Consider the following 102294-nt stretch of genomic DNA (forward strand, 5'->3'; position numbering starts at 1 on the left):
CGAGCAGGATCACGCCGAAGCCGACCCAGTACAGCGTCACGAGTCCCTGGATGAAACCGATCATGAACGGCTTGCTGAGCGCGGCGTCGGCCCCGGTCAGGAAGGAGGTGTCGTTCACCGCAGTGCCGGACGAACCGGATCCGGAGGCATCGCTCTCCTTCTTCTTGATCTCGTCCTGCAGCGTCGGGACCAGCTGGTCGACCCAGTAGGTGCGCTGGTCGTGATCGGCCCAGTTCACCGCGACCTTGTCACCCTGGACGCCGGCGTGCGCCTTCTCGGCGACCGCCTTCAGCACCTGCTCGTGCGCAGCGGACTCCGCGGCGGGCGTCGCCTCCGCGGCCTTCTGCGCGATCACGGCGGGCGCGGCCTCCGCGGGCAGCTGCCCCGCGGCGACGGCCTGGTTCACGCCCTCGGTGACCTTCTGCGTCACGGCCTCGCTGGCCGCGGCCTTCGCCTTCGCGTCGGCCTCGGCCAGACCCTTGTCGAGCTGCTTCTGGACGTTCTCGGTCAGCGGACCGACGACGGCGCTCCATTGCTGCTTCATGATGGCGGCGTTGTCCGCCTTGGACGAGGTCGCCGGATCCAGAGCAGCATCGAGCGCCGCCGACAGATTGGCCTTGTCCTCGGTGGCGTGAAGGACGTTGGCGGGCAGCATCGAGAACAGCACCGAGAGCATCACGGCGGTGCCCAGGGTTCCGCCGATCTGACGGAAGAACGTGGCGGCGCTCGAGGCGACGCCCATCTCGTGCGGATCGACCGAGTTCTGGCTCGCGAGCGTCAGAGGCTGCATGAGCTGGCCGAGCCCGAGGCCCAGCACGAACATGCCGACGAAGATCTGCCACAGCGGCGTCTCGTACCGGATGAGCGTGAGCGAGAAGAAGCCGACCGCGGTGAAGAGCGTGCCGAGGACGGGGAAGATGCGGTACTTCCCGGTGCGCGCCGTGATCTGGCCCGAGGCGAGCGAGGCGATCATGAGGCCGACGATGAGCGGCAGCATGGACAGGCCGGATTCGGTCGGGTTCATGCCGACGACGATCTGCATGTAGAGCGGGATGGTCATCATCGCGCCGAACATCGCGAAGCCCACGAGGAAACCGAGGACTGTGGCCATCGAGAAGGTGCCGGAGCGGAAGAGCTTCAGCGGGATGATCGCGTCGTCCTTCATGAGGGCCTCGATCACGACGAATGCGACGAGGCCGATGCCGCCGATCGCGTAGCAGGCGATGGAGGCGACGGAGTCCCAGCCCCAGGCGCGGCCCTGCTCGACGACGATGAGCAGCGGCACGAGCGCCATGATGACCGCGGCAGCGCCCCACCAGTCGATGCGCGGGCCCTTGTGCCGGCCGACCTTGGGCAGGTGGAGGAACGTGATCACCATGAACAGCGCGAACAGGCCCAGCGGGATGTTGATGAGGAAGGTCCAGCGCCAGCCGTCGATCCAGAGGATCTGGTTCGCGCCGGCGAACAGGCCGCCGACGAGCGGGCCGATCACGGTCGCGACGCCGAACACGGCGAAGAAGTAGCCCTGGTACTTGGCACGCTCGCGCGGGGCGAGGATGTCGCCCATGATCGCGAGCGGCAACGCCATGAGCGCGCCGGCGCCGATGCCCTGGAACGCACGGAACGCGGCGAGCATCATCATCGAGGTCGAGAACGCCGAGAGCGTGGAGCCCAGGATGAAGATCACGATGCCGAGGATGAACAGCGGGCGGCGGCCGAAGATGTCGCTCAGCTTGCCGTAGATCGGCACGGCGATGGTCGAGGTGATGAGGAACGCGGTGGTGACCCAGGCCTGCTGATCGAGGCCGTGCAGGTCGTCGCCGATCGTGCGGATCGCGGTGCCGAAGACGGTCTGCGCGAGCGACGACAGGAACATGCCGCTCATCAGGCCGTAGATCACCAGCATGATCTGCTTGTGCGTCATGATCGGCTTCGCGGCGAGCGGGGCGGACGCCTCGACCGTCGTGACGGTGTCGGTGGCGGTTGCCATAGAAGTCCTTCCAGGGGAACGGGGGATGGAGCGGTGCGGATCCCGCCCGCGGACTTCTTCGATCGACACGAGCGCCGACGCCGGCGCAAAACTTGCAACTCTGCAATGTTACACGCTTGCAAGCTTTCCAGCACGCATGGATTTGGGATCCGTGTCGTGACAGTGTCGTGACAGTGTCGGCGGCATCCGTCACGATGGAGGCATGACGGACGGCTACGAGCCCGGCTTCCTCTCCACCTCGCTCCCTCTGCCGCGCCCGGAACGCGAGGTGCGCGAGCTCGCGTATCCGCGCTTCACCGTGCTGCTCGATCCTGGCCGCAGACTGGCCGTGGCGACGGGCGTCAACATCGACGGCACGACACTGCGCGACCTGCCGCGCACGGGCGAATGGCGGCTCGACCCCCGGGTCGGAGAGGACGAGCAGACCGGGCCCGCCGTGTACGCGCGCAACGACCTCGACCGAGGACACCTGGTGCGGCGGCGCGATCCGGGGTGGGGAGACGTCTCCGCGGCGCGCGCCGCGATGGAGGCCACCTTCGTCTACCCCAACGCCGCTCCGCAGGCGGCACGCTTCAATCAGGGCCCCGAGCTCTGGCTCGGCCTCGAAGACCACGTGCTCACCTATGCAGAGGCCACCGCGCAGCGCATCTCCGTGTTCACGGCCCCGGTGCTCGCCGACGACGACCCGCCCTATCGCGGCATCCGGATCCCCCTGCGCTTCTGGAAGATCGCGGCCTGGGAGTCGGCCGGCTCCCTCTCGGCGGCCGGATTCGTCCTCGACCAGAGCGACCTCGTCGACACCAGGGACGGGCTGCTCGCCGCCGCGCCGCTCGGCGGGTTCCGCACGTTCCAGGTGCCCGTCACCGAGATCGCCGCGCTCGCCGGCGTCGACGTCGGGCCCCTCGCGGCCGCGGACGTGCTGACCACCCGGGGGATCCGCCCGGTCGAGTGGCGACCGCTGCACAGCGCTGACGACATCGTGCTCTGAACCGCGGCGGACGGCGCGCGGGATCTGCGGGCCGGCCGGCTCAGCCGGAGGGGAGGTGGTCGCAGTCCGGGGTCGGGGCCTTGCCGTCCCAGCGGTCCAGGGTCCACTGCTCGAGCTGAGGGGTGAGCGGGGAGTCCGGCCCGACGAGCTCGACGTGGCCGAGCCCGGGGTAGGTGCGGTAGTCGACGGGGATCCCGGCATCGCAGCGGGCCTTCACCCACGCGTCCTGGATCGCGGGTTTCACGAGCGGATCCGCCAGTCCCTGCGCGACCAGCACGGGCGCGGGGAAGGGCCCGGTGGGCTCCTGCTCCTTGAGCTTGTCGCCGAACGGGCCGTCGAGCAGCGCATTCGGGAAGATCTGGTTCGGCACCTGGCTGCCGCGCAGGATCGCGGCGAGGCCGTCGTGCCCGTTGAAGCAGAGTCCGCCGATGCGCTCGACCGGCCCGGCGGATCCGGGGGTGAGGCTCTTCTCGACGTTCAGCTCGGGGAACACCTTGTCCCAGGTCGCCGCGATGTACGCCGACACGGTCTTGCCCGCCGTCTCCGACTTGATCGCCTCGGCGAGCGCGTACAGGTTCGAGGCCGGCGCGAACGCCGCGACGCCCTTGACAGTGAACTCCGGGGCATAGGACGAGGCGATCTGGCCGGTCCAGAGCGAGCCCTGGCCGCCCTGCGAGTGGCCCCAGATCACGGTGTCGGTGGAGACGTTGAGCTCACTGAACCCGAGCACGGCCTTCGACGCGTCCCACACGTTGCGGGCCTCCGCATCGCCCACGAGATAGGGGTGCGGGCCCTTCGTGCCCAGGCCGATGTAGTCGGACGTGACTGCGACCCAGCCGTGCTCGGTCACCATGTCGGCCATCGCCGTGCCCGCGCCGTCGGCGAAGGGCGCGGCGCTCAGCGACGGCGAGCAGCCCGGCACCACGCCGACCGTGCCGTGCGAGACCGTGAGGAGAGGAAGAGGATCCGGTCCCGGGTTCTCCGGCGCGAGCACCGTGCCGCTCGAGACGGCCGGGGACCCGTCCTGGTTCGTGGTCGTGTAGAGGATCCGCCACGCCTTCGCCCCCGCGGGCACGCCGACCGTCATCGGTTCGGAGCGGATCAGCGTGCCGGGCTTGGACGGCACATCGGCGGGCGGGGTGTAGAACGCATCGGGCACCGGCAGCGGAGTGCCCCCGAGCAGCGCGCCGCTGCCCGCGGCGAGCGCGACCGCGAGCACGAGGGCGACGCTCGCCCCGATCGTGCGGAGCCAGCGCACCCACGGACGGCGCGGGGCGTTCGTCGCGGGAGAGCGCCTCGCGAACGCGCGCACGATCAGCTGCAGCCCGATGAAGACGAACCACGCCCCGACGCCGAGCCGGAACACGACCAGGGTCAGCACCGGCCAGAACACGGTGATCGCGGCGACGGCCAGCGTCGCGACCGCCGCGATGATCCCGGTGACGCGCTGATCCGCGCCGGGGCGGAAGGCACGCACGACGGTGGCCAGGGCGAAGGCGATCAGCGCGATCGTGAGGAGCAGCGAGAGCAGCGGAGCACCTGCGACCGGCCACAGCGCCATGCCGGCCCCGAGCAGCACGAGCAGCCCGCCGAGCACGCGCGCGACGATCACGACGGCCGGGCGCGACGCGGATCCGTCGTCGTCCTGCCCGTTGCCCTCGCCCGCGGTGAGAAGCACGGCGACGCCCGCCAGCAGGATCCCGATCCCGGTGACGAGCGCGATCGTCTGCACGGTCATCGACACGAGGAGGAAGACGACGCCGACCGCGACGATCGCGAGGCCCAGCACGATGCGGATCGGAGCGCTCCACCGTGCGACCGTCGCGGACAGGCGACGGAACGGGCCGGTGCGCCGCGAGGGGGTCTCCGGCGCGGTGTTCTCGGGGGCGGGTGCGGACTCCTGCGGATCCACGGCGTCTCCTTCGGCTCGCGCCGCGGTCCGCGGCTGACGCCAGATTAGCGGCGGGGACGCAGGGGTCAAGGAAACGAAGAAGGCCCGGATCTCTCGATCCGGGCCTTCTTCTCACTGTGCGCGAGGGGGGACTTGAACCCCCACGCCCTTGCAGGCACTGGCACCTGAAGCCAGCGCGTCTACCTATTCCGCCACTCGCGCATGTCGGTCCTCGCGAACCAACCTCCCGAGAATATCACGCCCCGGCGCGCACTCCGAACCGGCGCCGCACCCCGGCTGCGTCGAGTGCACGGCATCCCGTCGAGCGCACGGCCTGCGCGCGCGAACGTCCCGTGCGCTCGGCAGGATCCGGTGCACTCGCTACCGGAACCGAGCAAGCCCGGCCGCGCAGGCGAACCGACGACACAGGATCCACTCGGCATCCGGATCGCGCCGTCCGGGGGATCATTCAGGCCGTATCGCTACGATGTGCGTACCGATCGGTGAGCCATGGGAGCCCAGTGGGACTACTAGACAGCTTTGAGAAGGGTCTCGAGCGCGCAGTGAACAGCGCGTTCGCGAAGACCTTCCGCAGCGGCATCCAGCCCGTGGAGATCGCTTCGGCACTGCGTCGCGAAATGGACACGAAGGCGGCTGTCGTCAGCCGCGACCGCATCATCGTGCCGAGCACCTTCCTCGTGCACCTGAGCGGCGAGGACGCGACGGCCATGCACGGACTCGGATCCGCTCTCATCGACGAGCTGCACGTCCTGGTCAAGGAGCACGCCCGCGCACAGGGATACAGCTTCTCCGGCCCCGTGAACATCGCCCTCGAAGCCGACGACAAGCTCGCCACGGGCACCGTCCGCGTCGAATCCGCCTCCACGCCGAGCAGCGGACGCGTCACCTGGCAGGCCGTCGTCACCACGGGCGGCGCACGCTACCCCGTCACCAAGGCGCGTACGGTCATCGGCCGTGGAAGCGACGCCGACATCACCATCGGCGACGCCGGATCCAGCCGCAAGCACGCCGAAGTGCTGTGGGACGGCGATCACGCCATGCTCCGCGACCTCGGCTCCACCAACGGCACCAAGCTCAACGGCCAGCGCGTGCGCGAGGCCCAGCTCACCAGCGGCATGGTCATCACGATCGGCCGCACGGATCTGACATTCGAGGTCGTGCCCGTCTCCGAGCCGGTCCGCGGCCGCGGCGATGACGCCACGCGCGCGTTCGGGGTCAATCCGTGAGCGCGGCCTGCGGAAAGCGCCGCGAGCGCGCCATCCGTGAGGAGCAGCCGTCATGAGTGAACTGACGCTCCTCCTCCTGCGCATCGGCTTCCTCGTGCTGATGTGGTTCTTCGTCTTCGCGGTCGTCTATTCGCTCCGCGCGGATCTGTTCGGCGTGCGCGTGCGCAAGCTGCCCCAGGCCGAGGCCGCGGCGAGCGCCCCGGCGGCGAAGCCGGCCCCTGCACCCGCGAAGCCCTCTGCCGCACCGAGGAGCAGGCCCGGCGGACCGGCAACCACGTCCACCGTCGCCAAACTCGTCATCACGTCCGGTCCCAAGGCCGGCCTCGAGGTGCCGCTGGGATCCGAGCCGATGTCGATCGGCCGCTCGAGCGAATCCGGTCTCGTCATCCGCGACGACTACACGTCCAGCCACCACGCGCGCCTGCTGCTGTGGGGCGACCAGTGGATGCTCCAGGATCTCGACTCCACGAACGGCACGTTCCTGAACGGAGAGCGCGTCGGCGCCCCCGTCGCCGTGTCGATCGGCGCACCCATCAAGGTGGGCGCCACGACGTTCGAGCTGCGGGCGTAACCGGCGGCCATGGTCTTCGAGGGCTCGAGCGCCGCGATCTCCCACACCGGGAAGGTCCGCTCCAACAACCAGGACTCCGGCTACGCCGGGGCGAACCTGTTCGTCGTCGCCGACGGCATGGGCGGCCACGCGGGCGGCGACGTCGCCAGCAGCCTCGCGATCCACCGGCTGCAGAACCTCGATCACGCCTATCCCTCGACCATGGACGCGGAGGCCTCGCTGCAGGCTGCCGCCACGACCGCCGCGGGCGACATGATCCGCGCCGTCAAGGACCGCCCGGAGCTCGCCGGCCTCGGCACCACGCTCGACGCGATCATCATGGTCGACGACTACGCCGTCATCGGCCACATCGGCGACTCCCGCATCTACCTCTACCGCGACGAGACGCTCACCCAGATCACCACCGACCACACCTTCGTGCAGCGGCTGGTCGATTCGGGCCGGATCACGCCGGAGGAGGCGCGCTACCACCCGCGCCGCTCCGTGCTCATGCGCGTGCTCAGCGACATGGACGCGGATCCCGAGCTCGACATGTTCGTCATGCCGACGCTGCCCGGGGACCGCTGGCTGCTGTGCTCCGACGGCCTCTCCGGGGTCGTCGACGAAGCGCACATGGAGAAGACGCTGCGCCTGGCCATGGCCCCGGGACGCACCGCGGACGGCCTGCTGAAGTACGCGCTCGACGGGGGAGCCCCCGACAACGTCACGATCGTGATCGTCGACGTCGGCGGCCAGCACCCGCTGCTCTCCGGATCCGCGACCGTCGTCGGCGCCGCGGCGAACCCGCAGGGCATCATCGTGCCCGCCGCGCGCCCGGCCCGCCCGAGCTGGCTGCACCCCGTGCGCCAGGCGGCGAACGAACCGACGCACTTCGAGCCGGCCGCCGACTACCTCGAGGAGCTCATCGAGGAGGACCACCGCCGCTCGGTGCGCCGCAGGGTCGGGTGGATCACCGGGCTGCTCGTGGTGATCGCGCTCATGGCGGCCGCGCTGTTCGGGGCCTACGCGTGGACGCAGACCCGCTACTTCGTGGGGGTCTCCTCCGACACCGACACGGTCGCCGTCTTCCAGGGGATCCAGCAGGATCTCGGGCCGATATCGCTCTCGCACGTGTACGAGGACACCGGCATCAAGATGTCGGACCTGCCCAGCTTCAACCAGTCGCTCGTGCAGCAGACCATCACCGCACGCTCCCTCGACGACGCGACGGCCATCGTCGGGCGCCTCCGCGCCTCGTCCGGGACGGGGAAGACGCCATGACCGCCACCGCACCCGCTCCCCACGCCGGCGACGTCGCCGCCGACACGGCCGTGCTGCGCGCGCTGCGCAAGATCCGCGGTCCGCAGACGCAGCGCAACCGCGAATTCTGGCTCCTGCTGTTCGCCGTGGTCGTCGCAGGCGCCGCCCTCACCCTCGTGCAGCTGGGCGCCCTCGGCCGCATCGACCCGATGATCCTGCTCATCGGCGGCGGGCTCGCCGTGCTCGTGTTCGCCCTGCACATCGTGCTGCGCTTCGTCGCCAGCGACGCGGATCCGTTCGTCCTCCCGATCGCCACGCTCCTCACCGGCGTCGGCATCGCGGAGATCTACCGCATCGACATCGCCAACCGCGCCACGGGCTGGGACGCGTCCTCCAACAAGCAGCTCATGTGGATGGCGATCTCGGTGGCAGGCGCGATCGCCCTCGTGATCTTCCTGCGCAACTACCGCGTGCTGTACAAGTACACCTACCTCTCCGGGCTGGCGGGCCTCGTGCTTCTGGTCCTGCCCTTCATCCCCGGCCTCAAGGCCGATGCGAACGCTGACGTCTGGATCTCGATCGGCGGGCTCGGCTTCCAGCCCGGCGAGCTCTCGAAGATCTTCCTGGCGATCTTCTTCGCGGGCTACCTCGTGCGCACGAGGGAGAGCCTGTCGTCCGTGGGCAAGCGGTTCGCCGGCATCACCTGGCCGCGCATGCGCGAGCTGGGGCCCGTGATCGTGGTCTGGCTGATCTCGCTCGCCATCATCGTCGCGCAGCACGACCTCGGCACCGGCGTGCTCATCTTCGGCATGTTCATCGTGATGCTCTACGTCGCGACCGGGAAGACCAGCTGGGTTCTCATCGGCGTCGTGGGCGTGGTGATCGGCGTCGCGGTCGTGTCGCAGTTCCTGACCTACGTGCAGAACCGCTTCAACACGTGGATCAACGCCTTCGACCCCGACCTCATGGAGGACCAGAGCTACCAGCTCACGCAGGGCATCTTCGGCCTCGCGCACGGGGGGCTGCTCGGCACGGGCCTCGGCCAGGGCCGCCCGCAGATCACGCCGGTCGCCGAGAGCGACTTCATCATCACCAGCCTCGGCGAGGAGATCGGGCTGATCGGCCTGTTCGCCGTGCTGTGCCTGTACATGGTGTTCGTCAGCCGGGGCCTGCGGATCGGCGTCGCCGGTCAGGACGACTTCGGCAAGCTGCTCGCGGTGGGCGTCTCGTTCACGATCGGCCTGCAGGTCTTCATCATGGTCGGCGGCGTCACCCGCGTGATCCCGCTGACCGGCCTCACCACGCCGTTCCTCGCGGCGGGAGGCTCCTCCCTCATCGCGAACTGGCTCATCGTCGGTCTGCTGCTGCGGATATCCGACGGCGTGCGCCGCCAACCCAGGGTGGTGATCGGATGACCAAGGAACTCAGAAGGATCAGCATCCTCGTGCTGGTCATGTTCCTCGCCCTATTCGGCTCTGTGAGCTGGATCCAGGTCGTGCAGGCGGACGCGCTCGCGCAGAACGACGCGAACCGGCGCACGCGGCTGGACAGCTACGAGATCCAGCGCGGATCCATCCTCGCCGGGGACACGCCGATCGCCACCTCGAAGGCGTCGGGCGACATGTACTCGTTCCAGCGGGTGTACACGGATCCGCAGATGTGGTCCTCGGTCACGGGCTACTACAACCCCGCACTGGGCAGCGCGACCGGCATCGAGAAGGCCATGAACAGCGAGCTCAGCGGCACCGGAGGCTCCAACTTCCTCTCGTCGATCGAGCGCATCGTCTCGGGCCAGCCGCAGAAGGGCGCGAACGTCCGCCTCAGCCTCGACCCGGTGGCGCAGAAGGCCGCGTACGACGCGCTGCAGGGCCTGCAGGGCGCCGTCGTCGCGATCGAGCCCAAGACGGGACGGATCCTCGCGATGGTCTCCACCCCCGGCTACGACACGAACAGCCTGGCCGTGCACGACTCGAAGGCCGCCAACGCCACGTACGACGGCCTCGTCGCCGACCCGAACAAGCCGCTGTCGAACCGCGCCATCGGCGGGAACATGAACCCTCCCGGTTCCACGTTCAAGCTCGTCGTGGCCGCCGCGGCGCTGGACTCCGGCAAGTTCACGATGCAGTCGACGTTCCCGAACCCTGCCGCCTTCACCCTGCCGGGCACCACCACCGCCGTGCACAACTCGTGGGGCGGGCCCTGCCCCGGCGGCGAGACCGTGAGCCTCGCCGATGCGATCCGGTACAGCTGCAACATCCCGATGGCCGAGCTCGCGGTGCAGCTCGGCGACAAGGCGATCCGCTCCTCCGCCGAGAAGTTCGGCTTCGGCAAGGAGTTCTCGCTCCCGCTCGAGTCGACCGCGTCCACGTACCCGAAGAGCCTCTCGCCCGACAAGACCGGTCTCACGGGCTTCGGACAGGGCGACGTGAGGGCGACCCCGCTGCAGATGGCCATGGTCTCGGCCGGCATCGCGAACAACGGCGTCGTGATGAACCCGCGCATGGTGGATCAGGTCCTCGGCGACGATCTGTCGGTGCTCAAGCAGATCGACAACAGCCAGTTCGGGCAGGCGATGAGCTCCGACCAGGCCGCGGCGATCACCGCCGCCATGCAGGCGTCGGTCTCAAGCGGCGCGGCGCAGGGTGCAAGAATAGACGGAGTCGACGTGGCCGGTAAGACGGGCACAGCGGAGAACGGTGACACCAACCCCTACACGCTGTGGTTCACCGGCTTCGCGCCCGCTTCGAACCCGGAGATCGCCGTTGCGGTCGTCGTCGAAGACGGCGGTGGGCAGGGACAATCCGGATCCGGTGATGCGATCGCATCACCGATTGCCAAAAAGGTCATGGAGGCGGTGCTGAAGAAATGAGGCCGACACAGGGTGTGCATTTCGGCGGTCGCTACGAGCTGCAGTCTCGGATCGCCATCGGTGGCATGGGCGAGGTGTGGGAGGCGACCGATCACGTCATCGGACGGACCGTCGCCATCAAGATCCTCAAAGACGAGTACATGGGGGATCCTGGCTTCCTCGAGCGCTTCCGCGCCGAGGCCCGCCACGCCGCCCTCGTGAACCACGAGGGCATCGCGAGCGTGTTCGACTACGGCGAGGAGAACGGCTCGGCGTACCTCGTCATGGAACTCGTCCCCGGCGAGGCGCTCTCCACGATCATCGAGCGCGAGGGATCCCTCAGCGCCGACAAGACGCTCGACATCGTCGCGCAGACCGCCTCCGCGCTGCAGGCCGCGCACGCGGCGGGCCTCGTGCACCGTGACATCAAGCCCGGCAACCTGCTGATCACGCCGGACGGCCGGGTCAAGATCACCGACTTCGGCATCGCGCGGATCGCCGACCAGGTGCCGCTCACGGCCACCGGTCAGGTCATGGGCACCGTGCAGTACCTCTCGCCCGAGCAGGCCTCTGGACACGCCGCATCGCCGGCCACCGACATCTACTCGCTCGGCATCGTCGCGTACGAATGCCTAGCCGGGAAGCGCCCGTTCACGGGCGAGTCGCAGGTCGCGATCGCCATGGCGCAGATCAACGACACCCCGCCGCCGCTGCCGCCGACCGTGCCGCAGCCGGTGCAGAACCTGGTCATGGCCATGATCGCGAAGAAGCCGGCCGACCGGCCGAGCTCCGCGGCCACGGTCGCGCGCGCCGCGCAGGCGCTGCGCCGCGGCGACCTGAACTCCGCCGCGATCGCGGTGCCGGCCGTCATCGCCGGTGTCGTGGGCGCCGGTGCCGTCGCGGGTGCCACCGGCGACGATGCCATGACTCAGCTCCTCGGCGCGACGCAGGGCGCGACGACGATCATGCCGACGACCGCGCAGATCCCGACCGAGGCCGATGAGGCCCCGGAGAAGAAGAAGCGCAGCCCGTGGACCTGGCCGCTCATCGCGCTCATCGCGCTGCTGGTCATCGTGCTCGGCGGCACGGTCTTCGCGCTGCTCTCGAACCAGAAGGCGCCGGAGCCCGCTCCGTCCACGACGAGCTCGCAGACCACGCCGTCGAAGACGCCGAGCAAGACGCCCACGCCGACACCGACCGCCGATACCGTCGCGCTCGGCACGCTCGGCCTGATCGGACAGACGTGCGATGCCGCCGTGCAGACGCTCAAGGGCGCCGGCCTCGACGGCACCTGCTCCACGGGCGACCACGCCCCGGCGCAGGACAAGGTCGGCACGGTCTACAGCACGGATCCCAGCGGCGGCAACGTCAAGAAGGGCACCGTCGTCCAGCTGGCCGTGTACGGCGACCTCGTGCCGATCGGTGCCCCCGATTCCGCTCCGAAGCTCGCCGGACCCGCCACTGCAGGCGGCACCGTGCAGCTGAGCTGGGCCGGGTTCGTGTGCCCGAGCGGCACCGGCAACGTGTCGGGCTACGTGGTGACCCTCACCAACGCGACGTTCGTCGGCGACGGATCCCAGAAGACCTTCGATGCCGGCACGCTCAACGCCGAGATCTCGATCGCCAATCAGCCGGGAGCACAGGTCACCGCGACCTATCTGGCGCTGTGCGGCGACAGCAAGCGCGAGAGCGGCCCGTCCCCGCAGATGGCGGATCCGATCGTGCCGGGCACCGGCCCTGTCTCACCACCGCCATCGCCCTGAGCGGCCCGAAAGCATCAAGAACAAGAGAACCAGGGGGGTCCTCTGTGGCGACGATCACGCGCGTCATGGCCGGTCGCTACCGCGTCGATGACCTCATCGGCCGCGGTGGCATGGCACATGTGCACCGGGGATACGACCTGACCCTCGGGCGCGAGGTCGCGATCAAGATCCTCGACCGCGACCTCGCCCGCGACGCGGCGTTCCGCACGCGCTTCCGGATGGAGGCGCAGGCGGCGTCGCGCATGTCGCACCCCTCGATCGTGCGCGTCTTCGACGCGGGCGAGGACAGCACGGCCGAGGCCGGCGGCACACCCGCCGAGCCGGTGCCCTTCATCGTGATGGAGCTCGTGCCCGGCGACCTGCTGAAGGACATCATCGCGCGCGGCCCCGTGCCTACCGTCGATGCCGTGCGCTATGCGGACGGGATCCTCGAGGCGCTGGAGTACTCCCACCGCGCCGGCGTCGTGCACCGCGACATCAAGCCGGGCAACGTCAAGGTCACCCCCGACGGCACGGTCAAGGTGATGGACTTCGGGATCGCCCGGGCCGTCTCCGACTCCTCTTCCACGGTCGCCGAGACCACCCAGATCATCGGCACGGCCGCCTACTTCTCGCCGGAGCAGGCCAAGGGCGAGCAGGTCGACGCCCGCACCGACCTGTACTCCGCGGGAGTCGTGCTGTACGAGATGCTCACCGGACGCCAGCCCTTCCGCGGAGATTCCCCGGTGGCCGTCGCCTACCAGCACGTCAGCGAGACGCCGCTGCCGCCGAGTGAGGTGCACGACGAGGAGCACCCCGCCGCCGAACTCGCGCGCATCCGCGCCCTGGATCCGGTCGTGCTGCGCGCGATGGCGAAGGATCCGTTCCAGCGCTTCCCCGATGCGGTGTCGTTCCGCACGGCGCTCGACGACGCCGTGACCGGTGCCGTGCCCACGAAGAAGCAGCTGTCCTCGCTCACCAGCGAGCTCTACGGACCGAGCCCGCGGCACGCGCAGGAGACCGCGCGCACGCTGCGTCAGCTCTCCACCGACACGACCATGACGCGCACGCAGTCGGGTCCCCCTGTGGCATGGATCTGGGCCGGTGTCGCGCTGCTGGTCGTGCTGATGGCCTCCGTGCTGATCTGGGTGCTCGCGATCAAGCCCACCGTCGACGTGCCGACCGCCACGCGCTCGGTGCCGAGTCTCTCAGGCCAGACCTACGAGACCGCGGTCGCGCTGCTGGCGAAGAACGACCTGCGCGCGATCCGCATCGATCAGGCGGATGCGACCGTCGACAAGGGCAAAGTCGTCAGCACGGAGCCCGAGGCCGGCGCGCACATGGACAAGGGCCAGTCGGTCACGGTCTACGTCTCCTCCGGCGCCGCAGAGGTTGCCGTGCCCCAGGTGGTCGGCCTCAGTGCGACGGCCGCCAAGGACGCGCTGACCAAGGCCGGGCTGCAACTCGGATCCGTGACGCAGAAGAACGATCCGCGCACGCAGCATGACGTTGTGCTGACGTCGAGCGTCCAGGCCGACACGAAGGTGCCCCCGGGGACCGTGATCGACCTCGTCGTGGCCAGCGGCGTGGTGACGCTCAACGACCTCACGGGCTGGACCCTCGACTCGGCGACCCAGACGCTCCAGCAGCAGGGCCTGACCGCGAACCCGGTCGAGAACCCGCAGTGCAAGGCCACCGATCCGAAGACCGTCGCATCGATGTCGGCGCCCCCGGGAGACGTGCCCGTGCTGTCCACGATCGACCTGACCTACTGCACCGGCAAGTAGCAGCCGGACTCGGCGTCGACCACGAGTTCGGCGGCCGGCCTACGCCGCGCGCCATTCCGGGGCGCAGGGCGTAGGTCGGCCTCCCGTTCTTCGCCGGCGTCGATGCGTCCTCAGCCTGCGCTGGCCTCCTGGGCCTTCAACCACGTCACGATCGCGCGATTGGTCTCCTCGGGCCGCTCCTGGTGAATCCAGTGCCCGCTGTCGAGGCTGATCTCTTCGACGTCGGGCACGAACGTCGCGAGATGTTCGGCCTGGGCGACGGCGTCGCGTTCACCGTAGATCATGAGCGCAGGCTGCTGGACGATCGGGTCGGCATCGGCCAGCTGATGCCAGGCGCGGTTGAGATTCCGATACCAGTTGATGCCTCCGGTGAATCCCGAGCTCTCGAACGCGGTGGTGTAGACCGACAGTTCGCTCTCACTGAGCAGCGGGTCACCGGAAGGCGTCTCGGTGCGAGCGGTCTCGATCAGCACCATGCCCGGCTGGGGCGGCATGACCGGCTCGTTCCTCCGATACAGGTTGTTGAGGAACCGTGCCGGGTCCGCATCGAACACGGCGTCGGCGACTCCCGGCTTTCGGTTGAAGTGGACGAAGTAGTAGTCGCTGCCGAGCACCGCCTCCATGAAGTCCAACCAGGGCACGTCGCCCCGCACCAGGTACGGCAGGCTCAGCGCGATCACCCCGTTGACGCGCTCCGGATGCAGCAGCGTCAGGCTCCACACCACGAACGCGCCCCAGTCGTGACCGATGAAAGTCGCGTCGGCGTAGCCGAAGTGGTCGAGGAGGGCGACAAGATCGCCGGTCAGGTGCTCGATGTCGTAGGCGACCACCTCCGCGGGGCGCGAGGAGTTGCCATAGCCGCGCTGGTTGGGGGCGATCACGCGGTAACCGGCCGCGACCAGCGCGGGCACCTGGTTGCGCCAGGTGTAGGCGAGATCGGGGAAGCCGTGGCAGAGCACGATCGGTCGTCCGGCATTGTGCCGGCCGGCCTCGAACACCTCCAGCTCGACGCCGTTGACGGCGATGATCGTCGGTTCGGGAAAGGAGATCGGATGCGTTGCTGAGTTCATGATTCCACGCTAGGCAGGTAAACAGGTCACCCCACGACCGGTTTAACTGCCAGTGTTGTGGCATGCGATCCGATCGACTGGTGGCCATCCTCCTGATGCTGCAACGGCGCGAGCAGGTCACCGCAGCGGAAGTCGCCGAAGAGCTCGAGGTGTCCGAGCGCACCGCACGTCGCGACCTCGATGCCCTGGGCATGGCGGGAATCCCGATCTACTCCGTGCAAGGCCGAGGCGGCGGATGGCGCCTCCTGGGTGGCGCCCGCACCGATCTCTCGGGTCTCACAGTGGGCGAGGCCCGAGCTCTGTTCCTGGTCGCGGGGCCGGCGGCGGCGGCGACGCCCGAGGTGAAGGCCGCACTCCGCAAGCTCGTCCGCGCACTGCCGGAGACCTTTCGTGCGCAGGCCGAAGCGGCGGCGGCATCGCTGGTCGTGGACTCACGGCGATGGAACTCGCCCGACACCGCCGACGCTCACCCGCCTCGTTTCCTCGCTGTGCTGCAGGACGCCGTGATCCGGGGAGTTCAGGTGCGGTTCGGCTACATCGATGCGGCAGGCAACGAGACCGAGAGGACCGTTCATCCACTGGGGATCGTGGCGAAAGGACCCTCCTGGTACCTGGTCGCCCACACCGATACCGGCCAGCGGACATTCCGGATCGACAGGGTCACGGCCATTACGGCCACCGATCACCCTGTTGCGCGCCCGGATGGATTCGACCTCGCCAGAAGCTGGCGTCAGGTCACGGACGACGCCGACCGTCTGCACACGCCGGTGGAGGTCCGCGCGACCTGCGCACCCGAGGGGCTCGAGTACCTTCGCGCCGCGCTGGGCGACAACCTCGACATCGGTACGGCCGGTACAGACGGCCGTATCGCAGTGGTGTTCCGCGGGCCCAGCGAGTACGGGCTCGCCGGCCACCTCGCCGGGCTCGTCGAATGGCTCGAGATCTCCAGCCCACAGGGAGTCATCGATCACCTCGCGACCATCGGTGCTGCGCTCACCGACCGTTACGGCCCACCAGAACATCCCGCAGCACGGCACTGAAAGGTCGTCCGGGCGGATGACAGGCGGAGACCGGCCTCCGAATTCTCACCCGACCCCGGATCAGGTCGCGGTCGGCGTGGGTTCGATGCTGACGTCGCCGGGCGAGATCAGCGGGCTCACCCAGGGGAACACCCAGAACATCAGGCCGTAGAGCACGGCCGCGAGCAGCACGAGCACGATGAACAGCCGCACCCACCACGGGCCGGGGAGGATGCGCCACAGAGCGCCGTACATCAGCTCACCGCCTTCAACGATGCCGGGGCGCCCAGTGCGCGTGGCTGGAAGCTCTCGAACACCCCGTACGCCACGATGCGCTCGGCGAGCGAGTACAGCGGCGAGCACGCCGTGAGGGTGATGTACCGGCCCCCGGCGGCGGCGCCCGTCTCCTGCGGCACGGGATCCAGTACGTCGACACTGTCTGGCGTGACGTACTCGAGCGTGCGGAACCGATAGGTGTACCACCCCTGCTCCGTCTCGATCACGATCGCGTCGTTCAGGTGCAGCCGGTCGAGCTGGTTGAAGGGCTTGCCCCAGGTGGTGCGGTGGGCGGCCATCGTGAAGTTTCCCGGCTGGCCTGGCATCCCCGACGTGGGGTAGACGCCGATCCAGCCGTGGTCGAGGGTGTCCGGCCTGGTCACCCCGCCGGCGATCTGCACGTTGTAGTCGGATCCCCACCGCGGCACGTGCATCTGCGCGCCCCACGGGACGCCGTTCTCGGGCGCCGTCATCGCGGGTGGCTCGTACCGGGGATGAGCGGCGTCGACGCCGTTCCCGTCGTCGATCACGGGCGGAAGGGCGGGAGCGGGACCCTTCGACCAGGCCTGGGAGATCTGCTGCCCCTTGTCGTTCGCGGAGGCGCTCATGATGATGTCGCCGATCCACATCTGCCACGCGGCGTACAGCAGCACCACGACGCCCGCGGTCAGCAGCAGCTCGCCGAGCACGCTCGCGAACGTGGCGCGGCGGCGCGGTCGTCCGCCCCGGCCGGCACGGCGCGTGGCGGCTCGCGAGGCGTCGGTCATCCCGCGATCCTACCGAGCGGACCTTGCCGCCGGACGACAGCCTGATGCCGGAGCGGCCTGTTGGGTAGACTGTGCCCATGGCACGATCCCGCAAGCCCGAAGAAGCCGTCGCAGAGAAGGTCGACGGCGACGCCGCACCCAACGCCGTGTGGTTCAAGCCGGTCATGGTCGGCTTCATGCTGCTGGGCCTCGCCTGGATCCTGGTCTTCTACATCACCGGCATGCAGTACCCGATCCCGGGTCTGCAGTCCTGGAACCTGCTGATCGGTCTCGGCATCGCCCTGATCGGCTTCCTGATGACCACCCGCTGGCGCTGACGCCGCCTTCTCCTTCTCCGAAACGCCCCCGCCCGCGCGGGGGCGTTTCTGCATTCCGGATCTGGTATCCCGCAGGGTTGTCCACGGATCCGAGGGGTTATCCACATTCTGGGGATGGATATGCACACCCCGTCCCCGAAGTTATCCACAGATCTATCCCCATGTGGGGAGAATTACACGCCTGTCATTCTCACGGCCGGGAGGACGACGAACGGCCCCCGCCCGAAGGCGAGGGCCGTTGCGGTCCGTCGGTCAGTGACCGGCGGTGATGAGCAGGGGAGGAACGATCGCGACCACGGCCAGCAGCACCAGCACGAGCGCCGAGACGAGGCCGATCCACCAGAACTTGGTCGTGCCGCGGCCGCTCGTGCGGACGTAGATGAGCGCGACCAGGGCGCCGACGACCGCCCCACCGACATGCGCCTGCCACGCGATCCCCGGCACCAGGAACCCGTAGACGAAGTTGATCGCGAGCACGACCAACGCGCCGATGATGTTGCCGCCCAGGTGGCGGCCGATCACGATCAGAGCGACGAACAGACCGAAGATCGCGCCGGACGCGCCGACCGTGGACTGGGCAGGATCGATCAGGGCCATCGCGACGGACCCGCCGAGACCGCTCACCAGATACAGCGTGAGGAACTTCGCCCGGCCGATCAGCGGCTCAAGAATCTGCCCGATCATCCACAGCGCGAGCATGTTCAGGCCGAGATGGATGAATCCGCCGTGCACGAGCAGCGCCGTCAGCAGGCGCCAGGGCTCGAACGGCGCCCCGGACAGCGACGGGTAGAGATACCCGGCCCAGAACGACAGGTTGCTCGTGAGGAAACCACCGATACCCGGCACGAACTGCAGCAGGCTCACCGCCGACGTGATCGCGAGGATCCAGTACGTCACCATCGGACGCCCGCCGACGGCGGTCATCGAACGCGCACCCCAGCGCCGGTTCGCGCGGCGCTGGGCGGGCGTCTGGTTGCGCCGCTGCTCCTGCATGCACTCGGGGCAGATCACACCGACCGGGGCCTGGGTCTGGCATTCAGGGCAGATCGTGCGCATGCACCGCTGGCACAGCACGAAGCTCTGCCGACCGGGATGCCGGTAGCAGAAGTTGTCGGGATTCGCGTGGAACTCCGAAGTCGTCATCCGTGCGCTCCGGAGTCCGGGGGCGGGGTCAGTTCGCGACGATGTCGACGGACTGCAGCACGACGTCCTCGACCGGGCGGTCGCCCGCTCCGGTGCGCACGGCGGCGATCTCGTCCACGACGGCCCTGGAGGCGTCGTCCGCGACCTCGCCGAAGATCGTGTGCTTGCCCTGCAGCCACGGGGTCGGGTCGGTCGTGATGAAGAACTGCGAGCCGTTGGTGCCCTCGGCCTGGCCGGTGATGGCATTGCGACGCAGGCCGGCGTTGGCCATCGCGAGGATGTAGGGCTCGTTGAAGTTCAGCTCGCCGTGGATCTCGTCGTTGAAGGTGTAGCCGGGACCGCCGACGCCCTGTCCGAGCGGGTCGCCGCCCTGGATCATGAAGTTCGGGATGATGCGGTGGAAGATGACGTCCTGGTACAGCGCACCCTCGCCCGGCTTGCCGGTGGCGGGGTGGGTCCAGGATCCGGTGCCGTCGGAGAGTTCGACGAAGTTCTTCACGGTGCGGGGAGCGTGGTCACCGAAGAGGTTGATGACGATGTCTCCGTGGTTGGTGTGCAGCGTGGCGACGTGAGTGGCGTGAGGCATGCGTCCATTCTCGCATCGGATCCCCTGCAGTCTCTGATTCCTCCAGGAACTTCTCCGACGCACACCCGCCACTCAGGAGCTTGTCTGGCAAGATGGTGAGTCCGAACTCCGTTTCGATTGGGAGGGCATCGTGAGCCTGAGCCGCAAGCGTCAGAAGGAACTCCGTCAGCTGCAGAGCGAGGCCGCCAAGCTGTGGGCCTCCCAGCAGGTCGTCGTCGGCGAGGCCGCGAACGTCGCCCGTGAGGCGGGTCGCCAGCTCGACAACTTCCGCCGCGAGCAGGTCGTGCCCACGGTGCAGGACGTGTACGAGCACCGCGTGGTCCCCGCCGTGGACAAGGGCGTCAAGTTCTCCCGCGATGTCGTCGACCACAAGGTGGTCCCGGCGATCGGCGGTGTCGTCGGATCCGCCCTCACCGCGTGGGACATCGCGAACGCCAAGCGCACCGGAACGGTGCACGTTCCGCGCGCCGTGGTCGCCGTGCCGGCCGAGCGCAAGAGCGGCCTCGGGATCGGTGCCGTGATCGCGATCATCCTCGGCGCCGCGGCGGCCGTGGGAGTCCTGGTCGCGGCCTGGCAGGCACTGCGGGCCGACGACGAGCTCTGGGTCGCCGACGACCCGCTGAACGCTCCCGAGGCGTGAGCACCCCCGCTTCACCGGCCCCTGAGCCCGTCGAAAGACCCGCCGACGGGTCGGATCCGCACGCCCGCGTGCGCGATGCCGCGGCCGAACGCGGCCTCGACATCGAGATCCGGCAGCGCCCGGCCGCCCACAGCCTGCACGAGGCAGCGGCACTTCTCGGCCTGGATCCGTCCGGCATCGTGAAGACCCTCGTGGTCAAGCGGAGCGATGACACGTTCCTGTTCGCGCTGATCCCCGGCGGACGCAAGATCTCCTGGCCGAAGCTGCGCGCGCTGGTGGGCGTCAACCGGCTGAAGCTGCCGGATCCCGCCGTCGCGCTGGCCGCGACCGGTTACGAGCGCGGAACGATCGTCCCGATCGGCAGCACCACCGCATGGCCGGTGTTCGCGGATGAGACGATCCGCGGTCGTCGGATCGCGATGGGGGCGGGAGCACACGGATACAGTCTGTTCGTCGACGGCGACGCCCTCATCTCCGCGTACGACGCGACCGTCGCCGACATCTCGGAGCCGGAGTGATCCGCACGCCCGTCCGCTGATCGCGGTCGGGGAGTAGCATCCGGGCATGACGGATGCGCTGGATGCGTGGTCGGAGTTCCACGTCGCGATGCTCGGCGCGACCGCGGCCCTCGCCGGGCTCGTCATCGTCGCCGCGAGCGTCAACATCGGAAAGATCGTGGTCGCCAAGGCGCTCACCGCGCGGCTCGCCGCGGCCATCGCTGGACTCGTGCTGGCGATCCTCACCTCCGGCATCGCCCTCATCCCGCACCTCGGCGGTGGGTGGTTCGGCGCGCTCGTGCTGATCATCACGGCCGGCGCGACGGCGTTCCAGGTGCACGCGGCCCTCTCACTGCGGCGCGACCCCGGCCACGGCAACCCGGTGCCCAGAGCGGCCTTGGGGTTCCTTCCGCTCGCGGCGTACACCGCCGCCGGCGTACTGCTGCTCGCCGGCCGGCCTGTGGGCCTGGTGCTCGCCGCGACCGGTTCGCTGCTCGCACTCGTCGTGGCGATCGTGATCTCCTGGATCGCCCTGGTCGAGGTGCTGCGCTGACGTCAGCCGCTCAGGTCCGCCATGCCGAGGGCGATGTCGACGAGCCGCACGCGCTGCAGGCCGGCGACCTCGTCGAGCGCGAACCAGGCGGCCATGTCGGTGGATCCGTTCTTCTCGAAACGGAGCTTCCCGCTCGTGATCCGCGCCCGGTACACGATGCGCAGGGTGTGCAGCGGCTCGGTCGCGCCCGGGGTGACCCTGCGGCGGGCGGGGATCACCCGGGAGTGGATCCCGAGCAGCTCGTCGACGACCACCTTGTAGCCGGTCTCCTCGCGCACCTCGCGGCGGACCGCGGCCTCGGGGTCCTCACCGGGCTCCAGCCCGCCTCCCGGCATCGTCCACGACACCCGGCGGCCCTCGGTCCACCGCGCCAGCAGCACCCGCCGGTCATCGTCGAGGATGACCGCGTATGCCGCGACGCGCATGTCCATGGTTCAAACCCTAAGACGTCACAACCGGTATGGCGCGGTCAGCTCACGCGCCGACCGCCGAGGTGCACTTCCCGCACCTCGGCCTCGGCGAGCTCCTCCGCCGGCACGGTCAGCGGATCCCGGTCCAGCACGATGAGATCGGCGAAAAGGCCGGGCGTCAGGGAGCCGACCTCGTGCTCGCTGAACAGCTGCCATGCCGCATTGGTCGTGTGCGCAGCGAGCGCCTGCGTACGGGAGACAGGGGTGCCGGCGGGCATGACCCGGCCGGAGCGCGTGCGCCGGGTCTCCGCCACGGCCATGTTGCGCAGCGGTTCCGCCGGCGTGACCCAGCCGTCGTTGTGGAACGTCGCACGATGCCCGGCGGCGAAAGCCGCGCCCGCATCCGCCCATGCTCCGCCCCGCTCCGGGCCGAACAGGTCGTCCACCAGCACCTCGCCCCAGTAGGTGATGTGATCGACGAACAGGCTGACGGTGACTCCGAGTTCCGCCGCACGGGCGAACTGCGCCGCGGTCATCGCCCCCACGTGCTCCAGGCGGAAGCGGTGATCGGTCAGACCATGCTTCTCGATCAGCCGCTCGTAGACGTCGAGCGTCTCATCGATCGCGAGGTCGCCGTGCGCATGGCAGGCGAGCTGCCAGCCGGCCGCGGCATAGGGCTCCGCGATCCCGTGCAGCTCTTCGGCCGTGTAGTTCGAGGCGCCGCGGTGGCCGGGCTCGAGGCCGAGCCCCCTGGTCGCGACGGTGTCGAGATACGGGAAGCTCGTGGCGATGTTGCCGATCCACGGGGAGCCGTCCGTCCAGGTCTTGACGCCGATCTGGCGCACGATGTCGTCCTCGGCGTCGGCAGTACCTCCATCGACGCCGCTCGCGCGCGAGGGTCGCGCGGCGGGCGTCCCCCCGGGTCGGGACATCTCGTACCAGCGCAGCCGGAGCGGCATCCGCCCCGCGGCGCGCAGGGCGTCGACGACCTGGTTCAACGCCGGGTTCCAACTGAGGTCGGAGACCGTCGTGATCCCCCGACAGGAGAGGTCTGCGAAGTGCGCGCCGAGCAGCTCCACGATGTCGGCCCGAGCCGACTCCAGGAGCGGCGTCACGACCTGTTCCACGGCGGCGGCTTCGAGAGCGACACCGCTCAGCTCCCCGTCCGCGGTACGGCCGAAGGATGCTCCTGCCGGATCCGGCGTGTCCTTGTCCACTCCCGCGAGCCGAGCCGCAGCGGCGTTGAAGTACGCCGAGTGGCCGGAGTTGTGCACGATCGCGAGGGGGGTGGCTCCGGCGAGGTCGTCGAGCAGGCGCATGTCGGGATCCGGGAGTCCGCGCTGCAGCAGCGCGTCCCACCCGCTCGCGTACACGGGGCGCCCCTCGGAGGCGGCGAGCGCGACGCGCAACGCGGACATCACGCTCTCGGCGTCCGGCAGCACCACCGGCCGCAGGTCGAGCACCCGGTCGGACAGCAGCACGGCCGCCGTGCCGGGGTGGCCGTGCGGCTCGATGAGCCCCGGCATCGCCCAGCCGTCCAGCGCCACCCGCTCCGCGGAGGGATCCTTCGCCGCGAGATCAGCGATCGCGCCGACGGCGACGATGCGCCCGTCGTCACCGACGAGGAGCGCCTCGACGAGGTCCTCGGAAGCGGGGGAGAGCGGTCGGATCCGGCCCGTGAACAGCGTCGTCATGAAGCCCATCGTGGCAGGTTCGACGGCGGCGCGAGGCACCCCGCCGATCGATCAGTTCTGAAGAAGCGCCCGTCCGCGCACGTTCGTAGGCTGACGATATCCCCGGATCCGCGGGGCGCCGACAGGAGGATGCCATGACCGAGAACACCGCCCCCGTGCTGACCGAGTTCGAGCGCGCCGCCGTCAAGGAGGCCGCGAAGGAGAGCCGCACCCGCGTCGCGCGGAAGAAGATCTCCGCCGACGAAGCCCGCGCCGCCGGTGAGGCCGATGTGCGGGCCAAGATCGCCGAGATGGACGGCGAGGACGGCACGCTCGCCGAGGCCCTGCACCGCCTGGTCGCCGAGAACGCTCCTCATCTGGTGCCCCGCACGTACTACGGCATGCCGGCCTGGGCCAACGCCGCCGGCAAGGTCGTCTGCTTCTTCAAGCCCAAGGCCAAGTTCAAGGTGCGCTACGCCACGTTCGAGTTCGAGTGGCCCGCACGGCTCGACGAAGGCACCGTGTGGCCGGTCTCCTACGCCGTGACCACGCTCTCCGCCGCCGACCTCGCCTTCCTCGGCGAGCGCATCCGCAGGGCCGCCCCCACGGAGTGATGAGGAGAGGATCCGGCCGCCGGCGCCGGAGCCCTCATTCTCCGCGCAGGTGGGCGGCGGTGAGCTCGGCCATCTCCTCGTCGCTGAGCTCGTCCATGCTGCGCGATTCACGACGGTCGGAGCGGATCCATCGCATCATCAGGATCACCAGGATCGGCACGTCGACGATCTCGGCGATGAACCACAGGAAGTCCCCGGAGAGCTGCTGATCGCGCAGCGGATTGGGGAACCAGAGCGGCAGCGCTCCGGGCCAGGGGCCGGCGTGGTCGAAGACGACGGTGCCCAGGCGCAGCAGCACACCGGGGATCGCGTCGAGGACGAGCTCCACGAATGCGAACATGAACTCGGCCACGATGAACAGGCTCGTGCGCGCGACCGTGTGCGCGGCCATCGGCAGGATCATCAGCAGTCCCAGCAACGGCACGATCGCCGACGTCGCCCCCTCGGCGATCGGGTTGACGCGCAGCACCGCCGAGAGCGGCGTGAAGAACACCGAGAACACCAGGCAGGTGAACACCGGCGCCATGATCGCGTTGCCGAAGAACTTCGCCAGCCAGGAGCGCAGGAAGCCGTTGACCCGAGCGCGGGGCCGCGAAGAGAGCACGGCGCGGGCCAGGGACACCGGGCGTCCCAGGGTGATCAGCACCGGCACCACGAACATGAGCAGGGCGATCCGCGTCGAGAAGGCCCAGCGCAGCGCCGTGCTCCAGGTGCCCAGGAACCCGAACGACACCACGGCGTAGGAGCCGAGGCCCAGCAGCAGGAACATCAGCGTCAGCGACAGTGGCCAGCGGTGGCCCCTCCGGCGCAGCACCGCCACCCCGCCGAGGTAGAGGCCGGCTGCGACGATCAGCACCGCGAGCGCGGTGGGATCCAGGCTCCAGGTGCTGAGGAAGACGGGGATGGGAGGCGTGGCGGGTTCCGATCTGCAGTGCGGCCGCCGTGAGGCTACGCCCGGCTGCTATGCGGACGGTGAAGGCGCTGCTCGACCGCTCTCGGCCGGGAGCGCTTAACGCCCGATGAACTCTCGCGGTCGAGTGCACGACACCGGCTGTTCACGCCCTCGGGACGCGGAATGCTGACGACCATGAGCGCCGAAGTGATGATCCTCATCCTGGTGGTCGTGACCGCACTGGGTTTCGACTTCACCAACGGATTCCATGACACGGGGAACGCGATGGCCACCTCGATCGCGACGGGGGCGCTGAAGCCGAAGGTCGCGGTGGCGCTCTCCGCGGTCCTGAACCTCGTCGGAGCCTTCCTCTCGGTGGAGGTCGCCGCGACCATCACGAAGGACGTGCTCACGATCCAGGGTCCGAGCGGAGACCTCGTTCCCGGTCTGAGCCCCGAATCGGCGATGATCATCATCTTCGCCGGACTCGTCGGCGGCATCCTGTGGAATCTGCTCACCTGGCTGCTGGGCCTGCCGTCCAGCTCCTCGCACGCCCTCTTCGGCGGACTCATCGGCGCCGGCATCGCCGGAGCGGCGACCGTCAACTGGGCCGGCATCGTCGGGAAGATCATCGTTCCCGCCGTGCTGTCCCCGCTCATCGCGGGCGTCGTCGCGGCGGTCGGCACCTGGCTCGTCTACCGTCTCACCCGGTCCGTGCACGCGAAGCACCGCGAGGCCGGCTTCCGCTGGGGCCAGATCGGCACCGCGTCGCTCGTCTCGCTCGCGCACGGCACCGGCGACGCGCAGAAGACCATGGGCGTGATCGCGCTCGCGCTCATCGCGCACGGCACGCTCACCGGCGATCAGATCCTGAACGAGGGTCTGCCGATCTGGATCATCGTGACCTGTGGCGCGGCCATCGCGCTCGGCACGTACCTCGGCGGCTGGCGGATCATCCGCACCCTCGGCAAGGGCCTGGTCGAGATCGAGTCGCCGCAGGGCCTCGCCGCCGAGGCCTCCTCCGCCGCGATCATCCTCACGTCCAGCTCGATGGGCATGGCGCTGTCGACGACGCACGTCGCCACCGGGTCGATCCTCGGATCCGGCGTGGGACGCCCCGGTGCGCAGGTGCGCTGGGGCATCGCGGGCCGCATGGTCACCGCCTGGCTCATCACGATGCCCGCGGCGGGCGTCGTCGGCGCGCTCTGCTTCTTCCTCGCCCACGGCATCGGCGGGCTCGCCGGCGCGATCACCGTGTTCGTGCTGCTGCTCGCAGCCGCGGCACTCCTCTACCTGCGCAGCCGCCGGCAGAAGGTCGACCACAACAACGTCAACGCCGAATGGGACGACTCGACCGTGCCCCAGGGCGCAGCGGCCTGAACCGAAGGACGGATGAGATGAACTTCGACATCGCGCAGATGGCCCTCTCCGCGGGCCGCGTGCTGCTGGTCGGCCTGCTGTTCGGCGCAGGATTGCCCGCCCTGTTCGCGGTCGGCATGCGGCTGCAATCTGCCGGCACCGGGGAGATCGACGGCGAGGCACCTGGGACGCGCCGTCCGCTGCTGACCGCGGCGGGCTGGATCCTGTTCGCCCTGGTGATCGCCACGGTGCTCACCGGCGTGCTCTTCATCACCCGCCTGAGCATCTACCACTACTTCGGGATCTCGTTGTTCGGGGTGGGCAAGTGAACGGCAACGTCCTCAGCCGCGTGCTCGACTGGCTGCGCGCCGGCTACCCGGAGGGGGTGCCGCCCAAGGACTACTCCCCGCTGCTGGCGCTCCTGCAGCGGACGCTCACCGCCGAGGAGCTCGCGGAAGTGGTCGCGGCCCTGGCCCGACAGGAGACGGATCCGGTACGGGTGTCGCAGATCCGTGCGGCGATCGCCGACGTGACCTCGGCGAACCCCGGTGGCGACGAGGTGCGCCGCGTGGCCGTCCTGCTCGCCGACCGCGGAGTACCGCTGAGCACCAAGGCGCAGCGGATCGTCGGCGACCGGACGATCCTCCCCGGCGCGGACGCCCGTACTGAACCATCGGACCCCAACCCCATCGCCCAGGCCCTGCGCTGGCTGGGCGCGGGTTATCCGGACGGGATCCCCGCCCAGGACCGCGTGCCGATCCTCGCCCTGCTGCGTCGTCGCCTCACCGACGGCGAAGTGCAGGAGGTCTGCGAGGCCGTGGCGGCGCAGAGCGGAGCGGATCCGGAGATCTCGCTCGTCGACGCGCAGGTGCTCATGATGAAGGTGCTCGGCGAGCTCCCCGGCGACGACGACGTGGATCGCGTCCGCTCCCGCCTCGAGCAATCCGGCATCACGCTGAACTGATCCCGCGTCTCTGACTCGCTTCTCTGACATCCCCTGTGACCGCGAGACTCCAACTGGGCGACGAGACTGCACCGCAGAGCCGCAGTCTCGTCGCGGAGTTGGAGTCTCGCGGTCAGACGAATCGTCTGGGCGGGAGGGGCGACGGATCGGATACGGCGGACGAATGCGCGGGGGATCCGGGGCCGGCCGGCGGTTCATCTCGATCTCGGAATATGTCCCTCCGCGGGCCTGGCGCGGCCGGCCCGAGCGGACGTAGCGTGGAGGGGTGAGCACGCCATTCCCCGCCTCCGTGTACGCCGCCCGCCTCGACCGCGCCCGCGCCCTGACCGCTGATGCGGGTCTCGATGCGATCGTCGTGGGACCCGGTCCCGACCTGACCTACCTCGCGGGCGTCGAAGGGAACACGATCGAGCGGCTGACCGCTCTCGTGATCCCGGCGGCCGGGGATCCGACCGTCGTCGTGCCGCGCATGGAGCTCGCGAAGGTGCGCGACACGGCCGTCGGCGCGCTCGGACTCGCCGTGGCGGACTGGGTGGACGGGCAGGATCCGTACGCCCTCGTCACCGCCGCGATGCCCGAGGCCCCCGCGCGTCTCGGCGTCTCCGACGCCCTGCCCGCCCTGCACGTGATCCCCCTCGCCGACCGACTCGGCCTGCGGCCGGAGCTCGCCACGCCCGTGCTGCGCGAGGGGCGGATGATCAAGGACGCCGCAGAGATCGCCGAGCTCCGTCGCGCCGGCGAAGCCATCGACGCGGTGCACCGCCGCGTCCCCGGCCTGCTGCGCGCCGGTCGCACCGAACGCGAGGTCGGCGCCGACATCGCCGCGGCGATCGTGGAGGAGGGGCACCGCACGGTCGAGTTCGTGATCGTCGCCTCCGGGCCCCACGGCGCGGATCCGCACCACGAGGTCTCCGACCGGGTGATCCACGACGGCGACATCGTGGTCGTCGACATCGGCGGCGCGGTGCCGGCCGGATACAACTCCGACAGCACCCGCACCTACGCGGTCGGCGAGCCGGATCCGGAGGTCGCACGCAGGATCGCCGTGCTCGTGCGCGCCCAGCAGGCGGCCGTCGACGCCGTGCGCCCCGGCGTGACCGCGGAACAGGTCGACGCCGCCGCCCGCGACGTGCTCGCCGCGGAGGGTCTCGCCGAGGCGTTCGTGCACCGCACCGGCCACGGCATCGGCGTCACGACGCACGAGGAGCCGTACATCGCGCCCGGCAACGACCTCCCCCTGCGGGAGGGCATGGCGTTCAGCATCGAGCCCGGCATCTACTTCCCCGGCGCGTGGGGCTCGCGCATCGAGGACATCGTGGTCGTCACCGCCGACGGCTGCGTGAACCTCAACACCACCCCGCACGCCCTGACGCCCGCGGGAGGCTGACCTCGGCGCCCTTCGTCTCGTCGCTGCACTCCTCGCGCAGGGACCGGTAGGGGGCACCATGGGTTTCCCGGTGCGGGCGCAGGGGGGCAGGCCCGCACCGGGAAGTCTGTGCGGCGCGCTCAGCGCACGCGGTCGAGCGCCTCGGGGATGTCGACGCGCCAGGACGACGGCGCCTCCGAGGCGGGGGCGGCGGGCAGCACGCCCTCGCCGTCCGGGTGGGGGATCGCGTCGAGCAGCGCCGCCGTGTACGGGTGCACGGGCTGGGCCCACACCACGGGGGTGGCGCCCGACTCGACGATCCGGCCGCGGTACATCACGGCGACGCGGTCGGCCATGAGACGCACCACGGAGAGATCGTGCGAGATGAACAGCATCGCGGCGCCCGAGGCCACGCACAGCTCGCGCATCATGCCCGCGACCGAGGCCTGCGCGGAGGCGTCGAGCGCCGAGATCGGCTCATCGGCGACGATGAGATCCGGCTTCGCAGCGAGCGCGCGGGCGATCGCGACGCGCTGCCGCTGGCCGCCGGAGAGCTGGTACGGGTAGCGGTTCTCGAGGGTGGCCGAGAGGCCGACCGCCTTCAGCCAGTGCGACGGCGCCTCGGTGTCGACGCCGCGCGCGCGGGCGGCACGGGATCCCTCCGCGATCTGCTGCGCCACGCGGATCCGCGGGTTCAGCGAGGAGTTCGGATCCTGGAACACCATCTGGATCGCGGTGAGCTCCGCAGGCCGCGTGCGCATGCCGAGCGGCTGCACGGGGCGATCCCGGTAGAGCACCTCGCCGGCGCGCGGCTTCTCCATGCCGATCACGGCGCGCGCCGTCGACGATTTGCCGCAACCGCTCTCTCCGACGAGGGCGAGCACCTCACCGGCGGCGATGTCGAAGGAGACGCCGTCCACCGCGCGGAAGGCGGCGCGACCGCCGTACTCGACGACGAGGGAGTCGACGTGCAGGACCGGCTTCTGATCGCTCATCGGGTCTCCTCGGGATCGTCTGCATCCGTGGTCCCGCCCGCGGACGGAGCGGGGGACGCCTCTGCGCCGGATCCGGCATCCGCAGGCCCATCCACGAGGGAGTCCTGGGCGTCGGGCATCGCGTCCAGCAGCTCGCGCGTGTAGGGGTGCTGCGGGCTCTGGAAGACCTGCTGTCGGGATCCGGATTCGACGATCAGACCGCCCCGCATCACGGCCACCTCGTCGGCGACCGCGCTCATCACGCCGAGATCGTGCGTGACCAGCAGCACGGCCAGGTCGCGTTCGGTCGCGAGGTCGCGCAGCAGGTGCAGGATCCCGGCCTGCACCGTCACGTCGAGCGCCGTGGTGGGCTCGTCGGCGAGCAGGACCTCGGGCTCGCAGGCCAGAGCGATCGCGATCGCGATGCGCTGCCGCTGGCCGCCCGAGAACTGGTGCGGGTACTTCTGCAGTGCTTCCTCGGGATTCGGCACGCGCACCAGCGCGAGCAGTTCGGACGCCCGCTTCCTGGCCTCGGCGCGGGAGAGCTTGAGATGCGTGCGGATGCCGTCGGCGAGCTGGGCTCCGACCGTGATCTGCGGATGCAGGCTGGCGGACGGATCCTGGAAGACCATGCCGATCCGCTTGCCGCGCACCGCGCGATAGGCGCCGCCCGTCATGCCGACGAGCTCGACATCGGTCTTACCCGCGCCGCCGAGGACGATGGATCCCGACGCCGTGCCCCCCGCCGGCAGCAGGCCGAGGATCGCCATGGCCGTCATGCTCTTGCCGGATCCGGATTCACCGGCGAGGCCCTGGATGCGTCCGGGCACGAGGTCGAGCGAGATGCCCTTCACGACCTCGGTGCGGTTGTGACGGCTCTGGCCGAGTTCGACGTGCAGATCGCGGATCGCGAGCGCGGCGGTCACTGTGCCACCTCCCCGGTCGATGCGGCGGCGGAGACCGCCGTGGGCGATTCTGCCTCGCGCTCGCGGGCGGCGAGCGGGTCGAGGGCGTCGCGCAGCGAGTCGCCGATGAAGTTGAAGGCCATCACGATGCTGAGGATCGCGATACCCGGGAACAGACCCAGCCACCAGGCCGAGGGGTTCTGCATGGCCGCGGCGATCATCGTGCCCCATTCGGGCGTCGGCGGCTGCGCGCCGAGGCCGAGGAACGACAGACCGGAGAGCAGCAGGATCGCGGTGCCGATGTCGAGCGAGGCGAGCACCAGCACCGGGCCGGCGATGTTCGGCAGCACGTCCCGCAGGAGCGAGCGCAGCGGGGACGAGCCCAGCAGCCGGCCGGCGATCACGTAGTTCTGCGTGCGCAGGCCGAGCACGAGCGACCGGGTGATGCGGGCATAGGGGGGCCAGGCCACGATGATGCCGGCGATCACGGCGTTCATGATCGACGGGCCGAGGGACGCGGCGATGACCATCGCGAGGATCACGGTCGGGAACGCCATCACCATGTCGGTGATGCGCATGAGCACCTCGTCGAACCAGCCGCCGAGATAGCCCGCGACGGCCCCGACGACGGTGCCCACGATCATCGCGCAGACGACGAGCATGAGGGCGAGCGGGATCGTGGTCTGGGCTCCGAGGAGCAGTCGCGAGAACATGTCGCGGCCGTTGACGTCGGTGCCCATGATGGTTTCGCCACTGGGCGGCGCGAGCCGGGGGAAGTCCTGCGCGAGCGGGTCGTGCGGAGCGATCCACGGCGCGAGGATCGCGATCACGATCCACATCAGCGCGATCACGGTGCCGACGATGGCGAGCGGGGTGCGCCAGGCGCGCGGCAGCCAGGGGCGACGACGCTTCGGGGCGACCTTCTCGGGGATGACGAGGTTCACGACAGCCTCACTCGCGGATCCAGGACGCCGTAGAGCACGTCGACGACGAGATTGATGACGAGGTAGAACACGCCGACCACGAGACCGACGCCGGTCACGGCGAGCAGGTCGAGGTTCTTCGACGCGTTGTAGGCGTACGTGCCCAGGCCCGGCCACGCGAACACGGCCTCGACGAGCACGGTGCCGGACAGCAGGCTGCCGAACGCGATGCCGACGAGGGTGAGGATCGGCAGCGCCGCTCCGCGCAGCACGTACCCGACGACGACGCGGCCGCCGCTCAGGCCCTTCGCTCGCGCGGCCCTCGCGTAGTCCATGTCGAGCACCTCGAGCACCGAGGTGCGCACGAACCGGGTGAGGGTGGCGATCGTGAACAGGCTCAGCACCAGAACCGGCAGAGCCAGATGGCCGATCGCGTCGAGGAACCCGACCGAGTCGCCGTTCAGGAGGTAGTCGATCGTGTAGAAGCCGGTGATGCGCGGCGGCGGGGTGATCGTGGGGGAGATCCGGCCGGATCCGCTGACCCAGTGCAGCTGCATGAAGAACAGCTGGTAGGTGAGGATCGCCATCCAGAACGTGGGGATGCTGAGGCCGATCAGGGTGACCACGCGCACGACCTGGTCGGTGACCTTGCCCCGACGGTAGGCGGCGAGGGTGCCGAGCACGATCGCGACGGCGAGGCTGATGATGATCGCGTAGAAGGCGATCTCGGCGGTCGCCGGCACGGCCTTGGCGAGGTCGGCGGAGACCGGCTGTCCCGACTTCAGCGAGGTGCCGAGGTCACCGCGCAGCAGGTTGCCGACATAGATGAAGAACCGGATCCACACCGGCTGATCGAGTCCGTACTTCTCCCGGAACGCTTCGACCGTGGCGGGGTTGGACGCTGCACCCTCGCCGAGGGCGGCGCGCACCGGGTCGCCGGGCACGATCACGGTGAGGGAGAAGGTGACCAGCACGATCCCGAACAGCAGGATCACGCTCGTCACGGCCCGCCGGGCGAGGAAGCGCAGCAGGGTGTGCTGCGCCGTCCGCGTCGTGCGGGTGGCGATGGCTTTCGTCTCGGACACAGGGGGCTTCCGGGTCTACGTGGCGGAGAGGGCGTGGTGCTGCGGGGACCGGAACCGCGTGGTTCCGGTCCCCGCAGGGACTCACTTCGCGGGGTGCAGCGTCCGCAGGTCGAGGGTCCAGGTCACGTTGTACTCGAGACCGGCCACCTTGGTGGAGCTGGCGAGGTTGATGCCCGGGACGATCAGCGGCACGAACGGGCCGGACTCCTGCATCGCCTTCGCGTAGTCGCCGAACGCCGTGTTGCGCGTGTCGACACTGGTCGCGTTCTGCGCCTTGGTCACCAGGTCGGCGATCGAGGTGTCGGCCTCGGCCGGCCAGCCGGCGCGCAGGCCGACCTTCTGACCAGGGCCGAACGGCAGGAACGAGGAGGTGTCGGCGTAGTCGGGACCCCAGTACCAGAGCGAGAACGCCTCCTGCGCCTTGACGTAGGGCTGCACCTCGGTCGCGAACGGGGCCGGAGCCAGGGTCACGTTGATGCCCGCAGCCTTGAGCTGCTCCTGGACGCGCTCGGCGACCGGCGTGAATTCCACGCCGCCGACGGGGTTGTCGTTCGGGAACTGGAGCTTGATCTCCTGGCCCGTGTAGCCGGACGCGGCGAGGGCGGCCTTGGCCTTCTCGAGGTCCTGCTTCACGCCGGACTTGTTCGCGCCAGGGAACATCGGCGGGATGACGCCGGTGGCCTGCACGGATCCGGATCCGGCCAGCTCCAGCAGCTTGTCGTAGTCGAGCGCGTAGCGCACCGCTTCGGCGAACTTCGGGTTCGCGGTCGCGCCGCCGACGTTCTTGTCCTGGTTGATGAGGAGGAACAGCGTCTGGGCGGACGGCGCCGAGTTCACCGTGAAGCCGTCGCCGAGGTTCTTCACCTGGTCGCCGGAGAGGTCGACCGCCACGTTCGAGTCGCCGCCCTTGAGGTTGGTCAGCTGCGTGGCGGACTGCGAGATGTTGCGCACGACGATCTTGTCGTAGGCGGCCTTGTCATCGCCGTCGTACTTGGCGTTCTTCACGAGCACGACCTGCGAGGTGAGGTCGAGCGACTGCAGCGTGTACGGGCCGGACCCCGCCGAGTTCGCGTCGAGCCAGGTCTTCGCGGCGTCCTTGTCGTCCGTCGTGCCGCCGTTCTTCTGGACGAGCTTCGAGTTGAGGATCGCGAGCGACGGGTTGGTGACGATCGCAGGCAGCTGCAGCGACGGGCTCTTCGTCGACAGCGTCACCGTCTTGTCGTCGACCTTGGCGACCGTGATCCCCGTCATCAGGAAGTTGGCCTTGGAGTCGGTGATCCCGGCGACGCGGTCGAGCGAGAAGACGACGTCGTCCGCGGTGACAGGGGTGCCGTCGGAGAACTTCCGGCCGTCCTGGATCGTGAAGGTGAACTCGGTCGCATCCGCGTTCTGCTTCATGGTCGCGAGATCGGGCTTCGGCGTCTTCGAGTCGGCGCCCTCGAACGTCAGCAGGGTGTCGTACACCGCGTGCAGCACCATGTTGCCGGTCGGCACGTAGTTGCGGCCGGGGTCGCCGGTCTCGAGCGAGAACGCGGTGTCGACCACGAGCGTGCCGCCCGAGGAGGAGTTGGTGCTGGAATTGTTCGCGGAATTGCCGCCGGAGCAGCCGGCGAGCGCGATGGCGGCGACAGCGACGAGCGCTGCGGCGACGTGGCGATAGGAACGGGCCACGGCTTCCTCCTCATTGAAGTTGGACAGGTCAGACGACCGGATCGGGTTTTCCGGCACTATATCCGACTGATCGGCACAATTTCGATCATTCGATTGTCACGCTTCCGTCACTACGGCAATATGTCCAGCATGAGCGACGATGTGCCTTCCATCCCTGGACGATCCGCGCCCGTGATCGACGAAATCGCCTACGACATCCTCCGGGCGATGCGCCGCAATGGTCGGATCTCCATCGCCGCCCTCGCCCAGGAGGTCGGGATATCCCGCGCCAGCGCCTACTCGCGGGTGGAGTCCCTCACCCGGGCCGGGATCATCACGGGCTACACCGCGGAGGTGGACACGACCCGCCTCGGACTGGGGGTGAGCGCCCTCGTGTTCTGCACGATCCAGCCGCAGTCGTGGAGCTCGTTCCTGCAGGCGATCGGGGATATGCCCGATGTGGAATCCGCGATGGTGATGACGGGAGAGCACGACGTGATGCTCCTCGTCCGCAGCGTCGACATGGAGCGCATGCAGTCGCTCGTGATCGGCACGATCGCCGATCGTCCGGAGGTGACCAAGGTCGAGACCGCGATCGTGATGGGCGAGGTGTTCCGCCGGCCGTTCGTCCTCCCGGACGAGATCCCGGAGCGCGCGGCGATCGGCGTCGACAGCGGCCTGATGCGGTTCACCCGCACCGATGGGAGCCGCGGGACGCGCGTCTGAGGGCGCTCCCGAGTGAGGGATCAGACCTGCAGGCAGACGCTCACGTGATCGATGCCGTCGACGGCGAAGTCCTCGACGAGACGGATCCGGCCGTCGTCCTCGTGCTCGGCGCGGCTCACCGCGTCCCCGCGCACGACCGAGCCGTCGCTGACCAGCGCATGTGCGAACGAAACCCGCACCTCGGCGCCGGCGATCTCGCCGACGAAGCGGCCCTCGGTCACCGTGTCACCGGTGTATTCGCCCCAGATCAGGCGGCCGTCCTGGTGGTAGTCGAAGGTCGTCGGAGCGTCGGAATCGACCTCGCTCGCGGTCGAGGAGACCATGGCGAAGCGCATTCCGTCGAGGAAGAGCGTGGAAGGCATGACGACGAGTATGGACCCGGGACCGGCCTTCGGCGCAATCGCGGCATCGTCCGAGCCGGCCCCGGAACCCCGCCCGAGGAGGGCGTGCCGACGCGGTTCGGCCCGCTCTGGAATGACAATCCCGACGGCGCCGGAATCTATTAACAGGTTCATCCACATGTGGATTACTCGGGGAATGCGGAAATCGTCCCGGGACGGGGCGTCCGATCGGCTCCACTCCCGGGATACCTGCTGTTCACCGGTTGTTTTCCCGCGCTCGGCGCTCCCACGTCACGAGCGCCCACCGAACGCGCCCTCCGCCGTTTCGGCTGTCATTCCCGGGCCTGCGGAGAACGCGGAACGCCCCCGGATCTGCGTCAGGAAATCCGCCGGAAGAGCGCATTCCCCGCGGCGGCCAAAGCGCTTCCGACTGCGAGGATCGCCGCGCCTCCGCCGGCGTAGGCGATCTGCAGATGGCTGCCGTGGTTCTGCACGGTGATGAAGATGATGACGAACGCGATGCCGGAGGCGACCGCGCTCGCCCCTGCGATCCACCACAGCGCCGGCAGTGTCCGGGCCGGCGGGACGGCTTCCGGCACTCGCCAGAGCAGCAGAGCGATCCCGCCGATGCATCCGCATGCCGCTACGAGCATGAATGCCGCGACCACGTCGCTCGGCCGGTGCCACTGCTGGATCACGAGCAGAACCCCGGTGAGCACGGCGAATGCGCCACCCAGCACGGCCGCCAGCGGGCGCCAACGCGGGGGGCACACGACGAAGATCGCGAAGGCCGCAGCGGCGGCGACCGTGGCATGCCCGGATGGGAATGAATTGCCGAGCAGGTCGGTGGCGCCGGTCGCGGCACGCTCCAGGAACACGTGTTTGGCAAGCTCCGCGGCGATGACCGCGATCCCACCGGTGGCGAGGGCGACCAGCAGGTGCCGGAACCGGCGCGTCACCAGGCCGATGACGAGCGTGAGCAGAACGCCCCCTCCGATCGCGACGGTTGGCACGTTGCCGAGCACCATGCCAGTCAGGCGATAGACCAGGTCATGCTGCGAGGATGCCCCCACGAATGCGCGCTCATCGACGATCTGCCCGACGTAGGTGCGCACGAAGAAGACATACGTCGCCACGAACGCGGCCGCCAGGACCACCGCGGCTATCGCGAAGGACCACACTCCACGTCTCGCCGCCATGCACCCATCATGCAGGCTCGAACTGTGCGATCGCTCACCAGTCGCTGCGATCCCGCGCGGCCCGCAGGTCGCCGATGGCACGTGAGTCGTCGTGCGTCGCCTCACCACCGCGCTGCAGTATCGGGCGGGGGAGCCCTGCGTCCTCCGGGATCCGTGTGCGGATCGCCGGCGCCTCCGGCTCCTCCCGGTTGCCACGGCTCGTGCGTGCCGTGTCGAGCAGAGGCAGCGCGATGTGCACGAGCGGGCCGATCCCGAGCGCGAACACGACCGTTCCGACGCCGACCGTGCCGCCGAGCAGCCACCCGATCGCGAGCACGGTGAGCTCCACCGAGAGGCGGGACGCCCAGATCGGCCAGCCCAGGCGCGCGTTCATCCCGGTCATCAGGCCGTCACGCGGTCCGGGTCCGAAACGCGCCCCGATGTAGAGCCCGCTGGCGAGCGCAACCACGAGCACGCCGGCGATGAGCACCAGCACCTGCAGGAGGAGGCCGTGCACCGGCGGGATCACCGTCACGGTCGCCTGGATCGCGGTGCCCACGAGCAGCACGTTCAGGAGCGTTCCGACGCCCGGCTTCTGTCGCAGCGGGATCCACAGCAGCAGCACCAGCAGGCCGACGATGTTCGTGATCCAGCCCACGCCGATGCCGGTGCGCAGCGCAAGACCCTCTGCGAACACGGTCCACGGGTCCACGCCCAGGCCGGCCACGATCGTGAGTCCGCACCCGAAGCCGTAGAGCACCAGCCCGATGAGCAGCTGCAGCACGCGTCTTGTCATGGATCCATGATGATCCTGAACTGGCCTGTTGCGACCAGTCCAATCGCTCTAGGCTGGCCTCATGGACTCCCGGCTTTCCGCACGTGCCCTCGTCGAGCTGCTCGGGCTGTGGCGCACCAGCGAACCCGCCTTCGACGCCCTCGCCGACGGCATCCGCCTGCTCTGCCTCGACAACCGGATCGCGCCGGAGACGGCGCTGCCGGCCGAGCGCGAGCTCGCGGCGGCCCTCGGCGTGAGTCGCACCACGGTCGCCGCAGCCTACCGGGGCCTCCGAGCGACAGGGCACATCGTGAGCCGTCAAGGGTCGGGCAGCGTGACCCGGCCACTCGGACGCACCACGTCGGCGCGCTGGTTCGACCGGGAAGGCATCGACCTGCAGCAGGCCAGCCCACCCGCGTGGCCCGGCCTACCAGGGGTGATCGCCGAGGCCGCTACGTCGGCTACCGCGCTCGTCTCGCGTGCGGGATACGACATCCTCGGCCATTCGGAGCTGCGCGCCGCGATCGCCGATCGGTACGCGCTGCTCGGGATCCCGACGTCGCCCGCGCAGATCATGGTGACCACCGGCGCGCAGCAGGCGCTCAACCTCATCGCCTCGACGCTGCTGCGCCGGGCCGACCGCGTGCTCCTGGAGACCCCCAGCTACCCGCACGCCATGGAGACGTTCCGTCGCGTGGGCGCCCGCCTCGTCGGGGTTCCCGTCGAGACCGCGCACGGATGGGATCTGGATCGCGCCGCGCAGGCCTTCGCCCGCACCCGGCCGGTGCTCGCGTACCTGATGCCGGAGTTCCAGAACCCCACAGGGCGCTCGATGACGGTCGAGGAGCGCGTCGTCTTCGAGCGCGCCGCGCACGACGCGGGCTCGGTGCTGCTCATCGACGAGACGACGGCCGACCTCGACATCGACGGCCTTCCCCGCGCACGGCCGCTGGGCACGGAGGACACCGGGACGATCCGGGTCGGATCCCTCGGCAAGTCGGTCTGGGGAGGACTCCGGATCGGCTGGATCCGCGCGGCGGACGACGTCATCCGCCGTCTGCGCGCCGCCCGCCCGACGCACGACCTGGGCACACCCGACCTCGAACAGGCCGTCGCGACGCGCATCGTGCACCGCCTCGACGAGATCCTGCCGCAGCGCGCGGCTCTGCTCGGCGCGGGCAGAGACGCCCTCACCGCGGCGCTCCGACGGGGGCTGCCCGAGTGGTCCGTGCCGCAGGTGCACGGCGGCGTCGCGATCTGGGTCGGACTGGGCGCGCCGCTCAGCTCGGCGCTCGTGATCGATGCCGCGGCGCACGGGCTGCACCTCAGCGCGGGCCCCCGCTTCGCCGTGGAGGGCGGGCACGAGCGCCACCTGCGCATCCCGTTCACCACGGAACCGCGCGAGCTCGAACGAGCCGCGGAGATCCTCGCCGGCTCGTGGCAGCGCGTCACCGCCGGCACGCCGCGCACGACCGCGTCCGCCACGCTCGCCGAAGCGGTCGTGTAGGCGGCGCAGTCGCCGCTCTACAGGGCCGGACTATCGTCTTCCGGAAGCAGCGCGCTCAGGATCGTTGCGTGGCGAAGGAGAAAAGCACGCTCGTCGAGCTGCTTGCGTCGAAGCCATGTCGTGACCTCGCCGTTGCTCTTGCTCGCGTTGCAGGATGCGCAGGCCGGCACCACGTTCTCCAGCGTGTAGCGACCGCCACGAGAGACCGGCTGAATGCAGTCTCGCTGTACGGCGACACCCGTGGACTGGCAGTACGCGCACCCTCCCCAAGCGTCACGAATGTCAGCCCATTGCTTCGGAGTGAGGTCGTTGTCGACGCCTGCCAACCGACGCTTCCTGCGCTTCGCGTACCGCGCGCGAGCTGCCGCAGAGGGTGTCGCGGCGGGGAACTTGCGACGGGGAGGCACCTGTTCACCGTACTGCGCAGGCACCCCAGAACGAGGAACGGACCCGGTCCTGAGACCGGGTCCGTTCTGATTCCGTGGAGCCTAGGAGATTCGAACTCCTGACATCCTGCTTGCAAAGCAGGCGCTCTACCAACTGAGCTAAGGCCCCTCATTCGACCGAATGAGCGGATCCGATTTCTCGGATCCGCTCACATGTCGGTGGGGCTACCAGGACTTGAACCTGGGACCTCTTCATTATCAGTGAAGCGCTCTAACCGCCTGAGCTATAGCCCCTTATCAACCTCCAAGACTTTACCGGACGTTGACACGATCACGAAATCGAGCGGCGCTCGAGCGGCGCTCAGCTGCCGTCTCGCAGGGTGATGCTGCCCGCGGACAGCCGTGCACCGATGCGGTGGGTCGAGGACGGATCCGTCTGGATCCGGGCGTCGATGGTGCCCGCCGACGAGTCCCGCATCAGCGCATAGCGCCCCGTCGGCACCGTCACGTCCATGGATCCGGCGCTCACGTCCAGGGTGACGTCGTCGGGCTGGCGGCCCGAGATCGTCGCGTCCAGTCTGCCCGCCGACATCGACAGCTCGGCCGTGGTCACGTCGTCCAGGCGGAGCGTCGCGGATCCCGCGTTCACCCGGGTGGTCACGGTCTTCGCGCCCCCGTCGAGCGACAGCGAACCGGCGTTCACCCGCGTGGTCAGAGCGTCGAAGCGCCCCTCGGCCGAGAGCGACCCGGCATCCAACTGCAGATCGGCCGTCACCTCGCCCTCCAGCTCCCGGGGGAGCGTGAGCGTCATCTGCGGATCGATGCCGAACCAGCCGGCGGTCCACCACCCGAAGGGCCCGTTGGGGCGGTCGACCCGCAGGACATCGCCGTCGCGGCGCATCGTCCAGTCGCTGCTGCCGGTGCCGCTGACGCGCATGGTCGCCTCGCTCACGTCGTCGAAGCGGATCGTCGCGGAGCCGCGCCCGACCTCGACCTTCAGTCCCGTGACGCCCGTTGTGTCGACGCTGGTGCTGCGTGCCCCCGAGCCGTCGCTCGAGGCGACCTGGGCGACGGCTGCGAGAGCGGAACCGCCGCCGACGGTGACCAGCGCGCCGCCGCCGATGATCGCCGCGGCGATCGTGATCGCGGCGAGCGTCCCCCTGCTCGGACTCGACGCCGGCGAAGGAGGGGCCGGAACGGGGTCAGTGCCGTTCGGCGCCGCCGCTCCGGACGGCTCGTGCTCGGGGGCGCTCGGAGGGGTGAGGTTCGTCATCGGTTCGTTCCTGTCTGCGGGCCGTTCAGGCCGGCACTGGAGAGGTGGGCGATCGTGGCGAGCACCCGGCGATTGCCGGACTCGTCGGGCTCGAGCCCGAGTTTCTGGAAGATGGCGGTGATGTGCTTCTCGACGCTGGCCTCGGAGAGGAACAGGGTGGCTGCGATGGCCTGGTTCGACTTGCCCTCCGCGATCAGCGCGAGCACCGTGCGCTCCCTCTCTGTGAGGCTCTGCATGCGGTCGTCCTGGTTGCGGCGGGTGAGCAGCTGCGCGACCACCTCCGGATCCAGGACCGTGGATCCGGACGCGATGCGCGCAACCGACTCGATGAACTCGGAGACGTCGGCCACCCGGTCCTTCAGCAGGTAGCCGAGCGGACCCGCCGATCCCTGCGCGATGATCAGGTCGCTCGCGTAGCGCTCCTCGACGTACTGGGAGAGCACGAGCAGCGGGAGCTGCGGGAGTCGCTTGCGCAGCGACAGTGCCGCGCGGATCCCCTCGTCCACGAAGGTCGGCGGGAGCCTCACATCGAGGATGCAGAGTTCCGGGTCGGTGGCGTCGACGGTCGCGTCGAGGTCGTTCGCATCGGGAAGCGCAGCGACGACCGTATGGCCGGCGTCCTCGAGAAGCCGCACGAGTCCTTCGCGGAGCAGCACCGAGTCCTCGCAGATCAGGATCCTCATGAGATGCGCTCCTTCGGGTCGGCGTCGTGGTGCTGGTCGAGAGGCGAGCGGGTCAGGATGCGCACGGGACGCTCACCTCCAGGCTGGTCGGACCGCCCACGGGGCTGTCCAGACGGAAAGTGCCGCCGGCCGCGAGCACGCGGTTCCCGATCCCGTCGAGACCGCCGCCGGGCAGCACCGTCGCGCCGCCGATGCCGTTGTCCTCGACCCTGGCCCAGAGCGTTCCCCCGTCGCGCACGCGCACGACGACCCGGCACTCGCTGGCCCTGGAGTGCTTGGCCGCGTTCGTGAGCGATTCCGCGATCGTGAAGTAGACCGCTGCCTCCGCATCGCGCGGGCATCGCCCGTCGAGCCGCACGTCGAGCACGACCGGCACGGGGGATCGCCCGGCCAGGGCGGAGAGCGCGGCATCCAATCCGCGGTCGTCGAGCACCGACGCATGGATTCCGCGGGCGAGCTGACGCAGCTCGGTGATCGCGGCCTTCGTCGAGGTGTGCGCCTCGGCGATGAGAGCCTTGGCGGCCTCCGGATCCGAGTCGATCTTCTGCTGCGCCATTCCCAAGGTCATGCCGACGGAGACGAGACGCGGCTGGACGCCGTCGTGCAGGTCCCGCTCGATGCGGGTGCGCTCCACGTCCGCCGCGCGCACGGCGCCCGCCCGCTGAGCGGTGGTCGTGCGCACCTGCTCGCTGAGGTCGAGGTTGCGATCGGGGGTGGCCACGATGCCGCGGGAGATCACCCGGTGCAGCAGCGCCACGCTGATGATGCCGACGATGCCGGCCGCAGCGCCCGCACCGCCGATGAGCGGAGCCCAGGCGCTCGGGTACCTCGTGCCCCAGCCGGTATCCACCTCACCGGAGGTGAACAGCGGAGCGAAGGCCGTGACCGCCGACCAGCCGAACCAGGCCATGAGCCTCAGCAGCAGGGAGCCGAGTGCGCAGGCGATGGCGAAGTTGGCCAGTGCGCGCCACATCCGGCCGTTGTAGGCCTGCCGCCACAGGGAGAGCAGCCAGCCGCCGAAGCCGGGGCGGTCGACCGCGCGCCAGCGGAGGGCCGGAAGATCGAACCCGTACAGGCCGTTCAGCCGGGCGATCTCGAACCAGGCGACGCCGAACACGGCGTAGACCAGACCCACGAGCACGAGCAGGCCGACACCGATGAAGCTGAGACCGAAGCCGAGCCCCAGGCCTCCGCCGAGGACGCCCATCACACCGGATCCGACCACGCCGAGAGCGGCGAGCTCGAGGATCGTGAGGAACAGGCGCACCGGGGTGCGCGCCGCCGCGGCGACAGGACCCGTCGCGGGGGGCGGGGAGTAGGACGGTGCTGTGCTCATGACTCCACGCTAGAGGCGGGCTCGCGGGGGCGGAACGGAGGAACCCGGGTGATCCGGTTCGGGGTTTCCGTAAGGACCCCGGTTATGCATGCCTTGCCTTGATGGACGCCGGTGCGCACAGGTGCTTACGTGGACCCATGGGCGTCCTGCCCATGTGTGTCCTCAGCGAACGGATTGAGACGACGTGACCGCACTGCATCCGCACGAACCGCACGGCACCGGCCTCGGACAGCGCCTGAACTGGCTGCGCGCCGGAGTGCTCGGCGCGAACGACGGCATCGTCTCCGTCGCCTCGCTCGTGGTGGGCGTGGCCGGCGCGACGACCGACAACGCCGCACTCCTCGTCGCGGGACTCGCCGGCCTGATCGGCGGCGCGATCTCGATGGCGCTCGGCGAGTACGTCTCGGTGAGCAGCCAACGCGATAGCGAGCACGCCCTCATCGCGAAGGAGCGCGAAGAACTGCGGACCATGCCCGAGGCGGAACTCGCCGAACTCACGGAGCTGTACCGTCAGCGCGGTCTCAGCGACGACACCGCCCACCGGGTCGCCGTCGAGCTCACCGCCCACGACGCCCTGGCCGCACATCTCGAGGTCGAGCTCGGCATCGACCAGGACGACCTCGTCAATCCGTGGCACGCGGCCATCTCGTCCGCGATCGCGTTCACGGCCGGCGCCATCCTGCCGCTGCTCGCGATCCTGCTGCCACCGGCGGGCTGGCGGGTGCCGGTCACTTTCGTCGCCGTCCTGATCGCCCTCGCGGCGACCGGCTTCCTCTCGGCGCGGATCGGCGGTTCCAACCCTGTGCGCGCCTCGATCCGGCTGGTCGTCGGCGGGGCGATGGCGCTCGTCGCGACGTGGCTCATCGGAACGCTGCTGGGAGCCACCGGCGTCGTCTGACGGTGCTCCCCCGGCGGGACGCAGAAGGCCCGGATCCGAGGATCCGGGCCTTCGCGCTGAATGCGTCAGTTCGAGGTGAAGCCGACCAGCAGTCCGCCGGTGACCTTGACCGCGAGGTTGTAGATGCCGGCGACGATCGCGCCGAGCACCGTGAACACGATGAGGTTGAGGATCGCGACGACGGATCCGAACGCGAGCACCTGCGGCAGCCCGATGATCGCGCTCAGCTTGGCGCCATCCGCGATGCCCGAGACGAACTCGTCGGCCTTCGTGAGCAGGCCCGTGGCATCGATCACCAGGTAGATGAGCAGGAACGAGACCAGCGTCACGATCGCGATGGCGACCGCGCCGAGGAAGGACAGCTTCACAGCCGACCAGAAGTCGATGTAGACCAGGCGCAGACGCACCTGCTTGCTGGAGGTCTTGCGGGAAGACTTCTTCGCGAGCTTGTCGGCTACCGTGCTCATGCGTCAGTTCCTTCGGGGGCTTCGGGGGATTCTGTCTCGGGGGCCGCGCCGGAGTCCTCGGACTCCTCATTGTCGGCCAGGCCGCGCTCGATGTTCCGTGCGATCGCGAGGATCCGATCGTCCTCGGCGGCCCTCGCGAAGACGACGCCCATTGTGTTGCGACCCTTCGCCGGGACCTCGGCCACGGCAGAGCGTACCACCTTGCCGCTGGCAAGAACCACAAGGACCTCATCGTCCTCCTGGACGATCAGACCCCCCGCCAGAATGCCCCGGTCATCGTTCAGTTTCGCGACCTTGATGCCCTGGCCGCCGCGGCCCTGCACCCGGTATTCGTCGACCGAAGTGCGCTTCGCGTAGCCGCCGTCGGTGACCACGAAGACGAACCCGTCCCCGGTGACGAGCGACGCGGAGAGCAGGCTGTCCTCCCCGTTGAACCGCATGCCCTTGACGCCCTCGGTCGCGCGCCCCATCGGCCGCAGCGCCTCATCCGTGGCCTGGAAGCGCACCGACATGCCGTGCCGGCTGATCAGCAGGACGTCGTCGGTGGCGTCGGCGAGGAACGCGCTCACGAGCTCGTCGTCCTCGCGCAGGCGGATCGCGATGACCCCGCCCTGGCGGTTGGTGTCGTAGTCGCCGAGGCGGCTCTTCTTCACCAGGCCGCCACGCGTGGCGAGCACCAGGTACTGCGCCGCGTCGTAGTCGCGGATGTCGAGGATCTGCGCGATCTTCTCATCCGGCTGCAGCGCGAGCAGGTTGGCGACGTGCTGGCCCTTCGCATCGCGACCGGCCTCCGGCACCTCGTAGGTCTTGGTGCGGTAGACCCGGCCCTTGTCCGTGAAGAACAGCAGCCAGTGATGCGTGGTGGTCACGAAGAAGTGCTCGACGAGGTCGTCGGCCCGCAGCTGCGCGCCCTTGACACCCTTGCCGCCGCGGTGCTGCGACCGGTAGTTGTCGCTGCGCGTGCGCTTGATGTAGCCCTCGCGGGTGACCGTGACGACCATCTCTTCCTCGGCGATGAGGTCTTCCATCGACACATCGCCGTCGAAGCCGTGCAGGATGTGGGTGCGACGGTCATCCCCGAAGCGGTCGACGATCGCGGTGAGCTCCTCGCGGATGATCGCGCGCTGGCGACCCTCGTCGGCGATGATCTCCTTGTAGTCGGCGATCCGCACCTCGAGCTCGTTCGCCTCGTCGATGATCCTCTGGCGCTCCATCGCGGCGAGGCGGCGCAGCTGCATGTCGAGGATCGCCTGCGCCTGCTCCTCGTCGATGTCGAGGAGGCGCTGCAAGCCCTCGTTCGCCTCCGCCGCGGTGGGCGAACGGCGGATCAGGGCGATGACCTCATCCAGCGCGTCGAGCGCCTTGAGGTAGCCCTGCAGGATGTGCATGCGCGCCTCGGCCTTGGCCAGGCGGAACTTCGTGCGGCGCACGATGACATCGATCTGGTGGTCGAGCCAGTGCGTGATGAAGCCGTCGAGCGCGAGCGTGCGCGGCACGCCGTCGACGATCGCGAGCATGTTGGCGCCGAAGTTGTCCTGCAGCTGGGTGTGCTTGTACAGGTTGTTCAGCACGACCTTCGCGACCGCGTCCCGCTTGAGCACGATCACGAGACGCTGACCGGTGCGGTCGCTGGACTCGTCGCGGATGTCGGCGATGCCTGTGATCTTGCCGTCCCGGGCAAGGTCGCCGACCTTCACGGCGAGGTTGTCGGGGTTCACCTGGTACGGCAGTTCGGTGATCACGAGGCACGTGCGGCCCTGGATCTCCTCGACGCCGACGACCGCGCGCATCGTGATGGATCCTCGTCCGGTGCGGTACGCCTCCTGGATCCCCTTCGTGCCCAGGATCTGCGCGCCGGTCGGGAAGTCCGGCCCCGGGATGCGCTGGATCAGGCCCTCGAGCAGCTCCTCGCGCGGAAGACCGGGGTTCTGCAGCGCCCAGAGCGCAGCCTCGGAGACCTCGCGCAGGTTGTGCGGCGGGATGTTCGTGGCCATGCCGACCGCGATGCCGATCGAGCCGTTCACGAGCAGGTTCGGGAACCGCGCCGGCAGGACGTCGGGCTCCTCGGTCTGGCCGTCGTAGTTCGGCGAGAAGTCGACCGTGGCCTCTTCGATGTCGCGAACCATCTCGAGCGCGAGCGGGGCCATCTTGGTCTCGGTGTATCGCGGAGCGGCGGCGCCCATGTTGCCGGGGGAGCCGAAGTTGCCCTGTCCGAGCGCCAGCGGGTAGCGCAGCGACCACGGCTGCACGAGGCGCACGAGGGTGTCGTAGATCGCCGAGTCGCCGTGCGGGTGGTACTGCCCCATGACCTCGCCGACCACGCGGGCGCACTTGGAGAACGACTTGTCCGGGCGGAATCCGCCGTCGTACATGCCGTAGATCACGCGGCGGTGCACGGGCTTGAGCCCGTCGCGCACGTCGGGCAGCGCACGACCGACGATGACCGCCATCGCGTAGTCGAGGTAGGACCGCTGCATCTCCGACTGCAGGTCGACCTGGTCGATCTTGCCGTGGTTGTGCCCGTCGGGGCCGATCGTCGAGCCCGTCGAAATGTCGTCAGTCATGAATCAATCTCTCGTGTGGATCGTCGTCGCTCGTGAGGAGGACGGATCAGATGTCGAGGAAGCGGACGTCCTTGGCGTTGCGCTGGATGAAGCTGCGGCGGGACTCGACGTCCTCGCCCATCAGCACGCTGAAGATCTCGTCGGCCGCCGCGGCGTCGTCGATCGTGATCTGGCGGAGCGTGCGCGTGGTGTGATCCATCGTGGTCTCCCACAGCTCCTTGGCGTTCATCTCGCCCAGACCCTTGTAGCGCTGGATTCCCGCTTCCTTCGGGATCCGCTTGCCGTTCGCGAGCCCGTCGTTGAGCAGGGCGTCGCGCTCCGCGTCCGAGTACACGTACTCGTGCGGCGAGTTCGTCCACTTCAGGCGGTACAGCGGCGGCATCGCGAGGAACACGAAGCCGGCCTCGATGAGCCCGCGCATGTAGCGGAACAGCAGCGTCAGCAGCAGCGTCGTGATGTGCTGGCCGTCGACGTCGGCATCCGCCATGAGCACGATCTTGTGATAGCGCGCCTTCGCCAGGTCGAAGTCCTCGCCGATGCCCGTGCCGAAGGCCTGGATCATCGCCTGGACCTCTTTGTTGGCGAGGGCCTTGTCCAGGCGGGCGCGCTCGACATTGAGGATCTTGCCGCGCAGCGCCAGGATCGCCTGCGTGTGCGGGTCGCGACCCTGCACGGCGGAGCCGCCGGCCGAGTCGCCCTCCACGAGGAAGATCTCGCTGATCGAGGGATCCTTGCTCGTGCAGTCCTTGAGCTTGTCGGGCATCGCGGCCGACTCGAAGACGCTCTTGCGCCGCGCGGTCTCGCGCGCCTTGCGGGCGGCCATCCGGGCGGTCGCGGCCTCGACGGCCTTCGTCACGACGTTCTTGGCCTGCTTCGGGTTGCGCTCGAACCAGTCGCCGAGCTGGTCGCCGACCACCTTCTGTGTGAAGGCCTTCGCCTCGGTGTTGCCGAGCTTGGTCTTGGTCTGGCCCTCGAACTGCGGCTCGCCGAGCTTGATCGAGATGACCGCGGTGAGCCCCTCGCGCACATCGTCGCCGGTGAGGTTGTCGTCCTTCTCCTTGAGGATGTTGTTGGCGCGCGCGTAGCGGTTGACGAGCGTCGTCAGCGCCGCGCGGAAGCCCTCCTCGTGAGTGCCGCCCTCATGCGTGTTGATCGTGTTCGCGTAGGTGAACACGTTCTCGGTGTACCCGGTGGTCCACTGCATCGCGACCTCGAGCGAGATCTTGCGGGCGGTGTCCTCCGACTCGAAGGCGATGATCTCGTCGTTGACGACGTCGGCCTTGCGCACGTGGTTGAGGTACTCGACGTAATCCACGAGACCGCGCTCGTAGAAGAAGACGTCGGCGCGCTGGTGGGTGACGACGGTGCCGTCGACCTCTTCATCGACCGTCGCGCCCTCGCGCTCGTCGAGCAGCTCGATGCGCAGGCCCTTGTTCAGGAACGCCATCTGCTGGAACCGGGTGCGCAGGGTGTCGTACTCGAACTCGACCGTCTCGGTGAAGATCTCCGCGTCAGGCCAGAACGTGATGGTGGTTCCGGTCTGGTCGGTCGCCTCGCCCTTCTCGAGCTGCTGCTGCGGGGCGCCGCCGTCCGCGAAGCGGTGCCGCCAGACGAAGCCCTTCTGCTTGACCTCGACGTCGAAACGGGTCGACAGGGCGTTGACCACAGAGGATCCGACGCCGTGCAGACCACCGGAGACGGCGTAGGCGCCGCCGCCGAACTTGCCGCCGGCGTGCAGGATCGTCAGCACGACCTCGACCGTCGACTTGGTCGGGTCGGAGGAGTGCGGGTCGACCGGGATTCCGCGGCCGTTGTCGACGACACGGACCCCGCCGTCGGCGAGCAGCGTGACGAGGATCTTGTCGGCGTAGCCGGCCAGCGCCTCGTCGACGGAGTTGTCGACGATCTCGTAAACCAGGTGGTGCAGACCCCGGGGACCGGTCGAGCCGATGTACATGCCGGGGCGCTTGCGCACGGCCTCGAGGCCCTCGAGGATCTGGATCGAGTCGGCCCCGTACTCCACTTCTGCGGCAGGCTTCGCCGTCGAGGCGGGGACGCTCGGCGTCGTCGCGGATCCGGGTGCTTCTGCCCCCGTCTGGGTCGAGTCGTTCGCGGTCGATTCGTTCGCGTCAGAGGGGGTTTCAGGCGTCATCTGAGAGGAGGCTCCACATCGAAGATCTAGACGCCCAGTCTATCGGAAAGACCCCTTCCTGTCTCGTTGTACGCGCTTCTGCGCGCCTGAAGTCCCCCAGGACGGGATGGATCATGTCCTAACCGTAGGTATCGCGCGGACCGCGCCCTGGAGCGACTCTGGGGCCCCATTTCCATGAAGGGACGTCCGGCCCGACGAAGCGGATGTTCTGCACACCGGCCTCCGGATACCGACGCCCGATCTCCGTGATGATCACCGCGCGCATGTACTGCAGGTTCTTCGCCCACGCCGTCGAATCGCATTTGACCGTGAGCATGCCGCCGTCGAGCGACACCGGCTCGGAGTGCTTCGCGGTGTCGGGGCCGGCGAGTTCCGCCCACTGCAGCACCAGATCCTCGCGGCTCAGCGCCGCCTCCCAGCCCGCATCCTTGGTGAGTTTCGCGAGGACGTCGCCGAGCGTGCCAGGATCCCGTCCCGCGGTGAAAGGCGCATTCTCGTCGTCGACGAGGCGCTTCTTGCGCTTCCAGTTCTTCGAGCTCGGCTTCAGCCCCCGCAGCCGCAGGTAGGTCGCGATGGTCTCGGGGACGTCGGGCTCGGAGCGCTCAGGGTCGATCATCGGTCACCTCCTGCCCGTCATCCTCCGCCTTTTCGGCCGGGTTCGTCGGCTCGGCCGGCTCGGTCGGATCCGCCGGCTCTGCCGGATCGGCCGGATCCGCTGCCGTCGTCGCAGGCGTTTCGGGGCGCACTTCTTCGTTTTGGGGCGCGTCCTGCCGGGATTCCGTGGAATCCTGCGCCCCAAACGTCGATTCTCCGCCCCGAACCTCACGTTCGTCCGTGATCGTGCCGGCCGAGACCCGGACCACGTGACGGTGCAGCACCTCGGGGATGTCCTCCTCGACCGCGGCGGTCACGAGCACCTGCTCGTACCCGGCGGTGATCCCGGCGAGACGGCGGCGGCGCTCGGCGTCGAGTTCGGCGAACACGTCGTCGAGGATGAGGACCGGATCCCCCGCGGGAGACTCCGCGCGCAGGAGCTCGGCCGAGGCCAGGCGCAGCGCGAGCGCGATCGACCACGATTCGCCGTGCGAGGCGTAGCCCTTCACCGGCAGGTCGCGGACCCGCAGCACGAGGTCGTCGCGATGCGGCCCGACCAGGGTCAACCCGCGCTCGAGCTCGGCCGAGCGCTTGGCCGCGAGGGCGGTGCGGAAGAGATCGGCCGTGGATCCAGCCGTGGATCCAGCCGCGGCATCCTGATCCGGTCGCAGGGCGTCGCCCTCCTCCGGGTCTCCGCCGCGGATCGACTGGGCCCAGTGCAGGCGCGGATCATGGTCCTCCCCGGCGATCGCGGAGTAGGCGGCCGCGAGACCGGGCTGCAGGTCGGCCGCGAGGCGGGACCGCGCGTCGATGATCTCGGATCCGAGTGCGATGAGCTTGTCGTCCCAGACGTCGAGCGTCGGAAGAGCCTCAGCCTTCATGCCGCGGGCGCGCGCGGACTTCAGCAGCGCGGTGCGCTGACGCAGCACCCGATCGTAGTCGCCGAGCACGGCCGACATGCGCGGGGTGCGCTGGATCAGCAGCTGATCGGCGAAACGACGTCGAGCGGAAGGATCCCCGCGCACGATCTGCAGGTCCTCCGGGGCGAAGAGCACGACGTGCGCATACCGAGGCAGGTCCGCGGTGCGCCCCGGCGCGCCGTTGATGCGCGCCTTGTTCGAGCCCTGACGGTTGATTTGCACTTCGATCAGGACTTTTCTCGGGCCATGCGCGAGCCGGGCTCGGACGATCGCAGCCTCGTGGCCGTCGCGCACCATAGGCGCATCCGACGAGACCCGGTGCGATCCGAGGGTGGCGAGGAAGACGATCGCCTCGGCGAGATTCGTCTTGCCCTGGCCGTTGCGGCCGACGAGCACGTTCGGTCCGCGGTGCAGCGTGAGTTCGGCGGTCGCGTAATTGCGGAAGTCCACGAGGCTGAGATGCTCCACAATCACCCGAGCAACCTTACCTGCGGGCCCCGACACCCGATTCGGGCCGGAGGATCCGTCTCAGAGATCGCGAGCGAGGTAGACCATGCCGCCCTCGCGCCGGATCTCGGACATGCCTGCCCGCGCGAGCACGGCGAGGGAGGCGAGGTTCGCCTCCTCGGTGTCAGCGATCGCGCGGACCGCGCCGTGACCGGCTGCGATCCGCAAACCCTCGGCGACAGCGGCGGAGGCGAGACCTCGTCCGCGGGCTGCGGGGACGAGTCCATACCCGAACTCGACCGTTCCCGTCTCGTCCGGCGGGCCGAAGAATCCGAAGCCGCCGACCGCGACGCCGTCGTCATCGCGGATGGCGTACAGCGTGAAGACCGGATCCTCCGCTTCACGGGAGGCGAGGGAGCGCAGCGGCACGAGTTCATCCGCGAAGGGATACTCCGGATGCCAGTCGTCTCCCGGCCGCTCATCGCGGACGACGATCCGCCCCGCGAGTGCGGGATCGATCGGGTCCAGCCTCATCTGCTCAGCGGAGCAGCAGGTTCGGCTGCAGCAGGTACTTGTACGAGTCGAGGCCCGCCTGGTCGACCGACGTCTGGCTCGTGATCAGCACGGGGCTGAGCTTGTTCGCGTTGTCGGACGAGGTGAACGTGACGCGCACGAACTCGCTCTTGAGCGCACCGAGCGCCTCGAGCAGGTACTGCGGGTTCAGGCCGAGGGTGACCTCTTCGCCGTTGAGGTGCGCGTCGACCGACTCGGAGGCGCGGGCCTGCTCGCCGCCGGAGGCGTCCATCGTCACATCCGAGGTGTCGAACGTGAACCGCAGCGGCGCGGACCTGTCCAGCACGAGCGCGACACGACGCACTGCTTCGGTGAGATCGGCGGTGCTGACGACCGCGTGGTGGTCGGTCTGCTCGGGGAAAAGCCGCCGGACCGGGGGGAAGTTCCCCTTGATGAGCAGCGACGTCACGGTCTTGTTGCCCGCCGTGAACGCGATGATCTCGCGATCGCCGGCACCGGAGAACGAGATCTGGATCGTGCCGGCGTGACCGAAGGTCTTGCCGACCTCCTGCAGCGTGCGTGCAGGGACGAGCGCTGTCTGCTCCGCAGCCTCGCCGTCCCAGGGCACGTCGCGCAGCGACACCCGATAGCGGTCGGTGGCCACGAGGCTCAGCGTGTTCTCGCTGACCTCGAGCTGGACGCCGGTCAGCACCGGGGTCACGTCATCGCGCGAAGCGGCGAAGGCCACCTGCGCGATCGCGGTGCCGAAGTCCTCGGCCGGAACGACGCCGCTGGTGCCTGTGACCTCGGGGATCGAGGGATATTCCTCAACGGGCATGGCCGCGAGGGTGAACCGCGCGGACCCGCAACGCACGGCGATGCCCCCGTCCTCCTCGACGGAGATCTCGATCGGGGCATTCGGCAGTCGGCTGGCGATGTCGGACAGAAGGCGGCCGTGCACGAGAATCGTGCCCGGTTCGTCGACGGTGGCCTCGATCGTGGTGCGCGCGGAGGCTTCGTAGTCGAAGGCCGAGAGGGTGAGACCCTCGTCACCGGCTTCGATCAGCACTCCGGCCAGGATCGGCTGCGGGTTGCGCTGGGGCAGCAGCTTGACGACGAAGGACACAGCTTCGCTGAAGACATCGCGATTGACCTGGAACCTCACGGCGCTCCTCCGTCGACTGGATGCGGAGGATGACACGTTTCTCCGCCCCTGGCACACACCAGGGGATCCCATGCTAATGCCACGCGGCGTCAGGTCCAGGTCGAAGTGCTTCGGATCCGGATCCATCCCCAACCGGGCACCGTGTGGTGATCGATGGACCGAGATTCGAAAGGAGTTCTTAACAGTGTTAACGCCTGTGGATACTGTGGATAACTCTGGGGATGCTTTGCGGCTCTAGGGAACTACAAACATGTGAGTTGTGGAGACCCTGCGGAAACAGTGGGGTCCCGGGGGGTCGTGCGCCGATCCGATTCCCCGAGTTATCCACAGATCGAGGCTCCGGATGGGGATCCCACGCCGTCCTGATCCCGAGATATCCCCAAGTTATCCACATGTGGACTTCCGGGCGAGGCGGATGCCGGATTTCGCCGTCGGGTCGCCGAACGGACCTCTCCGACGTCCCTGAGGCCGGGCAGAGGGGCTGAGCGCGGAGGGTGTCAGCGCCGGCTGAGCTGGGCGGTGATCTCGGTCACCTGGTTGAAGATGGCGCGACGCTCCTTCATGAGCTCGCTGATCTTCTTGTACGCGTACATCACCGTGGTGTGGTCGCGATTACCGAAGAGCTGGCCGATCTTCGGGAGCGAGAGGTTGGTCCGCTCGCGGCAGAGGTACATGGCGATCTGCCGTGCGGTCGCGATCTGCTGCGACCGACTGGATCCGTACAGGTCGTCCTCTGAGAGCTTGAAGTAGTTCGCCGTCGTCGTGATGATGTCCGTCGGCGAGATGATGCTGTCCTCATCCTGGTCGACGATGTCGCGCAGCGCGGTCTGCGCGGTGGCGATGTCCAGCGCGGAGCGATTGAGGTTCGCGAAAGCCGTGGCGCGGATGAGCGCGCCCTCGAGCTCGCGGATGTTGGACGAGACCTTGGTGGCGATGTACTCGAGCACGTCGTCCGGGACGTGCAGCTGCTCGCTCTGCGCCTTCTTGCGGAGGATCGCGATGCGCGTCTCGAGGTCGGGCGCCTGCACATCGGTGATGAGGCCCCACTCGAACCGGCTGCGCATCCGCTCCTCGAAGCCGGTGAGGTGCTTCGGCGGAAGGTCGCTCGTGATGACGACCTGCTTGTTGTGGTCGTGCAGCTGGTTGAAGGTGTGGAAGAACGCCTCCTGGGTCTCCGCACGGCCCTGCAGGAACTGGATGTCGTCGATCATCAGGATGTCGACCTCGCGGTAGCGCGCCTGGAAGGCGGATCCGCGGTTGTTCGCGATCGAGTTGATGAAGTCGTTCGTGAATTCCTCGCTCGACACGTACCGCACCTTGACCCCGGCGTAAAGGGACTGCGCGTAGTCGCCGATCGCGTGCAGCAGGTGCGTCTTGCCGAGGCCCGGCCCGCCGTAGATGAACAAGGGGTTGTACGCCTTCGCGGGTGCTTCGGCCACCGCGACGGCCGCGGCATGCGCGAACCGGTTGGACTGGCCGATGACGAAGTTGTCGAAGACGTACTTGGGGTTCAGCCGCGATTCATGGCGGGTCGGGGTCGACTGCTGCTCGATGGGGGAGTCGACCCTGGTCTGCTCCTGCCGCCCTGGCACGAAGTCGGCGACCGGGATCGGAAGGGTCTGCTGCTCGACCATGTCGTGGTTGACCGTGACGCGGAAGGACGTGACCTCGTCGCCGATGCGACTGAGCGCTTCCATGATCGGCAGGCGCAGGCGCTTGTTGATCTGTCCCGCGGTGAGATCGTTCGGCACCTCGAGGTAGAGGGTGGCCGTCATCACGCCGGCGGGCACGGCCAGGTTGAGGAAGCCCTGCAGGGGTGCGGTGACGCGTTCGTCGCGGGCGAGCTCCGCAAGAAGTTCGTCCCAGACGGGGACCTCGGACTCTGCGGCTGCGGACATGGTTCCCCCGGGCGACTCGGCACAGCGGGCGGACCTGGACACGCTGCCTGTGGATAACTGCTCGTGCCACGGTAGTCAGCCTGGGCCGCAAGGGCAAGCTGTGACTGGGAAGGACAGACGGCGTGTCCCTGTTGAAGGATCCCTCCACAGATGTGGATAATGATCCTTTCGCCTGCTCGGTTTGCGATGTGGAGGTCTACGTCGTAGCCTTAATCGGTTGACTTATGCCATTTCGGCAGTCTTTGTCCACCGTCTCCGGCCGCATCGATCCCGGTGACAGCTTCCCTCTTCCGGAGAAATCATGAGCAAGCGTACTTTCCAGCCCAACAACCGTCGTCGCGCCAAGAAGCACGGCTTCCGTGCCCGCATGCGCACCCGCGCCGGCCGCGCCATCCTCGCGGCCCGTCGCACGAAGGGCCGTGTCGAGCTCTCGGCGTAAACCGTGCTCGCCCGCCCGCATCGCCTCGTCCGCGGGTCCGACTACCGCATGGTGGTTCGGCGCGGGCGGCGATACGGCGGGCCGCGGTTGGTCGTCTCCGTGCTCGACACCGGAGAGCAGCGCCCCGTGCGCTTCGGCTTCATCGTGAGCAAGCAAGTAGGAAACGCCGTGACCCGGAACACTGTCCGGCGACGCCTGAAGGACGCATGCGCCCGTCAGTTGCCGCTGCCCGACGGCGTCGACATCGTCATCCGCGCCCTGCCCTCGGCGGCAGAGGCGCCTTTCGTGGATCTGCTCTCGGATCTCGGACGGGCCGTCGATCGAGGTGTGCGATGAGCGCGCTGCCGGCGTACTCGCGGGGGACAGCGCACCTGCACGCCGGTGATGCGATGCGGGCGTTGCCGCTGGTGCCGCGCAACCTCGTGCTGGGATTCCTCACCGCCTATCGCGCGGTGGTGTCGCCGCTCTATGGCGATGTCTGTGCGTACTACCCATCTTGTTCCGCCTACGCTGTAGGTGCGGTGCAGCAGCACGGTGCGGTGAAGGGCGCAGGCCTCTCGGCGTGGCGGATCCTGCGCTGCAATCCCTGGAGCCACGGCGGCGTGGACGACGTGCCACCGCATTCCGATTTCCGACACGCCCTCACGCCACGAGGATTCGTCGTACCCTCCCGAAAGGACTGATCAGTGGGTTCCGACCTCCTGTTTGCCGCGTCAACGACGCCCGCTGCCTCCGGCGGTGGCTTCGATCTTCTCGGCATCGTCATGTGGCCCTTCAAAGCGCTGGTCGAGGCGATCCTCGTCGCCTGGCACTGGCTGTTCACCGCGATCGGCATGCCGGGCGCCGCTGGTCTCACCTGGGTGCTGTCCATCGTCGGCCTCGTGCTGGTGATCCGCGCGGCGGTCTTCCCGCTCTTCGTGCGGCAGATCAAGAGCCAGCGCAAGATGATGGAAATCGCCCCTGAACTGAAGAAAGTTCAGGAGAAGTACAAGGGCAAGCGCGATCAGCTGAGCCGCGAGGCGATGAGTCGCGAGACCATGGCCCTGTACAAGAGGCACGGCACGACCCCGATGTCGAGCTGTCTTCCGCTGCTGGTGCAGATGCCCTTCCTGCTCGGCATGTTCTACACGCTGAGTGACGTCAAGAAGCATGCCGTGGCCGGCGAAGGCGGTGTCTGGCTGCTGACGAAGCAGCTCACCAAGCAGTTCTACGACGCCACTCTCTTCGGCGTCGCCCCGCTGCACACGAGCCTCACCGACGCGGTGCAGCAGAAGCCGGCCGGCTGGGAGACCACGGTCGCGATCCTCGTCGTGCTGGTCGTTCTCATGATCGGATCCCAGTTCTTCACGCAGCTGCAGATCATCTCGAAGAACCTGTCGCCCGAGGCCAAGACCGGCCAGGCGTATCAGATGCAGAAGATCATGCTCTACATCCTGCCGCTGGGCTTCATCTTCTCCGGTCTGTTCTTCCCGCTCGGCGTGGTCATCTACTGGTTCATCAGCAACCTGTGGACGATGGGCCAGCAGTTCCTGGTGCTCCGAGAGATGCCGACACCCGGATCCGATGCCGCCAAGGCACGGGAGGAGCGTCTGGCTCGCAAGGGCAAGGCGATCAACTCCGAGGGCAAGGTCGTGCCCATGGTCGCGTATCAGGCCGAGCAGCAGAAGATGCTTGAGGACGCCGAGCGTCTGCGGGCCCAGCAGCCCAAGCGGCAGCAGCCGAAGAGCGCCAAGCGCGCGAAGAGGGACCAGGACAAGACCCCGAACGGAGACAAGGCATGACCGAGCAGGATGTCGCCGAGCCGACCGTGTCGGATCTCGAGAACGAAGGCGATGTCGCCGCGGACTTCATCGAGGGTCTGCTCGACATCGCCGATATCGACGGCGACCTGACGCTGGATGTCAAGCAGGGACGGGCATACGTCTCGGTCGAGGCTGAGGGCGATGGTCTCCGTCTGCTGTCCGCTCCCGATACGGTGCAGGCGCTCCAGGAGCTCACCCGTCTCGCGGTGCAGAGCAGCACAGGATCCTTCTCCCGCGTGATCCTTGATGTGGCCGGATCCCGCGATGCCCGTCGATCCCAGCTCGAGCGCCTGGTCGATTCGGCTGTGGCGAAGCTCGACGAGGGCGCATCGCAGGCGTCGCTGCCCTCGATGTCCAGCTACGAGCGCAAGCTGGTTCACGACATCGTGTCGGAGCGGGGTCTCATCTCCGAGTCCTACGGCGAGGGTCCGACCCGGCACACCGTCATCCGCCGGCACTGACGTTTCACGTGAAACATGACTGAACCGGAGTCGTCCGAGCTCGAGCAGGAGCCGGCCGCCGCGTCGACGCTGTTCGGTGACCGGATCGAGCTCGCCCGCGCCTTCACCGCGGCACTCGCCGAGCAAGGGGAGGAGCGTGGCCTGATCGGCCCGCTCGAGGTGCCACGACTGTGGACGCGGCACATCCTCAACAGTGCGATCGCCGCCCCGCTGTTCCACGGCGCTGTGGCGGATGTGGGTTCCGGCGCGGGGTTGCCCGGCGTCGTTCTCGCGATTGCGCGACCCGATGTGCAGTTCACGCTCATCGAGCCGATGGAGCGCCGTGTGGCCTGGCTCGACGAGCAGGTCACCGCACTGGGACTCTCGAACGTGACCGTTGTCCGCGGGCGCGCGGAAGAAGTGGCCCTGACCGGGACTTTTGACATGGTCACGGCGCGCGCCGTGAGTGCGCTGCGCACCCTTCTTCCGTGGACCGCGCCCCTCGCCCGCAACGGGGGAGAGCTCGTGCTGCTCAAGGGCATCAATGCCGAGAACGAGATCACCGCGGCTCAGAAGCAGATCCGGAAGTTCTTGCTGAGTGACGTCCGGGTCGAGGTGCTCGGTGAGGGCGTGCTCGCGGAGACCACACGGGTGCTGCGCGCGACTGTTCGCGGCTGAGTCTCATCACGTAGGCGGCAGTCCCCTCACGTTCGTGGCTGCGAAGCCTCGAAGAGTGGCGCCCGGGCTGCGGGGCGGGAGGCCTACGAATCGGCGGGCTCCTTCCCGCTTCGCGGGCCCCTCCCGATATTCGTAGGCCTCACACCCCTCCGCCTCCCTCCGCGACGGGCCGGCTGCGCGTGATCTGCGTGGGAGGCCCTACGGTTGTGTTTCACGTGAAACATCGTGCGACCCAGCGGATCGAGGTATTGATGCCTTCGCGGCATGGCAGGCACGCCCCAGGACGGACTGTTTCGATGGTTCATCGCCCGAGCTAGCTTGCTGATCACGGTCGATGGCTGACACAGGGCTGGGGCAGTGCTCACGGTCGCTACGTTTCACGTGAAACATCACCGGCGTCCCGTCCCGTCGCGTCGTACGGCAAGCGTTCTCGGCAGGGGAGGGTGCAGGGGTGTTCGGGTGACGAATATCGGGAGGGGCCCGCGCAGCGGGAAGGAACCCGCCCATTCGTCACCCGAACACCCCGGAGCCCGGGTGCTCATCGATTTGCGGAACTGAGGCGGCGGTCCGACCGCACTGTGGACAGGAGGCCACCATGTTTCACGTGAAACATCACCCGGATTCGTCGATGCGAGCGGGGATTGTCGGCTGCGCAAGTTAGAGTGGAGATTCCGTCGTTTCCCCGTCGGAGATCGTCGAAAGGAGTGGATGTTTCACGTGAAACAGTCCTCAAGCACCTCGACTGCTGGATACGGCGTGGACACCCCCCTAGCGCGGGAACTCGCGGATCTGACCGCTCGCCGCAGAGCTTTGGAGTCGGTCACTGTCGGATTCGATGGGCCGACCCGCGTCTTCACGATTTCCAACCAGAAGGGCGGCGTCGGTAAGACCACGACTGCCGTGAACATCGGCGCAGCGATGGCGGATCTCGGTGCGAAGGTCCTCGTGATCGATCTGGATCCTCAGGGCAACGCATCGACCGCGCTGGGGGTTCCGCACACCGCCGATCTGCGGAGCATCTACGACGTTCTGATCAGTGACGTGCCCCTTGCAGATGTGGTGCAGGAGAGCCCGGAGTCGCCGAATCTGCTGTGCGCTCCGAGCACGATCCATCTCGCTGGTGCGGAGATCGAGCTCGTTTCCCAGGTGGCGAGAGAGCATCGCCTGCGCACGGCACTCAATGACTACCTGGCTGCGCATCCTGCAGATGTGGTCATCATCGACTGCCCGCCCTCGCTGGGTCTGCTCACGATCAACGCGTTCACGGCCGCCACCGAGGTCATGATCCCGATCCAGTGCGAGTATTACGCACTGGAGGGCCTGAGTCAGCTTCTCGGCAACATCCGGATGATCCAGAAGCACCTGAATCCGGACCTCACGATGTCGACGATCCTTCTGACGATGTTCGATGGACGCACCCGTCTCGCTCAGCAGGTTGCGGAGGAGGTGCGTGGTCACTTCCCGCACGAGGTGCTGGATACCGTGATTCCGCGTTCGGTGCGCGTCTCGGAAGCCCCGAGTTTCGGTCAGACGGTGATCGCCTACGACGGACAGTCGGTGGGTGCGGTCGCCTACAGAGAAGCAGCAGTGGAGATCGCCCGTCGGGCATCCGAAAACGAGAAGGGGCACTGATGGTCAAACGCACAGGACTCGGCCGGGGGATCGGCGCACTCATCCCCACCTCGGATGCCACAGAGCGTCCTGTCGACGTGTTCTTCCCTGGTGCCCGCACCGAGGTGGCGGTGGAAACCGCCCCTGCAGCGAAGGCTTCGGAGGCGGAGGAAGACCTCATCGCCGTGCCCGGTGCTCGTCTGATCCGCGTGGATCCGCACGACATCGTCCCGAACCCGCGTCAGCCGCGGACTCACTTCAACGAAGGCGACCTCGCGGAACTCGTGCACAGCGTGCGCGAGTTCGGTGTGCTGCAGCCCGTCGTCGTGCGTCAGAACGAGGACGGCAAGTACGAGCTGATCATGGGGGAGCGCCGCACTCGCGCGGCGAGGGAGGCGGGACTGGAGTCCATCCCCGCGATCCTGCGCGAGACGGCGGATGAGGACCTGCTGCGCGATGCGCTGCTGGAGAACCTGCACCGGTCCCAGCTGAACCCCCTTGAGGAGGCGTCCGCCTACCAGCAGCTGCTCGAGGACTTCGGTATCACCCAGGAGGCGCTCGCTCACCGCATCGGCCGCTCGCGCCCGCAGGTCAGCAACACGATCCGCCTGCTTCGCCTGCCGGTTCCCGTGCAGCAGCGCGTGGCGGCCGGCGTACTGTCGGCCGGACATGCCAGGGCGATCCTCTCCCTCGATGACGCCGACCTCATGCAGCGGCTGGCGGACAAGGTCGTGAACGAGGACCTGTCCGTGCGCGCCACGGAGGAAGCCGCGAAGACGATCGCCGCGGCGGGCGTCGTGACGAAGTCGGTCAAGCCGCAGGCTGGTGCGCGACGTGCCTATCTGGATGATGTCGCGGGGAAGCTCGGCGACCGGTTGAACACGCGCGTCCAGATCGCACTCGGTGCAAGGAAAGGCCAGGTCAAGATCGAGTTCGCATCGATCCAGGACCTGAACCGCATCCTGTCCGAGATCGGTGAGGAAGGCTTCGGCTCCTAGGCGCACGGCTGCACTCCCATTCCTTGTCGAAGGCCCGGCGATGCTCCGCGAGAGCGGATCCTCCGGGCCTTCGTCCATCCGGCGCCGCGTAGGCTTGAGGGGTGACTGAGTCCCCGACCCGCCGTGCCAGCCTCGAAGTGCTGCGCGCTGAAGCGGCGGATGAGTTGGCCGTCCTCGTCCAGGAACGGCTTCTCGGGGGAGAGGACCCGTGGGCCTTCATGGAGGAGCTGCCCAGCGTCGACGAGCTGGTGGTCTTCCTGCTGCGGGCCGACGAGATCATCGAGAGCGGTGGTGTCCGCCCGGACGAGGCGGGCAACTTCGATGTTCTCCGTCGGATCGCTCTCGACTACCCGGAGCTCACCTCGATCGTGTGGGGCCTGCTCGGGGATGGCCCGAAGTACCGTCGGTGGGACCTTCTCGCCGACGACGCACGTCCCTGACCCGGGTTCGGCGACGTTTCACGTGAAACATCGCGCTCTGACCACGTCGTCACCCTCGCCATGATTGGGGCGTTGGCCGGGCAGCAGATCATTGACGACGTCGCGAATCACAGGCGTAGCTGGTCCCCGTGATCGGCACACAAGCATCGCCTGTCCGGGGGTGAGGCAGATGAGAGGATCGAGTTCGCGTGCATCCGCACGCAGCTCCACAGCCAGCCTTCTGGTCTCTCCGGGATGGAGTGGTGTCGCCGCGACGACCGGGGGTCAGCCCGAGCGTTTCACGTGAAACGCTCGGACTGATAGGGCTGGATCCCATGGGGAGGCATCGCGGGGGAACGACACGTTTCACGTGAAACATCGCCCGAGGAATGACGAAGCCCGCCCTCCCGAAGGAGAGCGGGCTTGGAAGCCATCGACGGGATCAGCCGAGGAAAGCGGCCAGATCCTGCTCGAGCGCGAACTTCGGCTTGGCGCCGATGATCGTGGTCTTGACCTCGCCGCCCTGGAAGACCTTCATCGCCGGGATCGACGTGATCTGGTACTTCATGGCGAGATCGGGGTTCTCATCCACGTTGAGCTTGAGGATGGTGATCTTGTCGCCGTTCTCGGCCTGGATCTGGTCCAGGACGGGCGCGACCATGCGACAGGGACCGCACCACTCGGCCCAGAAGTCGACCAGAATGGCGCCGTCGGCCTGAAGCACGTCCTGCTCCCAGGTCGCCTGGCTGGTTGCCTTGGCAGTCATGATTCTCCTTTGTGAAAGCGTGAGACGCTCAGAGGCGTCAACAGTGAGAGGGGCTGAAGTGTTCCCGGGGCCTAGACGAGGACCGACTCGGCGGAGGTTCCGTCCGAGAGGGCCGCGAGGAAGTGCTCCACGTCCAGCGCCGCGACGGTGCCGGATCCTGCTGCCGTGATCGCCTGGCGGTAGGTCGGGTCGATCACGTCGCCGGCCGCGAACACGCCGGGAACAGAAGTGCGCGAGGTGCGCCCGTCGACCCAGATCGTTCCCTCAGCGGTCAGGTCGAGCTTGCCGTGCACGAGGTGGGTGCGAGGGTCGTTCCCGATCGCGATGAACAAGCCATCGACGGGGAGGTCGGTGGTGGTGCCGTCGACCGTGTTGCGCAGGCGCACTCCGTTGGTCGCGTCGTCACCGAGGACCTCCTCGACCGCGCTGTTCCAGATGAACTCGATCTTGTCGTTCGCGAAGGCCCGCTCCTGCATGATCTTGGAAGCGCGGAGCGAGTCCTTGCGGTGGATGATGTAGACCTTCGAGGCGAACTTCGTGAGGAAGGTCGCCTCCTCCATGGCAGAGTCCCCGCCGCCGACCACGGCGATCGTGCGCTCGCGGAAGAAGAAGCCGTCGCAGGTCGCGCACCAGGAGACGCCGTGGCCGGAGAGGCGCTCTTCGCCGGGGATACCCAGCGTGCGGTACGCGGATCCGGTCGCATAGATGACGGACGAGGCCTCGAGGACCGTGCCGCTGCCGAGGGTGACCTTCTTGATCTCGCCGTCGAGCTCGAGCTCGGTGACGTCGTCGTAGAGGACCTCGGTGCCGAACTTCTCGGCTTGCTCCTGCATCTTGGCCATCAGGTCGGGACCCTGGATGCCCTCGGGGAAGCCGGGGAAGTTCTCGACCTCGGTGGTCTTCATCAGTTCGCCACCGACCTCGACCGAGCTCGCCACGAGAACCGGATTCAGGTTCGCGCGAGCCGCGTAGATCGCCGCGGTGAATCCCGCAGGTCCCGAACCGATGATGATGACCTGTCGCATTGCTTCTCCTTGCTGTCGCACGCTTCAACACATGGTACCGGCGCGGCATTCCGCGGAGCTGGGCGAGCAGGCGTCAGTCGGCGGCGACCTCGACGACGCGGGTCCCGCCGAAGACGGGGGAGAGGGCTCCCGCCGACAGTGCGGCGAGGTCATCGATGAGCACAGTCCGGTCGGAGAGAGGGATCCAGAGCGTGAACGACGCCGAGGATCCGTACACGACCTCGCCGAACGAGGATCCGTGCGTGCCGGCCCAGTCCCGGAGACCGTTGTCGATGCGTCCCGCGTCCGCGTGGGGCACGTCGACGCGCGCCTCGAGAAGCTCGCGACGATGCAGCAGTACGGACTCGTCCAGAGCGTCGGAGACTGCCGTCGAGTAGGCCCGGATCAGCCCGCCCGCACCGAGCTTCACGCCGCCGAAGTACCGGGTGACGACGGCGACCACGTCGGTGAGGCCGCGGCGTCGCAGCACCTCGAGCATCGGGATCCCCGCCGTGCCGGAGGGCTCGCCATCATCGGAGGACCGCGCCTGGTCACCTGTCACACCGGTCACCATCGCGGTGCAGTTGTGGCGCGCATCCCAGTACTGCCGGCGGATGGATCCGATGACCTCGTCCGCTTCGGCCACGGACCGCACAGGGACCAGGTGAGCGATGAAGCGCGACTTCTTCACGACGAGCTCACGCGTCACCGGAGCGGCGATCGTGTCGGGGTAGGAGCGTGTCATGACGGCGTGCGGACGGCGGTGCTCATCGGGACGGCGCGAAGCGCCGCACGAGGCCCTTCAGAGCGTCCAGCTCCGGAGCGCGCAGCAGGGCGAGCAGGCCGATGTAGACGACGAGGACCACTGCGGCGATGATCGCTGCACCGAGCGCGCCAGTCAGCTGCGATGCCAGGGCCCATCCCGCGGATCCGCCGAGAAGGAGGTAAGTGCCCCATCCCGCCGCGGCCGCGGGGATCGCTGCGACCGCGAAACGCCCGATCGCGATCATCCACGTCGCCGTGCCGATGCCGCCGAGGCGACGGTGCAGCAGCCAGACCGCGAGGATCGTCTGGATCGTGCTGGCAAGCGCCTGCCCGAGAGCGATTACTGCTGCGAGGTTCTCGACCGGAATGGCGTCGGCGGAGACCAGTAGCTGAGCGGTGAAGGCAGTGATGACGATGAGCGCGCACTGCACGAGCGTGAACAGGAATGGGGTGCGCGTGTCGCCGTAGGCGTAGAACGTGCGTTGCACGATGAACAGTACGGCGAGCGGGATCAGCGCGGGGAGGTAGGCGAGGAGTACCAGCGCGGTGTCGGGGGCGTCGCTGCCGACGGTGGTGAACACACGTGATGTAGGGACGACTGCGGCGACCACGGCCGCCAACGCACCCATCAAGAAGAAGGCGAGGATTCGGATGGACCGGCTGATGTCGGCCCGCACCTGGTCATGATCGCCTGCGTGCGCGTGCTCAGCGAGCTGCGTGAAGTACGGGGTACCGATCGACAGCACGATGATGGAATAGGGGAGCATGAATACGAGCCAGGCGTAGCTCATGACCGCCACCGAGGGACCCTCGCCGGACGCGAGGGATGCCACGTTGTTCTGGTAAATCCCGGCGGCAAGCCCCATGAGAGCCATGAGCAGAGTCCAGCCTGCCATCCGCCCGACGTTGCCGAGTCCTACCCCGCGCCAGCGGAAGTCTGGGCGCAGCCGCAGCTGGGTGCGCGGCCAAAACGCGAGAAGGATGCCCGCCTGAATTGCGATGGCGCCTGTCACCGTGACACCCAGCCAGGCGATGCGGTCCGGCGTCCACTGGTTGACTTGCTCGAGAGGGGTGCCGAACAGTGCCCCGATCGCAAGGAAGCCTGCGATAGAGACGACATTGTTGGCCACAGGTGCCCAGGTGAAGGGGCCGAAGATCCGGCGGGCATTGAGTGTCTCGCCGACCAGTGAGTACAGGCCGTAGAAGAAGATCTGCGGGAGGCACCAGTACGAGAGTGCGATCGCGAGCGCCTGCTGTTCCTCGGGTGCTCGGCCGAAGGTGATCCACACTAGCCAGGGTGCAGCGAGCATTGCCACCGCGGTGGTGATCAGCAGTACCACAGTGCCGAGAGTGAAGAGCTTGGATATGAATGCGTTGCCACGGTCGGAATGCGCCGCGGCCTGCACGATCTGCGGGACGATGACCGCCGTGAGCACACCTGCCGAGATGATCGCGTAGACGTCGTTGGGCAGCTGATTCGCGATGTTGAACGCGTCTGCCGCTGGAGCTCTGTTGGCGCCGATGAGACCGACCAGCACAATCGTGCGCAGCAGCCCGGTGACGCGGGACACCATCGTGCCCGCCGCGAGCAGGGCGCTCGCCCGGCCGAGGCTACTCATCGGTCTCCCTGTCCGCCGGATCGGATCCGGCTTTCCCGTCTGCGAGGGCCTGACGCTCCGCGGAGATCCCCGGCTCGTCCTCGGCCTCGTCGGATCCTTCCATGCCGTCTCCGGCATGCTTCGCGCCAGCGGACTTGCGACGGCGGATCGTGCGGATGATCCCGGCACCGATGAGAAGCACGCCGAGGCTGCCGAAGACGATCAGGCCGATGGTCTCCCACTCCGCACGGATCGTGAGCCGCGCCGTCTGCGCCGGACCGATCGCGACGCCCGTCGGGCTCGTCAATGTCATGCTCAACGTGAGCTCGGTGTTCGCCACATGCGATTCGAGGGGAAGCCGTACCCGCGTGGTGCTCGAGGGCTGCGCCTCGACCGCGGTCGTAGCGGGCACATCGATGCGGCTGTCGCTGGAGGACACGTTGAGCGTGACGCGGACCGGATACGGCAGGTCGTTGCGCACCCAGACCGGCACGTCGACCTTCGGGCTGATCAGGATCGGGTTCGACGGCTGGATCCCGACCGCACCCATGGTCTTCCGCGTCGCGTCGCGATGCGTCTTGAGCGCGGCGGCGAAGTCGTCGGGCGTCGTGTGCACGCCGACGCCGAGCAGGCGCATGTCCGAGATGCGCTCCCGCACGGTGAGGTCGGCGGGGCGCTGCAGGATCGTGGCGAACTGGGCCAGGCGGTCGGCGTCCTCGTTCAGGGCCGACACGGCGGCCGCGCGGTCCTCCGCCGACTCCGTCGAGACCGTCAGTTCCGCAGGCGCGCTGGACAGCACGCGGTCGAGTCGCCCGTCCTGTCCGCCGCTGAACGCGGTGACGGCACTGGACAGACCCTCCTCGGACCGCGCGTCGGCACGGGCGAGTCCGGCGAGAACCGCCGAACCCGGAGCGTCGAACCACAGCATCGCGTTCGCCTCGGTCAGTGCCCCGCCGCGCATCGCCGCGTCCGGTTCCTTGGCGGCGGCGCTGAGCGCTTCAGAAACGGCCTCGTCGCTGACCAGCACCGACGTCCCGTTCACTGCGCCGCGGGAGGCGACAGGCGCGCCCTTCGCTCCTGCGGTGAACGTCGTCGAGGGGAGGATCGGCACGGTGCCCGATCCGGACGCGCCGTAATGCGACATCGTCGCGACTTGGTCAGCGGTCACCTGGCCGCGCGGCCAGAGGAGGTCGGCGCGGGCGCCCGCGATCGCCTCCGGCGACGTCGGGCTCTGCCCGGGTGTCGTGGTCGACGTCGGGGTCGGAGCGGGGGTCGTCGGGGTCTTGCCGCTGGGATTGAGGAAGGGCTCGAAGTCGTCGACGGCGAGAGGCGAGGTCAGTCCGGCCGCAGCCTGGGCCGCGGCATCCGCATCGCCGAACTGCAGCGCGAAACGCTCATTGGGCAGGGCCTCGAGCCGTGCCAGCCACGCCGTCGCCGTCGCGGGCGCGCCGGCGCCGAGCACGCGGATCGCCGCCGGGATGGAAGGGTCGATCGCGAGCACAGCCGGAGTCCCGGCCACGCCGTTCAACTGCGCCGTGAGTGCGCCGGCGGGCGCGGTGAGAGCGGTGAGCTCGGCGGCGCTCAGCAGGTCGCCGGACGGGGCGGCGGTGATGGGCACGACAGTGACAACCGACGCCGGTGCTCCCTGAGCGACCACGAGGGCGCTGCGCGCGGGCACGGGAGCGGGCTCCTCCGCCGGAGCCGGACTGGCCTGGAACCGGGCCTGCAACGGGTAGACGCCGGGTGCGAGCGCACCGACGTCCGTCGCGGGGACCACGACTTGGGTGCGCGAGGTTCCTTCCGCGTCCAGCACCGTGGTGCTCACATCGCCGATCGGGCTCAATGCGGGGGCGGCGCCGGATCCGTCCAGCCAGGCACCCACGGCCTGGCGGTCGCCGAGCGGGGCGCGTCCGAGCTCCAGGTGCACGGTGCCCGCGCCGAGGCCGGTCGTGGCGTCGTTACGGAGGGTGAGCGTCGCCGTCAGCGGCGTTCCGGACGCATAGGATCCGTTCGCGTCCGGCTGCAGCGCGAGCTGTACGCCCGCGTGCTGCGGCGTCTGCGTCGGACTCGGCGTGGGCGTGTCCGCTGCCGCGGCGGGCGATGCCGCGGCCAGGGGGAACCCCAGACTCAGCGCGACGAGGAGTGCCCCGGCTGCACGGCGCAGGCGCTGTCGCAGGGGGGCGGGTTCGGTCTGAGTGAGAGTCATCGGGGATCCGTCGGGCGCGCAGGGCGCAGGGGAGTGCTGGCCCTGAGATTCTAGGCGGCGCGGCGCGCCGATCCCTGGAGGCGGGCAGAGTGGGCGGCATCCCTCTCCCGTCGTCGGGCGCGCGCGCGGTGTCGCGCGTAGGCTGACGCCGTGGTCCGACACCTCCTGCCCCGTCCCGATTCCGTGCTGTGCGCGGCGCTCGCCGCCGATCTCGACGCCGCCGACCTGCGTTCGGAGCCGTTGCGGGCCGCGTGGGGCGCGGAGGCCGACGACGCCCTCGCCCGCGGCATCCGCTCGCCGCTGCTGCGTGCGATCGAGGGCCGCACCGATGCGCTGGCCACGCTCGGGCGCCTGTTCGTGCTGGGCATGCCGCAGCCCGAAGCCGACGTCGCCGCGGCACTCCCGCGTACGGGCGCCGATGGGCTCGAGACTCTGGGCCTCGGCTATCGCGAGGACGGACGCGTGGTGCCGTCCGCCCTGATCCGGCCGCAGTCGTTCGTCGACGCCGACGGCGTCGGGGAGTGGTGGATCGCGAGCGACCTCGATGAGCTCGCGCTGCATCACATGGACGGGGGCGGCGCTCTGCCGCCCGACCACGTGCTCGGCGTCGGCGGCGCTTCCCGCACCCTCGCATCGCTCGTCATGCCCCTCGAGGTCGAGCGGGCACTGGATCTCGGCACGGGGTGCGGAATTCAGGCGCTTCTCGTCTCCCGGCACGCCGGCACCGTCATCGCGACGGACATCTCCGCGCGCGCCCTCGCCTACGCCGAGCTCAACGCGATGCTCGCCGGTGTGCGCAACATCGAATTCCGCCAGGGCAGCATGTTCGAGCCGGTCGCAGGGGAGAGCTTCGGGCTCATCGTGTCGAACCCTCCGTTCGTGATCACGCCGCGTGGCGCCGGCGTGCCCGAATACGAGTACCGCGACGGCGGACTCGTGGGCGACGCGCTCGTCGAGGCGTTCGTCAGGCAGGCTCCCTCGCATCTCGTGCCGGGCGGATCCGCGCAGCTCCTCGGCAACTGGGAGTCCGTCGGATCCACGCTCGGACTCCGACGCCTGGAGTCGTGGATCGCGCCGGAGCTGGACGCCTGGGTCGTGCAGCGCGAGACGTTGTCGCCGCTCGGGTATGCGGAGCTGTGGATCCGCGACGGCGGCACGACGCCCCGCGACGCCGAGTTCGAGCCGCTGCTGGACGCGTGGCTGGCCGACTTCGCCGCCCGTGGCGTGACGGAGATCGGCTTCGGATACGTGCTGATCCGCAGACCTGCGGCCGTAGACGGAGCCGAAGCCGCGGCCGGCCCGCTCCGCCGCTTCGAGACGCTTCCGCAACCCGTGACGAGCGTGGGCCGAGCGCTCCGAGATGGTCTCGCCGGGCACGACGCGCTCGCCGAGGGGATCCCGGACGTGCTGCTCGTGGCCGCGGATGTGACCGAGGCCCGCCACCACATGCCAGGGCAGGAGGCGCCGAGCGTGATCGAGCTGCGTCAGGGCGGGGGTTTCGGGCGCACGATCTCCGTCGACCCCGCGCTCGCCGGATTCGTGGGCGCGGGCGACGGCGATCTCAGCGTCACGCAGATCGCAGGCGCGCTCGCGGACCTCTTCGAGGTGCCGCTCGTCGACCTCTGGACCGATCTCGAGCCGCGCCTGCGCGCGCTCGTCACGGACGGCTTCCTGATCCCGGCCGACCGATGAAGAACACCGCGAGACTCCAACTGGGCGACGAGACTGCGCCCCAGAGCAGCAGTCTCGTCGCGGAGTTGGAGTCTCGCGGATCGATGACCAGGGAATGCACGGTTGGATTCATGCGTTTGAATGAATTATGAAGGCTTTCGGATTCCTCTCCTTCGGGCACTATGCGAACGTGCCCGGATCCGTCACCCGCACGGCCGGGGAGATGCTGCACCAGACCATCGAGATCGCGCAGGGCGCCGACGAGATCGGCGTGAACGGCGCCTACGTGCGCGTGCACCACTTCGCGCGACAGGCGGCCTCACCCATGCCGCTGCTGTCGGCGATGGCCGCGACCACGAAGCGCATCGAGGTCGGCACGGGCGTGATCGACATGCGCTACGAGAACCCCCTGTACTTCGCGGAGGAGGCGGCCGCCCTCGACTTCATCGCCGACGGCCGGATCGCCCTCGGCGTGAGCCGTGGCTCACCCGAGACGGCACTGCGCGGCTACGAGGCGTTCGGCTACGTCGACGAGGAGGATCGCGAGCGCGGCAGCGTGCTGGCCCGTGACAAGTTCGACCTGTTCCTCGAGGCGATCGACGGCGCCGGCATCGCGCCTGGCGATCCGCGCATGGTCGGGGAGGGCCGCTACCTCCCCGTGGAACCGCGTTCCGAGAGCCTGCGCGATCACATCTGGTGGGGATCCGGCTCCCGCGCGACCGCCGAGGAGACCGGCCGGAAGGGCCTCAACATGATGAGCTCGACGCTCGTCACCGAGGCGACAGGCCAGCCGTTCCACGAGCTGCAGCGCGAGCAGATCGAGCTGTTCCGCGCCGCTTACAAGGAGGCCGGCCACACCGGCACGCCCCGGGTGTCGGTCAGCCGCAGCGTGTTCCCGCTCATCAGCGATCAGGATCGGGCGTACTTCGGGCTGCGCAGCGAGGAGAACGGCGACCAGATCGGCGTGATCGACGGGTTCCGCTCCACGTTCGGCAAGACCTACGCTGCCGAGCCCGACGTGCTCATCTCGCAGCTGAAGCAGGACGAGGCCGTGATGGCGGCCGACACCCTCATGCTGACCATCCCGAACCAGCTCGGCCCGGAGTACAACCTTCACGTGCTGCAGGCGTTCGCCGAGCACGTGGCGCCGGCGCTGGGCTGGAAGCCGAACACCGAGGGCCCTGTGCAGGGCGACCCGGTCTGAGTCAGGACTCATACGCCGAGGGGCGGGCATCATGACGATGCCCGCCCCTCGGCGTCTCCGCGTCCCTCTCAGCCCTCCTGGTCCGGCGGGCCGAAGATGTTCTTCCCGTGCTTGTGCAGCAGGTTGTACGCATCCATGAAGGTCTGCGGCTGCTCATCGCCGGGCAGACCGTAGCGCGCCAGCAGCAGACCGAGCAGACCTTCCGCCGGCGGAGTCAGCGGCTTCTTCGCGTGCGCATGCGCGGGATGAGCCGCCTTCGACTCCGGATTCGGCGGCAGGAACCGGGACTGGGTGACCGGCCAATCGGAGGGGTGCCGGGGCTTGTCCAGGTTGACGACCTGGAACAGATCGTTCGCGGTCGCGTCTCGACGGGTCAGCGGCTTCAGGCCGTGCAGGCGGGTGAGGGTCGCGATCACGGATCCATGATGCATCTGGTCGTTGATGACGGTGCCCTTGCGCGTGTATGCGGACACGGCGATCGCGGGCACACGGCATCCGAGGCGATCGAACGCGAAGCCCATCTCGCCTCTGCCCGCGTTGTCGGGCGGGGTGGCCTTGGGCGGCGCCACGTGGTCGTACGTGCCGCCGTGCTCGTCGAACGTGATCAGCAGCAGCGTGTTGATCGCGTTGGATCCCTTCGGGGCCTTGCTCGTGCGGATCGCGTCGTAGATGTCGTGGACCAGGTCATCGCCGGCGCGCACATCGGAATAGGCGCTGTTGATCAGCGCGGTGTCCTCATCCTCCAGATCCGTCTCGCGGCGGCTGCCGAACGGCGGATGGAAGTCGTTGTGGTCGTAGATCATCCGCGGCTCGACGAAGGCGTACGCCGGCAGCTCGCCGTGCTCGACATCGGCGTAGAAGTCGTCCATCGTGCCGAAATGCTCGGTGCGCCAGAACTCCTCGAGCACCGGCGCGTGCAGGACGCCGGTGAACGACACCATCTGCACCTCGTCGAAGTAGATCTTCCAGCTGAGGCCCGACTCCTCGAGGCGGTTGAAGATCGTCGGCGACTTCGGCGCGTCCAGCCACTTGGCGTAGTCGCCGCCCTCGTGGTTGGTGACCTGACCATGCGAGGTCGAGGCATTGAAGAAGGAGCGGTTGCAGAAGGTCTGCGAGGGTACAGCGCAGAACCAGTGATCGAACACGGCGAACTCGCGGGCCAGGGTCGACACGGTCGGCAGCATCTCCGGCGAGAACGAACCCATGATGCGCGACAGCTCGTCCTGGGTCGGGGACTTGCCGTGCTTGAGACGCATGACGTTCACCATGTAGTCGGTGACGAAACCGGTCATCGTCGGCTCCGTGCCTGCGGCCGGCTCGTTATAGGGGGCCGAGAGCCCCCCGTTGTAGAGCTCGGCGTTGCTGGCCGGGTCGATCGTGTTGTAGAGCTGCGTGTTGACGTGCGGATACATCTCGCCCGGATCCGGATCCGGCCAGGTCATGATGGTGTCGGTCGGACCCTCATAGACGTGCGCGTCGTAGCGCTGCCCGTCGAGCTCGTTGTAGTACTCCCCGAACGCCAGGCCGTCGAACTCCTGTCCCTCGGGCAGATCGTCCTTCGTGTAGAGGTAGCCGAGCAGGTTGTCGAAGGAGCGGTTCTCGCCCATGAGCACGACGATGTGGTCGAAACCCGGGGCGTGGCGGGGCGCCAGGGCTCCGTAGTCGTCCATCGCCTCGTGGAACCCCTCGCGCTGGCCGAGGCCGTATCCGATCGCGGCGCCGGCGCCGCCGCCGACCACCGCACCGGCTGCGGTGAGGCCGCCGATCCGGAGGAAATCGCGACGGGAGCGGGAACCGCCCTGAGCGCCACCGTCCGCGCCGGTCTCCGTCGTGTCGGGCGTGCTCTCCGGCGCGTCGGCAGGCCCGCTCTCGGGCGCGGCGGACCCTGCGTCCGAAGCGGGGGAGTTCTTGCGTCTGTGCATGGCGCGATCCTACTGAGCCGTCGTGCGGCGGCTCGGGCGGCGAGGGGCCCTCCACGGGATACCCCGTAGACACGGCCGTGGCGGGACAGAAGAGACGGCCGGACGGCGTCGCCTACGCTGTCCGACATGACCGACTACTCGACCGAGGCGCAGGTGCGCCGCATCTCCGAGGAATTCGCCCGCAAGCGCTCCCGCATGTTCGTGGCGTTCGCCTGCATCGAGGGCGCGATGCTGGCTGGTGCGGTCATCGTGGTCTACGTGCTGAAGCTCGTCGAGCCCGACGTCGGCGTGTGGATCCTCGTGGCGCTCGCCCTGATCGGGTCGCTGGTGCTCAGCACGATGATCATCCAGCAGATCAAGGCCCAGCAGCAGGCGATCCGCGATGCGGGCGGCACGCCGTTCCCGGGCTCGACCGGCCCGACCTTCTGACGGCACTCGCCGAGCGCGCCCCGGTACCCTGGAGACCATGCTCAACATGGCCGATTCCCTTGCGCGCCTGGGCGCCCTCGCCGAGAATCCGGTCGTGCGGACCCTGGCGACGGCGTTCGCCGAGGCCGGGTTCGACCTCGCCGTGGTGGGCGGTCCGGTGCGCGACGCGCTGCTCGGACGTCCCACGCACGATCTCGACTTCACGACGAACGCCCGTCCCGACGACATCCTCCGCATCGTCAAGCCGATCTCGACCACGCAGTGGGACATCGGTCGGGAGTTCGGCACGATCGGCGCCAAGGTCCCCTCGCCCGACGGTCCCTCCGAGCAGGTCGAGATCACGACCTACCGTGCCGACGCTTACGACGGCGTCACCCGCAAGCCCGTCGTCTCGTTCGGGGATGACATCGAGGGCGACCTCGTGCGACGCGACTTCACGGTCAACGCCATGGCGTTCCTGGTGCCGCAGCAGAAGCTCGTGGATCCGACCGGGGGAGTGGAGGACCTGCTCATCGGCGTCCTGCGCACCCCGACCACCCCCGAGGTGAGCTTCGGCGACGACCCGCTGCGCATGCTCCGCGCGGCCCGGTTCAGTGCGCAGCTCGGCTTCCGCATTGAGGAGCGCACGCTCGCCGCGATGTCGGAGCTGCGCTCGACGCTGAGCATCGTGAGCCCTGAGCGCATCCAGTCGGAGTTGATCCGCCTGCTGCAGTCCGACGATCCGGTGCGCGGGATCCGCGTGCTGGTCGAGACGGGGCTCGTCGACGAGTTCCTGCCCGAGGTGAGCGCGCTCCGGCTGGAGATCGACGAGCACCACCATCACAAGGACGTCTACGAGCACTCCCTGACGGCGCTCGAGCAGGCGATCGCGCTCGAGCACGCCCGTCACCCGGACGAGCCGGCCGATGCGGTGCTGCGTCTGGCGGTGCTGCTGCACGACATCGGCAAGCCGCGCACCCGCAAGCTCGAGGCCGGCGGCGTCGTGAGCTTCCACCACCACGACGTGGTCGGATCCCGGCTCGCCCGCAAGAGGCTGCAGGCGCTGCGGTTCGACAAGGAGTCGACAGACGCCGTGGCGAAGCTCATCGAGCTGCACCTGCGCTTCTTCGGCTACTCCGAGGGCGCATGGACCGACTCCGCCGTCCGCCGCTACGTACGCGACGCCGGAGACCAGCTCGAGCGGCTGCACATCCTCACCCGCGCCGATGTCACCACGCGCAACAAGCGCAAGGCGGGTCGGCTCGCCGCGGCCTACGACGATATCGAGACGCGGATCGAGACCCTGCGCGAGCAGGAGGAGATCGATGCGATCCGGCCCGAGCTCGACGGCAACGAGGTGCAGCGCATCCTCGGCATCGCCCCGGGCCGAGAGGTTGGCGAGGCGTACCGGTTCCTGCTCGAGCTGCGCCTCGACGAGGGCCTCATCGGTCCCGAGGCCGCCGAGCAGCGCCTGCGCGACTGGTGGGCCGCGCGCGGCTGAAGCTCAGCGGATCCCGGCCACCCGCAGATCCGGGCCCGAGCTCTGGAGCTCGTCGTCCTCTTGCACACCGCCGTCCTGGCCGTCGTGTTCGCCGCGCAGTGCGGCTTCCACGAGGTGCGTGAGATCGATCGAGACGATCCGTGACGCGGCCATCGTTCAGCCCGCCGGGGTCGGCGACGGGGTCGGCGTTGGGCTCGGCACGGCGTCGGATGGCCGCGGTGACGGTGTCGGTGTGGGCGGCATCGTCGAGCCCGGTGAGGGCGTGGGCGTGGTGGTGAGCGCGCGATCCGGTGCGCGCAGGAACGGGGGCTGGGGCGTGATGACCGAGCCGCGGCTGCCGCCCTGGATGTCTTTGTAGCTGCGGAGGGGCAGCGGATAGACGTTCCAGACCGGCCGTCCCTGGGCATCGCGCATCGGCACGACCGTGTTCTGGCCATCGTCGTCGATGATCCATCCCATCCCGTTGTCCAGGTTCTCGCTCTCTTCGCCGAAGAGGTTCACGGGGGTGCCTCGGTTGGTGTACAGCTGAGCGCCTTCGATGAGGTTTCCGTCCTTGTCGTAGACGAACAGATTGCCGATCCGGTTGCCGTCGAGCAGGAGCCCGGGCGGCGGCCGGTAGCCCGCGTTCGGCGGGTAGAGGATCGCGTTCCACATCCCGAACATCACAGGGGAGACGAGCAGCGGCAGGACCAGCACGGCGACGATGCTGGCGACCGTGCGCACGTGCCGCAGTGCGTTCTTCGGCAGCCAGCGGCCGCGTCCCCACTGCACGCTCACCAGGACGATCGCCGCGAAGAAAGCCCAAGTGAAGACCTGTGCCGGGAAGCCGCCGTAGCCGACGATCGTGCGCGGGCCGAGGCCCGCCGGGATGGCGATCAGCCCGGCCAGCGCGAGCCCGCGCAGCACCCACCACACCGGGCGGAGGACGATCAGCAGATCCAGCAGCCAGGCGCCGAACGTCGAGGACCGGATCCGCCCTGCCGCGCGTCCCGCCGTCGCGGCGAGACGCTCGTGCCACGGCGTCTTCGTCCCCATCACGGGACCTCGCTCGGGCAGGCCGGCCGCGGAGCGCAGCTCCTCGGCGTACGCGGCCGGATCGCCCAGCTCGATCGCTCCGTCGTGGTCCGCGGCCTGATCGGTGAGGTCTCCGACGAGGCCCTCGACGAGGTCGTCGACGTCCTCGTCCGGAAGGTCCGCGAGCTGCGCGCGGACGGCGTCGGCGAACGCGCGGATCCGTTCCGCGGCGGCCAGGGTGGTCTCGTTCATCGCTGCGCTCCTTCGGAGAGGATCCCGGTGGGTTCGGCGGGGGGATGGAACAGGGCGGGTCCTGCGGCGCCGGCGGCCGCGGCGGATCCGGGCGGAGCGGCGGCCGAGGGCGGGACGTGCGGGGCGAGCAGCCCGGACATCGCCACCGCGAAGTGAGACCACGTCGCGATCTGCTCGTCGAGCATGTGCTTGCCCTGCGCGGTGATCGCGTAGTACTTGCGGTGCGGCCCGCCGTCGGAGGGCACCACGTAGCTCGAGAGCGCCCCGCCCGAATACAGGCGGCGCAGTGTTCCGTAGACCGAGGCATCGCCGACGTCGCCAATGCCCGCGGCGCGGAGGCGCCGCACGATGTCGTAGCCGTATCCGTCCTCGTCGCGCACGACGGCGAGCACCGCGAGATCCAGCACGCCCTTCAGCAGCTGCGTCGTATCCATTCCGCCTCCTCCGCCACGGCCACGTGGCTGCGTCGCTCCGCACACTACCACGCGACGCGCAGTAGTACCGAGAGCGGCACAGTCGGCAGGTTCACCCGCGGTCGTACACTGGACCCACTCCGTCGCCGATGATCGGAGACCCTGTGTCCTCTGGCTGGCAGCCCTCCCGCGAGCCCGCGCCCGCGGCGTCGCGTCTGCTCATCGAGCGCGCGCACGAGGAGCTCGTCGCGGGCAACATCGATGATGGGCGGCTGCAGAACGTGCGCTCGCTCGTGCGGGAGTCGTGGGAGAGGTCCTGGCGCCAGCGGGTCGGCGCAGAAGGTCTCCCTCCGCTCGACTTGACCGCGGACGCCCTCGACGTCTATCGGCGTGCGCATCCGCTCGCGGGTGCGATGGACACGATCCGCGCCCTTCTGCTGCCCGGATCCGCCGACGACTCGGGCGTCATCGTCGCGGTCGGCGACCACGCCGGCCGGCTGCTGTGGGTCGAGGGCGACCTGAACCAGCGGATCCTGTCGGGCGAGATGGGCTTCGTCGAGGGCGCGAACTGGTCGGAGCGCGCGGTCGGCACCTCCGCCCCCGGCACCGCGCTCGAGCTGGGCGCCTCCGTGCAGATCCGCGGCGCCGAGCACTACAACCGCCTGGTGCAGCCCTGGTCGTGCACCGCCGCACCCGTGTTCGACCCTGAGGACCGGCGCATCCTCGGCGTGATCGATGTGACGGGCGGAGCCGAGGCGGCGAGCCCGCAGGCGCGCATGCTCGTCGATGCCACCGCCCGCGCCGTCGAGGCCGAGCTGCTCGTGGCGCGGCTGCGGGCCAGGGCTCAGCCCACGGGTCCCTCCGTCCCGGCCGCGCGGCGGCGCCCTGTTCCCGAACGTGCTGCTCTGCGCGTCCTGGGCAGGGATCGCGCCAGGCTCGAGGTCTCCGGAGGCGATGGCGAGCGCGTCGTCGAGCTCAGCGCGCGGCACGCCGAGATCCTGCTGCTGCTCGCCGTGCACCGGCAGGGCCTGTCCGCCGAGCGCCTCGCCGAGCTGGTCTACGGCGAAGGATCCTCGGCCGACACCCTGCGGCCCGAGATGGTGCGCCTGCGGAAGGCGCTGGAACGGATCTGGCCCGCGCTCGTGCCCGAGTCGCGCCCGTATCGGCTGCCCGTCCCGTTGGAGACCGACGCGCAGGACGTGCTGTCGCTGCTCGACCGCGGGGCGCACCGGGTGGCGCTCTCGGCCTACCGCGGCCCCGTGCTGCCGGATTCGACCTCCCCCGGTGTGGAGGAGTACCGCGAGACCGTGCGCTCGACGCTGCGCGAGACGATGCGCACCGAGGCCAGCATCGATGTGCTGCTGTCGTACGCCGAGATCCCCGAGGGATCCGAAGACGCCGAGATCCTGCGGCTCTGCCTGGAGCTCCTGCCGGCGCGCTCGCCGAAGCGGGCGGGCCTCGTCGGCCGGATCGAGCGCCTCGAGCAGGCCTGACCCGGATCCGGGCCGCCCTTCGTCTCGCTTCGCTCGCTCAGGGACCAGGCGCTTCGCTCGCTCAGGGACCGGTGGGAGCGGGCCAGGCAACGGTCCCTGAGCGAGGAGCGCAGCGACGAGACGAAGGGCGCCGGCCTCATCGGGCAGCGGGCATGCAACCTGTTGCAACGTGACGCACCGGGGTGCAACGTCCGCGCGCCTACCGTCGAGGCACACATCAACCCGCGCGGCGATGCAGCCGCGGAACGTCGAAGGAGACGCGATGACCATCATCGAGGAGAGCGTGTCGACCGCCTATGCGGCACCAGGGCAGCCGGGCGCGCTCGCGAACTACCGCCCGCGCTACGGGCACTACATCGGCGGCGAGTTCGTCGAACCCGTCAAGGGCCAGTACTTCGAGAACGTCAGCCCCGTCAACGGCAAGGCGTTCACCGAGGTCGGACGCGGCACGAGCGAAGACATCGATCGCGCCGTCGACGTCGCCTGGAAGGCGTTCGCGAGCTGGGGCAAGACCAGCCCCACCGAGCGCGCCAATGTCCTGAACAGGATCGCGGACAGGATCGAGCAGAACCTCGAGGCGATCGCGATCGCGGAGACCTGGGAGAACGGCAAGCCCGTGCGCGAGACGCTCGCGGCCGACATCCCGCTCGCCGTCGATCACTTCCGTTACTTCGCCGGCGTGCTGCGCGCACAGGAGGGCGGGATCAGCCAGCTCGACGAGGACACCGTCGCGTACCACTTCCACGAGCCGCTCGGCGTGGTCGGTCAGATCATCCCGTGGAACTTCCCGCTGCTCATGGCCACGTGGAAGCTCGCCCCGGCGCTCGCCGCAGGCAACTGCGTCGTCATCAAGCCGGCCGAGCAGACCCCGGCATCGATCCTGTTCCTGTTCGAGATCATCGGCGACCTGCTCCCCGCGGGCGTCGTGAACATCGTCAACGGCTTCGGCATCGAGGCCGGCGCCCCCCTCGCGCAGCACAAGAGGATCCGCAAGGTCGCGTTCACCGGCGAGACCACGACCGGCCGCCTGATCATGCAGTACGCCTCGCAGAACCTCATCCCGGTCACGCTCGAGCTCGGAGGCAAGAGCCCCAACGTCTTCTTCGAGGACGTCGCGAGTTCGACCTCCGACGCGTACTACGACAAGGCGCTCGAGGGCTTCACGATGTTCGCGCTGAACCAGGGCGAAGTATGCACCTGCCCGTCGCGCGCGCTCATCCAGCGCTCGATCTACGACGGCTTCCTCGCCGACGGCCTCGAGCGCGTGAAGAAGGTCGTGCAGGGCAACCCGCTGGATCTCACCACGATGATCGGCGCACAGGCGTCGAACGACCAGCTCGAGAAGATCCTCAGCTACATCGACATCGGGAAGCAGGGCGGCGCGAAGCTCCTCACCGGAGGGGAGCGCGTCGACCTGGGCGGCGATCTCAGCGAGGGCTACTACGTCGCACCGACCGTGTTCGAGGGCACCAACGACATGCGGATCTTCCAGGAGGAGATTTTCGGACCGGTGCTGTCGGTCACGAGCTTCGCCGACTTCGACGATGCGATCTCGATCGCGAACGACACGCTCTACGGCCTCGGCGCCGGTGTCTGGAGCCGCAGCGGAGACACGGCCTACCGGGCCGGCCGGGCGATCGAAGCGGGCCGCGTCTGGACGAACACGTATCACCAGTACCCGGCGCACGCCGCGTTCGGCGGGTACAAGCAGTCGGGCGTGGGCCGCGAGAACCACAAGATGATGCTCGACCACTACCAGCAGACGAAGAACCTCCTCGTCTCGTACGCCGAGGGGCCGATGGGCTTCTTCTGATCCGGATCCGTCCCCACCACCGGTCGTTGAGCGAGTCGAAGCGTCGCTCAACGACCGGTGGAGCACACACGCGAGAGGAGCGGGCGATGCCCGAGTTCCACCGCGTCGATGTCTCCGAGGAGGCGGCGGCGCTGCTGCGCACGCTCACGGTCCAGCATGGACCGCTGATGTTCCATCAGTCCGGGGGCTGCTGCGATGGATCGGCGCCCATGTGCTACCCGGTGGGGATGTTCCTGACCGGATCCGGAGACGTGCTGCTGGGCGACCTGGAGATCGGTCTCGACGAGACGGTGCAGGTCTACATGTCCGAGTCGCAGTTCGAGTACTGGAAGTACACGCACCTCACGATCGACGTCGTCGACGGGCGCGGATCCGGTTTCAGCGTCGAGTCGCCGACCGGCAAGAGGTTCCTGACCCGCTCGCGGATGCTCGATCAGGCCGAGCTGGAGCACTTCGCCCTGGCCTGAACGAGCATCCGCAGGGGGTCAGTGCGAGCCCGCCTCGACGATGGGCCGGTCGGAGGGCGGTCCGACACGGACGAAGCGCGGCCCATCCGGGCCGTAGGCGTCCGCCGGCTCTGGGAACAGCAGGAGCAGCGCGGGATACAGGATCAGCGCGCACCCGAGGCCGAGAGGGATCGAGAGGTCGACACCTCCGGCGAGGTTGCCGAGCGGGCCGACGAACTGGCCGGGCAGGTTCACGAAGCAGAGTCCCACCGCGGCGGAGATCAGCCAGGCACCGAGCCCGCGGAAGTTCCAGCCGTGCGCGAACCAGTAACGGCCACCCTTTTGCCGGCGGTTGAACACCTGGAGCGAGTCCGAGTCGTACCAGCCGCGGCGCACGATCCAGCCGATCGTCATGACGATCATCCATGGCGCGGTACACACGACGATAAGCGCCGTGAAGGTCGAGATCGACTGCACCACGTTGAAGGCGAACCGGCCCACGAAGATGCCGACGATCGCGAGGACGCCGATGAACAGGGTCGCCTGCACTCGCGTGAATCGGGGGAACACGCTCGCGAAGTCGAGGCCGGTGCCGTACAGCGACGTGGTGCCCGTCGACATGCCGCCGATGAGCGCGATGAGGCACACCGGGAGGAAGTACCAGTCCGGAGAGATCGCGAGCAGGCCTCCTGCGTAGTTGCCGTCCGCGATGAATTGCGGGTGCGCGGTGGCGACGATGGATGCGGTCACGATGCCGAACAGGAACGGGATGATCGTCGCGATCTGGGCCGTGAACGTCGCGATCATGAGCTTGCGCTTCGGCGTCTTCCGCGGGATGTAGCGCGACCAGTCGCCGAGGAACGCGCCGAAGGAGACCGGGTTCGACATCACGACGAGGACGGATCCGACGAATGCGGCGAGGAATCCCGGATCGCCCGGTGCGAGCGCGCCGGGCGCACTGGGGTCGAACATGCCCGCGAATGCGATCGCGCCCAGCACGAACAGCACGGTGGCGGCGATCACGGCGATCTTGTTCACGAGCAGCATGAACCGGAACCCGTAGATGCACACCACGAGGACGAGCACGGCGAACAGGCCGTACGCGATGCCGAGCGTGAGGTCGTTCGAGGGGACGCCGATCGCGCGGTGGGCGGCACCGACGAGCACATCGCCGGAGGACCACACCGAGATGGAGAAGAAGGCGAACGCGGTCAGCAGGGAGAGGAAGGATCCGACCACGCGACCGTGCACGCCGAGATGCGCCGAGCTCGAGACCGCATTGTTCGTGCCATTGCGGGAGCCGAACAAGGACAGCGGCGACAGGATCAGCGCTCCCAGCACCAGCCCCGTCACGGTTGCGAGCAGCGCGTGCCAGAACGAGAGCCCGAACACGATCGGGAAGCTGCCGAGCACGACGGTCGCGAACGTGTTCGCCCCGCCGAAGATCAGCCGGAACAGGTCGAGCGGTCGTGCGGTGCGCTCGGCATCGGGGATCTGCTCGACCCCGTGCGCCTCGACTTCGGTGACGCCGGGCGCGGTGCCGATGGCGACCGTCTCGGTCCGGGGAGCGACGCCGGTGCCATCCGCCTCGACGGTCATGCCGTGACCTCCGCTCCGGAACCCACGGGGGAGAGGTGCTCATGAACGGCGGTCAGGCCTCGGTCGCTGCGGGTGAACACGATCGATTCGCGTTCCTGCGTCTCCTCCGTGACTCCGTCGACCTCGGTCACCGTGTGCACGGAGTGCGCGAAGACGGCCGTGTCGCCCACGACGGTGACCACACGGTCGGAGCTCTCGCAGGAGACGACGTGCCAGCCGGCGTCGACCCAGCCCGCCCAGATCCGCTCATAGGCGGCGCGGTCGGGGAGGATCTCCGGTTCGGTGTGGAAGAGGAATGTGGCGTCCTCGTGGAAGCACGCGAAGTACGCGTCGGTGTCGGTGGCGGCGAAGGCGGCGATCAGGCGATCGGCGGCCTCGAGCACCGGGGCGGGATCGAGCGGGGCATTCATCGGTGAACGGCTCTTTTCGGGTCGGGTGTTCCGGGTCAGGGCTGGGTGCTCTGGCGGCTGCGATCGATCTGCATCGACAGCAGCGTGATGAGCTCGTAGACGACGTGGCTCGCGGCGATGCCGGTCATCTGGGCGTGGTCGTAGGCGGGCGACACCTCGACGACGTCGGCGCCGACGATGTTCGTGTCGCGCAGGCTCCGCAGGATCCGCAGCAGCTCCCGGCTGGTGAGGCCGCCGGCCTCGGGAGTCCCGGTCCCGGGTGCATGCGCGGGGTCGAGCACGTCGATGTCGATCGAGACGTAGAGCGGCGCGTCGCCGATGCGGGTCAGGATCCGCTCGATCGCGGCCTCGACACCGTGCTCCTCGATCGCCTCGCTCGTCACGATCGAGAATCCGAGGCGGGCGTCGTCCTCGAGGTCGCTCTTGTCGTAGAGCGGGCCGCGCGTGCCGACGTGGCAGCTCGCGGTCATGTCGATGAGGCCCTCTTCGCTCGCACGGCGGAACGGGGTGCCGTGCGTGATGGGCGCGCCGAAGTACGTGTCCCAGGTGTCCAGGTGGGCATCGAAGTGCAGCACGGCGACGGGGCCGTGCGTGCGGGCGACCGAGCGCAGCAGCGGCAGGGCGAGGGTGTGGTCACCGCCGATCGTCACGATCCGCGACACCCGCTCGCCGAGGGCGGTCACGGCACGGTCGGTCTCCTCCACGGCCTCGGTGATGTCGAACGGGTTGAGCGCGATGTCGCCCGCGTCGACGACCTGCGTCCGCGCGAAGGGGGAGAAGTCCTGAGCCGGGTTGTACGGGCGCAGCAGGCGCGAGGACTCACGCACGTGCGACGGTCCGAACCGTGTGCCGGGGCGGTAGCTCACGCCCGAGTCGAACGGGGCGCCGACCACCGCGATGTCGGCGTGGTCGACCTCCTCCAGCCGCGGCAGACGGGCGAAGGTGGCGAAGCCCGCGTAGCGGGGATTCAGGGAGGCGTCGACGGGGCCGATCGGAGAGGTCATGGCGTTCTTCCCTGATGGGGCGACAGGAGAGCCTGTCGCCGATGGTTTCGGATAGCGAGGATGCTAGAGCGGGTGGAGAGGACCAGCAAGAGCAGAAGAAAGGCAGGCGACGAATGCAACCATTGATCTGTATCGAAACTGCGTCAGAGATGCGCTATAGCTTCGACACTGCTCCTCTGTACAGTTGATTTGAACGTGCGGATCGCCACCCGCCGCGAATCCGGCGATCTTGTCGGAGACCCTCATCGGCAGGGGAGAATCTATGGAGATCGACGACGATCTCATCGCCGCGCTCCACGAGGACGGCCGGGTCAGCGTCCAGGATCTCGCACGGCGCCTGGGGCGCCCGCGCGCGGCGGTCGCCGGCCGGCTCAGGGCGATCCTCGACGAGGGCGTGCTCCGGGTGGCGGCGATGGTGGATCCGGCCCTCTCCGGGCAGCACGTGATCGGCCACCTCTCCCTGCACGTCTCGACGCGAGTGGAGCCGGTCGCGGCGTCTCTGCGAGCCATGGACGAGACGGTTCTGGTCTCGGCGATCGGCGGCGCGCACGACATCGTCAGCGAGGTGCGCGCCTCCTCGACCGCAGCGCTGCAGGACTCGATCGCACGCATCCGTGCCATCCCGGGCATCGCGGGCGTGAACACGCTCGTCTACACCGATGTCGTGAAGGGCTTCTTCGTCTCGCGGTACCGGGGCGAGGTCCTGATCGACGACCTGGATACGGCCATCATCGAGCGGCTGCAGGCCGACGGGAGGATGAGCTATCGGGCGCTCGGCGACGCTGTGCGTCTGTCGCCTTCCGCCGTCGCGACGCGGGTGCGCCGCCTCCTGGAGGGCGGAGTGATGACGATCGCGGCGGTCGAGGCGCGCAGCCTCGCCCGTCGGCAGCTGTCGATGGGCGTCGGGCTCGTGCTGAACGATGACGGCGATGCGGCGCTGGCCGCACTCAGCGCCCGTCCCGAGGTCGATTTCGCGACGCGCACGATCGGGCGGTTCGATGCCGTGGTGACGCTCGTGCAGCCTTCCGCGGGCGGGCTGCACGCGGCTCTGGAGCGGGTACGGGAACTCGCCGGCGTCGAGCGGATCGAGACGTGGACTCATCTCTCGGTCACCAAGGAGGACTACGCGAGATCGCTCCGCCCGGTGATCGCGACCCTCTGAGATCGGACCCTTCGCACCGCAGGAAGATATGCGGTCGAGATCACGTCTCGGCGTCGGAACTCCCGAGAATCGCCGACCCGTGCCTACAATCGGGTGTCCCGTGCGCCGTGAACCCTGACGGCCATGGATGTTGCGGCCGCGATGAACTGCGGCCACGGAACCGATACAGAGGTGTATATGTCATTCCACAGCACTCGAGGCCGTCTCGGCCTCGCCATCGGCGCGCTCGGCGCCACAGCCCTCGTTCTTGCGGGCTGCGCGACGAGCAGCACGGGCGGCGGGGGTTCGACCGGGGGATCCTCCGGTAGCACCATCACCGTCGGCACGACCGACAAGGTCACGTTCCTCGACCCTGCCGGCTCGTACGACAACGGCTCGTTCGCGGTGATGAACCAGATCTACCCGTTCCTCATGAACAGCAAGTACGGCACGGCGGAGGTCACCCCCGACATCGCCGAGTCGGCGGAGTTCACCTCGCCGACCGAGTACACGGTGAAGCTCAAGAAGGACCTCAAGTTCGCGAACGGCGACCCGCTCACGTCGGCGTCGGTCAAGTTCTCCTTCGACCGCATGGTCAAGATCAACGACCCCAACGGCCCTGCCTCGCTGCTCGGCAACCTCGACAGCACCGAAGCTCCGGATGCGACCACGGTCGTCTTCAAGCTGAAGAACGGCAACGACCAGATCTGGCCGCTGATCCTCTCGAGCCCGGCGGCTCCCATCGTCGACGAGAAGGTCTTCTCGGCCGACAAGGTCACCGATGACGACGCGATCGTCAAGGGCAAGGCCTTCGCCGGCCAGTACGAGATCACCGACTACAAGAAGAACCAGCTCATCTCCTACAAGCCGTACGCCGGCTACCAGGGCGAGCTGGGCAAGGCGGCCAACAGCCAGGTCAACGTCAAGTACTTCGCGGACGCCTCGAACCTGAAGCTCGCGATCGGCAACGGCGACGTCGATGTGGCCTTCCGCAGCCTGTCGGCCACGGACACCGCGGACCTGGGCAAGAACAAGAAGGTCAAGCTGGTCGAGGGCCCCGGTGGCGAGATCCGCTACATCGTCTTCAACTTCAACACCATGCCCTACGGCGCGACGACCCCCGAGGCCGACCCGGCCAAGTCCCAGGCCGTGCGCCAGGCGGCGGCCGACCTCGTCGACCGCGCGGCGATCGCGAAGGACGTCTACAAGGACACGTACAGCCCGCTGTACTCCTTCGTCGCCGACGGCATGGCCGGCGCGACCCAGCCGCTGAAGTCGATGTACGGCGACGGCAACGGCGGACCCTCGCTCGACAAGGCGAAGAAGGTCCTCGCCGACGCGGGCGTCACCACGCCGGTCACGCTGAACCTGCAGTACAACGGCGACCACTACGGCCCGTCCTCGGGTGACGAGTACGCCGCGATCAAGGCTCAGCTGGAGCAGGGCGGCCTGTTCGCCGTCAACCTGCAGAGCACCGAGTGGACGCAGTACTCGAAGGACCGCACCGCCGACGTGTACCCGGCCTACCAGCTCGGCTGGTTCCCGGACTACTCCGACGCCGACAACTACCTGTCGCCGTTCTTCCTCACGAAGAACTTCCTGGGCAACCACTACGACAACACCGCGGTCAACGACCTGATCGTGAAGTCGCAGACCGAGACCGACAAGGACAAGCGCATGGCCGACCTCGCGCAGGTGCAGGACATGGTCGCGAAGGACCTGTCCACCCTGCCCCTGCTTCAGGGCAAGCAGGTCGCGGTCGTCGGCGCGGGTGTCAACGGCACCACGCTCGACGCCTCGTTCAAGTTCCGCTACGCGCCGCTGACGAAGTAGCGCACCCTCAGACGGGGCACCGCCGCACTCGCGACGGTGCCCCGTCCTCGTTCCCGGGGCGCAATGCCGCGCCCGCCCTCCTCACAAAGGTTCTCCATGGCCGTTGATGTCCTCGCCGCAGATCCCGTGGCGACGCGCCCCAAGTCCTCCGGAGGAGGACTATGGCGCTACATCCTGATCCGCCTCGTGCTGATCATCCCCACCGTCCTCATCCTGATCACCCTGGTCTTCTTCCTGATGCGGGTCACCGGCGACCCGATCACCGCGGCTCTCGGCGGCCGCCTTCCCGCCGACCAGCTCGCGCAGCGCGTGCACGAGGCCGGCTACGACCGCCCGGTCCTGATCCAGTACTTCGAATACCTCGCCAACATCCTGCACGGCGACTTCGGCACCACGATCACGGACGGCCAGAAGGTCACCACGGTGCTGCTGACCTACGGATCCGCCACGCTCGAGCTCGCGATCTACGCGCTCATCGTCGCGTTCGCGGTCTCGATCCCGCTCGGCCTCGTCGCCGCGCACCGCCGCGACAAGTGGCAGGACGCGTCGCTGCGCATCATGGCGATCCTCGCCTACGCCACTCCCATCTTCTTCGTCGGCCTACTGCTGAAGCTCGTCTTCTCGGTCTGGCTGGGCTGGATGCCGGTCTCCGGGCGCGCGAGCACCCAGACCGAGCTGCTGATGAGCGGTGTCAGCACCCCCACGGGCATCTACCTGCTCGACGCGATCCGCCTGGGCAACGGCCCGGCGATCCTCGACGTGCTGTGGCACGCGATCCTGCCCGCCCTCGCGCTCGGCCTGTTGACCGCCGGCATCTTCCTGCGGCTCATCCGCACGAATGTGATCGGCACGCTCGGCCAGCAGTACGTCACCTCCGGCCGCTCCCGCGGAGTGAGCGAGTACCGCCTGGTCACCAAGCACGCGTTCCGGCCCGCCCTCATCCCGATCATCACGGTCATGGGCCTGCAGATCGCGTTGCTGCTCGCCGGCGCCATCCTCACCGAGACGACCTTCGAGTGGAAGGGCATCGGGTTCATGCTGAGCGAGTACCTGAAGGCCCGCGACTTCGTGGCCGTGCAGGGCATCGTCGTGATGATCGCGCTGATCGTCGCCGTCACGAACTTCATCGTCGACATCGTCGCCGCGATGATCGACCCGCGGGTGAGGTACTGAGATGACCGTCGACAACACACCAGAACCCGTGATCGACCGCGACCTGCCGACCCCGAAGACCGAGGTTCTCGCCGCGCAGGCGCCTCGCAAGCGCCGCTGGAGCGAACGGCTCCCCGTGGTCTCGCAGCTGCGCCAGAGCGTCGGCCTGCAGCGCGGCATGCTCATCACCGGCCTCGTCATCACCGGCATCTTCGTGCTGGTCGCGATCCTGGCACCGCTCATCGCCCCGTACTCGTGGGCGCAGCAGTCCGCGAACGGAGTGAAGTTCGGCACGCAGCAGCCGCCGAGCGCGACCAACATCCTCGGCACCACCGTGAGCGGATTCGACGTCTTCTCGCGAGTGATCTGGGGATCCCAGACCGCTCTGCTCGTGATCATCGCCGCGATCGCCTGCTCGATCTTCATCGGCATCGCGCTCGGCCTGGTGTCGGGATACTTCGGCGGCTGGCTGGACCGCACGCTCGTCGTGATCGCCGATGCGATCTACGCGTTCCCCTCGCTGCTGCTCGCGATCGTCATGTCGATCGTGATCAGTCACGGGCAGTCGAACCTGTGGTCGGGCATCATGGCCACCGCCCTGTCGATCACGGTGGTGTTCGTGCCGCAGTACTTCCGGGTGATCCGCGCCGAGGTGGTGCGGGTGAGGGCCGAGCCGTTCGTCGAATCGGCGAAGGTCATCGGCGTGCCGACCGGCCGGATCCTGACCCGTCACGTGCTGCGAAATTCCACGCGCTCGCTGCCCGTCGTGATCACGCTGAACGCCTCGGAGGCGCTGCTGACCCTCGCCGGGCTCGGCTTCCTCGGCTTCGGCATCGAGGCGACCTCGGCCGCGGAATGGGGCTACGACCTGAACCGCGCCATCGCGGACGTCACGAGCGGCATCTGGTGGACATCCATCTTCCCCGGCCTCGCGATCGTGCTGGTGGTGCTCGGCATCACCCTCGTCGGCGAGAGCCTGAACGACCTGAGCGATCCGCGACTGCGCACCCGCCGTCGCGCGGGAGGTGCGGCATGACCGGCACGACCATGAACACCGGCCTGCCCGATGTGGCGGACATCCGCGGGCTCAAGGTGCGCTTCGCGACCGACGGCGACCCCGTCGACGCGGTCAAGGGCATCGACATCCAGGCGCACGCGGGCGAGGTGCTCGCGATCGTCGGCGAATCCGGATCCGGCAAGACCGTCACCGCCAACGCGCTGCTCGGGCTGCTGCCGGAGACCGCGACCATGTCGGGCGCGGTCATCATCCGCGGCCGCGGCGGTGAGACCGACGTCGTGCACGCGTCGGCCGCGAAGATGCGCGCGATGCGCGGACGCGATGCCGCGATGGTGTTCCAGGAGCCGTCCACGGCGCTGAACCCCGTCTACACCGTCGGGTGGCAGATCGCCGAAGGACTGCGCGCGCATCACAACGGCAGGCTCTCCAAGAAGGAGGCGAAGGCCAAGGCGATCGAGATCCTCCGCAAGGTGGGCATCCCGGATCCGGACAAGCGCGTCGACGAGTTCCCGCACCAGTTCTCCGGCGGGCAGAAGCAGCGCATCGTGATCGCGATGGCCCTCGTGCTGAACGCCGGGCTCATCATCGCGGACGAGCCGACGACCGCTCTCGACGTCACGGTGCAGGCCGAGATCCTCGAGCTGCTGCGCGCTTGCCGCGACGAGTTCGGCGCGACGATCGTCCTCATCACGCACAACATGGGCGTGGTCGCCGACCTCGCCGACCGTGTCGTCGTGATGCTGCGCGGAGACATCGTCGAGCAGGCCCCGGTGCGGGACCTCTTCGCGAACCCGCAGCAGGAGTACACCAGGGAGCTGCTCGCCGCCGTGCCGCATGTCGGCCAGGGCAAGTCGGCCCTGGAGGCGACCGCGGCGACCGCGCCGGGCGCGTCGACCGGCATCGCGGACGAGGCGCCGGAAGGCAGCCTCATCGTGGCACGGGCGTGCGAGATCGGCTACCCGGGGCGCTTCGGACGCGGTGGCGTCGTCGCGGTCAAGGGCGTCGACTTCCACGTCGGTCCCGGCGAGGTCGTGGGCCTGGTCGGCGAGTCCGGATCCGGGAAGACCACGATCGGCCGTGCCGTCGTCGGCCTCACCACGGTCGTCGGCGGATCGCTGCGCGTGCTCGGCCAGGAGATGAACGGTGTGAAGCAGCGCCAGCTCACCCCGCTCCGCCCCGAGATCGGGTTCGTGTTCCAGGATCCGGCGACGAGCTTCAACCCGCTGCTGTCGATCGCCGAGTGCATCGCCGAGCCGCTCGTGGTGCACGGGAAGGCGTCGAGCGTCGCCGCCGCGCGTGCCCGCGTGGACGAGCTGCTGGACGCGGTGCGGCTGCCGACGAACTTCGGCGATCGGTTCCCGCACGAGCTCTCCGGCGGACAGCGCCAGCGCGCTTCGCTCGCACGCGCCCTGGCTCTGGACCCGAAGCTGCTCATCGCGGACGAGCCCACGAGTGCGCTCGACGTCTCGGTGCAGGCGAAGGTGCTCGACCTGTTCGTGCAGCTGCAGGCCGAGCTCGGCTTCGCGTCGCTGTTCATCAGCCACGACCTCGCCGTGATCGACGCGGTCTCCGACCGCATCATCGTGCTGCAGCACGGCCGGATCCAGGAGCAGGGCACGACCGCTCAGGTGCTGAACGATCCGTCGAACTCCTACACGAAGGAGCTGCTCGCGGCCCTTCCGGTGCCGGATCCGGTGGAGCAGGCCGAGCGCCGCGCCCTGTGGCAGGCGGTGCGGCGCAGGGCCTGACCCGGCCGCACACATCGAGGTCGTTGAGCGACGACGCGCGCCAGCGCGACGGAGACGAAACGCGGTGCTCTTGCGAGGGCGCCGCGTTTCGTCTCGCCTTCGGCTCGCTCAACGACCAAGAGGGGGGTGCCGCGTCAGTGCCCGAACATCATGCGGAACACCAGCCAGGCGATCCCGACGCCGGCGAACACCAGCACCGACACCCAGGGGAACGCGCGCTTGAGCCGGCGCCCGCCGGGAGCGACGCCGGGCGGGGGAGACCACGGCTGGGCGGGATCACCGGGCGTCGGCGCGACCGGCCCGGCGAAGTGGGCGGGAGCCGATGCCGCCGACGCCGCAGCCGCGGCCGGAGAGGCGCCGGACTCGTCCGGTGCGGCGACGGCGTCGCCGCCGGTGGCCGCGCGCAGGCGCTCGTCGCGCCAGCGCGCCCACTGCTGCAGCTTGGTGAGGACGGCGCCCACGGTGCCGAACATCTGCGCCCACACGGCCGGATCCAAGGTGGTGACCTGTCGGTTCTGTGCGTACAGGAACAGCCAGTCGTCGACGATCTCGACGTCGAAGGCCGACGCGCTGTCCATGAACCGGGCCATGATGTCGGGCGTGAACAGGTAGAGCGCGTCGCGCTCGTAGCCGGCGGGGCAGTAGAGCGCGAAGGAGCGGTCGAAGTCGCCCTCGAGCGAAAGCCGTTGGTGCCCGTCGTAGTTCGCGGGCAGGTTGGATCCGAAGAACCCGTTGTTGGACTGGGCGTCCAGCACGATGTTCGGCAGCGGAACGTCGAGCTTGATCGCGATGTACCCCCACTCGTGCGTCTGGCTCTCCTTGCCCGAACCCGTCGTGTACTTGAAGTTCGCGAACTCGACGAAGCGCGGTGAAGCGCCGCGCACGAGATCGGTGGCGATGCGGCCATGCCCGAGATCGAACAGCATCCCCGGCAACTGCGGATCCTTGAGCTCCGGCAGATAGGACATGGCGTTCGCGGTCGCGAACCCGGCCAGGCGGTAGCCCCGCACGAGTTGCCGGTTCCACCACGCGATGCCGCCCCACACCGCGAGGCCGACGACGACGAGCATCAGCAGCGGCACCACGACGCCGCCGGAGGAGCCGAGCGCAACGGTCAGGAAGATCCCGACGATGCCGAATCCGATGAAGACGATGAACAGGATGGCCACGAGGAAGATCACGATCTGACCCACGCGTGGGCCTTGGCCGCTCGCCCTGGCCTCGCGGGACCACGCGGCCAGTCGCGAGCGGTCGACCGGTTCGGTCAGCGCACGGGCGTCGAAGGGGGCTGCGGTGCCCGGCTGCGGAGTGGTCACCCGTCCACGCTAATCCGGGAGCCCTGTTTTCGAGAGAGGACCACTGCGCCGGTATGGGTGTCGGAGTCCGCGTATATATTGAAGAGACAGCGAAGATATCCAGAGGTGAGCATGACGAAGAGACTCATCGACATCGATGACGCCCTTCTCGCGAAGGCGATGGAAGTCACCGGCGCCGTCACGAAGAAGGCCGCGGTGAACGAGGCTCTCGCGCAGGTCGTCCGACGCGGTGAGGCGCTCGGCTACATCGATCTGCTCCAGTCCGGGATCGCCGTCGATCTCGACGATGCGCGGATCATCGACGACGCACAGCGATGAGGAGGATCCTCCTCATCGACAACTCGGCGCTGCAGCGGCTGCACCGCTCATCGACCGTGGCGTCGGCGTTCGCCCAACTCCTCGAACACGGGGAGCTGGGCGGATGCCTGCCGCAGATCCTGGAGGAGGGGTACTCCGCGTGCAGCGCCGACGATCATCGGACGCTGGTCGACGCGAGCGCCCGAGCGCGCATCTTCCTCCCACCGGATGAACGGGTGGCGACCCTCGCGATCGACCTCCAGCGGCGGCTGTTCGAAGCCGGTATCGGACGCTCGGTGGGGGTGAGTGATCTGCAGATCGCGGCGACGGCGCTTCGTCATTCGGATGCGCAGCAGACGGTCACCGTCGTGCACTACGACGCGGACTTCGAGAACGTCGCACAGGTCGCGCCGGCGTTCTCGCACAGATGGATCGTGCCCAGGGGCAGCGTGGACTGAGAGGAACCGCCTCGGGCGGGTCGGCTCAGATGTTCACCTCGTCGGCGTCCCACTGCAGGTTCGCGCCTTCGGGGATCGGCAGGGCCTCGAGCCGCTCGTCCGCGCACAGTGCAGCGATGAGGGCTGGGGATCCGCCGACGACCGTCGAGTCGAAGTCGATCTCGCTGACCAGGATCCAGGCGCGATCGGCCGGCCAGATGAGGCTCGGATGCAGCGCGCTGGGTGGGAAGCCGCGGCCCTCGGCGATCTTGTCGCTCCACGGGACGAAGGCCACCCAGTCCGGATCCGCGAAGGTGCGCGGCGGTGCGGCGAAGAGCACGTGGTTGCGCTGGGGGAGCTCGAGGCGCGCGCCTTCGGAGATCTCGCCGGAGAGGATCCCGTCCTGCCACACGGCCTTCTGGTACGGATTGTTGAACGGGTCGTGGATGCTCTCGGCGAGCATGGCCGCATGCGCCTCGCCGGGGTCGTCGGTGAAGGTGAGGAACGTGCGACCGGTCGAGCCGAAGCTGCCCAGCAGTCCGCCCCAGCCCTCCCAGACACCCGCGAACCCGTCGTCCGGCGTGGTCGTGTGCGTCACCAGATGCTCGGCGACGGGCGCCAGGAGCGCGGGCGGCAGGTCGCCCTCGATCGGGGCTTGGAACTCCCGTCCGTCCGGAGCGCGACGGTGACGCCAGTCCTCGCCCTCGGGCGTCCGCACGATCCGGTTCCACTGCGCGAGCGGATGCAGCACCGTGCCGAACGCTGCGGCCGTGTCCGCCCACGTGGCCTGCTCGTCGCGGAGCCCGGACAGGATGCCCGCCTCCTCGTCCTCCGACATCGCCCGCAGCTCGTCGTGCGTCGGCACGACGCCGCCGGGCACGCTCCGCACCCAGGCGGGATGGAAGATCCGCGCATAGGCCTCGAACCCACGGGGCACGACCGAGTGCATGTCGGATCCGAGATCGGGATCCAGTCGTTCTCTGATCCAACTGCCGACCTGGACGTCGTCTTCCCAGCGCATGTGTTCAGTCCTTCGTCGCGACGATCGTGAAGGTGCAGGGGACCAGGTCGCGCTCCGCTTCCGGCCAGACGAATCCGTCGTCCGTGGACAGCATCCGCGGGCTGAACTGCCACGGCAGCGTCCTGCCTTCGTCCAGGCGGCGGATCCGCAGACCCGCTCCGATCAGGGCGTTCACGACGGAGGAGAGGGGATGCGGCCACTCGTAGGTGCGCGGATGTGCGACGACGCCGTCGCCGGCGTACGTGCTGTCGTCGTCCCAGGCCTGCGCTTCTCCGGTGTCGAAGTAGGGATAGCGAAGGACGAGTTCCTCGCGGCTCTCGTCGAGGGCGTACAGCAGCGGGTGCCCGTCGCGGATGTAGAACGTTCCGCCGGGTCGCAGCAGCGCGGCGACCTGCGCGGCCCAGCGGTCGAGATCGTGCAGCCAGCAGATGGCGCCGATGCTCGTGTAGACGAGGTCGAACTCCGCGTCGACTGCTGCCGCGGCGTCGAGCACATCGGTCTCGACCCAGTCGGCGTCGAGGCCGAGCCGAGACGCGAGCGCGGCAGCCGTCTCCAGGGCTGGGGCGGAGAAGTCGACCCCTGTCATCCGCGCGCCGAGCCGGGCGAACGAGAGGGTGTCGGTGCCGATGTGGCACTGCAGGTGGCAGATCTCGAGGCCGTCGAAGCCCTCCGGCAGGAACGGCGCGAGCGCCGCAGCGTCTTCGCGCACGACGTCGGAGAGGTGGGCCGGATCCTCGAACGCCTGGAGTCCGTAGGCCTCCGCGTGCAACGCGACGCGGTCGTCCCAGTTCTCGCGGTTGGCATCCCGCGCCGGCTCCCAGTCGATCCGCACAGAACTCGTCACGGGTTCGCTCATGTCGCCAGGCTACCCGGCCCGATTCGGCGCCCGATCGGTCCAGATGCACGACGGATGAACGGATGCACGACGGATCCGCCGATTCCGTCGTGCATCCGTGATCCGGTCGTGCATCCGTGGCACCAGCCGGGGCGCGCACGAGCCGCGGGCACGGCCGCGGGCGCGGCCAAGGCCCCGATTCGGCGCACGCAGCCGGATCCGCTAAGCTGTACAGGCTGCCTGGGCTATTCATGCCCCGGCACGTGCTACACACCCTCCTGCTTCCGGGAAAGTCCCGGAAGCCGTTCTAGTCCGAAGGAGGTGGGTAAGTGACGCACCAGTACGAGCTCATGGTCATTCTGACCCCCGAGCTGGACGAGCGCCAGGTTGCCCCCAACCTCGACAAGTTCCTGAAGGTCATCACCAACGATGGTGGCTCGATTGACAAGGTCGACATCTGGGGCAAGCGCCGTTTCGCCTACGAGATCAACAAGAAGACCGAGGGCATCTACGTCGTCGTGAACTTCACCGCGACCAGCGATGCCACCAACGAACTCGACCGTCAGCTGAACCTCAGCGAGCTCGTGTTCCGCACCAAGGTGCAGCGCGCTGAAGAGGCGCAGGCGATGGTCGCCGCCGAGGCCAAGCGGGCCGAGGAGAAGGCCGCTCGCAAGCCCAAGGCCGCGAAGGTCTAAGGACCATGGCCGGCGAGACCGTCATCACCGTGGTGGGAAACCTCACCGCCGACCCCGAGCTGCGTTACACGCAGAACGGGCTGCCGGTGGCGAACTTCACCATCGCTTCGACGCCGCGCACCTTCGACCGCCAGGCGAACGAGTGGAAGGACGGCGATGCGCTGTTCCTCCGTGCGTCCGTGTGGCGCGAGTTCGCCGAGCACGTGGCCGGTTCGCTGACGAAGGGCATGCGGGTCATCGCGACCGGCCGCCTGCGTCAGCGCTCCTACCAGGACAAAGAAGGGGCAACCCGGACGTCCATCGAGCTCGAGGTCGATGAGGTCGGCCCGTCGCTCCGTTACGCGACCGCTCAGGTCACCCGTGCTGCGCGGTCCGATGCGGGCGCCGGCGGCGGGAACTTCCAGGGCGGTGGCGGCGGCAGCCGTCCGCAGCAGGCCTCGAACGAGCCCTGGTCGACCCCCGGGTCGTCCGGTTCCTCGAGCGCAGATGCGTGGAGCACTCCCGGCTCGTTCGGCGACGACACGCCTTTTTGAGCGTCGTCTCCGGACACAACAAGATTCCGGATCCTGACGGATCCGAAAACCATTTCTCGTAAGGAAGACTCATGGCTGGAAAGTCGAGCGGCGACCGCCGCAAGCCGCGGAAGGGCGCGAAGAACGCCGCTCCCGCGAAGTCCATCCGCGTGGGTGTCATCGACTACAAGGACGTCGCGACCCTCCGCAAGTTCATCTCGGAGCGTGGCAAGATCCGCGCCCGTCGCATCACCGGTGTGTCCGTGCAGGAGCAGCGTCTGATCGCCAAGGCGATCAAGAACGCACGCGAGATGGCTCTCCTGCCCTACGCCGGCGCTGGCCGCTAAGGGGTACCGACATGGCAAAGCTGATTCTCACGAATGAGGTCGCCGGGCTCGGTAGCGCCGGTGACGTGGTCGAGGTCAAGAACGGGTACGCCCGCAACTACCTCGTGCCGCAGGGTTTCGCTGTCGCGTGGTCGCGCGGTGGCGAGAAGCAGGTCGAGCAGATCCGTGCCGCCCGTCAGGCGCGCGCGATCCACGACCGTGACGACGCCGTGGCGCTGAAGAACGCGCTCGAGGCCGCCAAGGTCCGCCTGGCCGTCAAGGCCGGCTCCGAGGGCCGTCTGTTCGGCTCGGTCAAGACCGCCGATGTCGCCGCTGCCGTCGAGGCCGCGGGCGTCGGTGCGATCGACAAGCGCAAGGTGCACATCACCACGCCGATCAAGTCGGTCGGCGAGCACGAGGCCACCGTTCGTCTGCACGACGACGTGACCGCCGTGATCACGCTGCAGGTCGTCGCCGCCAAGTAAGCGCCGACTCCCTGTCAGGGGCCGTCTCCTTCGGGAGACGGCCCCTTTCGCGTGCCCGGGAGCTGTGATGCGCGTCCCGAGGTAGCCGCCGCGAGATCGCGGGCTTTTCTTAATGACCAGAACCGATTTCGCGGGATACGCCTCAGTACATTCATCGAGTCCGGCAGCGTCGCCGGCTCCGCACACCGGCGATGGCGCCGGTGACAGTGAAAGGCATCGTCCGTGAAGATCTCGACATTCGCCAGGGCCGCGGCGGTGGGGACGGTTCTGCTCCTCGCCCTGACGGCATGCAGCTCCCCGAAGAGCGACAAGACCCCCTCCGCCGACTCCGGCGCCACGGCGTTCACCCCTCTCACCCGCCTCGAGCTGATCGCGCCGGCCGCGCCGGGCAGCGGGTGGGATCAGACCGCGCGAGCGACCCAGGGCGCGCTGCAGACGGACGAACTGGCCAAGACCGTGACGGTCAACAACGTGCCGGGCGCCTCCGGCACCGTCGCCCTCGCCCAGGTCGCGCCCAAGAAGGGCCAGAAGGACCTCTTGATCATGTCGGGACTGGCGATGATGAGCGGCGTCGTCACGAACGGCACTTCCGTGTCCCTCGACGACCTCACCCCGATCGCCCGTCTCGTCGGCGAGCATGAGGCGATCGTCGTCCCCAAGGGCTCGCCCTTCACGAACGCCGATGAGCTCTTCGCAGCGATCAAGAAGGATCCCAAGTCCGTCGCGATCGCGGGCGGCTCCGCCGGCTCCGCCGACCACCTCTTCATCGGCTTGCTCGCGCAGCACTACGGCGTGAAGCCCTCCGACGTCAACTACGTGCCGTACTCCGGCGGCGGCGAGGCCACCACCGCGCTGCTCGGCGGCAAGGTGCAGGCGGGCATCGCCGGGACGGGCGAGTTCGCGGCGCAGATCGAGAGCGGTGAGCTCACGGGACTGCTCGTGTCGTCGCTGAAGAACGACGGCTCGCTCACATTCGCCCAGGCGGCGGGGGAGATCGACCCGACGCTCGAGTTCGCCAACTGGCGCTCGATCATGGCGCCGGCAGGGATCGATGCCAAGCTGCGTGCGCAGTACCTGGCCGCGATCGAGAAGATGCACGCCGGCGACGCGTGGAAGGCCGAGCTGAAGAAGAACGAGTGGCTCGACAACTACATCGCCGGTGACGAGTTCGCGGGCTGGTTGAAGACCGAGAACACCCGGGTGCAGAGCGTCCTCAAGGACCTCGGTCTCGCGAAGTAGCACCGCCGCTCGCGGAGGAGGAGGGGATCCCTCCTCCTCCGCGAGCCGTCGTGCCCGCGCCGTATCAAGCCGCATGAAGGAGCATCCGATGAGCGACGTCTCTTCGCATCAGGGAACCGCCACGCACGAGGATCCGCACCCCGAGGATCTCGGGGACGGGCCCCGTCCGGCATCGACGAAGGGGATCGGCGAGTGGGCCGTCGCCGCGGCGGTGTTCGTCCTCGGCGGGATCGTCCTCCTCGACGGTCTCGGTCAGCGCCAGTCGACCTCCGCCTCGGGTATCGGGGCCGGCTTCATGCCGATCGTGGTGGGAAGCCTGCTGCTCCTGCTCGCGGTGGTGCTGGCCGTCCAGCTCGCGCGAGGTCGGCGCGGTGAGCCGGAGCAGGCCGAGGGCGACGTCGACGTCACCCGCACGCACTGGACCGCGCTCGGCATCGCCGCCGCCGGTCTGCTGTTCTTCCTGTTCACCGTGGAGCCGCTCGGCTTCATCCCCGCGACCACCGTGATGTTCTACCTGATCTCCCTTGCGATGGGATCCCGCCGGTATCTGATGGCGCTCGTGATCGCTCTGGCGACCGCGTGCGTGATCTTCTTCTCCTTCACGAAACTGCTGTCGATCGATCTGCCCGCGGGCTTTCTGGAAGGGATGATCTGATGCCCGGTCTCGAAGGACTCATGCACGGGTTCGAGCTGGCGTTCCAGCCGCAGAACCTGCTGTTCGCACTGATCGGCACGATCGTCGGGACGCTCGTGGGCGTGCTGCCGGGGATCGGCCCCGCGCTCACGATCGCCCTGCTGCTCCCGCTCACCTACTCGGTCGATCCGTCGGCCGCCTTCATCATGTTCGCCGGCATCTACTACGGAGCGATGTACGGCGGTTCGACGACCGCGATCCTGCTGAAGACCCCGGGCGAATCGGGATCCGTCATCACGGCGATCGACGGCAACAGGATGGCGCGCATGGGAAGGGGGGCCACGGCCCTCGCGACGGCGGCGATCGGATCCTTCGTCGCGGGCACGATCGCGACGATGCTGGTGGCCTTCTTCGCACCATGGATCGTCGACATCGCGGTGCAGCTCGGCCCGCAGGACTATCTGGCCCTCATGGTGGTCGCCTTCCTCACCGTGAGCGCGCTGGTCGGCAGCTCGCCGCTGCGCGGACTCATCTCCATGGCGGTGGGACTCGCGATCTCGCTCGTCGGCATCGACTTCCAGAGCGGGCAGCAGCGCCTCACCTTCGGCCTGCTTCCGCTGCTGGACGGCATCGACACCGTCGTCCTGATCGTCGCGCTCTTCGCGATCGGCGAGCTGTTCTACGTCGTCGCGCACCAGTCGACGCTGATCTTCAAGGTCATGCCGTTCGCGGGGCGCTGGATGAACCGCGAGGACTGGCGGCGCTCGTGGAAGCCCTGGCTGCGCGGCACGGCGATCGGATTCCCCCTGGGCGTGATCCCCGCGGGAGGATCCGAGATCCCCACGTTCCTGTCGTACACGCTGGAGCGCAGGCTGTCCCGGCGCCCGCAGGAGTTCGGCCACGGCGCGATCGAGGGCGTGGCGGGGCCGGAAGCGGCGAACAACGCCAACGCGGCCGGCACCATGGTGCCGCTGCTCACCCTCGGCATCCCGACCTCCGCGACCGCCGCGGTGATCCTCGTCGCCTTCCAGCAGTACGGCATCCAGACCGGACCGCAGCTGCTGGAGACCAACGGCCCGCTGGTGTGGAGCCTCATCGCGAGCCTCGTGGTCGCCAACGCGATCCTGCTACTGCTCAACCTCCCGCTCGTCGGGTTGTGGGTCAAGCTGCTGAAGATCCCGAAGCCGTACATGTTCGCCGGCATCGCGACCTTCGCCGTGCTGGGCGCCTACGCCGCGGGCGGCTCCACCTTCGACGTCGGTCTGCTCCTCGTGCTGGGTGTGCTCGGATACGTCATGCGCCGCTTCGGGTACCCGGTCTCGCCGCTCATCGTCGGGGCGATCCTCGGCCCGATCGCCGAGGTGCAGTTCCGGCGTGCGCTCGACATCGCCGGCGGCGATCCCGCGACGCTGATCTCGACCCCGTTCACCTGGGCCATCTATGGCACCCTCGCCCTCGTCTTCGTCCTCACGTTCGCGCTGCGCCGCCGTCCGTCCAAGCGCGATGTCCTGGTCGAGGTGGGAGGTCTGCCCACGACGCTGACGCCCACGATCGAGGTGCCGGAGCCGGCCGCCGACACCGCGCCGGAGCGGGAGGCGGCGCGCACGCAGAGCGATCAGGGGTGAGCATCGCCCAAGGCGCGAGCGGCGCCCCCGCGGAGGTTCCCGCCTTCGGAGGGCGCCGCTTCGCCGCGTGGGACACTGGTCACGTGCGTCGTTCGATGTCGTTGAGCACGCAGCTGCTGGTGCTGCAGATCGCGATCGTGCTGGTCATCGTCGCAGGGACCGGTGCGGTCGCCGCCGTCCTCGCCGCCCAGGCGAACCGGGACGCCTACCGGGATCGCATGGTCGCCATCGCGCAATCGGTCGCCGGCCTGCCGACCGTGGTGGAGGCGCTGCTGGCGAAGGATCCCCAGAGCCAGATCCAGCCGATCGCGGAGGCCGTGCGGAAGTCGTCCGGCCTCAGCTACGTCGTCGTGACGGACGATCAGGGCATCCGCTACTCGCATCCGAATCCGGACCGCATCGGCGAGATGGTCTCGACGGATCCCTCGGTCGCGCTCTCCGGAAAGGTCCAGATCGAGACTCAGACGGGCACGCTGGGCGAATCCTGGCGGGTGAAGGTCCCCATCCACGGCCCGGACGGTCCGGTGATCGGGATCGTCTCCGTCGGGATCTTCGAGGTCGACCTCCAGGCGCAGTTCGTCGACGATCTCCCGGGCCTGATCATCGCGCCGATCGCCGCCGCCGTGATCGGCGTGATCGGCTCGGTGTGGATCGGCTGGCTGCTGCGCCGGCGCATCTACGGCCTCGAGTCGGAGGAGATCCGCACGATGCTGGACACCAGGGAGGCCATGCTGCACGGCATCCAGGAGGGGTTCATCGCCGTGGATGCGGACGGCCGGCTCGTGGTGGTCAACGATGCGGCCGCCCGGCTGCTCGGAGTGGAGTCGGACCAGATCCTCGGCAAGGACGCGGCGGACGTGCTCGACGAGGAGCTGGCGCAGTTCCTGCTCTCCGGGGAGACCGCGGAGACCCCGGTGCTCTCGGGCGAGCGCGTGCTCGTGGTGCACGGCGCCGCGGCGCGGGTGAAGGATCGCGACGTCGGCCACATCGCGATGCTCCGCGACCGGACCGAGCTCGAGGAGACGCTGCGCGATCTGAGCGGCGCGCGCAGCCTCGCCGATGACCTGAGGGCGCAGTCCCACGAGTTCTTCAACACCCTGCAGGTGCTCAGCGGCCTGCTCGAGACGGACCAGACCGATGCGGCGCTGTCCTTCATCCACCGCGTGGGCGGAGGCGGAGCCCTTCCGACAGGACAGCTGCTGCACGGCATCGACGACATCGAGGTCTCGGCGCTCGTGCTGGCCAAGTCGGCGCGGGCGCAGGAGCTCGGGATCGACCTGGTCGTGGATCCCGAGTCGCATCTGCGCGAGGTCGAGCAGGACGACGACCTGCTGACGATCGTCGGCAATCTGCTCGACAACGCGATCGAGGCCCTCGAGTCCGGGGGTGGGCGGGTGGTGCTGCGGATCAGGGATGACGTCGCGCCGGATCGGATCACGGTGAGCGTCGACGACGACGGTCCAGGCGTCCCGGCGCACCTGCGCGACGCGGTCTTCGAGATGGACGTGTCGGACAAGGGATCCGTGCCGCGCAAGGAGAGGCGCGGGATCGGGCTCACGATCGTCAAGCGCGTCGCGCAGCGGCTGGGCGGCACGGCGATCGCGGAGGCCTCCGCATCCGGCGGGGCGCGCTTCGTGGTGGACGTGCCGTGGCCTTTCGAGGCGCGGACTCCGCGATGAGCCCCGCACGTGTCGTCATCGTCGAGGACGATCGGATGCTCGCCGCCCTCAACGCGACGCTGGTCGACGACCATCCCGGGTTCGAGGTGGTCGCGGTCGCGCACACGGCCTCGGCGGGCCTCAGGGAGATCGAGCATCATCGTCCCGATCTGCTGCTGCTCGACGTCTATCTTCCCGACCTGAACGGTCTGGAGCTGTTGCGTCGGTTGCGGGCCATGCGCACCGACGTCGAGGTGATCGCCGTGACGGCTGCCCGCGATCTCGAGACGGTCCGTCGTGCACGGGTGCTGGGCGTGCGGCACTACCTGGTCAAGCCGTTCACAAAGGCCGATCTGCACCGCAGGCTGAACGAGGTGCAGCGCGCGCTCAGCATGACGGCGGGAGATGCGGATCTCGATCAGCGGGCGGTCGATCTGATGCTGGGCGGCGGATCCGATGACGCCGTGGCCGCACCCAGGAACCTGTCGGCGTCGAGCCTGCAGCGGGTCGCGGAACTCCTCGACGGAGCAGAGGGCGACATGTCGTCGGCGGAGATCGCCGATGCCCTCGGCATGTCGCGGGTGAGTGCGCGCCGCTATCTCGACCATCTCGCCACGATCGGGCGGGCCGAGGTCGCCCCGCGCTACGGCGCGGTGGGGCGACCGGAGAACCGCTACCGAGCGATCCGGCGCTGAGGTTCTCGCCGACCCATTGCCCGGATATCGGAAGACCGGTATGGTTTGCCCCAAAGGTTGCACGGGCTGGGGCGTGGGCAACTCTTGACGGGGCGGGACCCGGCGAACTTGGGGAACAGGATCGGCGTGTCTGTTGGGCACCCCGGCAACTCTCCGCGCACCTGGATTCGTGTGATCGTCACCGATCACCGAGCTGGGGAGCTGGGGAGATGTCTAGGAACAACAGGGGCGCTGGGGTGCTCCGCAAGGCCGTATACGCGGCCGGGGCGATGTCGCTCGCGGTCGCAGGAATCCTGATCACGGTGCCGGGCGCGTCCGCGGAAGATGCACCGTGCACGCCGATGCCCGCGTCGGACGAGCAGGTGCTCGTCACGCCCGCGGTGCCGGCGACGCCGGGTACGCCCGCCGTCACGCACACCGCGTATCAGCGCTACTCCTGGAAGGGCGGGCCGGACGGCCCGGCACCCGTCGACATCCCGCCGAGCGACAGGTGGCAGGCGAACACCGAGGCGTACTTCCCGGGCCATTCGGATGACCCGCTGAACACGATCTTCCAGGCGGGAACTCCCGGCAACGCGGACTACTTCTACTGGGCGACGACCGAGGTCGTCGACACGCCGGCGGTTCCCGGCACTCCGGAGATCCCGGCGGTCTACAAGACGGTGCACCACGACGCGGTGACGTGCCCCGTCGTGACACCGCCGGTGGTGACTCCGCCGGTGGTCACTCCGCCTGTGGTCGCACCGCCCGTCGTCGAACCCGAGACGCACATCGTCCCGACCACCGTGCAGACCGATGGCGACCAGACGGCCGTGCTGGTCCTCGCGGCCGGCCTCGGCGTTCTCGCGGCCGGCGCGCTGACCGGCGCGGGGCTGCTCATCCGCTCGCGCCGCGGCTGAGCCGCACGCGCCGCAGCACACCATGAACGACAGGGCCACCGCGATGCGCCGCCGCCTCGCGGTGGCCCTGCTTGTCGTGGGGCTCCTCGCGGGCGGATCGGCCGTGCTGCTCTGGAGCGCGACGCGATCCGCGCTCGGCGACGTGCCGATGTCCACGTCGCCGGCGTCGTCGTCGCCGACCGCCATGCCGGCCGTACCGGTGGCACCGACTCCGTCGGCAGGCCCGACCGCGCCCGCCACGCCGACTCCGGCGCCGCTGCAGGACATCGCCGGGACGCCCGTGCATGTGACCGTGCTTCAGGCTGGCGCGCCGCTGATCGACGCCGACGTGAACCGGATCCAGCTCGATGAGGACGGTTGGCTCAGCCCCGATCAGGGGCTGGCGGGGTGGTACGGGCCGCCGCAGTGGGAGACGGTGCCCGGCAACCTCTCCGCCTATCGCGGCATCATCGTCGGGCACAACGTCACGGGTTACGGCACGAAGGACGTCTTCTACGATCTCGGGCAGGTGCGGGCAGGGGACAGCGTGGTGATCACGTACGCGCTGCAGGCGGGTGGTTACGCCACCGCGGGCTTCACGGTCACGCAGGACGCGCAGTCCGCCCCGAAGCAGGACGTCGTGGCGCAAGCCGCGACCACCTACAGATGGGTGTGGCAGGTCGATGCGCCCGAGCGTTCCCTCGCACTGTTCTCGTGCGATCTCGACGCCCCGCACATCGACGGCCACTCGGTCGACAACTGGATCGTGACCGCGGTGCGCGTGTCCTGATCCGGCGTGGCCTGGCGGTGCGGCGGCCCCTCCGGGGGTCGCCGCACCGCCGAGCCGGTCAGCGGGTGAGCGTGCGCCGGGTGAGGATGCCGGCTCCGATCATCATGAGCAGCAGCGCCGCCAGGATCAGCGGAACCGGGGAGGCCCCGCCCGTCTGGGCGAGACCCGGGCCGCTCTGCGCGGACACCAGGTTCGACACCGGGACGAACGCAGCGCCGTGGCCTCCGGAGGTTCCCGGAGTGCCGGGGGCCACGGCGCTGCGTTCGTCCCGGTG

100 protein-coding genes, 3 tRNA genes and 1 pseudogene (1 of these 104 only partly in view) are annotated in these 102294 nt (G+C 68.8%); 55 read left to right on the forward strand and 49 right to left on the reverse strand.

Translation table 11 applies throughout. From position 1 onward, the window contains the following. Positions 1–1990, reverse strand: the 5' portion of a protein-coding gene (locus RS86_RS05905) for a DHA2 family efflux MFS transporter permease subunit (RefSeq protein ID WP_419177694.1). It extends 119 nt beyond the left edge of the window; only the first 1990 of its 2109 coding nucleotides appear in the window; it begins with the start codon at positions 1988–1990; its stop codon lies beyond the left edge, outside the window. A gap of 202 nt (positions 1991–2192) precedes the next feature. Here RS86_RS05905 and RS86_RS05910 point away from each other — a divergent pair, with 202 nt between their 5' ends. Further along, positions 2193–2978, forward strand: a complete 786-nt coding sequence (locus RS86_RS05910; RefSeq protein WP_045271289.1) for a DNA/RNA non-specific endonuclease — start codon at positions 2193–2195, stop codon at positions 2976–2978. Positions 2979–3018: 40 nt separating this feature from the next. Here the strand turns inward: RS86_RS05910 and RS86_RS05915 are convergent, their stop codons facing one another. Both RS86_RS05915 and RS86_RS05920 read right to left on the reverse strand, forming a co-directional pair. Further along, complete coding sequence (locus RS86_RS05915; RefSeq protein ID WP_235281651.1) at positions 3019–4890, reverse strand: lipase family protein; 1872 nt, start codon at positions 4888–4890, stop codon at positions 3019–3021. A 117-nt stretch (positions 4891–5007) separates the two neighbouring features. Next, positions 5008–5091 (reverse strand) — tRNA-Leu (locus RS86_RS05920). A gap of 299 nt (positions 5092–5390) precedes the next feature. On the opposite strand from RS86_RS05920, the gene RS86_RS05925 reads away from it, so the two are divergent. The 7 genes from RS86_RS05925 to pknB all read left to right on the forward strand — a co-directional run bounded on the left by RS86_RS05925 (position 5391) and on the right by pknB (position 14303). After that, complete coding sequence (locus tag RS86_RS05925; RefSeq protein ID WP_045271290.1) at positions 5391–6116, forward strand: FhaA domain-containing protein; 726 nt, start codon at positions 5391–5393, stop codon at positions 6114–6116. Positions 6117–6168: 52 nt separating this feature from the next. Continuing rightward, a complete protein-coding gene (locus RS86_RS05930; RefSeq protein ID WP_045271291.1) occupies positions 6169–6687 on the forward strand; it encodes an FHA domain-containing protein FhaB/FipA in 519 nt (172 codons plus the stop codon). Between the two features lie 9 nt (positions 6688–6696). Next, positions 6697–7947 (forward strand): PP2C family protein-serine/threonine phosphatase, encoded by a 1251-nt coding sequence (locus RS86_RS05935; protein ID WP_045271292.1) that lies wholly within the window; start codon positions 6697–6699, stop codon positions 7945–7947. After that, complete coding sequence (locus RS86_RS05940) at positions 7944–9341, forward strand: FtsW/RodA/SpoVE family cell cycle protein (protein WP_045271293.1); 1398 nt, start codon at positions 7944–7946, stop codon at positions 9339–9341. The genes RS86_RS05935 and RS86_RS05940 overlap by 4 nt, the downstream gene beginning before the upstream one ends. Further along, the gene (locus RS86_RS05945; RefSeq protein WP_045271294.1) at positions 9338–10795 is read left to right on the forward strand and encodes a peptidoglycan D,D-transpeptidase FtsI family protein; all 1458 of its coding nucleotides are present in this window, start codon (positions 9338–9340) and stop codon (positions 10793–10795) included. Before RS86_RS05940 ends, RS86_RS05945 begins: the two co-directional genes overlap by 4 nt. Further along, positions 10792–12537, forward strand: coding sequence for a protein kinase domain-containing protein (locus RS86_RS05950; RefSeq protein WP_045271295.1), 1746 nt, complete (start codon positions 10792–10794; stop codon positions 12535–12537). Before RS86_RS05945 ends, RS86_RS05950 begins: the two co-directional genes overlap by 4 nt. A 65-nt stretch (positions 12538–12602) precedes the next feature. Further along, positions 12603–14303 (forward strand): Stk1 family PASTA domain-containing Ser/Thr kinase, encoded by a 1701-nt coding sequence (gene pknB, locus RS86_RS05955; RefSeq protein ID WP_045271296.1) that lies wholly within the window; start codon positions 12603–12605, stop codon positions 14301–14303. 110 nt (positions 14304–14413) lie between these two features. Here pknB and RS86_RS05960 read toward each other — a convergent pair whose 3' ends face one another. Continuing rightward, entirely contained in the window at positions 14414–15373 is a 960-nt protein-coding gene (locus tag RS86_RS05960) for an alpha/beta fold hydrolase (RefSeq protein ID WP_045271297.1), read from the reverse strand. An 80-nt stretch (positions 15374–15453) separates the two neighbouring features. On the opposite strand from RS86_RS05960, the gene RS86_RS05965 reads away from it, so the two are divergent. Beyond that, positions 15454–16413, forward strand: coding sequence for a helix-turn-helix transcriptional regulator (locus tag RS86_RS05965; protein WP_235281654.1), 960 nt, complete (start codon positions 15454–15456; stop codon positions 16411–16413). A 60-nt stretch (positions 16414–16473) separates the two neighbouring features. Here RS86_RS05965 and RS86_RS20765 read toward each other — a convergent pair whose 3' ends face one another. Both RS86_RS20765 and RS86_RS05975 read right to left on the reverse strand, forming a co-directional pair. Then, positions 16474–16647, reverse strand: a complete 174-nt coding sequence (locus RS86_RS20765) for a hypothetical protein (RefSeq protein ID WP_045271299.1) — start codon at positions 16645–16647, stop codon at positions 16474–16476. Next, complete coding sequence (locus tag RS86_RS05975; protein ID WP_045271300.1) at positions 16647–17435, reverse strand: class E sortase; 789 nt, start codon at positions 17433–17435, stop codon at positions 16647–16649. Before RS86_RS05975 ends, RS86_RS20765 begins: the two co-directional genes overlap by 1 nt. 77 nt (positions 17436–17512) lie before the next feature. On the opposite strand from RS86_RS05975, the gene RS86_RS05980 reads away from it, so the two are divergent. Then, complete coding sequence (locus RS86_RS05980; protein ID WP_045271301.1) at positions 17513–17752, forward strand: cell division protein CrgA; 240 nt, start codon at positions 17513–17515, stop codon at positions 17750–17752. A 252-nt stretch (positions 17753–18004) separates the two neighbouring features. On the opposite strand, the gene RS86_RS05985 is transcribed toward RS86_RS05980, so the two are convergent. Together RS86_RS05985 and RS86_RS05990 are read right to left on the reverse strand one after the other, a co-directional pair. Next, positions 18005–18895 (reverse strand): rhomboid family intramembrane serine protease, encoded by an 891-nt coding sequence (locus tag RS86_RS05985; protein ID WP_045271302.1) that lies wholly within the window; start codon positions 18893–18895, stop codon positions 18005–18007. A 28-nt stretch (positions 18896–18923) separates the two neighbouring features. Continuing rightward, positions 18924–19481, reverse strand: a complete 558-nt coding sequence (locus RS86_RS05990) for a peptidylprolyl isomerase (RefSeq protein ID WP_045271303.1) — start codon at positions 19479–19481, stop codon at positions 18924–18926. Between the two features lie 130 nt (positions 19482–19611). Here RS86_RS05990 and RS86_RS05995 point away from each other — a divergent pair, with 130 nt between their 5' ends. The 3 genes from RS86_RS05995 (at position 19612) to RS86_RS06005 (ending at position 21171) form a co-directional block, all read left to right on the forward strand. Next, positions 19612–20121 carry a hypothetical protein gene (locus RS86_RS05995; RefSeq protein ID WP_045271304.1) on the forward strand — a complete coding sequence of 170 codons (510 nt, stop codon included), beginning with the start codon at positions 19612–19614 and terminating at the stop codon, positions 20119–20121. 68 nt (positions 20122–20189) lie between these two features. After that, on the forward strand, positions 20190–20639 hold the full coding sequence (locus RS86_RS06000) for an aminoacyl-tRNA deacylase (RefSeq protein ID WP_045271305.1): 450 nt from the start codon (positions 20190–20192) through the stop codon (positions 20637–20639). 46 nt (positions 20640–20685) lie between these two features. After that, the gene (locus RS86_RS06005; RefSeq protein WP_045271306.1) at positions 20686–21171 is read left to right on the forward strand and encodes a hypothetical protein; all 486 of its coding nucleotides are present in this window, start codon (positions 20686–20688) and stop codon (positions 21169–21171) included. Positions 21172–21173: 2 nt separating this feature from the next. On the opposite strand, the gene RS86_RS06010 is transcribed toward RS86_RS06005, so the two are convergent. Both RS86_RS06010 and RS86_RS06015 read right to left on the reverse strand, forming a co-directional pair. Next, positions 21174–21602, reverse strand: a complete 429-nt coding sequence (locus RS86_RS06010; RefSeq protein WP_045271307.1) for an NUDIX hydrolase — start codon at positions 21600–21602, stop codon at positions 21174–21176. A 38-nt stretch (positions 21603–21640) separates the two neighbouring features. Continuing rightward, positions 21641–23275, reverse strand: coding sequence for an amidohydrolase (locus RS86_RS06015; protein ID WP_152642098.1), 1635 nt, complete (start codon positions 23273–23275; stop codon positions 21641–21643). Between the two features lie 134 nt (positions 23276–23409). Here RS86_RS06015 and RS86_RS06020 point away from each other — a divergent pair, with 134 nt between their 5' ends. Beyond that, the gene (locus RS86_RS06020; protein WP_045271308.1) at positions 23410–23868 is read left to right on the forward strand and encodes a DUF1801 domain-containing protein; all 459 of its coding nucleotides are present in this window, start codon (positions 23410–23412) and stop codon (positions 23866–23868) included. Between the two features lie 34 nt (positions 23869–23902). On the opposite strand, the gene RS86_RS06025 is transcribed toward RS86_RS06020, so the two are convergent. Next, on the reverse strand, positions 23903–24724 hold the full coding sequence (locus tag RS86_RS06025; protein ID WP_082076607.1) for a cytochrome c oxidase assembly protein: 822 nt from the start codon (positions 24722–24724) through the stop codon (positions 23903–23905). A 231-nt stretch (positions 24725–24955) separates the two neighbouring features. On the opposite strand from RS86_RS06025, the gene RS86_RS06030 reads away from it, so the two are divergent. The 4 genes from RS86_RS06030 (at position 24956) to RS86_RS06045 (ending at position 28470) form a co-directional block, all read left to right on the forward strand. Further along, a complete protein-coding gene (locus RS86_RS06030) occupies positions 24956–26140 on the forward strand; it encodes an inorganic phosphate transporter (RefSeq protein WP_045271386.1) in 1185 nt (394 codons plus the stop codon). 17 nt (positions 26141–26157) lie between these two features. Then, complete coding sequence (locus tag RS86_RS06035) at positions 26158–26448, forward strand: hypothetical protein (RefSeq protein WP_045271309.1); 291 nt, start codon at positions 26158–26160, stop codon at positions 26446–26448. Further along, positions 26445–27083 (forward strand): DUF3349 domain-containing protein, encoded by a 639-nt coding sequence (locus RS86_RS20920; protein WP_045271310.1) that lies wholly within the window; start codon positions 26445–26447, stop codon positions 27081–27083. Before RS86_RS06035 ends, RS86_RS20920 begins: the two co-directional genes overlap by 4 nt. A gap of 265 nt (positions 27084–27348) precedes the next feature. Beyond that, positions 27349–28470, forward strand: coding sequence for a M24 family metallopeptidase (locus tag RS86_RS06045; RefSeq protein ID WP_045271311.1), 1122 nt, complete (start codon positions 27349–27351; stop codon positions 28468–28470). Between the two features lie 119 nt (positions 28471–28589). On the opposite strand, the gene RS86_RS06050 is transcribed toward RS86_RS06045, so the two are convergent. The 5 genes from RS86_RS06050 to RS86_RS06070 form a co-directional block, all read right to left on the reverse strand. After that, positions 28590–29444 carry an ABC transporter ATP-binding protein gene (locus tag RS86_RS06050; RefSeq protein WP_045271312.1) on the reverse strand — a complete coding sequence of 285 codons (855 nt, stop codon included), beginning with the start codon at positions 29442–29444 and terminating at the stop codon, positions 28590–28592. Further along, complete coding sequence (locus RS86_RS06055) at positions 29441–30349, reverse strand: ABC transporter ATP-binding protein (RefSeq protein WP_200892755.1); 909 nt, start codon at positions 30347–30349, stop codon at positions 29441–29443. Before RS86_RS06055 ends, RS86_RS06050 begins: the two co-directional genes overlap by 4 nt. Then, the gene (locus RS86_RS06060) at positions 30346–31272 is read right to left on the reverse strand and encodes an ABC transporter permease (protein WP_045271313.1); all 927 of its coding nucleotides are present in this window, start codon (positions 31270–31272) and stop codon (positions 30346–30348) included. The genes RS86_RS06055 and RS86_RS06060 overlap by 4 nt, the downstream gene beginning before the upstream one ends. Beyond that, positions 31269–32336: an ABC transporter permease gene (locus RS86_RS06065; RefSeq protein ID WP_235281656.1), complete on the reverse strand. Its 1068-nt coding sequence runs from the start codon at positions 32334–32336 to the stop codon at positions 31269–31271. The genes RS86_RS06060 and RS86_RS06065 overlap by 4 nt, the downstream gene beginning before the upstream one ends. 81 nt (positions 32337–32417) lie before the next feature. Further along, positions 32418–34007, reverse strand: a complete 1590-nt coding sequence (locus tag RS86_RS06070) for an ABC transporter substrate-binding protein (protein WP_045271314.1) — start codon at positions 34005–34007, stop codon at positions 32418–32420. Positions 34008–34178: 171 nt separating this feature from the next. On the opposite strand from RS86_RS06070, the gene RS86_RS06075 reads away from it, so the two are divergent. After that, positions 34179–34712 carry an Lrp/AsnC family transcriptional regulator gene (locus tag RS86_RS06075; protein WP_235281658.1) on the forward strand — a complete coding sequence of 178 codons (534 nt, stop codon included), beginning with the start codon at positions 34179–34181 and terminating at the stop codon, positions 34710–34712. A gap of 20 nt (positions 34713–34732) precedes the next feature. Here RS86_RS06075 and RS86_RS06080 read toward each other — a convergent pair whose 3' ends face one another. From RS86_RS06080 to RS86_RS06090, 3 genes are all read right to left on the reverse strand, one after another. After that, positions 34733–35074 (reverse strand): hypothetical protein, encoded by a 342-nt coding sequence (locus RS86_RS06080; protein ID WP_235281660.1) that lies wholly within the window; start codon positions 35072–35074, stop codon positions 34733–34735. Positions 35075–35430: 356 nt separating this feature from the next. Further along, on the reverse strand, positions 35431–36252 hold the full coding sequence (locus RS86_RS06085; protein WP_045271316.1) for a phosphatase PAP2 family protein: 822 nt from the start codon (positions 36250–36252) through the stop codon (positions 35431–35433). 34 nt (positions 36253–36286) lie between these two features. Then, complete coding sequence (locus RS86_RS06090) at positions 36287–37027, reverse strand: YczE/YyaS/YitT family protein (protein ID WP_327037089.1); 741 nt, start codon at positions 37025–37027, stop codon at positions 36287–36289. 61 nt (positions 37028–37088) lie between these two features. Between RS86_RS06090 and RS86_RS06095 the strand changes: the two genes are divergently transcribed. Then, positions 37089–38513: a PLP-dependent aminotransferase family protein gene (locus tag RS86_RS06095; protein ID WP_045271317.1), complete on the forward strand. Its 1425-nt coding sequence runs from the start codon at positions 37089–37091 to the stop codon at positions 38511–38513. Between the two features lie 17 nt (positions 38514–38530). Here RS86_RS06095 and RS86_RS20110 read toward each other — a convergent pair whose 3' ends face one another. The 6 genes from RS86_RS20110 to RS86_RS06125 all read right to left on the reverse strand — a co-directional run bounded on the left by RS86_RS20110 (position 38531) and on the right by RS86_RS06125 (position 42191). Then, positions 38531–38944 carry an HNH endonuclease signature motif containing protein gene (locus tag RS86_RS20110; protein WP_327037090.1) on the reverse strand — a complete coding sequence of 138 codons (414 nt, stop codon included), beginning with the start codon at positions 38942–38944 and terminating at the stop codon, positions 38531–38533. Positions 38945–38995: 51 nt separating this feature from the next. Then, a tRNA-Ala gene (locus RS86_RS06105) sits at positions 38996–39068 on the reverse strand. A gap of 51 nt (positions 39069–39119) precedes the next feature. Beyond that, positions 39120–39193, reverse strand: a tRNA-Ile gene (locus RS86_RS06110). Positions 39194–39260: 67 nt separating this feature from the next. After that, entirely contained in the window at positions 39261–40172 is a 912-nt protein-coding gene (locus RS86_RS06115) for a DUF4097 family beta strand repeat-containing protein (RefSeq protein ID WP_052680103.1), read from the reverse strand. Then, positions 40169–40855 carry a LuxR C-terminal-related transcriptional regulator gene (locus tag RS86_RS06120; RefSeq protein ID WP_045271318.1) on the reverse strand — a complete coding sequence of 229 codons (687 nt, stop codon included), beginning with the start codon at positions 40853–40855 and terminating at the stop codon, positions 40169–40171. Before RS86_RS06120 ends, RS86_RS06115 begins: the two co-directional genes overlap by 4 nt. A 52-nt stretch (positions 40856–40907) precedes the next feature. Beyond that, positions 40908–42191 carry a sensor histidine kinase gene (locus RS86_RS06125; RefSeq protein WP_082076608.1) on the reverse strand — a complete coding sequence of 428 codons (1284 nt, stop codon included), beginning with the start codon at positions 42189–42191 and terminating at the stop codon, positions 40908–40910. A 184-nt stretch (positions 42192–42375) separates the two neighbouring features. On the opposite strand from RS86_RS06125, the gene RS86_RS06130 reads away from it, so the two are divergent. Further along, complete coding sequence (locus RS86_RS06130; RefSeq protein ID WP_045271319.1) at positions 42376–43089, forward strand: VIT1/CCC1 transporter family protein; 714 nt, start codon at positions 42376–42378, stop codon at positions 43087–43089. 65 nt (positions 43090–43154) lie between these two features. Here RS86_RS06130 and RS86_RS06135 read toward each other — a convergent pair whose 3' ends face one another. The 8 genes from RS86_RS06135 to dnaA all read right to left on the reverse strand — a co-directional run bounded on the left by RS86_RS06135 (position 43155) and on the right by dnaA (position 53809). Continuing rightward, positions 43155–43556 (reverse strand): DUF3566 domain-containing protein, encoded by a 402-nt coding sequence (locus tag RS86_RS06135; protein WP_045271320.1) that lies wholly within the window; start codon positions 43554–43556, stop codon positions 43155–43157. Then, positions 43553–46120 (reverse strand): DNA gyrase subunit A, encoded by a 2568-nt coding sequence (gene gyrA / locus RS86_RS06140; RefSeq protein WP_045271321.1) that lies wholly within the window; start codon positions 46118–46120, stop codon positions 43553–43555. The genes RS86_RS06135 and gyrA overlap by 4 nt, the downstream gene beginning before the upstream one ends. Positions 46121–46166: 46 nt before the next feature. Further along, complete coding sequence (gene gyrB / locus RS86_RS06145) at positions 46167–48272, reverse strand: DNA topoisomerase (ATP-hydrolyzing) subunit B (RefSeq protein WP_082076609.1); 2106 nt, start codon at positions 48270–48272, stop codon at positions 46167–46169. 118 nt (positions 48273–48390) lie between these two features. Continuing rightward, the gene (locus tag RS86_RS06150; protein WP_045271322.1) at positions 48391–48888 is read right to left on the reverse strand and encodes a DUF721 domain-containing protein; all 498 of its coding nucleotides are present in this window, start codon (positions 48886–48888) and stop codon (positions 48391–48393) included. After that, positions 48875–50260 carry a DNA replication/repair protein RecF gene (gene recF / locus RS86_RS06155; RefSeq protein ID WP_327037091.1) on the reverse strand — a complete coding sequence of 462 codons (1386 nt, stop codon included), beginning with the start codon at positions 50258–50260 and terminating at the stop codon, positions 48875–48877. The genes RS86_RS06150 and recF overlap by 14 nt, the downstream gene beginning before the upstream one ends. Before the next feature lie 54 nt (positions 50261–50314). Then, entirely contained in the window at positions 50315–50767 is a 453-nt protein-coding gene (locus RS86_RS06160; RefSeq protein WP_045271323.1) for a GNAT family N-acetyltransferase, read from the reverse strand. A gap of 4 nt (positions 50768–50771) precedes the next feature. After that, positions 50772–51911: a DNA polymerase III subunit beta gene (dnaN, locus tag RS86_RS06165; RefSeq protein WP_045271324.1), complete on the reverse strand. Its 1140-nt coding sequence runs from the start codon at positions 51909–51911 to the stop codon at positions 50772–50774. Positions 51912–52408: 497 nt separating this feature from the next. Next, positions 52409–53809 (reverse strand): chromosomal replication initiator protein DnaA, encoded by a 1401-nt coding sequence (gene dnaA / locus RS86_RS06170; RefSeq protein ID WP_045271325.1) that lies wholly within the window; start codon positions 53807–53809, stop codon positions 52409–52411. Between the two features lie 301 nt (positions 53810–54110). On the opposite strand from dnaA, the gene rpmH reads away from it, so the two are divergent. From rpmH to RS86_RS06210, 9 genes are all read left to right on the forward strand, one after another. After that, positions 54111–54248 carry a 50S ribosomal protein L34 gene (gene rpmH, locus RS86_RS06175; RefSeq protein WP_045271326.1) on the forward strand — a complete coding sequence of 46 codons (138 nt, stop codon included), beginning with the start codon at positions 54111–54113 and terminating at the stop codon, positions 54246–54248. A gap of 3 nt (positions 54249–54251) precedes the next feature. Beyond that, positions 54252–54584 (forward strand): ribonuclease P protein component, encoded by a 333-nt coding sequence (gene rnpA, locus RS86_RS06180; protein WP_045271327.1) that lies wholly within the window; start codon positions 54252–54254, stop codon positions 54582–54584. After that, a complete protein-coding gene (gene yidD, locus RS86_RS20115) occupies positions 54581–54931 on the forward strand; it encodes a membrane protein insertion efficiency factor YidD (RefSeq protein WP_082076610.1) in 351 nt (116 codons plus the stop codon). Before rnpA ends, yidD begins: the two co-directional genes overlap by 4 nt. A gap of 3 nt (positions 54932–54934) precedes the next feature. Further along, entirely contained in the window at positions 54935–56029 is a 1095-nt protein-coding gene (yidC, locus tag RS86_RS06185; RefSeq protein ID WP_045271328.1) for a membrane protein insertase YidC, read from the forward strand. Then, a complete protein-coding gene (locus tag RS86_RS06190; RefSeq protein ID WP_045271329.1) occupies positions 56026–56511 on the forward strand; it encodes a protein jag in 486 nt (161 codons plus the stop codon). The genes yidC and RS86_RS06190 overlap by 4 nt, the downstream gene beginning before the upstream one ends. A gap of 15 nt (positions 56512–56526) precedes the next feature. Continuing rightward, complete coding sequence (gene rsmG / locus RS86_RS06195) at positions 56527–57168, forward strand: 16S rRNA (guanine(527)-N(7))-methyltransferase RsmG (protein ID WP_045271330.1); 642 nt, start codon at positions 56527–56529, stop codon at positions 57166–57168. A 708-nt stretch (positions 57169–57876) separates the two neighbouring features. Next, on the forward strand, positions 57877–58800 hold the full coding sequence (locus RS86_RS06200; protein WP_045271331.1) for a ParA family protein: 924 nt from the start codon (positions 57877–57879) through the stop codon (positions 58798–58800). Next, a complete protein-coding gene (locus RS86_RS06205; RefSeq protein WP_045271332.1) occupies positions 58800–59777 on the forward strand; it encodes a ParB/RepB/Spo0J family partition protein in 978 nt (325 codons plus the stop codon). Before RS86_RS06200 ends, RS86_RS06205 begins: the two co-directional genes overlap by 1 nt. A 101-nt stretch (positions 59778–59878) precedes the next feature. Continuing rightward, complete coding sequence (locus tag RS86_RS06210) at positions 59879–60217, forward strand: hypothetical protein (RefSeq protein ID WP_045271333.1); 339 nt, start codon at positions 59879–59881, stop codon at positions 60215–60217. A gap of 421 nt (positions 60218–60638) precedes the next feature. On the opposite strand, the gene trxA is transcribed toward RS86_RS06210, so the two are convergent. The 5 genes from trxA to RS86_RS06235 form a co-directional block, all read right to left on the reverse strand. Beyond that, positions 60639–60962 carry a thioredoxin gene (gene trxA, locus RS86_RS06215; RefSeq protein WP_045271334.1) on the reverse strand — a complete coding sequence of 108 codons (324 nt, stop codon included), beginning with the start codon at positions 60960–60962 and terminating at the stop codon, positions 60639–60641. A 71-nt stretch (positions 60963–61033) separates the two neighbouring features. Then, the gene (gene trxB / locus RS86_RS06220; RefSeq protein WP_045271335.1) at positions 61034–61987 is read right to left on the reverse strand and encodes a thioredoxin-disulfide reductase; all 954 of its coding nucleotides are present in this window, start codon (positions 61985–61987) and stop codon (positions 61034–61036) included. A gap of 73 nt (positions 61988–62060) precedes the next feature. Then, entirely contained in the window at positions 62061–62711 is a 651-nt protein-coding gene (locus tag RS86_RS06225) for an IMPACT family protein (RefSeq protein WP_045271336.1), read from the reverse strand. Between the two features lie 22 nt (positions 62712–62733). After that, on the reverse strand, positions 62734–64350 hold the full coding sequence (gene murJ, locus RS86_RS06230; RefSeq protein WP_045271337.1) for a murein biosynthesis integral membrane protein MurJ: 1617 nt from the start codon (positions 64348–64350) through the stop codon (positions 62734–62736). Next, the gene (locus tag RS86_RS06235) at positions 64343–66535 is read right to left on the reverse strand and encodes a DUF6049 family protein (RefSeq protein ID WP_052680104.1); all 2193 of its coding nucleotides are present in this window, start codon (positions 66533–66535) and stop codon (positions 64343–64345) included. Before RS86_RS06235 ends, murJ begins: the two co-directional genes overlap by 8 nt. A gap of 150 nt (positions 66536–66685) precedes the next feature. On the opposite strand from RS86_RS06235, the gene RS86_RS06240 reads away from it, so the two are divergent. Both RS86_RS06240 and RS86_RS06245 read left to right on the forward strand, forming a co-directional pair. Beyond that, a complete protein-coding gene (locus RS86_RS06240) occupies positions 66686–68227 on the forward strand; it encodes a DUF7059 domain-containing protein (RefSeq protein WP_152642099.1) in 1542 nt (513 codons plus the stop codon). 127 nt (positions 68228–68354) lie between these two features. Beyond that, on the forward strand, positions 68355–69410 hold the full coding sequence (locus RS86_RS06245; RefSeq protein WP_045271338.1) for an LLM class flavin-dependent oxidoreductase: 1056 nt from the start codon (positions 68355–68357) through the stop codon (positions 69408–69410). 68 nt (positions 69411–69478) lie between these two features. On the opposite strand, the gene RS86_RS06250 is transcribed toward RS86_RS06245, so the two are convergent. Further along, positions 69479–71332, reverse strand: a complete 1854-nt coding sequence (locus RS86_RS06250; RefSeq protein WP_082076611.1) for an alkaline phosphatase family protein — start codon at positions 71330–71332, stop codon at positions 69479–69481. Between the two features lie 126 nt (positions 71333–71458). Between RS86_RS06250 and RS86_RS06255 the strand changes: the two genes are divergently transcribed. Both RS86_RS06255 and RS86_RS06260 read left to right on the forward strand, forming a co-directional pair. Next, positions 71459–71761 carry a hypothetical protein gene (locus RS86_RS06255; protein ID WP_045271339.1) on the forward strand — a complete coding sequence of 101 codons (303 nt, stop codon included), beginning with the start codon at positions 71459–71461 and terminating at the stop codon, positions 71759–71761. Between the two features lie 37 nt (positions 71762–71798). Beyond that, on the forward strand, positions 71799–73241 hold the full coding sequence (locus RS86_RS06260) for a CCA tRNA nucleotidyltransferase (RefSeq protein ID WP_045271340.1): 1443 nt from the start codon (positions 71799–71801) through the stop codon (positions 73239–73241). A gap of 3 nt (positions 73242–73244) precedes the next feature. On the opposite strand, the gene RS86_RS20595 is transcribed toward RS86_RS06260, so the two are convergent. The 3 genes and pseudogenes from RS86_RS20595 to RS86_RS06270 form a co-directional block, all read right to left on the reverse strand. Then, positions 73245–73394, reverse strand: a complete 150-nt coding sequence (locus RS86_RS20595; protein WP_160299673.1) for a hypothetical protein — start codon at positions 73392–73394, stop codon at positions 73245–73247. Positions 73395–73397: 3 nt separating this feature from the next. Continuing rightward, positions 73398–74507, reverse strand: a complete 1110-nt coding sequence (locus RS86_RS21075; RefSeq protein WP_045271341.1) for a hypothetical protein — start codon at positions 74505–74507, stop codon at positions 73398–73400. A gap of 125 nt (positions 74508–74632) precedes the next feature. Next, positions 74633–74941 (reverse strand): annotated as a pseudogene (locus tag RS86_RS06270) (PadR family transcriptional regulator); the annotation flags it as partial. Between the two features lie 143 nt (positions 74942–75084). Between RS86_RS06270 and RS86_RS06275 the strand changes: the two are divergent. The 3 genes from RS86_RS06275 to RS86_RS06285 all read left to right on the forward strand — a co-directional run bounded on the left by RS86_RS06275 (position 75085) and on the right by RS86_RS06285 (position 78693). After that, positions 75085–76413, forward strand: a complete 1329-nt coding sequence (locus tag RS86_RS06275; protein ID WP_045271342.1) for a helix-turn-helix domain-containing protein — start codon at positions 75085–75087, stop codon at positions 76411–76413. 262 nt (positions 76414–76675) lie between these two features. Further along, a complete protein-coding gene (locus tag RS86_RS06280; RefSeq protein ID WP_045271343.1) occupies positions 76676–78226 on the forward strand; it encodes an aldehyde dehydrogenase family protein in 1551 nt (516 codons plus the stop codon). Positions 78227–78312: 86 nt separating this feature from the next. Beyond that, positions 78313–78693 (forward strand): DUF779 domain-containing protein, encoded by a 381-nt coding sequence (locus tag RS86_RS06285; protein ID WP_045271344.1) that lies wholly within the window; start codon positions 78313–78315, stop codon positions 78691–78693. A gap of 18 nt (positions 78694–78711) precedes the next feature. Here RS86_RS06285 and RS86_RS06290 read toward each other — a convergent pair whose 3' ends face one another. Genes RS86_RS06290 through speB form a run of 3 tightly spaced genes read right to left on the reverse strand, consistent with a single transcriptional unit; the run spans position 78712 to position 81685 of the window. After that, the gene (locus RS86_RS06290; protein ID WP_082076613.1) at positions 78712–80271 is read right to left on the reverse strand and encodes a purine-cytosine permease family protein; all 1560 of its coding nucleotides are present in this window, start codon (positions 80269–80271) and stop codon (positions 78712–78714) included. Beyond that, the gene (locus RS86_RS06295) at positions 80268–80681 is read right to left on the reverse strand and encodes a nuclear transport factor 2 family protein (protein WP_045271345.1); all 414 of its coding nucleotides are present in this window, start codon (positions 80679–80681) and stop codon (positions 80268–80270) included. Before RS86_RS06295 ends, RS86_RS06290 begins: the two co-directional genes overlap by 4 nt. 35 nt (positions 80682–80716) lie before the next feature. Next, entirely contained in the window at positions 80717–81685 is a 969-nt protein-coding gene (speB, locus tag RS86_RS06300) for an agmatinase (protein ID WP_045271346.1), read from the reverse strand. Between the two features lie 262 nt (positions 81686–81947). On the opposite strand from speB, the gene RS86_RS06305 reads away from it, so the two are divergent. The 5 genes from RS86_RS06305 to RS86_RS06325 all read left to right on the forward strand — a co-directional run bounded on the left by RS86_RS06305 (position 81948) and on the right by RS86_RS06325 (position 88577). Then, positions 81948–82847, forward strand: coding sequence for an Lrp/AsnC family transcriptional regulator (locus RS86_RS06305; protein ID WP_045271347.1), 900 nt, complete (start codon positions 81948–81950; stop codon positions 82845–82847). Between the two features lie 177 nt (positions 82848–83024). Then, positions 83025–84659 carry an ABC transporter substrate-binding protein gene (locus RS86_RS06310; protein ID WP_045271348.1) on the forward strand — a complete coding sequence of 545 codons (1635 nt, stop codon included), beginning with the start codon at positions 83025–83027 and terminating at the stop codon, positions 84657–84659. A 96-nt stretch (positions 84660–84755) separates the two neighbouring features. Further along, positions 84756–85832, forward strand: coding sequence for an ABC transporter permease (locus RS86_RS06315; protein WP_045271349.1), 1077 nt, complete (start codon positions 84756–84758; stop codon positions 85830–85832). Between the two features lies 1 nt (position 85833). Further along, entirely contained in the window at positions 85834–86847 is a 1014-nt protein-coding gene (locus RS86_RS06320; protein WP_082076614.1) for an ABC transporter permease, read from the forward strand. Then, positions 86844–88577, forward strand: a complete 1734-nt coding sequence (locus RS86_RS06325) for a dipeptide ABC transporter ATP-binding protein (RefSeq protein WP_235281661.1) — start codon at positions 86844–86846, stop codon at positions 88575–88577. Before RS86_RS06320 ends, RS86_RS06325 begins: the two co-directional genes overlap by 4 nt. Before the next feature lie 134 nt (positions 88578–88711). Here the strand turns inward: RS86_RS06325 and RS86_RS06330 are convergent, their stop codons facing one another. Continuing rightward, positions 88712–89893: a hypothetical protein gene (locus RS86_RS06330; RefSeq protein ID WP_045271350.1), complete on the reverse strand. Its 1182-nt coding sequence runs from the start codon at positions 89891–89893 to the stop codon at positions 88712–88714. A 111-nt stretch (positions 89894–90004) separates the two neighbouring features. On the opposite strand from RS86_RS06330, the gene RS86_RS06335 reads away from it, so the two are divergent. Further along, complete coding sequence (locus RS86_RS06335) at positions 90005–90211, forward strand: type II toxin-antitoxin system VapB family antitoxin (RefSeq protein WP_045271403.1); 207 nt, start codon at positions 90005–90007, stop codon at positions 90209–90211. Then, positions 90208–90648: a PIN domain-containing protein gene (locus tag RS86_RS06340; RefSeq protein ID WP_045271351.1), complete on the forward strand. Its 441-nt coding sequence runs from the start codon at positions 90208–90210 to the stop codon at positions 90646–90648. Before RS86_RS06335 ends, RS86_RS06340 begins: the two co-directional genes overlap by 4 nt. Before the next feature lie 25 nt (positions 90649–90673). On the opposite strand, the gene RS86_RS06345 is transcribed toward RS86_RS06340, so the two are convergent. Continuing rightward, positions 90674–91648, reverse strand: coding sequence for a hypothetical protein (locus RS86_RS06345; RefSeq protein WP_045271352.1), 975 nt, complete (start codon positions 91646–91648; stop codon positions 90674–90676). Between the two features lie 4 nt (positions 91649–91652). Continuing rightward, positions 91653–92504, reverse strand: coding sequence for a class I SAM-dependent methyltransferase (locus RS86_RS06350; protein ID WP_045271353.1), 852 nt, complete (start codon positions 92502–92504; stop codon positions 91653–91655). 308 nt (positions 92505–92812) lie between these two features. Here RS86_RS06350 and rpsF point away from each other — a divergent pair, with 308 nt between their 5' ends. From rpsF to RS86_RS06405, 11 genes are all read left to right on the forward strand, one after another. Beyond that, positions 92813–93178, forward strand: coding sequence for a 30S ribosomal protein S6 (rpsF, locus tag RS86_RS06355; RefSeq protein ID WP_045271354.1), 366 nt, complete (start codon positions 92813–92815; stop codon positions 93176–93178). 5 nt (positions 93179–93183) lie between these two features. Continuing rightward, positions 93184–93711, forward strand: a complete 528-nt coding sequence (locus RS86_RS06360) for a single-stranded DNA-binding protein (protein WP_045271355.1) — start codon at positions 93184–93186, stop codon at positions 93709–93711. A gap of 71 nt (positions 93712–93782) precedes the next feature. Then, on the forward strand, positions 93783–94037 hold the full coding sequence (rpsR, locus tag RS86_RS06365) for a 30S ribosomal protein S18 (protein ID WP_040168021.1): 255 nt from the start codon (positions 93783–93785) through the stop codon (positions 94035–94037). Positions 94038–94048: 11 nt separating this feature from the next. Next, the gene (gene rplI / locus RS86_RS06370; RefSeq protein WP_045271356.1) at positions 94049–94501 is read left to right on the forward strand and encodes a 50S ribosomal protein L9; all 453 of its coding nucleotides are present in this window, start codon (positions 94049–94051) and stop codon (positions 94499–94501) included. Between the two features lie 222 nt (positions 94502–94723). Next, positions 94724–95740 carry a Bug family tripartite tricarboxylate transporter substrate binding protein gene (locus tag RS86_RS06375; RefSeq protein ID WP_052680106.1) on the forward strand — a complete coding sequence of 339 codons (1017 nt, stop codon included), beginning with the start codon at positions 94724–94726 and terminating at the stop codon, positions 95738–95740. A gap of 88 nt (positions 95741–95828) precedes the next feature. Beyond that, entirely contained in the window at positions 95829–96395 is a 567-nt protein-coding gene (locus tag RS86_RS06380; protein ID WP_045271357.1) for a tripartite tricarboxylate transporter TctB family protein, read from the forward strand. Continuing rightward, entirely contained in the window at positions 96395–97999 is a 1605-nt protein-coding gene (locus RS86_RS06385) for a tripartite tricarboxylate transporter permease (RefSeq protein WP_082076616.1), read from the forward strand. Before RS86_RS06380 ends, RS86_RS06385 begins: the two co-directional genes overlap by 1 nt. Next, entirely contained in the window at positions 97996–99678 is a 1683-nt protein-coding gene (locus RS86_RS06390; RefSeq protein WP_052680107.1) for an ATP-binding protein, read from the forward strand. The genes RS86_RS06385 and RS86_RS06390 overlap by 4 nt, the downstream gene beginning before the upstream one ends. After that, positions 99675–100352 (forward strand): response regulator, encoded by a 678-nt coding sequence (locus tag RS86_RS06395; protein ID WP_045271358.1) that lies wholly within the window; start codon positions 99675–99677, stop codon positions 100350–100352. Before RS86_RS06390 ends, RS86_RS06395 begins: the two co-directional genes overlap by 4 nt. Positions 100353–100561: 209 nt before the next feature. Beyond that, the gene (locus RS86_RS20775) at positions 100562–101251 is read left to right on the forward strand and encodes a hypothetical protein (RefSeq protein ID WP_200892756.1); all 690 of its coding nucleotides are present in this window, start codon (positions 100562–100564) and stop codon (positions 101249–101251) included. Positions 101252–101273: 22 nt separating this feature from the next. Next, on the forward strand, positions 101274–102020 hold the full coding sequence (locus RS86_RS06405) for a class F sortase (protein ID WP_045271360.1): 747 nt from the start codon (positions 101274–101276) through the stop codon (positions 102018–102020). 58 nt (positions 102021–102078) lie between these two features. Here RS86_RS06405 and RS86_RS06410 read toward each other — a convergent pair. Then, the coding region (locus tag RS86_RS06410; protein WP_152642101.1) for an LPXTG cell wall anchor domain-containing protein at positions 102079–102294 on the reverse strand (216 nt) is incomplete at its 5' end.

Origin of the sequence: Microbacterium azadirachtae (genome assembly GCF_000956505.1) — a bacterium.
Lineage (GTDB): Bacteria > Actinomycetota > Actinomycetes > Actinomycetales > Microbacteriaceae > Microbacterium > Microbacterium azadirachtae_A.

Excerpts from the sequence above, each read along its gene's own strand:
- RS86_RS06030 (WP_045271386.1), top strand. The coding sequence starts at position 24,956 with ATGAGCGCCGAAGTGATGATCCTCATCCTGGTGGTCGTGACCGCACTG.
- RS86_RS06115 (WP_052680103.1), bottom strand. The coding sequence starts at position 40,172 with ATGACGAACCTCACCCCTCCGAGCGCCCCCGAGCACGAGCCGTCCGGA.
- RS86_RS06335 (WP_045271403.1), top strand. The coding sequence starts at position 90,005 with ATGACGAAGAGACTCATCGACATCGATGACGCCCTTCTCGCGAAGGCG.
- RS86_RS05975 (WP_045271300.1), bottom strand. The coding sequence starts at position 17,435 with ATGACCGACGCCTCGCGAGCCGCCACGCGCCGTGCCGGCCGGGGCGGA.
- RS86_RS06325 (WP_235281661.1), top strand. The coding sequence starts at position 86,844 with ATGACCGGCACGACCATGAACACCGGCCTGCCCGATGTGGCGGACATC.
- RS86_RS06200 (WP_045271331.1), top strand. The coding sequence starts at position 57,877 with ATGTTTCACGTGAAACAGTCCTCAAGCACCTCGACTGCTGGATACGGC.
- trxB (WP_045271335.1), bottom strand. The coding sequence starts at position 61,987 with ATGCGACAGGTCATCATCATCGGTTCGGGACCTGCGGGATTCACCGCG.
- RS86_RS06280 (WP_045271343.1), top strand. The coding sequence starts at position 76,676 with ATGACCATCATCGAGGAGAGCGTGTCGACCGCCTATGCGGCACCAGGG.
- RS86_RS06245 (WP_045271338.1), top strand. The coding sequence starts at position 68,355 with ATGAAGGCTTTCGGATTCCTCTCCTTCGGGCACTATGCGAACGTGCCC.
- speB (WP_045271346.1), bottom strand. The coding sequence starts at position 81,685 with ATGACCTCTCCGATCGGCCCCGTCGACGCCTCCCTGAATCCCCGCTAC.
- RS86_RS05940 (WP_045271293.1), top strand. The coding sequence starts at position 7,944 with ATGACCGCCACCGCACCCGCTCCCCACGCCGGCGACGTCGCCGCCGAC.
- RS86_RS05990 (WP_045271303.1), bottom strand. The coding sequence starts at position 19,481 with ATGCCTCACGCCACTCACGTCGCCACGCTGCACACCAACCACGGAGAC.
- RS86_RS05985 (WP_045271302.1), bottom strand. The coding sequence starts at position 18,895 with ATGACGACTTCGGAGTTCCACGCGAATCCCGACAACTTCTGCTACCGG.
- murJ (WP_045271337.1), bottom strand. The coding sequence starts at position 64,350 with ATGAGTAGCCTCGGCCGGGCGAGCGCCCTGCTCGCGGCGGGCACGATG.
- RS86_RS06360 (WP_045271355.1), top strand. The coding sequence starts at position 93,184 with ATGGCCGGCGAGACCGTCATCACCGTGGTGGGAAACCTCACCGCCGAC.
- RS86_RS06120 (WP_045271318.1), bottom strand. The coding sequence starts at position 40,855 with ATGAGGATCCTGATCTGCGAGGACTCGGTGCTGCTCCGCGAAGGACTC.
- RS86_RS06295 (WP_045271345.1), bottom strand. The coding sequence starts at position 80,681 with ATGAATGCCCCGCTCGATCCCGCCCCGGTGCTCGAGGCCGCCGATCGC.
- RS86_RS06005 (WP_045271306.1), top strand. The coding sequence starts at position 20,686 with ATGACGGATGCGCTGGATGCGTGGTCGGAGTTCCACGTCGCGATGCTC.
- RS86_RS06405 (WP_045271360.1), top strand. The coding sequence starts at position 101,274 with ATGAACGACAGGGCCACCGCGATGCGCCGCCGCCTCGCGGTGGCCCTG.
- RS86_RS05945 (WP_045271294.1), top strand. The coding sequence starts at position 9,338 with ATGACCAAGGAACTCAGAAGGATCAGCATCCTCGTGCTGGTCATGTTC.
- RS86_RS21075 (WP_045271341.1), bottom strand. The coding sequence starts at position 74,507 with ATGAACGAGACCACCCTGGCCGCCGCGGAACGGATCCGCGCGTTCGCC.
- RS86_RS06320 (WP_082076614.1), top strand. The coding sequence starts at position 85,834 with ATGACCGTCGACAACACACCAGAACCCGTGATCGACCGCGACCTGCCG.
- RS86_RS06135 (WP_045271320.1), bottom strand. The coding sequence starts at position 43,556 with ATGAGCACGGTAGCCGACAAGCTCGCGAAGAAGTCTTCCCGCAAGACC.
- RS86_RS05950 (WP_045271295.1), top strand. The coding sequence starts at position 10,792 with ATGAGGCCGACACAGGGTGTGCATTTCGGCGGTCGCTACGAGCTGCAG.
- RS86_RS05980 (WP_045271301.1), top strand. The coding sequence starts at position 17,513 with ATGGCACGATCCCGCAAGCCCGAAGAAGCCGTCGCAGAGAAGGTCGAC.
- RS86_RS06085 (WP_045271316.1), bottom strand. The coding sequence starts at position 36,252 with ATGGCGGCGAGACGTGGAGTGTGGTCCTTCGCGATAGCCGCGGTGGTC.
- RS86_RS06385 (WP_082076616.1), top strand. The coding sequence starts at position 96,395 with ATGCCCGGTCTCGAAGGACTCATGCACGGGTTCGAGCTGGCGTTCCAG.
- dnaA (WP_045271325.1), bottom strand. The coding sequence starts at position 53,809 with ATGTCCGCAGCCGCAGAGTCCGAGGTCCCCGTCTGGGACGAACTTCTT.
- yidD (WP_082076610.1), top strand. The coding sequence starts at position 54,581 with ATGAGCGCGCTGCCGGCGTACTCGCGGGGGACAGCGCACCTGCACGCC.
- RS86_RS05935 (WP_045271292.1), top strand. The coding sequence starts at position 6,697 with ATGGTCTTCGAGGGCTCGAGCGCCGCGATCTCCCACACCGGGAAGGTC.
- RS86_RS06035 (WP_045271309.1), top strand. The coding sequence starts at position 26,158 with ATGAACTTCGACATCGCGCAGATGGCCCTCTCCGCGGGCCGCGTGCTG.
- RS86_RS06350 (WP_045271353.1), bottom strand. The coding sequence starts at position 92,504 with ATGAGCGAACCCGTGACGAGTTCTGTGCGGATCGACTGGGAGCCGGCG.
- RS86_RS06090 (WP_327037089.1), bottom strand. The coding sequence starts at position 37,027 with ATGACAAGACGCGTGCTGCAGCTGCTCATCGGGCTGGTGCTCTACGGC.
- RS86_RS06095 (WP_045271317.1), top strand. The coding sequence starts at position 37,089 with ATGGACTCCCGGCTTTCCGCACGTGCCCTCGTCGAGCTGCTCGGGCTG.
- RS86_RS06310 (WP_045271348.1), top strand. The coding sequence starts at position 83,025 with ATGTCATTCCACAGCACTCGAGGCCGTCTCGGCCTCGCCATCGGCGCG.
- RS86_RS20595 (WP_160299673.1), bottom strand. The coding sequence starts at position 73,394 with ATGGCCGCGTCACGGATCGTCTCGATCGATCTCACGCACCTCGTGGAA.
- RS86_RS06205 (WP_045271332.1), top strand. The coding sequence starts at position 58,800 with ATGGTCAAACGCACAGGACTCGGCCGGGGGATCGGCGCACTCATCCCC.
- RS86_RS06260 (WP_045271340.1), top strand. The coding sequence starts at position 71,799 with ATGCTCAACATGGCCGATTCCCTTGCGCGCCTGGGCGCCCTCGCCGAG.
- rpmH (WP_045271326.1), top strand. The coding sequence starts at position 54,111 with ATGAGCAAGCGTACTTTCCAGCCCAACAACCGTCGTCGCGCCAAGAAG.
- RS86_RS06225 (WP_045271336.1), bottom strand. The coding sequence starts at position 62,711 with ATGACACGCTCCTACCCCGACACGATCGCCGCTCCGGTGACGCGTGAG.
- RS86_RS06255 (WP_045271339.1), top strand. The coding sequence starts at position 71,459 with ATGACCGACTACTCGACCGAGGCGCAGGTGCGCCGCATCTCCGAGGAA.
- RS86_RS06015 (WP_152642098.1), bottom strand. The coding sequence starts at position 23,275 with ATGACGACGCTGTTCACGGGCCGGATCCGACCGCTCTCCCCCGCTTCC.
- pknB (WP_045271296.1), top strand. The coding sequence starts at position 12,603 with ATGGCCGGTCGCTACCGCGTCGATGACCTCATCGGCCGCGGTGGCATG.
- RS86_RS20775 (WP_200892756.1), top strand. The coding sequence starts at position 100,562 with ATGTCTAGGAACAACAGGGGCGCTGGGGTGCTCCGCAAGGCCGTATAC.
- RS86_RS06160 (WP_045271323.1), bottom strand. The coding sequence starts at position 50,767 with ATGAGGCTGGACCCGATCGATCCCGCACTCGCGGGGCGGATCGTCGTC.
- RS86_RS06380 (WP_045271357.1), top strand. The coding sequence starts at position 95,829 with ATGAGCGACGTCTCTTCGCATCAGGGAACCGCCACGCACGAGGATCCG.
- RS86_RS06020 (WP_045271308.1), top strand. The coding sequence starts at position 23,410 with ATGACCGAGAACACCGCCCCCGTGCTGACCGAGTTCGAGCGCGCCGCC.
- gyrB (WP_082076609.1), bottom strand. The coding sequence starts at position 48,272 with ATGACGCCTGAAACCCCCTCTGACGCGAACGAATCGACCGCGAACGAC.
- RS86_RS05930 (WP_045271291.1), top strand. The coding sequence starts at position 6,169 with ATGAGTGAACTGACGCTCCTCCTCCTGCGCATCGGCTTCCTCGTGCTG.
- RS86_RS20765 (WP_045271299.1), bottom strand. The coding sequence starts at position 16,647 with ATGTACGGCGCTCTGTGGCGCATCCTCCCCGGCCCGTGGTGGGTGCGG.
- RS86_RS06150 (WP_045271322.1), bottom strand. The coding sequence starts at position 48,888 with ATGATCGACCCTGAGCGCTCCGAGCCCGACGTCCCCGAGACCATCGCG.
- RS86_RS06340 (WP_045271351.1), top strand. The coding sequence starts at position 90,208 with ATGAGGAGGATCCTCCTCATCGACAACTCGGCGCTGCAGCGGCTGCAC.
- gyrA (WP_045271321.1), bottom strand. The coding sequence starts at position 46,120 with ATGACTGACGACATTTCGACGGGCTCGACGATCGGCCCCGACGGGCAC.
- trxA (WP_045271334.1), bottom strand. The coding sequence starts at position 60,962 with ATGACTGCCAAGGCAACCAGCCAGGCGACCTGGGAGCAGGACGTGCTT.
- RS86_RS05910 (WP_045271289.1), top strand. The coding sequence starts at position 2,193 with ATGACGGACGGCTACGAGCCCGGCTTCCTCTCCACCTCGCTCCCTCTG.
- RS86_RS06305 (WP_045271347.1), top strand. The coding sequence starts at position 81,948 with ATGGAGATCGACGACGATCTCATCGCCGCGCTCCACGAGGACGGCCGG.
- RS86_RS06125 (WP_082076608.1), bottom strand. The coding sequence starts at position 42,191 with ATGAGCACAGCACCGTCCTACTCCCCGCCCCCCGCGACGGGTCCTGTC.
- RS86_RS06250 (WP_082076611.1), bottom strand. The coding sequence starts at position 71,332 with ATGCACAGACGCAAGAACTCCCCCGCTTCGGACGCAGGGTCCGCCGCG.
- RS86_RS06235 (WP_052680104.1), bottom strand. The coding sequence starts at position 66,535 with ATGACTCTCACTCAGACCGAACCCGCCCCCCTGCGACAGCGCCTGCGC.
- RS86_RS06290 (WP_082076613.1), bottom strand. The coding sequence starts at position 80,271 with ATGACCGTCGAGGCGGATGGCACCGGCGTCGCTCCCCGGACCGAGACG.
- RS86_RS06050 (WP_045271312.1), bottom strand. The coding sequence starts at position 29,444 with ATGAGCGATCAGAAGCCGGTCCTGCACGTCGACTCCCTCGTCGTCGAG.
- RS86_RS06285 (WP_045271344.1), top strand. The coding sequence starts at position 78,313 with ATGCCCGAGTTCCACCGCGTCGATGTCTCCGAGGAGGCGGCGGCGCTG.
- RS86_RS06190 (WP_045271329.1), top strand. The coding sequence starts at position 56,026 with ATGACCGAGCAGGATGTCGCCGAGCCGACCGTGTCGGATCTCGAGAAC.
- RS86_RS06315 (WP_045271349.1), top strand. The coding sequence starts at position 84,756 with ATGGCCGTTGATGTCCTCGCCGCAGATCCCGTGGCGACGCGCCCCAAG.
- RS86_RS05960 (WP_045271297.1), bottom strand. The coding sequence starts at position 15,373 with ATGAACTCAGCAACGCATCCGATCTCCTTTCCCGAACCGACGATCATC.
- RS86_RS06345 (WP_045271352.1), bottom strand. The coding sequence starts at position 91,648 with ATGCGCTGGGAAGACGACGTCCAGGTCGGCAGTTGGATCAGAGAACGA.
- RS86_RS06395 (WP_045271358.1), top strand. The coding sequence starts at position 99,675 with ATGAGCCCCGCACGTGTCGTCATCGTCGAGGACGATCGGATGCTCGCC.
- RS86_RS06010 (WP_045271307.1), bottom strand. The coding sequence starts at position 21,602 with ATGGACATGCGCGTCGCGGCATACGCGGTCATCCTCGACGATGACCGG.
- rpsR (WP_040168021.1), top strand. The coding sequence starts at position 93,783 with ATGGCTGGAAAGTCGAGCGGCGACCGCCGCAAGCCGCGGAAGGGCGCG.
- RS86_RS06080 (WP_235281660.1), bottom strand. The coding sequence starts at position 35,074 with ATGCCTTCCACGCTCTTCCTCGACGGAATGCGCTTCGCCATGGTCTCC.
- rplI (WP_045271356.1), top strand. The coding sequence starts at position 94,049 with ATGGCAAAGCTGATTCTCACGAATGAGGTCGCCGGGCTCGGTAGCGCC.
- rsmG (WP_045271330.1), top strand. The coding sequence starts at position 56,527 with ATGACTGAACCGGAGTCGTCCGAGCTCGAGCAGGAGCCGGCCGCCGCG.